Source organism: Sphingomonas sp. Sph1(2015) (genome assembly GCF_001970915.1).
GTDB classification, from domain to species: domain Bacteria; phylum Pseudomonadota; class Alphaproteobacteria; order Sphingomonadales; family Sphingomonadaceae; genus Sphingomonas; species Sphingomonas parapaucimobilis.
Window position 1 is genome coordinate 1 of record NZ_MQUI01000011.1, and the last position, 96,340, is coordinate 96,340.

Sequence of the window (96,340 nt, forward strand, 5' to 3'; positions counted from 1 at the left end):
CCCCGCCCGCGCCGCGCCCGGTGCTGGGAAGCGACTGGCGCGACTGGCCCCTGACGCCCGGTGACTGGCGGTATCAACGCGCCGCGCAAGGGTCGGTCGCGATATTCGGCACTGGCGGCGTGACTCGCCTGACCCTGGCCTGCGATCCGCGCACCCGCCAGATCCGCCTCGGTCGCCCGGCATCGGTCGCGGGTGCCGTCACGATCCGCACCTCCAGCACGACGCGCAGCCTGACCGCCCATGCAGTCGCGGGCGGCGCGGAGCTGTCGCTCCCGGTCGCCGATCCGCTGCTGGATGCGATGGCATTCAGCCGGGGGCGGTTCACGATCGAACAGAGCGGACAGGTGCCGCTGGTCATCCCCGCCTATGCGGAAATCGGACGTGTGATCGAGGATTGCCGGGGCTGAGTCCCGCCATTGGGCGGGGGCAGGATGCTCGGCCAAACATCGTCGCATTACAAGTCTTGTTTATTGGCTTTCGCCTACGCACATTGGCTTTGCGCACTTTGAAAGGGCGCATTGGCTTTAACTAGCGAAAGGAGGTGATCCGATGTCTCATGGTTCAGCAAGGGGGTCGGTTCAGTTCGTTCGGGGGGCCGGTCTCTGACATCGATGGGCGCGTCTCGGGGGGTATTCTCCCCCAATCAACGGTCGCGCCTGATGTCATGAGGCCCGCATGGTCTCCCGGGCTGGAGCTCTCCGGCCGCTGACCATGTTCAGGGGTTGCCGGGGCCGTCGCGATGACGTCCCGGCAGCCTCTTTTCATTTATGGGGTTGGCCGTCTGACCTAAGTGCGAAGGCTGATCGGGCATTACTCCCCGCACGGTGAGGAACTCCAAGTTACGGTTTGGCCGAAGTCGGCTCCTGCATCACCAGCCGCAGCGGCTTGTCCCCCGGCACCATCAGCGACGGCACGTCGTCACCGCCGCGCAACAGCACCTGATCGACCGGAATCGCATCGTCGCTTTCGCCCGCGATGAACGCCTGTACCAGCCGCTCGCCCTTTTGCGGCACGAAGCCCGCCGGGATCGCCATAGGCTTGCGCCCCATCGCCGCCAGCCAGTCGGGACGCCCCTTCACCATGCGCGTGACGGGATGATAGACCTGCAGATCGACCGCACCGGCATATTGGCCGACCGTCACGGGGCGGTCGCCATCGAACAGCACGACCGACCCGCTGGAAGTCTTGCCCGCCAGAATTCGGCGCGCGAGGCCGTTGGAATCTCCCATCAGCGGCCCCAGAACCGTCTGATCGATGGTCAGCGGATCGATACCGGTCTTCTCCTTCAGGCGCGTGGCCATCCAGCGCACTTTGGCGTCGTCGGCCCCGTCAATCGGTTGCTCGGCGACATGGCTGAAACCGACATAGACGAAGAATTTGGCCTTGGGATCGGCGGCCAGCGCCTGCGCCAGATGACTCGCCTGCGCCTCTTCGCGCCGGGCGATGCTTTCCGCCCGGCCGGTCGGCTCGCCGCGCTCCTCGTCCGTCTGTTCATAGTTCAGCGGGCGATAGCCCAGCGCCAGCGACTGCCGGACGAAATCGCCGAAGACGGGATCGTGGGTGTAATAGCCCGTTCTCTGGGTCGGATAACCCTGCTTGGCCAGCTTTGATAGGGAGACGTTCTTGTCGCCGACCATGAAGGTTTCCGCCGCCAGGACTGAATAGCCCAGCGGCCGAAGCGCCCGCGCCACCTCCAGCGCAAAGGCACGATCGCGCGGGAGTCCGTGATTCTCATTGAGGATGACCACACGAGTCCGAGCCGCCCGTGCGACGATTTCGAGGATCGCATCCCGCAGGCTTGCGGCGGCGACGCGATCCGCCATGGCCTTGGCTTCGGCGGTCTGGGCAGGGGCAGGTTCGGGCTCGACCGGCTCGGCGGTCATCAGCGTGTGGAGTTCCGCCCATTGATCGTGGAGAAAGCCGGGCTTCGGCTTGCCCGCCGCATCGAATGCCAGCGGGCGTAGCGCTTCGGCGGCATCCAGATAATGACCGCTATCGAGCCGATCCCCGGCCGCACTGGCGGCCGCGAACTCCACCTTGCTCGGCCCGTCCTGTGCCATCGCGGCGGTGGAGAGCATCATCAACACCACCACCGCCGCGCCCCGCATCAGTCCGCCCTTTCCTCGCGATATTTCATTTCCAGAAATCGCCCGCGGGTCGACAGGCTGTCAAGATCGGCCTGGGCCAGCCGCTGGGTCATGTCGCCGATCTCCTGCTCGATCAGCTTGAGGCCGTCGACCAGCTGTGCGTCGGGCGTCCGGCCGTTGCGCTCGACCCGGCGAAGCGGCTCGGGCACGCGTTCGTAATCGCGCAGGAAGGCGGGGAGCTGCTCGCCGATCAGGCGGCGGACCTCCATCGCCTCGGGCGTGTCGTTGTCGACGGCGGCGAGCTGCGGGGAGAGCGTATCGAGCCGCCGCCCGATCCGGTCGACCAGCTGGACGGCGGGCGCAGGCAGCAAGGGCCGCTGCGCCTCCAGCCAGCGTTCGGTCTGGGCGGGCAGCGCCTTGATATCGACCTGTGCCAGCTTGGCGGGCGTCGGCGCGCGCGGGGCAGGCGCCAGCGCGATGGCCAGCGTCGCCGCCAGCATCAGCATCATCGCCGCCAGCGCGCCAAAAATGCCGATCCCGCCGGGCAGGATCAGGCCGGTCACCATCGCCGCGATCAGGATGACCGCATTGGCGATGGCGATCAGGATCACTCGCTGCATCGCCGAGCGCGCGCGTCGCCGCACCCGTTTGACCGTCTGCTGCGCCGACCCGCGATAGTCCTGCGAGATGCGCGCCATCACTTCGCGCGCACGCTCGATCTGGGCATCGACCTCGTTCGAGCGGGGGGTGGTCACGGGATTACAGCGCCTCCAGCTTGAACGACGACGCCGCAGACCCGCTGGTCAGCTGCGGGTTCTGCGCCCCCTCGGCACGGGCGATATAGCCCTTCGACTTCTCGACCTCCTGGCCCAGCGTGTTGACCGTGGTCTTCATCGAATCGAGCGCCTTCAGCTTGAAGCTGTCGATCGCGTCCATCGTGTCATAGATATTCTGGAAGGCACGTTGCAGCGTCTCCAGCGGGATGGTCGCGGCCGCCGCCTGCTCGTGAATCTGCGCGGTCTGGCTGCGCAGCAGCTTGCCGGTCGAATCGATGATGTTGGCGGTCGTGGTGTTGAGCGCGGTGATCTGGTCCAACACCAGCTTCTGATTGGCCAGCGCCTGCGCCACGGTGACGGCGGTGCGCAGCGCCGAGACGGTGGTGGTCGAGGCGCGGTCGACGCCCTTCACCAGCTCGACATTGTTCTTCTTGACCAGATCGAGCGCCAGATAGCCCTGCACCGTGACCGCCATCTGGGTCAGCAGGTCCTGGGTCCGCTGGCGGGTGTAGAAGAGTGCGGTCTCGCGGATCGCCTTGGCCTTGGCGGGATCGGTGTGATCCAGCTCGTTGGCGGCATCCTCCAGCTTGGCGTCCATCGCCTTGGACAGATGGATCATCTGCTCCAGCCGCCCCATGGCGGACCACAGGTTCGCGCGCTCGGTGTCGATGGCGGCATTGTCCATCAGCAGTTCGTCGCGGCCCGAGGACAGGCTCTTCAGGATCGCGGCGATATGCGTCTGTGATGAACGATAGCCGTCGAAATAGTCGCGCATCTTGTTGCCGAAGGGCAGGATGCCGAGCAGCTTGCGCGGCGCGGAGAGATTGCCCTGGCGACCGGGATCCAGGCTTTCGACCACGCGGCGAAGCTCGGTCAGGTCCTTGCCCACGCCCGTCTCGCCGTCCATCGCCTTGACCGGGCGGTCGAGGAAGCGGTTGGACTGGCCAGCGGCCTCGCGGATTTCCTTCTGCCCCATGGCGGTGATCGCATCGACGCGGCGGCCAAATTCGGGGCTGTTGACGTCCTGCGCGATCAGTTCGGCGACGAAGCCGTCGACCTTCTGCTCCAGCTGGGTTCGCGTCTTGTCGTCGACGGGCACCAGCCCGGCGGCCTGGGCGGGCGCCACCGTCGGCACGGGATCGGGCGGCGTCAGCGTCAGCCCCTTTTCCTGGGTCACGGTATCGGCGGTCGTGGCCATCGTTCAAACTCTCCAAATACGCCTACCTAGTGTGGAGGGGATGGCGGCGGGGTTCAAGTGTATTATCGGGGTAATACTATCTGGGGAGGAATAGACGGGAAATTGATTGCCCCTCTCGCGCAACCGAAGCCCAGGGGGTTCGTTACTCGCGTTCGGCCTTGCCTCTCCGGGCGGTCCGGTCATCCCCAAAACCTGTGGCTCCACGCTTTTGCGTATGGAATCATGCGGTTGCGAGGTCACTGATCGGCATCCGAGCGAAGATGCCGGGCCGAACGCAGCATAGAGAGACGCCCACCTGACCCCTATCGGTCTTCTGACCGGCGGGGGTCCGTTTTTGGACACCCGCCCCTTACCTCCGTTCAGCCTGAGCGAAGTCGAAGGCCACGGGATTTCGCGTGAGCTAGGGGGACTTCTGTGGCGGCTGTTTCCGCTTGGCCTTCGACTTCGCTCAGGCTGAACGGAGCCTGGGAGCGATTATGACGCCCGCCGCCTCAGGCGTCGAACAGACCGTCCTGTGACCCGATCGGCGGGTTCAGCCCCAGATGCTTCCACCCGCCCGCATTCAGGATCCGCCCCCGCGCGGTGCGGGCGAGCAGGCCGAGCTGGATCAGGAACGGCTCGATCACCTCCTCGATCGTGTCGCGCGGCTCGGAGAGCCCTGCGGCCAGCGTCTCCACCCCCACCGGCCCGCCACGATAGACGTCGGCGATCATCGTCAGATAGCGCCGGTCCATCGCGTCGAGTCCCAGCGCGTCGACCTCCAGCCGATTCAGCGCCTGGTCGGCGGCGGCGGCGTGGACGATCTCATGCCCCGCCACGGTGGCGAAGTCGCGCACGCGGCGCAGCAGCCGCCCCGCGATACGCGGCGTGCCCCGCGACCGGCGCGCGACCTCGACCGCGCCGTCCTCGGAGATCGGCAGGTCGAGCAGGCGGGCGGCACGGGTGACGACGCGGGTCAGTTCCTCGACCGTATAGAATTGCAGGCGAACCGGAATGCCGAAGCGGTCACGCAAGGGGGTGGTCAGCAATCCCTGCCGCGTCGTCGCGCCGACCAGCGTGAAGCGCGGCAGGTCGATCCGCACCGACCGCGCCGACGGCCCCTCTCCGATCATCAGGTCGAGGACCCGGTCCTCCATGGCGGGATACAGGACTTCCTCGACTGCCGGTTGCAGGCGGTGGATTTCGTCTATGAACAGGACGTCGCCGTCTTCCAGATTGGTCAGCAGCGCGGCGAGGTCGCCCGACTTGGCGATCACCGGACCCGAGGTCGCGCGGAAACCCACGCCCATCTCACGCGCGATGATCTGCGCCAGCGTCGTCTTGCCCAGCCCCGGCGGGCCGAAGAACAGCACATGGTCCAGCGCATCGCCACGCCCGCGCGCCGCCTGGATGAAGACACGCAGATTGTCGCGCGCCGCCTGCTGCCCAACGAACTCGTCCAGGCTTTTCGGGCGGAGCGCGGCGTCGACATCCTCGGGACGGCGGCTGGCGGACAGGAGGCGGTCTTGGTCGGTCACGGGGTCCGCCCTAGCGGCTGGAGGGCATGGCTGTCGAGAAGCTGCGCGAACATTGCACGAACATAGCAGGCTATGCGCGGTCGGGACAATCGTCCGGGCGACGGCTTAATCCCGGATAGCGGACTCGCGGTCGGAAACGCGCTACATCAGGGGTCATGCCGCACGATATCTTCCTGGCTACCGCCGTTTCGCCCGCCCTGGAGCTGCTGCTCGCCGAACGCTTCACGCTGTACCGCGATGCACCGCCGCCGACCACCAAGGCGATCGTCGGCGGCGGGCAGATGACGGTCGACGCCGCACTGCTGGACCGGCTGCCCGAACTGGAGATCATCGCGATCCACGGCGTCGGCCATGACGGGATCGACCATGACGCGGTCGCCGCGCGTGGTATCCGCATCGCGATCACCGCCGATGTGTTGACCGAGGACGTCGCCGATCAGGCGATCGCCTTGTGGCTGGCGGTCGACCGGCGGATCGCGGCGAACGACCGGGCGATGCGGATGGGCAACTGGACCGTGCCCCTGGGTCGACGCGCCAGCGGACGGCGGATCGGCATTTTCGGACTAGGCCGGATCGGACAGGCGATTGCCAAAAGGGCGGAGCCGTTCGGTGGCGAGATCCTCTACACCGCACGCTCGGAAAAGCGGGTGGCCTGGCGCTTCGTCCCCGATCTGGCGACGCTGGCGGCGGAGAGCGACGTGCTGTTCCTCGCCGCGCCGGGCGGGGAGGAAACGCGCGGGGTGGTCAATGTCGGTGTGCTGGACCGGCTGGGCGCGGACGGCGTGCTGGTCAATGTCGCGCGCGGCAGCCTGGTCGAGGAAGATGCGCTGATCGCGGCGCTGGAGTCGCATCGTATCGCGGGGGCAGGCCTGGACGTGTTCGCCGACGAACCCGACGTGCCTTACGCGCTGCGCCGGATGAACCATGTCGTGCTCGCCCCGCATCAGGGGAGCGCGACGCGGGAGGGGCGGGCGGCGATGGCCGAGCTGGTGGTGGCCAATCTCGACGCGCATTTTGCGGGGCTTGCGGTGCCGGGGTTGTTGGGGTGAGGGATTCCCTTGGGCTTCGACTACGCTCAGCCTGAACGGACGTGGGGAAGATTCCAAAAACCCGATCAGGCTGAGCGTAGTCGAAGCCCACGCCCCACCCTCACCACACTCCCTATTTCGCCGCCTTTCGAAGCGCCAACCGCACCAGCGCATCAAGCGAGGCCCCCGCCCCCAATTCCTCTTCCGCCGCCGCCACCGCCGCATTGGCCTCGGCGGGCCGGAAGCCCAGGTTGAGCAGCGCCGACACCGCATCCGCGCCAGCCCCGGCCGACGCCGCCACGCCGCCACCCGATCCGGGGGCGAGCACGATGCCGCCGACCTTGTCCTTCAATTCCATCACGATCCGCTGGGCGAGCTTCGGCCCTACCCCGTTCGCCCGCGCGACCATCGCCTTGTCGCCACTGGCGATCGCCCGCATCAGGTCGGTGGGCTCCAGCGCGGACAGGATGGCCAGCGCCACCCGCGAGCCGACCCCCTGCACGCCGGTCAACAGGCGGAACCAGTCACGCTCGTCCGCGCTGGCGAAACCGACCAGCCGGATCGAGTCCTCGGACACCAGCATCTCGGTATGCAGCATCGCCGCCTCGCCCACCGGCCCGATAGACGACAGGGTGCGCGCCGAAGCGCCGACCAGATAGCCGACGCCGCCGACATCGATGACGGCATGGTCGATGCCGGTGGAGTCCAGACGTCCCTTGAGATGCGCGATCATGGGGAGGGGTTAGAACAAAAGGGGGTGGACGTCACGGGGGTTATCGTTGGGGGTGTCGCTTGGGGCAGGCCCTCCCCCATCCCCTCCCGCTCGCGGGAGGGGTGCGTTACTTTGCTATCCGCAAGCGTTACTTCAAGGGACTCGTGCAATCGAACCTTGGCACGCCCCTCCCGCAGGCGGGAGGGGATGGGGGAGGGCCTCGCCACAAGCCAAGACGGCCGCTAAACCGCCCCCACCCGCCGCTGCATCGCCCGCGCGCTCGCCAGATGATGTGCGTGCGTAATCGCCACCGCCAGCGCATCCGCCGCGTCCGGCCCGGTCAGCTTCACGCCGGGCAGCAGATGGCCGACCATCGCCTGCACCTGCTTCTTGTCCGCACCGCCGGTGCCGACGGTCGCTTTCTTGACGATGCTGGGGTGATACTCGCCGACGACCAGTCCGGCCTGCGCCGCCGATAGCAGGACGACACCGCGCGCCTGGCCCAGCTTCAGCGTGGACTGCGCGTTGCTGTTGCCCAGCACTTCCTCGACCGCCGCGCCGTCGGGCTGTTGCTGGCGGATCACGTCATAGAGCGCCGCGTGCAGGTTCGCGAGGCGGCGCGGCAGCACCATTGACGGCTCGGTCTTGATCTGGCCGTTGGCGACATGCCGCAGGCGGTTGCCCTCCACCGCGATCACCCCCCAGCCGGTGGTGCCGAGGCCGGGATCGAGTCCGAGGATGATGGCGGGGGGTGAGGTCATTTCGGGCTTTCGGGAGGGTTCAGTATGCACCGACTTGCCCCTCCACCACACGGCATTGCCGCGCGGTCCCCCTCCCCAGGCAGAGCCTGGGGAGGAATGGGGATCAGCCGAGCTTTTCCATCACTTCGTCGGAGACTTCGTAATTGCCCCAGACGGTCTGGACGTCGTCGTCATCGTCCAACGTATCGATCAGCTTGAACAAGGTCGCCGCCGCCGCTTCGTCGACCGAGACCATGGTCTGCGGACGCCAGGCCAGCTTGGCGCCTTCCGCCTCGCCCAGCACAGGCTCCAGCGCCTTGGCGACTTCGTGGAGGTCGCCCTGCGCGGTCCAGATCTCATGGCCGTCCTCGGACGAGGTCACGTCCTCGGCCCCGGCTTCCAACGCGGCCTCGAACACCTTCTCGGCGTCGCCGGCGCTGGCGGGATAGTTGATCAGGCCCATCCGGTCGAAACCATGGCTGACCGAACCGCCCGCACCCAGATTGCCGCCATTCTTCGACACCGCGGTGCGCACGTTCGTCGCGGTGCGGTTGCGATTGTCGGTCAGCGCCTCGATGATCAGGCTGACGCCGCCGGGGCCGAAGCCCTCATAGCGGACTTCCTCGTAATTCTCCCCGTCGCCGCGCGAGGCCTTGTCGATCGCGCGCGCGATATTGTCCTTGGGCATCGAGGCCGCCTTGGCCGCGTTGACGGCGGCGCGCAGACGCGGGTTCATGTCCGGGTCGGGCGTGCCCATCTTCGCCGCGACGGTGATTTCGCGGGAAAGCTTGGAAAATGCTGCCGAGCGCTTCTTATCCTGCGCGCCCTTGCGGTGCATGATGTTCTTGAATTTGCTGTGGCCTGCCATCGGTGCCTCTTGAAATGATCGCGCTCTTTACGACCGCGCAAGGGCCTTTGCCAACCCGTCGATCTTCGCCTCCAGCGTATCGAGCCGTTCGGTCACGGCATTGTCCAGCTTGTGGTGCAGCCGCAATATGTCGATCTCGGCGCGCAAATTGGTGCGATAGTCCAGGCTCGCGGCCAGCCGGTCCTTCGCCGATTGCCGGTTCTGGCTCATCATGATGACCGGCGCCTGGATCGCCGCCAGGGTCGAGAGCAGCAGGTTGAGGAAGATATAAGGGTATGGATCGAACGCCATGCCGAAATGGCTGAGCACATTCGAGTTGAGCAGCATCCATCCCAGCAGGATCACCGTAAAGGCGATGATGAAGCCCCAGCTGCCGCCGACCGCCGCCACCCGATCGGCCAGCTTTTCGCCCCAGGTCGAACTTTCGTCGGCGACATCTGCGGCGTCGCGCGCGCTGAGCTGGCCCGACTCGATATCGGCAATGACCTGGGCTTCTTCCTCGTCCAGCTCATGCACGGGCTTGCCCAGCGTACGGCGGGCGATTTCGGCGGCGGTCGTCAGGGCCATGGGCAAAGGGCTCCGCTTAAGGAATCAAATGCCTTGCTCCTTGGGGCGTTGATCGGCCAAACGCCAGTCATGACGGTACGCGTGGATATGGGAACCGATGAGCGTGGCTCGTCGGTGCCGATCGATTTGGAGGAGCTGCTGGCGACCCGCCTGCTGGTGCAGGGCAATTCGGGGTCGGGAAAGTCGCATCTACTGCGCCGGTTGCTGGAAAAGTCGGCGGGCCAGGTGCAGCAGGTGGTGATCGATCCCGAGGGTGATTTCGTCACTTTGTCCAAGGCCTATGGCCATGTCGTGATCGAGGCGGGCGACTATGCCGAGCGGGAAGTCGGGCGCTTCGCCTCGCGGATTCGCGAACACCGCGCCTCGGTGGTGCTGAGCCTGGAGGGGCTGGAGATCGAGGGGCAGATGCGCTGCGCCGCGACCTTCCTGAACGCGTTGTTCGATGCCCCGCGCGAGCATTGGTATCCCGCCCTCGTCGTGGTCGACGAGGCGCAGCTGTTCGCCCCCACCACGGGCGGAGAAGTGACCGAAGAAGTCCGCCGCGCCTCGCTGTCCGCCATGACGAACCTCATGTGTCGCGGGCGCAAGCGCGGCCTGGCGGGGGTGATCGCCACCCAGCGACTCGCCAAGCTGGCCAAGAATGTCGCGGCGGAGGCGTCCAACTTCCTGATGGGCCGCACCTTCCTCGACATCGATATGGCGCGCGCGGCCGACCTGCTCGGCATGGAGCGGCGACAGGCGGATGCGATCCGCGATCTGGCGCGCGGCACCTTCCTGGCGCTCGGCCCCGCCGTCTCGCGGCGGCCGATCACGGTGAAGATCGGCGCGGTCGAGACCTCGGCCCGCTCGGGCAGCCCCAAGCTGACCCCCCTGCCCGACGCCCCGCCGCCCGATTTGCAGGAGTTGCTCTTCGCGCCGGTCGAGGAAGCGCCGACGCTGCCCATGACCTTCGACCCGCGGCCGCGCCGCGTGCCCGCCGAGGAACTGATGGCCGATCTGGGCCGCCCGCCCTTGCCGACCACCGCCGCACCGCCCGCGCCCGAGATGGACGAAGGCGAAGTCGAGGCGATCTACGAGCAGGTCCTGCGCGCGATCGTCGAGGACCCCGAATCGACCTTCCGCCCCGCCTCGGTGCTGTTCCAGGATTTCCAGGTGCGCTGCCGGATGGCAGGCCTCGCGCGGCCGCCGCTCGACCTGAACGGCTTCGCCCGTCGCCTGTCCTGCGCGCGGGCGGGAATTTTCGACGTCAACGATCCCGACTGGCAGGAGGCGCTGGCGCTGGCGGCAATGCTGCCCGACGACATGCTGGGGGCGTTCCTGCTGGTCGCGCGCGCGGCGCGCGAGGGGCTACCCTGCCCGCCGGACACCAAGATCGCGGAGACCTATGGCACCAGCTCGCTCGGCCGGGTGAAGCGGTTGATCGCCTATATCGAGAGCCGCGACCTGTTCGTGTGCCGCACTGACCTGACGGGCAAGCGGTCGATCACGATTCCGCGGCTGGGCTGGACGACCCAGGCGGCGGAGATGGGGTGAGGCTTTTCCTTGGCCTTCGACTTCGCCCAGGCTGAACGGAGTGGGTAGCAGTGGCTCATAATCCCAACCCCACGTTCAGCCTGAGCGAAGTCGAAGGCCACGCCCCGCCACTCGCCACCAACAAAAAGGGCGACGAGGCCATCAGCCCCGCCGCCCTTCGCATATCCAGAACCCGAAGCCGGGATCAGATCATGCCCAGCGCCTTCATATACACTTCGAGGATGGCTTCCTCTTCCTGATACTCTTCACGCTTCTTCTTGCGGATGGCCATGATCTTCTTGATCGCCTTGGGGTCGTATCCACGCGCCTTGGCTTCGGCGAAGACATCCTTGATGTCGTCCGAAATGCCCTTCTTCTCTTCTTCCAGCCGCTCGGCCCGCTCGATCAGCAGGCGCAGTTCGTCGGCCGTCACATTGCCGCTGCTGTCGAAATTCTCGTCCGCCATTTTTATACCCTCTGAAATTCGGTCCACTCCCAGGAATCCGCCGCCACAACGCACGTCCCCGCCCATGGGCAGGGTCGGTCCGGCGCGGATGTCGGGATCGGGGGCGGTCTAGGCGCTTCCGGCCCTGCGCTCAAGCGGGGGTTAACGGTTCTTCTTCACACTCTCGGCCATGCGCGCCAACTGCTCCGGCGTCGCCTCGGCCTGATGCTCGGCCTTCCACTGGTCGTACGGCATGCCGTAGATCGCTTGCCGCGCGGTCGCCTTGTCGATGCCCGCCGCCTCGCCCAGCCAGTCGGACAGGCAATTGCGGCAGAAGCCCGCCAGACCCATCAAATCGACATTCTGGGCATCGCTGCGATGACGCAGGTGCAGGACCAGCCGCCGAAAGGCCTCGGCCGCCGCCTTGTCATCGATTGCATTCAACGCATCCATTGCATCGGCCATATTCATCGCTCCTAGGTTGATCGTAACGCATTAGGCTTTAGGACACAGGCCGAAAAGAAGCAGGATGTGACCATGAACACTCTCCCCCCGCGTTCGCGCAAAGTCCGCGTCCTTGCCACGCTCGGCCCGGCCAGCAGCGATCCCGAAACCATCGCTACCCTGTTCCAGGCAGGCGCCGACGCCTTTCGGATCAATATGAGCCATGGCGATCAGCAGTCGAAGATTCCGCTGATCAAGGCGATCCGCGGGCTGGAGGAGCGGTTCGGCCGCCCGACCACGATCCTCGCCGACCTTCAGGGGCCGAAGCTGCGCGTCGGCAAGTTCGCCGACGGCAAGGTCATGCTGGAAACCGGCAGCACCTTCGTCCTCGACCGCGATCCGACGCCGGGCGACGCGACCCGTGTCGAGCTGCCGCACAAGGAAATCTTCGCCGCGATCGAGCCGGGCGCGCGCCTGCTGCTCGACGACGGCAAGCTGGTCCTGCGCGTCGCTTTCCATGACGAGACGAAGATCACGACGCTGGTCGAGGTCGGCGGCGCGCTGTCGAACAACAAGGGGCTGAACGTCCCCGACGTGGTGCTGCCCATGGCCGCGCTGACCGAGAAGGATCGCTCCGACCTGGCCTTTGCGGTCGAGCAGGGCGTGGACTGGATCGCCTTGTCCTTCGTGCAGCGACCCGAGGACCTGATGGAGGCGCGTGGCCTGATCAAGGGGCGCGCGGCGCTCCTCGCCAAGATCGAGAAGCCGCAGGCGATCGACCGGCTGGAGGAAATCGTCGAGCAGTGCGACGGCGTAATGGTCGCACGCGGCGACCTGGGCGTCGAACTGCCGCCCCAGGCGGTGCCGCCGCTCCAGAAGCGCATCGTCGAGGTGTCGCGCCGCATGGGCCGCCCGGTGGTCGTCGCGACGCAGATGCTCGAATCGATGATCCAGAGCCCCTCGCCCACCCGCGCCGAAGTGTCGGACGTGGCGACCGCCATCTATGACGGTGCCGACGCGATCATGCTGTCGGCCGAATCGGCGGCGGGCGCCTGGCCGGTCGAATCGGTCGCCATGATGAACGCGATCGGCGTGTCGGTGGAAAACGACCCCGGTCACGGCGAGCGTATCCACTTCACCGCGATGACCCCCGACCCGACCACCGCCGACGCGCTGGCCGAAGCGGCGGCGCGGATCACCAACACCGTGTCGTCCAAGGCGATCATCTGCTTCACCTCCAGCGGATCGACCGCGCGACGCGTCGCGCGCGAGCGTCCCTCGGTGCCGATCCTGGTGCTGACCCCGCAGCTCGAGACGGCGCGCCGCCTGGGCCTGCTCTGGGGCTGTCATGCGGTCCACACCCGCGACGTCGAATCCTTCGAGGAGATGGTCGCCAAGTCCAAGCGCATGGCCCTGCGCCACGGCATTGCCGAGGCGGGCAACCAGGTCGTGCTGATGGCGGGCGTCCCCTTCCGCACGCCGGGGTCGACCAATGTGCTGCACGTCACCCGCATCATGGGCGACGAACTGGTGAATTACGGGGATCGCAGCGAGGCGTAAGCGCCGATCCCCGGTACGAAAGGGGCGGCGGCGCGAAAGCGTTTGCCGCCCTTTTTTTGTCCGCTACGGATGTGGCCGACGGCCAAGGCCGTGAACGTCCAGCGGGCAAGACCATGATCCCCAATCTCGATAGCCGCCTTGACCTCGCCACCACGCGCCTATCGTTGCGACGCCCCGCCGGGCATGATGTGGAGGGGATCGTTTCGATCGTCGGGGATTGGGAGGTTGCGCGCCGACTGGCCCGCGTACCGCATCCTTATGGCCCGGATGACGCGCGCTTTTTTCTGGATCAGGTCGTACCGGCCGAGTGGGTATGGGCGATCACGCTACGGGGCGAGAATAGGTTGATCGGCGCCGTCGGGCTGACCCCGGAAGGCGACGCGGATACTGCAGAGCTGGGCTATTGGCTGTCCCCTGCGCATTGGGGACGTGGAATCGCGACCGAGGCAGCGCAGGCGGTCGTCGATTTCGGGGTCGAGCGACTCGGTCTTGCCCGTCTGACCTCGGGCTATTTCGAGAACAATCCGGCGCCCGGTCGGGTACTTACCAAGCTGGGCTTTGTCGAGACGGATCGGGTCCTGTGTTCCTGCATGGCGGTCGGCGGGAACATGCCATCGGTGCGGATGGTGCTGGAGCCTCCGTCCCCCCCCGGCACGAGGAGGTGGCAGGGCGAAGCCCTGACGGAGGGGGGCTTCCTCCTAGAGTTGAAAACGATCAACTCTGCTCACCCCTCCCCTTCAGGGGAGGGGCCGGGGGTGGGACGCTTCCGCAAGCGCAACGGCCATGGCGACGCCCCACCCCAACCCCTCCCCTAAAGGGGAGGGGCTAAAGCCGTGCAATGCTGATCGCTTTCAATTCAGGACGATCTTTGCGGCCAGACCCCTCCACCACCGCTTCGCGGCGGTCCCCCTCCCCTTGCAGGGGAGGAATTCCAGAGGCCCATAACAAAAGGGGCGAGCACCTCGCGATGCCCGCCTCCCTTCGTTCGTCCCATGCAGCCCGATCAGATGTGGATCGGCTTGCCCTGCACCGCCATGGCGGCTTCCTTGAGCGCCTCGGCATGGGTCGGGTGCGCGTGGCAGGTATAGGCGATGTCTTCCGACGTCGCGCCGAACTCCATCGCCTGCGCGGCCTGCGCGATCATCGTGCCCGCGAGCGACGAGATGATCCACACGCCCAGCACGCGGTCGGTCTTGGCATCGGCGATGACCTTCACGAAGCCGTCGGTGTCGCGATTGGTCTTGGCGCGGCTGTTGGCCATGAAGGGGAACTTGCCGACCTTCACCTCGCCGCGCTCCTTGGCGGCCTCTTCCGACAGGCCGACACCGGCGATCTCGGGCATGGTGTAGACGACGCTGGGGATGACATCGTGGTTCACGATGCCGGTCTGGCCCGCGATGTTTTCCGCCACCGCGACGCCTTCGTCCTCGGCCTTGTGCGCGAGCATCAGGCCCGGCGCGACGTCGCCGATCGCCCAGACGCCGTCGACATTGGTCGCGAAGTCATGGTCGATCTCGACCTGGCCACGGCCGTTCAGCTTCACGCCGGCGGCTTCGAGGTTCAGCCCGTCGGTGTTGGGCTTGCGGCCGATCGCGACCAGCACGGCGTCGGCCGACAGCGTTTCCGCCGCGCCGCCTGCCGCCGGTTCGACCGACACGGTCGCGCGGTCGCCCTCGACGGTGACGCCAGTCACCTTGGTCGAGGTCTTCAGTTCCATGCCCTGCTTCTTGAACAGCTTGGCCGATTCCTTGCGGACCTCGCCATCGAAGCCGGGCAGGATCTGGTCGAGATATTCAACGACCGTGACCTTGGCCCCCAGGCGACGCCAGACCGAACCCAGCTCCAGGCCGATCACGCCGCCGCCGATGACGACCAGATGCTCGGGCACCTTGGGCAGCGCCAGCGCGCCGGTCGAGTCGACGACGACCTTCTGGTCGATCTCGACACCCGGCAGCGGGGTGACGACCGAGCCGGTCGCGATCACGATGTCGCGCGCGGTGACAATCTGGTCGCCGACCTTGACCGTGCTCGAATCCTGGAACGCGGCCTTGCCCTTCAGCCAGGTGACCTTGTTCTTCTTGAACAGATATTCGATGCCGCCGGTCAGCTCGCCGACCGCCTTGGCCTTTTCGGCGTGCATCTGGTCGAGGTTGAGCTTCGCGCCCTCGATCTCGACACCGAACTTCGCCAGCGCGCCGTGGCTCGCTTCCTCGAACAGCTCGGAGGCGTGCAGCAGCGCCTTGGACGGGATGCAGCCGACATTGAGGCAGGTGCCGCCCAGCGTCTCGCGCGCTTCGGCGCACGCGGTCTTCAGGCCCAGCTGCGCCGCGCGGATCGCCGCGACATAGCCGCCGGGGCCAGCGCCGATCACCAGGACGTCATAGTCATACTCAGCCATTTGTCTCTCCCGTTCCCCGGCTCTCGGGGTCCAGCCTGCGGGCGCACCCGCCTGTCACAGCAAGGACGGACCCTCGTGGTTACGAGGGTCCGTATAGATCACAAAGCGATCAAAGGTCGATCAGGATGCGGGTCGGGTCCTGGATCGCGTTCTTCAGCGCGACGAGGAAGGTCACCGCCTCGCGGCCGTCGATGATCCGATGGTCGTAGGACAGCGCCAGGTACATCATCGGGCGGATGACGATCTGGCCGTCGACGACCACGGGGCGCTCCTCGATACGGTGGAGGCCCAGCACCGCCGACTGGGGCGGGTTGATGATCGGGGTCGACATCAGCGAGCCGAACACGCCGCCGTTCGAGATGGTGAAGGTGCCGCCCTTCATCTCGTCCATCTTCAGCGTGCCGTCCTTGGCGCGCTTGCCGAAGTCGCCAATGGTCTTTTCGATGCCCGCCACCGTCAGGTCCTGCGCATCGCGGATGACCGGCACGACCAGGCCGTTCGGGGCGGAGACGGCGACCGAGATATCGGCATAGTCGTGATAGACGATCTCATCGCCCTCGATCGAGGCGTTGACCGAAGGAATGTCCTTCAGCGCCATCGTCGCGGCCTTCACGAAGAAGCCCATGAAGCCCAGGCGGACGCCGTGCTTCTTCTCGAACAGGTCCTTATACTTGGCGCGCGCCTCGATCACCGCGGTCATGTCGACGTCGTTGAACGTCGTCAGCATCGCGGCAGTGTTCTGCGCTTCCTTCAGGCGCTTGGCGATCGTCTGACGCAGGCGCGTCATCTTCACGCGCTCTTCCTTGCGCGCCGAACCGGCAGGCGCAGCGGCCGGAGCAGAAGCGGCCGGAGCCGGGGCGCTCGACTTGTTGGCGGCGGCGGCGGCGACATCTTCCTTGGTGATACGGCCGTCCTTGCCGGTGCCCTTGATCGTCGCGGGGTCGAGGCCATGCTCCAGCACCGCACGGCGCACCGACGGCGACAGCGCGGCGGGCGAATCGCTCGAATCGTCGGCGGCCGGGGCGGCGGCGGGAGCCGGAGCAGCCGCCGGAGCCGCGGTCACCGCAGGCGTCGCCGCTTCGGTCTTGGCCGGGGCCGAACCACCGGCGTCGACGGTCGCCAGCAGCGCGCCGACCTGCACCGTGTCGCCGACCTTCACCGCATGGTCGCCCATGACACCCGCCACCGGCGAGGGCACTTCGACCGAGACCTTGTCGGTCTCCAGGCTCGCGATCGGCTCGTCGACCGCCACCGCATCACCCGGCTGCTTCAGCCATTCGCCGAGCGTCGCTTCGGAGATCGATTCGCCCAGTACCGGGACCAGAACTTCAGTCGCCATTTCCATTTCCTCCGCCCGGTCCATCGACCGGGGCTCTTACGCGGGCGGGCAAGACGCCCGCGCCAGATTTCATCCCTCCCCGGTCCCGCGAAGGACCGGGGCACTCGTCAGTCGTTCAGTCCGCCGCCGCCGTGGTCGGCTTGGCGGTCGTGTTGCTGCCTTCGGCGCGCGTCCGGCGGATTTCCTCGCGGACATTATGGCCCAGCGCATCGGCGACCAGCGCGCCCTGCTCGGCAGTGTGACGCTTCATCAGGCCGGTGGCGGGCGAAGCCGCCGCCGCACGACCCGCATAACGGGCACGCTTCACCGAAGCCCCGGCCTCGGCCAGCGACTCCTCGATCAGCGGCTCGACGAAGAACCAGTAACCGTTGTTCTTCGGCTCTTCCTGCGCCCAGACCACGTCCTGCAGGTTCGGCATCCGCGCGATCCGCTTGGCGAGCGCGTCGCTCGGGAACGGATAGAGCTGCTCGACGCGCACGATCTGGGTCGTGGTATCGCCTGCCGCGTCGCGTGCCTCGATCAGGTCGTATGCGACCTTGCCGGTGCACAGGACCAGCCGCGTCGTGGCCTCGTCGGCGGCACCATTGGTGTCCGACAGCAGGCGGCGGAAGTGGCTCTCGCCCTGGAAATCCTCGGCCTTCGACACTGCCAGCTTGTGGCGCAGCAGCGACTTGGGCGTGAAGACGACCAGCGGCTTGCGGAAGTTACGATGCATCTGGCGGCGCAACAGGTGGAAATAGTTGGCCGGGGTGGTGCAGTTCGCAACCTGGATATTGTCGTTGGCGCAGGACTGGAGGAAGCGCTCCGGACGTGCCGACGAGTGCTCCGGCCCCTGCCCTTCATAACCATGCGGCAGCAGCATCACGAGGCCGTTGGCACGCAGCCACTTGGACTCGCCGCTCGTGATGAACTGGTCGATCATGATCTGCGCGCCGTTGACGAAGTCGCCGAACTGCGCCTCCCACAGCACCAGCGTCTTCGGATCGGCCAGCGCATAGCCATATTCGAAGCCCAGCACGCCATATTCGGACAGCGGGCTGTCCAGCACTTCGAAGCTGCCATGCTCGACGGTCTTGAGCGGCACGTACTTGTGCTCGTCGGTCTGGTCGACCCAGACCGCGTGACGCTGCGAGAAGGTGCCGCGACCCGAATCCTGGCCCGACAGACGCACGCCATAGCCTTCCGACAGCAGCGAACCGAAGGCCAGGGCCTCGCCGGTCGCCCAGTCGAAATTGTCGCCGGTGGCGAACATCTGGCGCTTGGCGTCGAGCACGCGGTTCAGCGTCTTGTGGACCTGAAGCCCTTCCGGGATCGTGGTCAGCGTGCGGCCGATCGCGTCGAACAGCTTCTTGTCGAGGCCGGTCTCCACGTTGCGGCGACCCTGATCGGTTTCCTTGGGCGCCGACAGACCCGACCAGCGACCGGCGAACCAGTCGGCCTTGTTGGGCTTGTAGCTCGCGCCCGCCTCGAACTCGCCTTCGCAGCGGGTGGTGTACTGCTTGATATTCTCGTCGACCCAGGCCTGATCGACCACGCCCTCGGACACCAGACGCTTCGCATAGGTCTCGGCCACACCGGGGTGCTGGCGGATCTTGTTGTACATCAGCGGCTGGGTGAAGCCCGGCTCGTCGCCCTCATTGTGACCGAAGCGGCGATAGCACCACATGTCGATCACGATGTCGCGGTGGAACTTCTGACGGAACTCGATCGCCATCTTGGTGGCGAAGGTCACCGCCTCGGGATCGTCGCCATTGACGTGGAAGACCGGCGCCTGGACGCCCTTGGCCACATCCGACGGATAGGGCGAGGAGCGCGCGAACTGCGGGCTGGTGGTGAAACCCACCTGGTTGTTGATGATGAAGTGGATGCAGCCGCCAGTGTTGTAGCCGCGAATCCCTGAGAAGCCGAGGCATTCCCAGACGATGCCCTGGCCCGCAAACGCCGCGTCGCCATGGATCAGCACCGGCACCGAGGCCGAGTGATCCTCCAGATCGCCCGCGATCGTCTGGATCGCGCGGGTCTTGCCCAGCACGACCGGGTTCACCGCCTCGAGGTGCGAGGGGTTGGCGACCAGCGACATATGGACCTTGTGGCCGTCGAATTCACGGTCGGTCGAGGTGCCGAGGTGATACTTCACGTCGCCCGAACCGCCGATGTCATCGGGGTTGGCCGAACCACCGGCGAATTCGTGGAAGATCACGCGCAGCGGCTTGGCCATCACATTGGCCAGCACGTTCAGACGGCCGCGATGCGCCATGCCGAACACGATCTCGCGCACGCCCATCTGGCCACCGTACTTGATGACCGATTCCAGCGCGGGGATCATCGACTCGCCGCCGTCCAGGCCGAAGCGCTTGGTGCCGACATACTTCTTGCCGAGGAACTTTTCCCACTGCTCGGCCTCGATGACCTTGTTCAGGATGGCCTTCTTGCCATCGACGGTGAACTCGATCGCCTTGTTCTGGCCTTCCATCCGGTCCTGGAGGAAACGGCGTTCCTCCACGTCCGCGATGTGCATGTACTCAAGGCCGACATTGCCGCAATAATTCTTGCGCAGCGTGTCGACCAGCTCGCGAACGGTCGCCCATTCGAAGCCCATCGTGCCGCCGAGGTAAACCTTGCGGTCGAGATCGGCGTCGGTGAAGCCGTGATATTCGGTCTTCAAGTCTTCGGGCAGCTCACGCAGGCCCGACAGGCCCAGCGGGTCGAGGTTCGCCGCGAGGTGACCGCGCACCCGATAGGTGCGGATCAGCATCTGCGCGCGGATCGCGTCGCCCGCCGCCTTGACGATGTCGGCGGTCGAGGGAGCGGCGGCCGCAGCCGCAGGCGCAGGCTTGCCACCCTTGGCGGGCTTGGGGGCCGGTTCCATCTGGGTCGGGTCGAGGCCCGCCGTCAGGTCGTCGGTCGAGGTCAGCGGCCAGCGCTTGTTCTGCCAGCTGGGGGCGCCCACGCCCTGCTCCAAACCCTCGAAGAAGGTCCGCCAGCCCGCATCGACCGACGCCTGGTCGGCCTGATACTTGGCATAGAGCGTTTCGATGAAAGCGGGGCTGACGCCCGCCGCGATGTCGCTGAATTCCTGGCCTTCGTAGCCCATGAGACGCTTCCTCGACCGCCCGTCTTCTTCATGATCGCCACCCCGGCACATCCGCCTGGGGTCCGCAGCCGCGAGCGGCCCGCCTGCCGCCACGGACCCCGGCGGTTGTGCCGGGGTGACGCGATACGCCTTACTTGTTCAGCACCGACAACAGCGTCGAGCCGAGTTCCGACGGGCTGGCCGCGACCTTGATCCCGGCCGCTTCCATCGCCGCGATCTTGTCCTCGGCGCCGCCCTGGCCGCCCGACACGATCGCACCGGCATGGCCCATGCGACGGCCCGGAGGCGCGGTACGGCCCGCGATGAAGCCGGCCATCGGCTTCGAACGGCCGCGCTTGGCTTCGTCACGCAGGAACTGCGCGGCTTCTTCTTCCGCCGAGCCACCGATTTCGCCGATCATGATGATCGACTGGGTTTCGTCGTCGGCCAGGAACAGCTCCAGCACGTCGATGAAGTTGGTGCCGTTGACGGGATCGCCGCCGATCCCGACCGCGGTCGTCTGACCCAGGCCCGCATTCGAGGTCTGGAACACCGCCTCATAGGTCAGGGTTCCCGAGCGCGACACGACGCCGACCGAGCCCTTCTTGAAGATCGAACCCGGCATGATGCCGATCTTGCACTCGCCCGGCGTCAGGACGCCCGGGCAGTTCGGGCCGATCAGGCGCGACTTGGAACCCGACAGGGCGCGCTTGACCTTGACCATGTCGAGGACCGGAATCCCTTCCGTGATCGCGACGATCAGCGGAATCTCCGCGTCGATCGCTTCCAGGATCGAGTCGGCCGCGAAGGGCGGCGGCACGTAGATGACCGACGCGTCGGCGCCCGTCTTCGACTTGGCTTCGGCGACGGTGTTGAAGACCGGCAGGCCGATATGCTCGGTGCCGCCCTTGCCCGGCGTCACGCCGCCGACCATCTGCGTGCCGTACGCCAGCGCCTGCTGGGTGTGGAACGTGCCGGTTTCACCCGTCATGCCCTGGGTGATGACCTTGGTGTTCTTGTTGACGAGGATGCTCATCTGCTTTTCGTCCTTACCGCCCCGGCGTACGCCGGGGTCCAGTTGGGAAGACGGTCATGGAAGCGCGATCCGATCGTAAAGATCATCCCAGTCGGGATTGAGTCCTTCGATTTCCTGCAACTTCCAGCCCCGTCTCCATTCTTTCATTTGCAGCTCGCGCTGCCGTGCAAATTCCAGGCTCTCATGCACCTCGTACCAGACGAGCAGATGACAGCCATATCGTTTCGTGAACCCCTCGACGACGCCGTTGCGATGCTCCCAGGCCCGTTTCGGCAGGTTGATCGTCGACCCCAGATAGAGCGTTCCGTTCCGGCGGTTGGCCATAATGTAAACATAGGCCGGACCATCCATGGGGGAGGACACTCCCAACTGGACCCCGGCTTTCGCCGGGGTGGGTGCTCACTCGCTGATTACGCCAGGCTCTCGTCGATGCCCTTGCAGGCGACGAGCAGTTCCTTGACCGCGTCGACCGAGACCTGAAGGTTGGCCTTCGCCTCGTCCGACAGCTTGACCTCGACGACCTTCTCGACGCCGCCGGCGCCGATCACGACGGGCACGCCGACATAGAGGTTGTCGATGCCATATTCACCCGACAGGTGCGCGGCGGCCGGCAGGATGCGCTTCTGGTCGTAGAGATACGCCTCGGCCATCGCGATGCCGCTGGTGGCGGGCGCATAGTAAGCCGAGCCGGTCTTGAGCAGGGCGACGATCTCGCCGCCGCCGCCACGGGTGCGCTTGATGATCTCGTCGACCTTTTCCTTGGTCGAGAAGCCCATCTCGATCAGGTCGCTGACCGGAATGCCGCTGACGGTCGAATATTCCAGGACCGGGACCATGGTGTCGCCGTGGCCGCCGAGCACGAAGGTGTTCACGTCCTTCACCGACACGCCGAACTCCTCGGCGAGGAAGTGCGAGAAGCGCGCCGAGTCGAGCACGCCCGCCATGCCGACCACCTTGTTCGCGGGCAGACCCGAGAATTCGCGCAGCGCCCAGACCATCGCGTCGAGCGGGTTGGTGATGCAGATCACGAACGCGTCGGGCGCGTTGTCGCGGATGCCCTCGCCGACCGCCTTCATCACCTTCAGGTTGATGCCGAGCAGGTCGTCGCGGCTCATGCCGGGCTTGCGTGCGACACCGGCGGTGACGATGATGACATCGGCGCCCGCGATGTCGGCATAGTCGTTGGAACCCTTGATATTCGCGTCGAAGCCTTCGACCGGGCCGCACTGCGACAGGTCGAGCGCCTTGCCCTGGGGTACGCCCTCGACAACGTCGAACAGGACGATATCGCCCAGCCCCTTGAGCGCGGCGAGGTGCGCCAGCGTGCCGCCGATGTTACCGGCGCCGATCAGCGCGATCTTCTTGCGAGCCATTCCAATCCTACTCCGTAGTGGACGTACGTGATTGGTCACGCGGCCTACGCCTATTGGGGCGTCGGGGCAACCGTTATTCCACAGAGTTTAAGATTTTAAACGATAATAGTTCGCAAATGCATTAAGGCGTCATCAGCCCTTCATCGGGACCATGACCCTGGGCCAGATACTCGTCCGATCGCATCTCTTCCAACCGGCTGATCGTGCGTTCAAACTCGAACCGGCCGTCCCCGGTTTCATAGAGTTCGGCGGGCTGCGCGTCGGCTGCGGCGAGCAGCTTGACCTTGTGTTCGTAGAGCGCGTCGATGAGCTGGACGAAGCGCGCCGCCTCGTTGCGATTCTCCGGCCCCAGCTTGGGAATGCCGACCAGGATGACGGTGTGGAAGCGTCGCGCCACCGCCAGATAGTCCGCCGCGCCCCGCGCCTCGCCGCACAGACGCTTGAACGAGAAGACCGCGACGCCTTTCAGCGCCTTGGGTACATGCAGCACGCGTCCACCGACCTTCAGGTCCTCGGAAGGCACATGCGCGGCATCCTCGACCGGATAGTCGGTCAGGCGGAAGAACGCCGCCGACAGCGTCATCGTCGCCTTCGGCCCATTGGGCACCAGCCAGGTGTCGAGCCGCCCCAGCCGGTCGCGCCGATAATCAGTCGGCCCGTTGAGCGCCAGCACGTCCAGCCGTTCCTCGATCAGCGCGATGAAGGGCAGGAAATGTTCGCGATTCAGCCCGTTCTTGTAGAGGTCCTTGGGCGGCCGGTTGGAGGTGGTGACGATCGTCACCCCCGCCTCGATCAGCGCGATGAACAGCCGCGACAGGATCATCGCGTCGGGGCTGTTCGTGACCATCATCTCGTCGAACGCCAGCAGCCTGACCTCCTCGGCCAGCGCAGCGGCGACGGGGGCGATCGGGTCGCCCGCCTGCTTGGCGCGCTCGGTGGCGATGCGGGCGTGGACCTCCAGCATGAACTCGGCGAAGTGGACGCGGCGCTTGGTCTCGACCGCGACGTGATCGAAGAACAGGTCCATCAGCATCGACTTGCCGCGCCCGACGTCACCCCAGAGATAGACCCCCTTGGGGGCAGGCGCACCCTTGCCGGTCAGGCGGGCGAGGAAGCCGGTCTTGCGCGGGGTTTCCAGCTCGGTCGCGAGCTGTTCGAGACGCGCGGCGGCGCCGGCCTGTTCGGGATCGGGGCGAAGCTCTTCGGCGGCGATCAGGCGATGATAGGCGTTGAGGATGTCGGGCATGTTGGGGGCGATGTCTGCCCCGAGTCCGATTCCGTCAACCCCATTCCTCCCCTGCAAGGGGAGGTGGCAGGCCGAAGGCCTGACGGAGGGGTGTCACCGCTTCGTTGGGGATACTGCCCCTCCACCATCCTTCGGATGGTCCCCTCCCCAAGCCAAGTTTGGGGAGGAATAAGAAAAGGGGGCCGTTTCCGACCCCCTTTCCCGTTTCCATCGAAAGCAGCCGGATCAAATGACCCGTTCGGCTTCCATCTTCTTGATCTCGGCGATCGCCTTGGCGGGGTTCAGGCCCTTGGGGCAGACATTCGCGCAGTTCATGATCGTGTGGCAGCGATACAGGCGGAAGGGATCTTCCAGCTCGTCCAGACGCTCGCCGGTCATCTCGTCGCGGCTGTCGGCCAGCCAGCGATAGGCCTGGAGCAGGATCGCCGGACCCAGGAACTTGTCGCTGTTCCACCAGTAGCTGGGGCACGAGGTCGAGCAGCAGGCGCACAGGATGCACTCGTACAGGCCGTCCAGCTTCGCGCGGTCGTCGGGCGACTGGAGCCGCTCCTTGCCCGAGGGGGCGGGCGACACGGTCTGCAGCCACGGCTTGATCGAGGCGTACTGCGCATAGAAATGCGTGAAGTCGGGGACCAGGTCCTTGACCACGTCCATGTGCGGCAGGGGCGTGATCTGGACCGTGCCCTTCACATCCTCGATCGCGGTGGTGCAGGCCAGGCCGTTGCGCCCGTCGATATTCATCGCGCACGATCCGCAAATGCCCTCGCGGCACGAACGGCGGAAGGTCAGCGAGCTGTCCTGCTCGGCCTTCATCTTGATGAGCGCGTCGAGCACCATCGGGCCGCACTCGTCCAGATCGACCTCGAACGTGTCGTAGCGCGGATTCTGGCCCGAATCGGGGTCGTAGCGATAGACCTTGAACTTTTTGATGCGGCCCGAGGTGGTCGGCTTATGCGTTTCGCCCTTCTTGATGACGCTGTTCTTCGGCAGGGCAAATTCGGCCATGGTCACAAACCCGCTGGATGGGCCGACAGGCATGTCGGCAAAGGATCGCCCCCGCCGATACATGACAGGGGCGCTTGTCGCAAATGTCTTGACCGATTTAGGCGCTGCCTCAGATCACATCAAGCACGAGGCCCAGATCGCGTGCCTCCTCGGCGTCAATATACCAGTTGCTGCGCGCCTTTTCCCGGAGCGTCTCGAAGGTCACCTTCGACCCGTTGACGATGGCGCGAAAGCCTTCCTCCTGGATCAGCACCGACTGCTCGATCTCGTGCAGCTTGGCCTTGAGCACGACCGGCAGGTTGGTCAGCGGGCCGGACAGGTCGATCGAGCCCGACATCTGGCGTTCGTGGAGCATCAACCGGGTGCCGCGCGTCAGGAAGCGATACTCGACCGGAAAGGCCGACATGAAGGTCGCCCCCGCCGAATAGACGGCGACCTTGCCCAGGAACAGCGTATCGCGGCCGCTATGATCGCGCAGCAGGCGGATCGAGTCGCCCATCGCCCGCGCCATCTCCGGGTCGCCGCCCAGCGTGGTGATCGACACGACCAACGGGCCATCGCTCGGCGCGGCGGCGAGTTGGTCCTTGAAACCGGCGTACATCACCTCGTCCACCGTACCGTAAAGCTGGATATGGGGCTGGGCGAGCAGCGGGTAATTCACCGCGTTGTTGAGTTGGTCATGCATGATGCGCGAACCGGGAGTGCGGCATAAGGTTCCGGTTCTGAGGTTCGGGCGTGGCCTTCGACGTCGCTCAGGCTGAACGGAGGCTGGGAAACATGCCCCCGCCCCGTTCGGGCTGAGCGAAGTCGAAGCCCAAGGGAAGCCCTATCCCAATTTCCCCTTCGCGTGAGCCTGCGTCCCTCGGGTCAGAACGTCATCCCCATCCATGACCGCCGCCACGGGAATATCCGGCAACGCCTTGATCGCCTCATACAGCGGAGCGAAATCCGTCTCCAGCGTCGTCCGAAGCAATTCCTCGTAACTCGGAATCACGAAATAATTCTGCTGGAAGTCGTCGATCCGATACTCTGTCCGCATCACCCGAGCGAGGTCGAAGCCGATTCGGTTGGGGCTGGGATCCTCCAGCGCGAAGCAGCTCTCCGAATAGCTCGACACGATGCCCGCGCCATAGATTCGCAAATCCCCATCCTCGCGCACCAGTCCGAACTCGACCGTGTACCAATAGAGCCGCCCGAGATATTTCAGCGCATCCATCCCCAGCGCCCGCTGCCCGCCCCGGCCATAGGCGGCGAGGTAATCGGCGAAGACCGGATCGGCGAGCATCGGCACATGGCCGAACACGTCGTGGAAGACGTCCGGCTCCTGGAGATAATCGAGCTGATCCGGCCGCCGGATGAAATTGCCCGCGACGAAGCGGCGATTGGCCATATGGTCGAAGAACACATCGTCCGGCACCAGCCCCGGCACCGCGACCACCTGCCACCCGGTCAGTTTCATCAGCCGGTCGGACAGTTCCTCGAAATCGGGAATGCCCGGCCGCGACAGCTTGAGAACGTTCAGCCCGCGCAGATACGCTTCCGACGCGCGGCCCGGCAGCAATTGGGATTGGCGCGCGAACAGCGTATCCCAGGTCGCATGTTCCTCCGCGGTGTAATGCTCCCACCCTTGCGGGATGGTCCAGTCGGCTCCGGCGCCTTCGGGCGGGGCGGCGAGAACATGGGTATCCTGTGCCATAAGCGGAGCCTATCATGATGATGGTGACAAATGAAACCATATCGTGGCGACGGCTGGGGCGCGTTGCAAGGGGGGCGTTGGCCGCTATCGGGCTGATCCTGCTGGCCTATCTGGGCGCGGGGCTGGCGCTTGGGGCGATCCCGCGGGCGACCGTGCCGATGCCGGAGGCGGGCGCGGATGCCGTCACGATCTTCGTCGAGTCAAGCCCTGTCCACACCGCGATCATCGTGCCCAAACAGGCGGCAGGCATGGACTGGCGCGATTGGGCGAGGCCGCAGGATCTACGCGACCCGCGCTATGCGGGCTTTCCCTTCCTCGCCATCGGCTGGGGCGAGGCGGGTTTCTTTCGCGAGACGCCGCACTGGCGTGACGTGAAGCCGGGCACGATCCTGCACGCCGCGCTGGGCAGCGACCGGACGCTGATCCATGTCGACCATCTGCCCCTGCCCCGCGCGAATGGCGAGGATGTGCGGGCGATCCGCCTGTCGCGCGAGGCCTATCGCCACCTGATCGCCTTCATTCAGGCGAGCTGGCGGCGCGGAGGGCCGCATTATCCGGGCTATGGCGTGTATGACGCCTTTTATGACGCGAGCGGGCGGTACAGCGCCACGCATACCTGCAACAGCTGGACCGGCGACGCGCTGGCGGCGGCAGGGGTGCGGATGGGATGGTGGACGCCCTTCCCATGGACGGTGACATGGTGGCTGTGATCCCGCCTTCCTCGCCCCCTCGGCTGCGGTCTGGAACCGGACCGACGGGCTGGTCGCGGGCACGATCTGCCGCGACGATATGACCCCGGCGGTCGAGGTCCGATCCAGCCCTTTATGGGTCCAGCACCGACCCGAGGTCCGGGCTGCCGTGGCGGCCATCCTCGCCGGATGGCCGCCGCCCGTCAGCGATCAGTAACCGGCGCGATAGCCGTCATAGCCCTGCTGGCTGGGCTGGCCCTGCCGTCCCTGCTGACATTGCTCCGGGTGCTTGCGGCACTGCTTCTCATAGTCGCGGCGCTCGCGGCCTTCCTTGGCCTCCTGCTTGCGCATCTTGCGGCCGTAATTGCGGTCGGCCTCGGACTGGCTGGTCGTCGTCCAGTCGACCACCTGCCCCGCCGCCTGGAACGGCGCCTTCACCACGCTGGCCACCGTCTTGACGCAGCCCCCGGTCGCCAGCGGGAAAGTCAGGACGGCGAGTTTCAGGACAAGGTTACGCATGGATACGGGGTCTTTCAGCGGGCGCGCAAAAAAGCGTTGCGCGTTTCTACCCCGATTTGCGGGAAATCGGTGAAGAAACCGTCGATGCCCTGGCCCAGTGCGGCGCGAATTTCGCCCGCGACATCGCCATGCGCCCTGGGATCGGCGCCCTTGCGAAAGGCCGCCCGCACGAACTGGTTTTCCGCGCGATAGGTCCAGGGGTGGACACGCAGGCCCGCCGCATGGGCGTCGGCGACCAAGGACGAAGGCGCATCGCCGTTCCACAGCATCGCCTTGTCCGGCCCGATCCCCCAGGCATAGGTCGCGACCTGCTTCATGCCTTCGGGCGTCATCATTGCGGCATAGCTGGGCGCGGCCCTGTCGGCCGGGCCACCCTCGCCTGCGACCAGCTGGATCAGGCGGATGCCGGTCATGGTCTTCAGATGCTGGAGGTTCTTCACCTCGAACGACTGGATGAAGACCGGCGCGTCCGCCGTCGTCCACCCCGCCTTGTCGAGCGCGGCGACCAGCGGCGCATCGGTGCCCTTGCCGATCGATGCGAAATAGGCCGGATGCTTGGTTTCGGGATAGATGGAGATGGTGCGCCCGGTCTCCCTCGACCGGGTCTTTGCCAGCGCGATGATCTCCTCCAGCGTCGGGATTTGGAATTGCCCGTCATAGGTGGTCGAGCGCAGCTGGGGCAGGCGTTCGCGGGCGCGCAATGTCTTCAGCTCGGCCAGCGTGAAGTCCTCGGTGAACCAGCCGGTCTCGGTCTGGCCGTCGATCGTCTTGGTTGTCCTGCGATCGGCGAACTCCGGATGGGCGGCAACATCGGTGGTGCCCGAAATCTCGTTCTCGTGCCGCGCGACGAGATGGCCGTCCCTGGTTGGCACCAGATCGGGTTCGATCACGTCCGCCCCCTCGCGGATCGCGAGATCATAGGCGGCCAGCGTGTGTTCGGGACGCTCCCCGCTCGCCCCGCGATGCGCGATGACGATGGGCGAGGAGAGCGGCGTCTGGGGTTCGGCGGACATGGCCTCACCCTGCCCCAAGACCAGCGCGGCGGCAATGAGAGTGGTTCGCAACGGGAAACGTGGGGAATTCATGGCGTTTGTTCATCCAATCCTGTTCCCAAAGGGGATGCCGCATGCATTTCACAATCAATGGTCAATCGCATGACATCGAGGTCGATGTCCGAACCTCCCTTCTCGATCTGTGTCGCGAGCATCTGGGCCTGACCGGCTCCAAGAAGGGCTGCGACCATGGTCAGTGCGGTGCTTGCACGATGCTGGTCAACGGCCGCCGCGTGAACAGCTGCCTGACGCTGGCGGTGATGCATCAGGATGACGAGATCACCACCATCGAGGGGCTGGGCCAGCCGGGCAACCTCCACCCCTTGCAGGACGCCTTCGTCCGCCATGACGGCTTCCAGTGCGGATATTGCACGCCGGGGCAGATCTGCTCGGCCGTCGGCATGATGGACGAAGTGAAGAAGGGCTGGCCCAGCCATGTCACCGGGGATCTGGGCGCGGCCGAGCTGACGGTCGAGGAAATCTCCGAGCGGATGAGCGGCAATCTGTGTCGCTGCGCCGCCTATCCCAACATCGTCGATGCGATCCGCGATGCGGCGGGTCTGGGCGACCGCAATCCCAATGAGGATGTCGGCAAGGAGGTCGCGGCATGAAGCTGTTCGACTATGCCCGCGCCGATTCGGTCGCGACGGCAACCCGCGACGGGGCGGTCCCTGGCGCGCGCTTCATCGCAGGCGGCACGAACCTGCTCGACCTGATGAAATTGCAGGTCGAGGCGCCCGAGACTCTGATCGACATCAGCCGCCTGCCCCTGACCGACATCGAGGAGCGTGAGGATGGCGGGCTGACCATCGGTGCGCTGGTGCCCAATAGCGACCTTGCCGCCGACAAGCGCGTGATCGAGCGCTATCCGGTGCTGTCGCGCGCCTTGCTGGCGGGCGCCTCGGGGCAGCTGCGCAACAAGGCGTCGACCGGCGGCAACCTGCTCCAGCGGACGCGCTGCTATTATTTCTACGACCCCTCCACCCCCTGCAACAAGCGCGAGCCGGGCAGCGGATGTTCGGCGATCGGCGGCGAGAACCGCATCCTCGCGATCCTCGGCACCTCGGACCAGTGCATCGCGACTCACCCCAGCGACATGGCGGTCGCCATGCGCGCACTGGAGGCGATCATCGTCACGCAAAAGCCCGATGGCGATCGCCGCCGGATCGCGATCGGCGACTTCTATCGCCTGCCGGGTAATATGCCCGAGATCGAGAATGTGCTGGAGCCGGGCGAGCTGATCACCCATGTCGAGCTGCCCCCCGCCCCGGCGGGTCGCCAGACCTATCGCAAGGTCCGGGACCGGGCATCCTATGCCTTTGCGCTGGTTTCGGTCGCCGGGATCGTCGCCGTCGAGGGCGGCCGGATCACCTCGGCACGCCTCGCCTTTGGCGGGCTTGGCCCGATGCCATGGCGCAACGAGGCGGTGGAGGCCGCGCTGGTCGGACAGGCGCCGACCGATGCCAGCTTCCACGCCGCCGCCGATGCGCTGCTGGCGGACGCCAGGGGCTATGGCTCGAACGACTTCAAGATTCCGCTGACGCGCCGCATTCTGGTCGCGACGCTCCGTGAACTGACGCAGGAGGGCTGATCCCATGTTCGGATTCGGCAAGGACGACAAAAACGCGCTGACCATGAATCAGCCGCATCCCGACAGCCTGCTCGACACGGGCGTGCAGGGCGTGATTTCCAAACCGCTCGACCGGGTGGACGGCCCCAAAAAGGTGACGGGCACCGCCACCTATGCCGCCGAGTACGCCATCGAGAATGTGGCGCATGGCGTGCTGGTCAGTGCGACCAGGGGCCATGCGAAGATCAAGACGATCGATGCCGATGCGGTTAAGGCCATCCCCGGCGTCATCGACGTCATCACCGACTATGACACCTTCATCCGCAACTCGCAGCAGGGCGGCGAGACGAGCGCGCCGACGCAAGGCGTGCGCACGGTCGACTATTTCGGCGAGATCATCGCCATCGTCGTCGCCGAAAGCTTCGAGGTGGCACGCGACGCCGCCAAGCAGCTGAAGGTCGATTACGAACCGCTCGACGGCACCTTCGACTATGAGGCGAACAAGGGCGAGGCCGAGCCCGCGCCCGACGGCCTGATCAAGGGCCATTACGACCAGGGCGATTTCGACCAGGCGTTCGAGAATGCCGCCGTCAAGGTCGACGTCACCTACACCACCCCCAGCCAGAACTCGGCGGCGATGGAGCCCCATGCTTCGATCGCGGTGTGGGAAGACGGTGCGCTGACGCTGTACGGTGCCTACCAGATGCCGACCTCCGACGCGCAGCAGCTGGCCAAGGCGCTGGGCGTGTCGGCGTCCAAGGTGCGGATCATCTCGCGCTATATCGGCGGCGGGTTCGGGTCGAAGCTGGGCATCGCCCCCGAAAGCGTCGCCGCCGCCATCGCCGCCAAGCAGCTGGGTCGCCCGGTCAAGGCCGTGATGCTGCGCCAGCAGGTGTTCGAGGCGACCGTGCGCCGTTCCAACACCGAACAGCGGATGCGGCTGGGCGCCGAGGCGGGCGGCAGGATCGTCGCGCTGGGCCATGAATCGATCACCTCCAACCTGCCCGACGAAGATTTCTTCGAGCCCGTCGGGATCGGTACGCACTTCCTCTATGGCGGTGAGAACCGGCGGATCAACCATGACGTGGTCCGGCTGAACTGGACGCTGTCGGGCTCGATGCGCGCGCCGGGCGAGGCGGTCGGCATGGTCGGCATGGAATGCGCCATGGACGAGCTGGCCGAGGCGATCGGCATGGACCCGATCGCCCTGCGCAAGGTCAACGATCCCGAGCAGGACCCGGAACTCAAGGTCCCCTATTCCACCCGCCAGCTGACCCGCTCGCTGGAGGAAGGCGCCAGGCATTTCGGCTGGGACCAGCGCCGGAAGCCGGGCCAGCGGCGCGAGGGCGACTGGCTGATCGGCATGGGCGTTGCCGCCGCCTGCCGCTCCAACCAGTTGCAGCAGTCGGCCGCCAAGGTCGAACTCCACCCCGATGGCAGCGCGACCGTTTCCTCGGCGATGACGGATATCGGCACGGGCAGCTACACGATCATGGCGCAGATCGCCGCCGAGATCCTGGGCCTGCCGGTCGAGCGCGTGACGATGGCGCTGGGCGACACCAACGATCCCCCCGCCGCCGGTTCGGGCGGGTCCTGGGGCGCCGCCTCGGCGGGCTCGGCGGTCTATCTGGCGGCCGAACGCGTGCGCGAGAAGCTCGCCAAGGCGATGGGTGTCGAACCCGATGCACTGACGCTCAAGGACGGCATGGCGATCGGCGACAACCGCTCGGTCCCGATCGGCGAGCTGGTCGGCGAAAAGGGCCTGTCCGCGATCGGCGAGATCAAGCCGGGCGCGCAGGAGAAGCAGTATAGCCAGGCCGGTTACGGCGCACATTTCGCCGAGGTCGGTGTGAACGTCATCACCGGCGAAGTACGGGTCCGGCGGATGCTGGGCGTGTTCGCGGCCGGGCGCGTGCTCAACGCCAAGACGGCGCGCTCGCAGTGCCTGGGCGGCATGACCTTCGGCATCGGCACCGCGCTGACCGAGGATCTGATCCACGATCCGCGCACGGGCAAGGTGGTGAACCACGACCTCGCCGAATATCATGTGCCGGTGAATGCCGACGTGCCCCAGCTGGAAGTCCATTTCCTCGACGAGCGTGACATCCACGCCAATCCGATCCATGCCAAGGGGATCGGCGAGCTGGGCATTTCCGGCGCGGCCCCGGCGGTGGTCAACGCCATCTACAATGCCACGGGTGTCCGGGTGCGCGAGATGCCGGTGACGCTCGACAAGCTGCTCGATCACCTCCCGGCGCTTTGATGAGCGACCATGACAGCGTCCTTGCCGCCGCCCGCGAATGGCGGGGCGAGCCGATGGCGATCGCGACCGTGGTGTCGACCTGGGGGTCGGCACCGCGTCCGCGCGGCAGCCATATGCTGGTCCATGCCGATGGCCGGTTCGAGGGGTCGGTGTCGGGCGGCTGTGTCGAGAACGACATCCTCCACACCGCCGCCGAGGTGATCGCGGGCGCGCCCTTCCAGGTGAAGCGCTATGGTGTCGCCGATGCCTCGGCCTGGGAAGTCGGCCTGCCCTGCGGCGGCGAGATCGCGGTGATGGTGCAGCCCGTATCGGCGGACGGCTTCGATCCCGAAATCTTCGACCGGATCGCCGAGGCCCGCGAGGCCGGCCGCGCCCTGACCGTCACGACCGACCTGGCCACCGGCCATTCGGACCTGCGGCCCGTGGAGACCGGCGAGGTCTTCGCCAACCGCTACGACCCGCCGCGCCGGTTGCTGATCGTCGGCGCGGTGCAGATCGCGCAGAGCCTGGCGCAACTGGCGCAGACGCTCGGCATCGCGACGGTCGTCATCGATCCGCGCGCGCGCTTCCTGACCGAGGAGCGCTTTCCCGGCGTCACGCTCGACGATCGCTGGCCGGACGAGGCAGTGGTCGCCTATGCGCCCGGCCCCGCCACTGCCGTCGTGACGCTCAGCCACGACACCAAGATCGACGACCCCGCGCTCGTCGCTGCGCTGGCGAGCGACACCGCCTATGTCGGCGCGCTGGGCAGTCGGCGCAGCCATGCCGCGCGGCGGGAGCGTCTGGCGGCGATGGGCGTTTCTCCGTCAGCGATCGACCGGATCGATGGCCCTGTCGGCCTCGACATCGGTGCGATCGGCCCCTCCGAGATCGCGCTGTCGATCGCGGCGGCGATGATAGGAGCCTTTCATGATCGACCCTAAGGATGTGGTGCTCGTCCTGCTCGCGGCGGGACAGTCGAGCCGCTTTGGGATGGCAAACAAGCTGGAGGCCGAATTTCTCGGCAAGCCGGTCGGTTTTCACGTCACCACCGCGTTGGAGAGCATTCCCTTTGCCGACCGGATCGTGGTGACGGACGGTTGCCAGCTCGACTTCGGGGCACGCGGATACCGGGTGATCCATAATGACGATGTCGGACAGGGCATGTCCCACTCGATGCATCTGGGCGTCCGCGAGGCCATGGCGACCTCACCCCAGGCGATCCTGATCGCGCTGGCCGATATGCCGCGCGTGACGGCCGCGCATATCTATCGCCTGTTCGATGCCTTTGACGGGCCGGACTCGGTCGTGGTGTCGAGCAATGGCGAGCATCCCACCCCGCCGGGCGTCTTCGGCTCAGGCCAGTTCGAGGCGCTGCTCAAGCTGGAAGGCGACGAAGGCGGCCGCAGGCTGGTGGCGGGCGGGCGGCATGTCGTGACCGCCCCGGCGGAACTGATCGATATCGACACGCCCGAGGATCTGGAAAAGCTCCGGCAGCTCGTCCACGCCCCCGAGCGCACGATCACTCGTGCCGTAGCGCGTCAATCGGATTGAGCGCCGCGGCCCGCCGCGCCGGGAAATAGCCGAAGACGACCCCGATCACCGCCGAGATCGCAAAGGCGATGATGTTGATCTGGGGGTCGAAGGTCCAGGGCACCTGCATCAGCGGAACCAGCAAGGCGATGATCGCCTGCGCCAGAATCAGGCCGATGATCCCGCCCAGGCAGGACAGCACCACCGCCTCGACCAGGAACTGCATCAGCACTTCGCGCGCGACCGCGCCGATCGCCAGGCGGATGCCGATCTCGCGCGTGCGCTCGGTCACCGACACCAGCATGATGTTCATGATGCCGATGCCGCCGACCACTAGGCTGATCGCCGCCACCGCCGCGACGATTCGGGTCAGCATCGTCGTCGTGCTGGTCAGCGTGTCGCTGATCTGCTTGGTGTCGAAGATATTGAAGTCATCGTCCTTGCCGCCGGTGATGCTACGCCGCTCGCGCAGCAGGTCGGTCAGCGACGATTGCACCGCCGAGGTCGAATAGGCCTGATCGACGCCGACCAGCATCAGGCGGATATCGCGGCTGCCGGTGAAGCGCCGCTGCACCGCCTTGATCGGCATCAGCACCACGTCATCCTGATCGCCGAAGCCCCCCTGCCCTCGCGTCGTCAGCACGCCCACCACGTCGCAGCTGATCGCCCCGATGCGGAAGCGCTTGCCCACCGCATCGGTGCTGCGGAACAGATTCTGGCGCACGGTATTGCCGATGACACACACCGCCTTGCCCGCCGCCTGCTCCGCGCCCGTCCAGTATCGCCCCGATGCCAGCGGCCAGGGCTGTACGGTGAAATAGGCCAACGTCGTGCCGGTCACGGTCGTCGACCAGTTCGCGCCCTCATAGATGGCGGTCGCGGTCGTCTGCGCCTGCGGTGCCACCGCCGTGACGCCCGCGATCTGGTCGGCGATCGCCTCGACATCCTCGGGCTTGAAGTCGGGCGGACGCGGGCCGCCGCCGCCGCGGCCGAAGCCCTGACCGGGGCGGACCTGCAGGATGTTGGTGCCCAGCGACGAGATGGACTGCTGCACGGCGGCGGTCGTCGCCTTGCCCAAAGTCACCATGGTCACGACCGCGCCGACGCCGATGATGATGCCCAAAGTCGTCAGGAACGATCGCAGCACATGCCGCCGGATCGAGCGGATGGCGAGGATGAGCGTGGTGCCGAACATCAATGCATATCCATGGCGGGCACGACACCCGGCCGGTGCTGCGCCTCGACCCGATCGACCAGCCCGTCCTTGAAGTGGATGACGGTGCGCGCGAAGGCCGCCATGTCCGGCTCGTGCGTGACCATCAGCACGGTGATGTTGCTGTCGCGGTTGAGGCCGGTCAGCAATTCCATGATCTCGACCGAGCGTTCGGAATCGAGATTGCCGGTCGGCTCGTCGGCGAGAAGGACGTCGGGGCTGGTGACGATGGCGCGGGCGATCGCCACACGCTGCTGCTGCCCGCCCGACAGCTCGGCGGGGGTATGGTCCCACCATTTGTCGAGTCCCACCTTCTCCAGCGCGGCCATGCCCAGGTCGCGCCGGGTCCTTTTGTCCTCGCCGCGATAGAGCAGCGGCAGCTCGACATTCTCCAGCGCGGTGGTGCGCGACAACAGGTTGAAGCCCTGGAACACGAAGCCCAGATAGCGCCGCCGCAGCATCGCGCGCTGGTCGCGGTCCAGCGTCTCGACATGATGGCCGCGAAACAGGAAATTGCCGCCGCTCGGCACGTCGAGGCAGCCCAATATGTTCATCGTGGTCGATTTGCCCGACCCAGACGGCCCCATCACCGCGACGAAATCGCCCGCCGCAATGTCCAGATCGACACCCTTCAGCGCCTGGAACTGGGTCGCGCCCATCCCATAGGTCTTGGTGACGCCGCGAAGCTGGATGAGCGGGGCGTCAGCGGCCACCACCGCCACCCTGCTGGCCGCCGCCCTGACGCCGCTGGCCACCGCCACGGGGCGCTGCGCTCTCGCCGCCCGCCAGCTGGCCGGTGATGACCTGCATATCGGGTTTCAGGCCACCCGACAGAACCTCGGTCATCGATCCGTTGGTGTCGCCGGTGACGATCTGGATCGGCTGCGGCTTGCCGTCCTGTCCCCGGACATAGACGGTCTGGGTCGCGCCGCGCTGAACGGTCGCGGTGCGCGCGGCCCGGTCGCGGCGTGGTCTGAAGGTCAGCGATCCGGCGATGCCGCCGCCGCCCTGTCCCGCGCCGTCCGACGGCTTGAAGCGCAATGCGGCATTGGGGATCAGCAGGACGTTCTTCTTGTCCGACGTCACGATATCGGCGGTCGCCGTCATGCCGGGGCGCAATTGAAGGTCCGGGTTCGCCACCGTCAGATCGGCGGCATAGCTGACCACCTGCCCCGTGGTCGACGTGGCGCTGGCCGAGGACGAGGTGGACGAGGTCGCCGCGCTGACCGTCAGGTTCGACCCCAAATCGACACGGGTGATCGTCGCCGGGAAGGTCCGCCCCGGAAAGGCGTCGACGGTGAAACTGGCCTTTTGCCCGACCTTGACCTCGCCTACGTCCGCTTCGTCGATCGCGACCTCCAGCTTCATCTTGGTCAGGTCTTCGGCGATCACGAACAGGGTCGGCGTGTTGAACGAGGCGGCGACCGTCTGGCCCGGATCGACCTGCCGCGCCAGCACCACGCCGGAGACGGGCGAGCGGATGATGGCGCGCTGACGCTGGGTCTGCGACTGCGCCAGCTGCGCGCGGGCGGCCGTCACATTGGCCTCCGCCACGCGCAGCGCCGCGACCGCGCGCTGGGCATCGGCACGCCCCGCCTGAAGTTCGGTGGCGGAGGGCACGCGGCCGTTCGACAGCTTGTAGACCTGTTCCAGCCGCGCGAGCTGTGCCTGCGATTCCGACACGGTCGCGCGCGCCTGCGCCACCTGCGCGACATTGGCGGCCAGCGTCGCCTGCGCGGCCCGGATCTGGTCATCGATCTGTTCGGGATCGATCAGCGCCAGCGCCTCGCCCGCCTTCACCCGGTCGTTCACATCGACCACCACCTTGGTGACCAGACCCGACAGCTGCGAGCCGACCGTCACCTGGTTGGTCGGCGCCAGCTTGCCGGTGGCCGAGACGGTTACGGTCAGGTCGCCGCGCGTGACCGGCGCGGTGGCGAAGCCCGCCTCCTTCGATCCGCCGAAACAGCTTTTGAGCAGCAGCGCCAGCAGGACGACGCCGACGATCACCACGCCCCACTGCACCCATTTGCGCCAGCGCGGCTGTGGCTTCACGCCCAGGAAATCGTCGAGAGTCTGGTCGGCCATCAGCGGTTGTCCGGGGTTGTGGCGAGGCGCGGCGGCGCTTCGGGGGTGGTCGTGTCGTCCCATCCGCCGCCCAGCGCGGCGAACAGCGCGACTTGCGCGGTCGCGGCGTCGGAGCGAGCCTGAACCAGCCCGTTCTGCGCGTTCAGGAACGCCGCCTCCTGTTGCGACAGGGTGGTGAAGTCGGTGAGGCCCGAGCGGTACTGGCTACGCGCCAGGATCGCCGAGTTGCGCGCGGCATCGAGTTGGATGGAGAATTGCCGCTCCCGCTCGCGCGCCGTGTTGAGCGCGACGATGGCGTTCTCGACATCCTCCAGCGCCAGCAGCACGGTGCCCTGATAGGCGGCATAGCTCTGATCGGCGAGCGCCTGCGCGTTACGCACCTGGCTGCGCAGCCGCCCGCCGTTGAAGATCGCCTGGGTCAGGCCCGCAAACAGGCTGCCGGTGATCGCATCGCCTAACGAGCCGATGCTGGTCGCCGCCGTGTTGATGTTCCCGGAAATGGCGAGCGCCGGATAGAGCGCCGCCTGCGCCACGCCGATCCGCGCGGTGGCGGCGGCCAGATTGCGCTCGGCGGCGCGGACATCGGGGCGGCGGCGCAGGATATCGGCGGGGATGCCGGTGCCGATCACGGCCGGGCCGGTGGGGATCGGCCTGACCGCCGCGAGCCGCGCCTTGACCGCGCCGGGCGCCTGGCCGGTCAGCACGCCCAGCCGCGAAACGGCGGCATTATATTGCTGCTCGATCGAGGGGATGGTGGCGGCGGTCTGTGCCCGCTGGCCCCGCGCCTGTTCGGCATCGAGCGAGGAGACGAGGCCCGCCTGTACGCGGAAGCCCGCAATCTCCAGATTGTCGTCCTGCAGCGACAGGCTGGCCCGCGCATTGGCAAGCTGCGCCTGATAGGCACGCGCCAGCATATAGTTGCGCGCCAGTTCGCTCTCTACGGTCAGCAGCGTCGCGGCATAGCTGAACCCCGCGCCCTCATAGGTCGCGCGCGTGGCCTCGACCGTGCGGCGGACTTCGCCGAACAGGCCGACTTGGTAACTGGCCGACAGTCCCACGGTGAAGCTGTTGCTGCCGCCCCCGCCGGTGTCGACCACGGTGCCGTCGGGCAGCGTGAAGCTGCGCCCCCCGCCGCGCAGATTCTCGTTGCGCTGATAGCCGGTCGAGCCGGAGACATTGGGCAGCAGCGAGGCGCGGCTCTGGATCAGGCTTTCGCGCGCCTGACGCAGCCGGGCGATCGCCTGGACGACATCGGTATTGGCGACCACCGCCTGCTCGACCAGTTCGGCGAGCAGCGGATCGTCGAACGACCGCCACCAATGGCCGAGGTCCTGCGCCTGCGCCGTGGCGGCGGGCACCGACCAGGCATCGGGCACCCCCAGCGCTTGCGGCGCGGCGGGGCGGTAATCGGGGCCGACCGTACAGCCGGACAAGGCGGCGGTGACGAGAAGAAGGACGCGGGTGCGAGGCCTCATGGGGCGGGAACGTGCCGTGCCGTTACGGCCCCGTCCAGTGTGTTTCTGTCGCAAATTGTGACGGCTGCGGCATATTTCCGTCATCCGGCAGCACACGTTTCGGGAAGGCGAAGGTTCCCCGTCGATCCAAAAATTCTCCCCGGCACGGGGAGGTGGCAGGGCGCAAGCCCTGACGGAGGGGGGCTTCCACAAAGGTCATCCCTTGCGGCGATCCCCCCTCCACCAGCTTCGCTGGTCCCCCTCCCCGCGAGCGGGGAGGATTGAGGTTTACCGCCCCACCCAGTCGGCAACCTGCTGGGCGACCTGGTTCGCCGCCTGGTTCAGTGCCGGGCCGACGCTCTCATTGTCGATCTTGCCGACCGGTACGCGCGCCTCGAAACGACGCTTTTCGATGGTCGTCTGGCCGTCGCGTTGCAGCGTGGCGTCGAACACCACCGCCGCGTCGCGACGGGTGGCGTCCATGCCGAACTGGCGCAGCTCGCCGCCCAGACGGGCGCCCGGATCGCCGATCGAATCCCGCGACGACAGCACGATACGCCCCGCCCGCGCGGTCAGCGTGTCGGCCATCAGCCGGGCGAACAGCCGCGTCGGCGGCTCGGCCCATTGCGCATCCTTCACATAGGCGATGCTGGTCGCATTCTCCTGCACCGGCACGCGCGCGGTCGCCAGCTCCTGCGGCGAGGATGGCACCTGGATGGTGATCGACTTGCCCGGCCCGGAATCCTGCGTCTGCCCCACGCTCGGTGCCGACTGCGCCTGAAGCGTCAGCAGCGAGGGCGGCGGCTTGGCGCCGAAGCTGATGCAGCCGGCGAGCGGAAGCGATGCGAGCATCACGATCAGCGGAGTCTTCATGACGGTCCTCATCGGCATCCTCACTTGCCCTTATAGTCCGGCAGCTTCTGCTGCCCGATCAGCGACCCTGCACCCTGCTGGTCGACCTTTTCGGCGACCGCCGACAGCGACTGGGTCATCACCCGCAGGTCCTTCACCAGACGATCGACCTCGGGCACGGTCTGCTTCGAGAAGGTCTGCAGGCCCGGCCGCGCATCGCCGATCGCGGCGTTCAGCGTGTCGGCGCTCTTCTGTGCCGAGGCGATGGTGCGGTTCAGATTGGCGATGGTCGGCTTCACATCCTCGGCCAGGATGCCGTTGGTGGTCGCCGCCAGCTGGCCGATCGACTGCGCCGCGTCACCCGCCTGCTGGATCGCCACGCGGGTTTGGGCCAGCGTCGCGGCGATCTCCGGCCCGCGATCGGCGAGCGCGTCGGTCAGGCGGTTGGTATTGTCCAATATGCCCGCGATCGACGCCTGGTTGCGATCCGACAGCAAGCCGGTCAGCCGCTCGGTCAGCGTCGACAGTCGCTCCAGCAGCTGCGGCGCGGAGTTCAGGATCGCGCCGATACCGCCCTGCTTGGTCGGGATGACCGGCACGCCGTACGGACACACGGTCTTGTTCTCCGGCACCGGACAGGCGATCGGCGGCGCGCCTTTGCGCGCGCCATCCAGCGAGATGGTGCTGGTGCCGGTGAAGCTGGCCGAGATCGACGCGGTGGTCCCTTGCAGGATCGGCGTCTGTTCGTTGACCGCCACGCGGACCCGCACGAACTGCGGATCGGGACGCCACAGCGCGATTTCCTTCACCTGGCCCGAGGGCACGCCCGAATAGGTGACCGCCGAGCCCTTGGCCAGGCCGTCCACCGACTGGCGGAAGAAGATGTCATATTCCTTCTCCGACGTGCCGCCCAACCGGGCGATCCAGACGGTGAAGATGGCCAGCACTGCGAGCAGGATCAGCACGACAGAGCCGACAAGGACGTGGTTCGAACGGGTTTCCATCAGCGTGTCCCTGCTTCGCCTCTCGCATGGGCATCGGCCGCTTTGCCCTGGGAATGTTGTCCCGTGGCATCGGCATCGACTTCGGTGGGGTGGCGCGCGGCGTCCGCGTCCGCCGAACGGGGGCGGATGTCCGCCACCTCGTCCTTGGCGGCGATGGCGGCGCGGCCGCGCGGCCCCTTGAAATATTCCTCGATCCACGGATGGTCGAGCGCGATCAGCTCATCGATCGTGCCGACGGCGATCACCTTCTTGTCCGCCAGCACCGCCACCCGGTCGCAGATCGCATAGAGCGTATCGAGGTCGTGGGTGATCAGGAAAACGGTCAGCCCCAGCGTCTTCTGGAGCGACGCGATCAACTGGTCGAACGCCGCCGCACCGATCGGGTCGAGGCCCGCAGTCGGTTCGTCGAGGAACAGGAGTTCGGGGTCGAGCGCCAGCGCCCGCGCCAGACCCGCCCGCTTCTTCATGCCGCCCGACAGCTCGGCTGGATATTTCGGCCCGGCATCCGCGGGCAGGCCGGTCATCACGACCTTGTAGGACGCGATCTCGTCCATCAGCGCCGGGGGCAGGTCGCGATAGAATTCGCGCAACGGCACCGCGACATTCTCCGCGACGGTCAGCGTCGAGAACAGCGCGCCGCCCTGGAACAACACGCCCCAGCGCTTGCGCACGTCGATCGCCTCGGTGGCTTCACGGCCGATGGTCGGCTCGCCGAACACGGTGATCTCGCCCGCATCGGGGGTCTGGAGGCCGATGATCGTGCGCATCAGCACCGACTTGCCGGTGCCCGACCCGCCGACCACGCCCAGGATCTCGCCCTTGCGCACGTCGAGGTCGAGCCCGTCATGGATGACCTGCTCGCCAAAGCTGTTGCGCAGGCCCCGGACCTGGATGAGATGTTCGTCCTGCTCGGCCATCAATCCCATCCGATCCAGGTGAAGAAGACCGCGAAAAACGCGTCGAGCACGATCACCAGGAAGATCGCCTGCACCACCGCCGCCGTGGTGCGCAGGCCGACCTGCTCGGCATCCGACTTGACCTGCATCCCCTGGAAACAGCCCGCGATCGCGATGATCGCGCCGAAGACGGGGGCCTTGATCAGGCCGACATACAGGTCGGTGATCGGCACCACTTCGCGGATGCGCGCGATGAAGGTGACCGGCGGGATGCCCAGCGACACCGCCGCCAGGAAACAGCCGCCGATCATCGCGATCAGCGAGGAATAGAAACCGAGCAGCGGCATCAGCGTCACCGCCGCGATGGTGCGCGGCACCACCAGCGCCTCCATCGGCGAGACGCCGATGACGCGCATCGCGTCGATTTCTTCCGTGAGCTTCATCGTACCGAGTTGCGCGGCAAAGGCCGAGCCGGAACGCCCGGCGACCATGATCGCGGTCATCAGCACGCCCAGTTCGCGCAGCGTCAGGCGGCCGACCAGGTTGATGGTGAACACCTCCGCACCGAACTGGCGAAGCTGCACCGCGCCCTGCTGGGCGATGACGATGCCGATCAGGAAGCTCATCAGGCCGATGATCGCGAGTGCGGAAACGCCGACCGTCTCGAACTCATGCACCACCGCGTTGAAGCGGAAGCGACGCGGATGACGGATCACCGCCAGCCCGGCCAGAACCGTCGCGCCCATGAAGCCGAGCAGGCCGTACAGCGTCTGGAGCGTCGCGACGACCGCATCGCCGACCTCGCCCGCCACGCGCGCGAAGGGGCTGACGGGCTTGGGACGCATCGCGACCGGCTGATCCGCTTCGGTGACCTTGGCGAACAGGTGGCGCTGGTCTTCGTCCAGGCCATCGATGGCGGCATCGTTGCGCGCGGCGAAACGGTGGATCAGCCAGGCGCCGACCGTGTCGATCCGGTCGACCTGCGACAGGTCGATCCGTCGGACGCCTCCATCCTCACGGTCCAACCGCTCGGGCAGGTCGCCCAGGGTCGCCAGCGAAAGGCTGCCGGTGAAGCGCAGGGCTCCCCCGTCGGCCGGGTCATGTTGATAATCGGCCTTGGCGTTCATCAACTGCCTCTTTGCGGGAAAGCGGGTGTATCGACAAGGCGCTTCGTTCCCACGACGAATCGACCAGCGGCAGTAATTATACGAGCGCGTGACGTTTTCATAGCAGGCGATCCAGCAGATGCAGGATCAGGCCGACACTGCCGCCCACCAAGGTCCCGTTGATGCGGATATATTGCAGGTCGCGGCCCACCGCATTCTCGAGCCGCGAGGTGACGGTATCCGCATCCCAGCCGCGTACCGTCTCCGACACCAGCCGGACGATGCCGTCGCCATAATCGGCGGCGATGCCCGCGACCGCGCGGCGGACGAAGCGGTTGATCGTCGCCGCCAGCCGGGGATTGTCCTGCAGCGTCTGGCCCAGTTGCCGCATCGCATCGCCCAGCCGCCCGGCGGTCACCGCCTGCGGATCGCGCGCCATGCGCAGCAAGGCCTCGCGCGCCTGTTCCCACAGGCCGTCCAGCCAGCGCTGCATCGCCGGATTGGCGATCAGCTCGGCCTTCATCGCCTCCACCCTGGCGCGCATGTCGGGATCATATTGCAGGTCCCAGGCGAGGCGATCCAGCCCTTCCTCGATCTTCTGGCGCAGCGGATGCTCGCGATCCTCGGCGACGTCGTGGAGCAGCTTGTGCAGCCCGTCGATCAGCTTGTCGGCCAGCGTCTCGTCCAGCCCGGTCCAGCGCAGGATCGCCCCCGCCCGTTCATGCACCATCGCCCGGACGATCGCTTCGTTGGCGTCGAGCGCGGAGGCCGCCCAGCGCAGCACCGAATCGAGCAACGGCAGATGCCGCCCTTCGGCGATGCTGGCCTTCAGCAACTGGCCCAGTATCGGTGCGACCTCGGTGGCGCGCAACCGTGCGCCGATGCCCGCCTTCACCATGCCGCCCAGCCGCTGCGGGTCGAAGGCGGTCAGCATCTCGGCGAACAGCCGCGACGCCCCGCGCCGGATGCGCCCGCCTTCCTGCGGCGGTTGCGCCAGCCAGCGCCCCGCCGCGCCCGCGACGTCGAGCCGGACCATGCGCCGCGCGACGACGCGCGGGATCAGGAAATTGGTGCGCAGGAAATTGGCGAGCGTGTCGCCGATCCGGTCCTTGTTGCGCGGCACGATCGCTGTGTGCGGGATCGGCAGGCCCAGCGGATGGCGGAACAGCGCGGTGACGGCGAACCAGTCGGCCAGTCCGCCGACCATCGCCGCCTCGGCAAAGGCGCGGACATAGCCCCAGGCGGGATGCATGGGCTGCATCGCCCGCGACACCAGATACAGCGCCGCCATGCCGACCAGCAGCCCCGTGGCCACGACCCGCATCTTCCGCAGGGCGGCTGGAACGGTCTGGCTACCCCCCGATCGCATTGCGAGTTCCATCAATCAGGACAATTCGCGAAGGACGGCTTTGTTCAAGAGGAATCTTTCCCCAGCGTAACGAAACGGGGCGGATACGATCCTCCCCGGCTCGGGGAGGTGGCAGGGCGTCAGCCCTGACGGAGGGGGGCTGCCACACTGGTTGCCCTTCGTGGCGCTCCCCCTCCACCATCCTTCGGATGGTCCCCCTCCCCGTGCCGGGGAGGATTCACTCCGCCGGATCGTAGCCCAGCTTGCCCGTCGCGGGCGGCAGCGCGGGACCACCGGCAGGCCCCTCGATCACCGGCCCGCTGCCCAGCTCGTCGCCGGGCCTGTAGGTCAGCAGGCGTCGACCCAGGCGCGACCCGATCCAGCGCTCGACACCGACCGACAGGCTGAAGGCGGCAGGGACGATCAGCAGGGTCAGGACGGTCGACAGGGCAAGCCCGCCGATCACCGTCACGCCCATCGGGCTGCGCCACGATCCGTCACCGCCCAGCGACAGCGCGGTCGGGATCATGCCCGCGACCATGGCGACCGTCGTCATCACGATCGGCTGGGCGCGCTTGTGCCCGGCATCCAGCACCGCCTCGCGGATCGGCACGCCCTTGGCGATCTCCTCCAGCGCGAAGTCGATCAGCAGGATCGAGTTCTTCGCGACGATGCCCAGCAGCATCAGCAACCCGATATAGACCGGCAGCGACAGCGGATTGCCGCTGAAATACAGCGCCAGCAAGCCACCCAGCGGGGCCAGCAGCAGCGACGCCATGTTGACGAAGGGCGGCAGGAAGCGGCGATAGAGCAGCACCAGCACCGCGAAGACCAGGAACACCGCCGAGATGATGGCGGTGAAGAAGTTGGCCATCATCTCCGCCTGCATCTTGGCCTGGCCCAGCACCATCTCGCTGACCCCCATGGGCAGGTTCTTCATGATGGGCAGGTCGTGGACCCTCTTCATCGCGTCGCCGCTGATGACGCCCTTGGCCAGGTCGGCGCCGACCGTCACCTGACGCCGCTGGTTCACGCGGTCGATCTGGGTAGGCCCTGCGCCCAGGCCGATCTCGGCGACGACGCTCAGGGGCACCGAGCCGCCGGTCTGGGTCTGCACCGGCAGGTTCTGGATGGTGGACAGGCGCGCGCGGGCATTCTGGTCCAGCGCGACGCGGATCGGCACCTGACGATCGGACAGCGAGAAGCGGGCCGAGTTCTGGTCGATATCGCCCAGCGTCGCGATGCGGATCGCGCTCGACAGCGCCTGCGTCGTCACGCCCAGATTGGCCGCCAGGTCGAGGCGCGGGCGGATGATGATTTCCGGCCGGTCGAGATTGCCGACGATGCGCGGCGCGACGAGGCCGGGCAGCGTGCCCATCTGCGCCACGATCTTGTTGGCGGTGTCGCGCAGCACGGCGGGATCGTCGCCGCCCAGCGTGATGGTCAGGTCGCGCCCGCTCGAACCCCAGCCGAATTGCGACTGGAACGATACGCGCGCATCGGGGATCGCCGCCAGTTCGGGGGCCAGCGACCGTTCGAAGTCGGTGCTCTTCATCGAGCGATCCTCCTTCAGCGTCGCGACGACGCGGCCATTGCCGACGCCGGTGCGCGAATAGACGGACTCGACGTCCGGCTGCTTCTTCAGGAAGGACGCGACCTGCTTCACGACCCTGTCGGTCTGGGCCAGCGTCGTGCCGGGCACCATCTCGATCTTGGCGACCGCCTGGTCGTTATCCTGGGGCGGCTGGAAGGTCTTGGGGATGATCGCGAACATCGCGATGGTCAGCGCGAAGGCGCCGAAGCCGATGCCGATCACCCACAGGCGGTGATCGCGGAACCGCCCGAAGAAGCGCCGCACGACACCGCGCCGTACGCCATCGGTCGGCCGGTCATAACGCAGCGACCAGCGCAGCGTCGCCATATAGGCGTCCATCAACCTGCCCTCGCCATGGCTGGCATGCCCTGCGGACTTCAGGAAATAGGCCGCGATCATCGGCGTGATCAGGCGCGCGACGGCCAGGCTCATCAGCACCGAGACGACGACGGTCAGGCCGAAATTCTTGAAATACTGGCCCGGAACGCCCGGCATCAGTGCGACCGGCAGGAACACCGCGACGATCGCCATGGTGGTAGCAAGCACCGCGAGGCCGATTTCGTCCGCCGCGTCGATCGACGCCTGATAGGCGGATTTGCCCATGCGCATGTGGCGCACGATATTCTCGATCTCCACGATCGCATCGTCGACCAGCACGCCCGCCACCAGGCTGAGCGCCAGCAGCGTCATCTGGTTCAGCGTGAAGCCCAGCAGGTCCATGAACCAGAAGGCCGGGATCGCCGACAGCGGAATGGCCAGCGCCGAGATCACCGTCGCGCGCCAGTCGCGCAGGAAGATGAAGACGACGATGACGGCCAGCACGGCGCCCTCGATCATCGCGTGGATGGCGCTTTCATATTGCGCCTCGGTATATTTCACGCTGTTCGAGCGGAGGACGAACTTCACCTCCGGGTTGCGCTTTTCCAGCGCCTTCAGCTTCTCGACCGCGCCGTTGAAGACGCTGACGTCCGACGCGCCCTTGGCGCGCTGGAAGTCGAAGCTGATGACCTGCCGCCCGTCGACCGCCGCCTGCGAACGCTGTTCGGCATAAAGATCGCGCACGGTGGCGATGTCGGCCAGCCGGACGGTGCGGCCGCCGCGCACGTTGATCTGGGTCTGGCCCAGGTCATAGGCGTTACGCGCATTGCCCAGCACGCGGACCGCCTGTTCGGTGCCCGCAATCTCCGCGCGGCCGCCCGCCGCGTTCAGGTTGGTCATGCGCAGCTGCGCATTGACCTCGCTGGCGGTGAGGCCCTGCGCCTGGAGCTTCAGCGGATCGAGGATCACGCGGATCTCGCGCGTCACGCCGCCGTTGCGGATGACCTTGGACAGGCCCGGAACCGACAACAGCTCCTTGGTGACATTGTTGTCGATATACCAGCTGAGCTGCTCGGGCGTCATGTTGGACGCCACCGCCGAATAGCTGGCGAGGTCGTTGTCGGTCGAATCGACGCGGATCACCTGCGGCTCGAGGATGCCGTCGGGCAGCATCGAGCGGATCTGGGTGATCGCATCGCGGGCATCGCTGACCGCGCGGTCGATGGGGGTGCCGATGTCGAGCTGGACCAGCGTCTGCGACGTGCCCTCGGTCACGGTCGAGGTGATCTGGTCGACACCCTGCAAGTTCCGCAACGCCGCCTCGACCCGCTGGGTGACCTGCGTCTCCAGTTCGGTCGGGGCCGCACCCGGCTGGTTCACGACGACCACGACGATCGGGAAATCGATGTCGGGGTCGTTGTTCACGTCCATCCGCATGAAGCTGACGATGCCCGCCAGGGTCAGCGCGACGAACAGGACGATCGGCGGAACGGGGTTCCGGATCGCCCAGGCCGAGATGTTGCGGAAACTCATCTTACTTGGCCTCCTGGCCGCCAAGGATCGGGCGGACCAGCTGCCCGGCCGCCAGGAAGCCACCCGCCGACCGCACCACCCGCTCGTCACCCTTCAGGCCCGAGGCGATGGTCACGCCGTCGTCGGACACCTGACCGATCTTAACGTCACGGCGCGCGACCTTGTTGTCGGCCCCGACGATATACACGAAGCTGCCCTTGTCGTCGCTCTGGATCGCCGAGTCCGGCAGGACCGGGGCATGGCCCGCGCCGCCACGGATCGTCGCCGCGGCGAAACCGCCGGGGCGCAGCGCCGGGTCATAGGACAGGGCGATGCGGGCGATACCCTGACGCGTCTGCGGGTCGATGACGGGCGACACCTGCCACACCTCACCCTTGAAGCTCTTGTCGCCGCCGACCGGGGTGACGGTCGCGGGCGCACCGACCGACAGGCCGACCAGGTCCGCCTCGGCCAGCTGCGCGCGCAGCTCCATCTGGCCGCCCATCGCCATGCGGAACAGCACGCCCGAGCCCGAGCTGACGATCTGGCCCGGCTCGGCGGCGCGGGTCAGGATCAGGCCCTCGGCGGGCGCGCGGATGTCGAGGCGGCCGTTGCGCGCCAGGGCTTCCTTGTAAGAGGCCTGCGCCTGCCGGACGCGCGCGGCGGCGGCATCGCGGGTCGCGGCGCGGCGCTGGAGGTCCGCCTTGGAGATGAAACCGCGATCGACCAACTGCTGGGCGCGGTCGAGTTCGGCCTGCGCGATCTTCTGATCCGACTGGGCCACCGCGATCTGCGCATTCAAGGCCGAGGCGGTCTGGGTCTGCACCGAGCGGTCGACGGTCGCCAGAACCTGCCCCGCGCGGACCCACTGGCCGGGTTCGACCAGGACGCGGGTGATCATGCCCCCCTCGCCCGCGACGCCGACCGGCATTTCGCGGCGCGCGGCCAGCGTGCCGGTGGCCGAGATCACGCGGCTGACCGCCTGCTGGCCGGGAACGACGACGGTGATGTTGGGCACCTGCGTGCCTGCACCGGCACCTTGCGCCGCCTCATGCTTCTTGGGCGCGAACAGCAGCCAGCTCGCCAGCGCCAGCACGACCACCACCGCGACGATCCAGATCCAGCGCCGGCGTGGCGTGGATACCGGCCCCTCCAGCTCCAGATGCCGGCCGCCACCGATCGCCCCCGTCTCGTAATTCATGTTCGTCATCGATCCCCGAACCGCATCCATCGTGCGCCCATTGCCATGCAGGATGCGCCCATGGCCGCTGTGTTATAGAAATATAGCACACCACTCAAGTGTCTTTTGGTACGCTGCAATTACGGCGGCTCCAAGGTCGGCGCGGTGCGTTCATCATGTGTTTTGCCATCAGGCGTCAAAGCCATGGGCAATCATCATACGGGAGATGTCGATGACCAAATATCTGCTTCTGGCCGCTCTGGCCCCCGCGGCGCTGGCGCCGATGACGGCGACCGCCCAGACCGCGCCCACCACGGTCGAGCCGCTGGTGCCCGCCGCCGGGACCGTGCTGGACGTGTCGGCCGAGGGGCGAACGACGCGCGTGCCCGACCTCGCGACGATTCGGGCGGGCGTGGTCAGCCAGGGTGCGACCGCCGCCGCCGCGCTGTCCGACAATGCGCAGCGCATGGCGCGGGTGCTCGCCGCCGTGAAACGCGCCGGGATCGCCGACCGCGATATCCAGACCGCGACGGTGCAGCTCCAGCCGCAATATCGCTATGGCGAGAATGTCCCGCCCGCCATCACCGGCTATCAGGCGACCAACACGATCAGCGTCCGTTTCCGCGATGTCGCCAAGTCGGGCAGCGTCCTCGACGCACTGGTCGCGCAGGGGGCGAACCAGATCGACGGTCCCAATCTGTCGATCGACAAGCCCGACGTCGCCCTGGACGAAGCGCGGGCCGATGCCATCCAGCGCGCCCGCGCCCGGGCCGAGCTTTACGCCAGGGCGGCGGGTATGCGCGTGGCGCGGATCGTGTCGATCACCGAAAATGGCGCGGATGCGGGCGGCCCCCAGCCGCCGATGATGCTCCGCGCCTCGGCGATGCGTTCGGACACCATGGAAAAGACCAGTATCGCGCCGGGTGAGCGCGACGTGACCGTCAATGTCTCGGTCCGCTTCCTGCTGAACTGAACGTCACCGCCCCCAATGCCTTTACCGGCATGGGGGCGGCCCTTCCGGCGGACGGATCGAGAACCACGCCATACCGGACCCACGAAAAAGGGCCGCCCGGTTTCCCGGACGGCCCTTTTCGGCTCAACGAGCGAGTGCGTTTATTAACGCACCCGACCGCGACGAACCAGGTTCACGATCGCCAGCAGGACGACGGCGCCCAGCAGCGAAACGAGGAACGAGGTCAGCGTCAGACCGGCATTGTTGATCGAACCGCCTGCAAAGATCAGGCCGCCGATGAACGCGCCGACGACACCGACGACGATATTCAGAAAGATGCCCTGCTGAGCATCGGTACGCATGATGATGCTGGCCAGCCAGCCAATGACACCACCGACGATAAGCCACAGGATAATACCCATTGTCTTTCCCTCCGTTGGGCCCGCGAGCGGGACACGGGGAAAAGACGTGCGAATGTGGCTATTGTTCCGTGGCCGTACCGGCAATTCGACGAAGCGTTTTCGGGAATGTCAACGATGCGATCGTTTTTATTCGGGCCTTTGCGTGGGGCTCAGTATTTCTGCTGGCGCTCGTAGAGCGAGCGATAATGCTGGATGCGGGTGACGCGCAGGCCCGGCATTCCCGAACGGTCGATGGCACGCTGCCACCCGGCGAATTCCTCGACGGTCAGGCCATAACGGTCGCAGACCTCGTCGACCGAAAGCAGCCCGCCATTGACGGCCGCGACCACCTCCGCCTTGCGACGGACGACCCAGCGCGTCGTGCTGGGCGGCGGCAGGGTATCGAGCGTCAGCGGTTCGCCGAGCGGCCCGATTACCTTGGCAGGGCGGATCTTCTGGTTCTCGATCATCATCAAACCTCGTCGGGGCTCCCTACCCCATGTCGTCTATCGGGCCGCTCTACCATGTGCCCTTGAACATCGCCTAAAATCGAAAGGTTAACGGATCATTCATTCCTGGTCCATCCGACGATGGCCCGCGCCATCGGCCCGTTGAACGCCCCGTCGAGCGGCGCGAACAGCATCGGATCGGGGGACACGCGGGCGAAACCGGCCTGCACCGCGGCGGTCGGGCTGGCCGCCTGCCGCGCTGTCGCACCGACCATCAGCACGGCCAGGTCCGGCGGCAGCACCGTCAGTTCGGTATCCCGATCGAAACGGTTGAAACTCAGGTCCAAAAGCGCGGTCCAATCCCGGTGGGTGAGTGCCCTTGTTATCGACGGGATATGAAAGTCGGGTAAAGGCCGAAAACTATTCTCACTTTTTCAAGAAGCCCGGCCCTTCTCCGTTCGAAAGGGCGCTTCGCTATTTTGCATGACGCGCGCGAAAGGCGTATGGGGGCGACCATGGAGCAGATGGTGGACTTTCAGCTTGGGGGCGATCCCCAGGCCAAGCGGATCGTGGTCGCGATGTCGGGCGGTGTCGACAGCTCGGTCGTGGCCGCGCTCGCCCATGCCACGGGGGCCGAGACGATCGGCGTCACCCTGCAACTCTACGACCATGGCGAGGCGGTGGGCCGCGCGGGTGCCTGCTGTGCGGGCCGCGACATCCGCGACGCCCGCGCCGTGTGCGACCGGCTGGGCATCGCGCATTATGTCTTCGACCATGAAGACAGTTTCCGCACCCAGGTGGTCGATCGCTTCGCCGACGAATATCTGGCCGGGCGCACGCCGATCCCCTGCGTCCAGTGCAATATGGGGCCGAAATTCACCGACCTGCTGAAACTGGCCCGCGACCTGGGCGCGGACTGTCTGGCAACCGGCCATTATGTCCAGCGGGTCGAAGGCGCGAACGGCGCGGAACTGCATCGCGGCGCCGATCCGGCGCGCGACCAGAGCTATTTCCTGTTCGCGACGACGCAGGAGCAGCTGGACTTCCTGCGCTTCCCGCTCGGCGCTCTCCCTAAGTCGCGGGTCCGCGAGATCGCCGCTGAACTGGGTCTGGGCGTCGCCGCCAAGCCGGACAGCCAGGATATCTGTTTCGTGCCCGATGGCGACTATGCGGGGCTGGTCAAGAAATTGCGTCCGGAAGCGGATACGCGCGGCGATATCGTCGACCTGACGGGCGCCAAGCTGGGCGAGCATCGCGGCCTGATCCACTATACGGTCGGCCAGCGGCGCGGGCTGGAGATCGGCGGCAGCCCCGAGCCGCTCTATGTCGTCCGGCTGGAGCCCGATACCAGGCGCGTCGTCGTCGGCCCGCGCGTCGCGCTGGCGGTGGAGGCGGCGCGGCTGACGGCCATGAACATCCTCGGCCCGCTCGACGGCCCGGTGTTCGCCAAGGTCCGCTCCATGGCCAAGCCGGTGCCCGCCCGCATGGTCGGCGACCGGCTGGTCTTCGATACGCCCGAATATGGCGTGTCGCCGGGCCAGGCGGCGGTGCTCTATGACGGCGACCGGGTGCTGGGCGGCGGCTGGATCGCCGAGACCGAGGCGGCACGCATCGCCGCCTGAGGCGTTGATCCGGGCATGACCGCCCCGACCCTCGAAGACCTGCGCCGCCAGATGGAGGCCGCCGCCGAACGCCTCGACTTCGAGGAGGCGAAGCGTTTACGCGACCGCATCAACCTGCTTCGCGGCGGCGCGGAGGATGTCGCCGTCGACACCAGCGGCCTGACCCGCCAGCAGCCCGGCGCCATGGGTCTCGGCACCAGCCAGTCGCGCCCGGAACGCCCCGAAGGCTGGGTGCCGCCGAAAAAGCCCGATCCGATGACCAAGGGACGCGGGCGGCGTCAGGGTTAGCAGCTCGGAGACGTCAGGGGCGTTCACCTGCCCGCAGCAATCTTTGCGGAAGCCAGTCGTCGATCACGCGCAGCGTCGCCGGATCGGAAATCGGCCAGCCAGCATAGTCCTTCTTCCCCGAAGGCGTCGTGACGAGCGGTTTGAAGCCATGTTCGACATCCGGCATCTCAACGATCATGGCATCGTGATTCTTCGCAAGGGCGCGCCGCGCTTCAGGCATACTGAGCGCGGTGGAGACCGTCGTGTCGTTGGCGGCATAGATGGCGAGCACGGGCACCTTGACCTGCGCGAGATTGGCATTGGCGGCAACCGTATAGAGCGATGAGGTGGCAGGCTCGCTCAAGGTCTTGACAGCGCCGTCCGCCAGATCGGCGCGCCAGTTGGCCGCCACAAAGGACTGAACGACCGCGTCCCTTCGCGCAGCGATGGTGTTCGCCGAACGACCTCCCGTCAGGGCGTCCAGGTAGAGCCGCGTCGCCTCCACCACACGCTCCGCCGCCTTGGCACCCATCCCGCTTGCCGTCAGCTTGGCTCGCATACCGTCCAGAAACATCTGCCCGCGCTGCCCCGCTGGTGCTGCCAGCAGAACAAGCGCCACGACCGGAGGATTTTCGACCGCGAGCGCAGGCGCAATCACCGCCCCCTGGCTCAGGCCCAGAATGGCGATCCGGGCGGTATCGATTACGTCGGATCGCGACCGCAAATAGAGCAGCGCCGCGCGGGCATCCTGCCGAGCGACATCGATCGCGTCCTGAAAAATGCCGGTCGACTGGCCCACACCGCGCTTGTCGAAACTGAAAGTCGCGATCCCCTCTGAATTCAATTGCGCTTCCAGCAGGGGATAAATGCCATGGGGAGAAGCTCCTCCGCCCCCCAGCAGGAGAACGATCGGAGGGCGTTGCGAGGACTGGGCCGGGAGATGCAGTTCACCAGCCAGAACCACGCCGGGCGCTGACGGGATATGCGCCTGCTCCACTCGAACATTCGCATTGTCGGACGCCGGAAGGGTTGCAAGCGCCGCCCCCGGTAGCGACAAAACGAGACTTGTCAGTAAAACCCCTGCCAGATGCCGCGATCGTCCCATGGCGTCCTCCCCATATCACCGGCAGTCTGCTCTGCGGTGACGTGAGAGGCAATCGCGATGAAACCTCTCATCCCCGCACGGCAAACGCCCCGCGATATTCCGGCTTCACCGTACCGATGATCGCCCGCGTCACCGGCAGCGTGACCTCATACGCCCCCTCGGCATAGGAACCCGCGACATAGGGGTCGGCAATCAGCCCGATCCGGTCGATCGCGCGGCCATTGGTCGAGCCCAGCAGCACGGTGAGTTCCTTGAGCGACGGGCAGGCATTCATCGACGACAATTCGCCCTGGATGCGCCGCCGCTGCTCGGCCTTCAGCCTGGCGCAATAGTCGGTGCGGATCGCGGTCTGGAACGCGGGCAGCGACACGAAAACGGCCTTGGGGTCCAGCCGCCGCCCCGCCGCCTTGTCCCAGACCAGCCCATAGGAAGCGGGCGAGCCGTGCGCGCCGCCCGTGAAATTATAGCTGTCGCCCGACAGGCTCAGGAAGCGCGGCGTGTCGGTCACGACCTTCCATGTCTTGTCGAAGGAATAGGCGTGGTAGGGATAGCCCGATGCCTTCGCCTCGCGGCGTGCGACGGCGCCGTCACGCGCGGTCTTCGCCTGAATACGCGCACGCTCGGCGTCGAGCCACGCCTTCAACCCCGCGATCCGCGCCGCAGCGGCCGGATAGGCGTAGCTAAATTCATAATCGGCGGTCTTGGCGTTGCGCGTCACGACCTGCGCCATCGCCGGACCAGCCGCACCGATCAAAGCCAGCGCGATCATCACCTTACACATCATCCATCTCCCCTCGATGCCGCCAATCTGGACCAGACGGGCTGTACGGCCGATGACTGGCGGAGTTCCGCTTGCCCCGCCGCCCACGCGAACATATATCGAACAGATGGCGCAACTCGACACCCGTGAGAAGCTGGCGATCCTGGCGGATGCCGCCAAATATGACGCGTCCTGCGCGTCGTCGGGCACGTCCAAGCGCAACAGCCGCGACGGCAAGGGGATCGGATCGACCGAGGGCATGGGCATCTGCCACGCCTATGCGCCCGATGGCCGCTGTATCTCGCTGTTGAAGATCCTGCTGACGAACAGCTGCATCTTCGACTGCCATTATTGCATCAACCGCAAGTCCTCGAACGTCCGCCGCGCGCGCTTCACCGCGCAGGAGGTGGTGAACCTCACCCTCGCCTTCTATCGACGCAATTATATCGAGGGGCTGTTCCTGTCCTCGGGCATCATCAAGTCGTCCAACTATACGATGGAGCAGATCGTCGAGGTCGCGCGCAGCCTGCGCGAGGATCATGGCTTTCGCGGCTATATCCACCTCAAGACCATTCCCGATGCCGATCCCGAGTTGGTGCGGCTGGCGGGGGTCCATGCCGACCGCGTGTCGATCAATGTCGAGCTGCCCACGGTGGGTGGCCTGCGCCGCCTCGCCCCCGAAAAGGATGCGGGCCGGATCGAAGGCGCGATGGCCGATGTGAAGACCGCCATCGAGGACCGGACGGACGCCGCCAAGAAGTATAAGTCGGCCCCCGGCTTCGCGCCCGCAGGCCAGTCGACCCAGATGATCGTCGGTGCCGACGCCGCGACCGATCGCGACATCGTGGGGCGCGCGGCGACGCTCTATGACCGTTTCCGCCTGCGCCGTGTCTATTATTCGGCGTTCAGCCCGATCCCGGACGCATCCGCCGTGCTGCCGCTGCAACGGCCGCCCCTGATGCGCGAGCATAGGCTCTACCAGTCCGACTGGCTGATGCGCTTCTATGACTATCAGCCGGGCGAGGTGGCGGCGGCGGCAGACGAGGCGACGGGGATGCTGCCGCTCGATATCGATCCCAAACTCGCATGGGCACTGAAATTCCGCCAGAATTTTCCCGTCGACGTCAATCGTGCCCCGCGCGAGATGCTGCTGCGGGTGCCCGGCCTGGGCGTGAAGGCGGTGGACCGGATCATCGCCACCCGCAAATGGCGCAAGCTGCGGCTGGAGGATGTCGGGCGGCTGACCGTGTCGATCACCAAGCTGCGCCCCTTCCTGATCGCGGAGGACTGGCGCCCCGTCGCGCTGGCCGAGCGGGCGGACCTGAAACCGCTGATAAAGCCGAAGGGCAAGCAGTTGGAACTGTTTGGCTGAGTGAGAGTGATTCGCGGGTGAAACGGGCGTCATCCTGCGCCGTTGGATGCGCGAAGGAGACACGCCATGGCCACGGCCGACATCTATGCCGATCTGAAGCGCGACCACGACAAGCAGCGCGACATGCTGAAGGAACTTACCGGGCTGAAGGGCGACGGGGCGAAGCGCAAGAAGCTGTTCGAGGCGTTCCGTATCGAGGTGCAGAGCCACGCCGCTGCCGAGGAAGAGTCGCTTTATGCCACTATGCTGGGCGAACCCGAGCTGCGCGACGATGCGCGCCATTCGGTCTCCGAGCATAAGGAGATCGACGATCTGCTGGGCGAGATGATGGACCTCGACTTCGCATCGGACGAGTGGGAATCCAAATTCTTCCACATGCGCCATCGCTATGAGCATCATATCGACGAGGAAGAGGAAGAGATGTTCCCCGCCGCCGAGAAGGAACTCGACGACGCGACCGAGCAGAAGCTCGCGGACATCTATGAGGAGCGCAAGCCGATCGAGGCAAAGGAAGCCAAGGCCAACCCGCCCGGCGGAGACGAGCGGGATTGATTTCTGGGAGCCCTAATCCTCCCCTGCAAGGGGAGGGGGACCATGCGAAGCATGGTGGAGGGGGAGCGCCGCAAGGGATGACCTGTGCGGCACGCCCCCTCCGTCAGGCCTGCGGCCTGCCACCTCACCGTACCGGGGAGGATTGAGTAGCCATGCGCATCATCACCCTCCCCGCCCCCGACGACTTCGACGCCTGGCGCGACGCCGCGCGCGGGTTGATCGCCGACTGCGTACCCCCGGACCAGGTGGTGTGGCAGGTCGGCGACCAACCCGCCGACCTGTTCGGTGCGGCCGCCGCCGACACGCCGACCACCGCCACCCCCCGCTTCAACGTATCCCGCGCATTCATCGACCTCGCGCGCAGCGTCATCCTGTCCAATGATCCGGAACGTTTCGCGCTGCTCCACACCGCGCTCGACAGATTGCGGCACCAGCCCCGGCTGATCGAGGATCAGGCCGATCCGCTGATCCGCCGTCTCGACCGGCTGGCCAAGGCGGTGCGGCGCGACATCCACAAGATGCGGGCCTTCCTGCGCTTCCGCGAGACCGAGGACGCCGAAGGCCCGCGCTATGTCGCCTGGTTCGAGCCCGAGCATCACATCGTGCGCGCCAATGCGGCGTTCTTCGTCAACCGCTTCACCACGATGCGCTGGTCGATCCTGACGCCCGAGGCCTCCCTCCACTGGGACGGCAAGACGCTCAGCGAAGGTCCGGGCGCCAGCAAGGCGGACGCGCCGGAGGGCGATCCGACCGAGGCGGTGTGGAAGACCTATTATGCCAGCATCTTCAATCCCGCCCGCGTGAAGATCGGCGCGATGCTGAAGGAGATGCCGCGCAAATACTGGAAAAACATGCCGGAAACCGCGTTGGTGTCCGAATTGATCGCGGGCGCGCAGGCGCGGGAGACGGGTATGATTGCCAATGCCAGGACGGATGTGCGGACCGGGCGCGGCGGCAATGCGCAAAGCGCTTGGGCGGCGCTCCGGGACGAGGCGATGACCTGCACCCGCTGCCCGCTCCACGCGCCTGCGACGCAGACGGTGTTCGGCGAGGGGCCGGTCGATGCCGCGCTGATGTTCGTCGGCGAACAGCCGGGCGACCAGGAGGATCTGGCGGGTCATCCCTTTGTCGGCCCCGCAGGCCAGGTCTTCGACCGCGCGGTGGCGGAAGCCGGAATCGACCGGGCGACGGCCTATGTCACCAACGCGGTCAAGCATTTCAAATTCGAGCCGCGCGGCAAGCGCCGTATCCACAGCTCGCCCAATGCCGGGGAAATCCAGGCGTGCCGCTGGTGGGTCGAACAGGAACGCCTGCTGATCCAGCCGCAGGTGACGGTGGCGCTGGGCGCGACGGCGGCGCGCTCGCTGTTCGGCAGGGTCATGACCATCGGGCGCGAACGTGGCAAGGCGCTGACCCTGCCCGATGGCGGCATGGCCTTCATCACCGTCCATCCGAGCTATCTGCTCCGCCTGCCGGATCCAGCGGCGAAGGAGGCGGAATATGCGCGGTTCGTGGCGGATTTGAAGCTGGCGGCGGGAGCCTTGGGTTAGCGATCTTTCCCGTCGCTTGACTTTCGAACCCGCTCCCCCGACCCATGCCTGAGGGGTACGGATCGGGGGGAGCGGGCATGAAGGGGGCTGATTTCTTTGCCGTGGCATGGGCTGCGATGGGCGGATTTTCCTTGGCGGGGGCGGCCCCCGCACCTGTGACCGTCGCGCCGCCCCTCGCGCCGACATCGGTAGTCGATAGTGACATCGCCCGCTTCTGGGTCGCTGTCGACGCGATCAACGCAGAGGGCGATCCTGCCGCGCGACTTCGCCTGATCCGCAGCCTCTATATCGTGCCGGGCACGCCGGGCCTGCACGCGCTCATGGCCGCGCGGCGCTATACCGACCAGCAATATGTCGATGCCATCGTTCGCTGGCCCAAATTCTGGGCCTCGGTCCGTCCGCTGACCCGGCGGTCCCCGGCGGCGGTGGCGACGTTGAAGGACGATGTCGCGCATTTTCGCCGACTCTACCCCGAACTGCGCCCCGCCTCGATCACCTACGCCATCGGGGTCCTGCGGACAGGCGGCACGACCGTGGCCGACAAGGTCCTGATCGGGGCAGAACTCGCCCTGGGCGATGAGACGGTCGACGTGTCCGAACTGCCCGAACCGATGCGATCGCGGCTGGCCACCTTTTTCCGGTCGCGGCCCTTCGCCAACAACGCCCAGAACAATATTCACGAATATGTCCATACCCAGCAGCAGGAAACGCAGGGCAATCTGCTGCAACAATCGCTGCGCGAGGGCGTCGCCGAGCTGGTGGCGGAGCTGATTACCGGCCGCAAGCCCGCCCTGCCGCTCTATGCCTATGGCCCCGCCCATGAGGCGGACATCAAGGCACGGTTCGTCACCGAGATGACGGGCGACAATTACGACAACTGGCTGTGGAACAGCGCCGCCAATCCCTTCGGCGTCAGCGATCTGGGCTATTTCGTCGGCTATCGGATCGCCCGGCGCCATTACGATGCCGCACATGACAAACGAGCGGCGATCAAGCGACTGATCGAACTCCCCTATGACGACGCGACGGCCATCCGCGGCTTCGTGGATCAGACAGGGTATTTTCAGGCGACCTGACCGCCCCTCACATTTCGCGAGGGTCCGGCCCGATTCGCCCGTCCGCATCGTCCAGTGCGTCGATCGCCGCCATGTCCTCGTCGTCCAGCACCAGCTCGGCGGCGGCGAAATTATCGGCCATATGCGCCGCATCCGCCGCCTTGGGGATCACCGACAGCCCATGCGCCAGGTGCCAGGCGAGCACGACCTGCGCGGTCGAGCGACCATGTTTGTCCGCGATGCCCGCGATCTCGGGCATTTTCAGGAGTTCGCCACCCTGACCCAACGGGCTCCAGCTCTGGGTCACGATGCCCTTGGCCTCATGATAGGCCCGCGCCTCGCGCTGCTGGAAGCGGGGATGGAGTTCGATCTGGTTAACGGCGGGGACCACGCCGGTCGCCTCGATGATCCGGTCGAGATGCTCGGGCAGGAAGTTCGACACGCCGATCGACTTCGCCTTGCCCGCCTCGCGCAAGCCGATCAGGCTCTGCCATGCCTCGACATAGGCATCCTCGGCGGGAACCGGCCAGTGGATCAGGTATAGGTCGACCGCCTCGACACCCAACAGCGCCAGGCTCTCGTCCAGCGCCGCCTCGGCATCGCGGTGGCGGTCGTTCCACAGCTTGGTGGTCAGGAAGGCATCGGCGTCACGGAATCCGTCGCCCACGCCCCGCTCATTGCCATAGATGGCGGCGGTGTCGACCAGGCCGTATCCGGTATCGAGGCCACGCCGCACGACGAGCGCCGCCTGCGAATCCGGGATCTGATAGGTGCCGAGCCCCAGCTGGGGCATGGAGCGGCCGTCGTTCAGGGTCAGTGTCTTCATGCCGTCCCAAACCGGCCGCCCCCGCATGCGGTTCCGATTGACCCCCGCCCCCCGATCGCGCAAGTCGCTGCCCCCATGGTCGAGCATATTCTTTCCGCGCTGGCGAGCTTCGCCATCTGGGTCATTTCCACCGGTGGCTATCTGGGCATCATGCTGCTGATGGCGATCGAGAGCGCGTGCATCCCGCTGCCTTCCGAGATCATCATGCCGTTCGCGGGCTATCTGGTGTCGACCGGCCAGTTCAACCTGTATCTCGCCGCGACCGCAGGCGCACTGGGCTGCAATCTGGGCTCGATCGTCGCCTATGAGATCGGCAAGCGCGGCGGGCGGCCGGTCGCCGAGCGCTGGGGCAAATACCTTCTGATCGGGCCGGGCGAACTGGACGCCGCCGACCGCTTCTTCGCCCGCTATGGCTCGATCGCGGTGCTGATCGGGCGGCTTCTGCCGGTGATCCGCACCTTCATCGCCTTTCCGGCGGGGGTGGCCCGGATGAAGCTCGTCCCCTTCCACCTCTACACCTTTCTGGGCAGCTGGCCCTTCTGCCTCGTCCTTGCCATCGTCGGGCGCGAGCTGGGCGAGAAGTGGGACTCCGATCCCCGCGTAAAGGCATTCTTCCACCGTGCCGACCTGGCGATCGGGATCGTGCTGGTCGTGCTGATCGGCCTTTATGTCTGGCACCGGGTACGCGGGCTGAAGCGCGCACAGGACTGAACCAGCCACAAAGCGAGCGGGACCGCCACCGCCGCCCACAGGTACAGGCCATTCCATGTCGTCCATCCCCACCAGTCGGAGGGGATGGTGCGCAGGTCGCCCACCAGGAAGCGCTGCTGCATCACCGCCTGCCACCAGGCCCGGCGGAAGGTCGGCGGCGCGAAGATCTCGGCCGCGGCGATGGTCAGGTTGATCGCGATGGAACCCGCCAGCACCAGCGCGAGCAAGCCGCGCATCCAGAAGGGCCGCGCCATGACCCAGAGCGGCGCCAGCCCCAGCGCCATCACCCCCGCCAGCGGCATGGCATGACGCGGGCCGGTGGCGTTGCCGCCATCCCAATAGACATAGGCCGCGTTGACCAGCAACGCGACGATCGCGACCCCGGCGGCGGTCAGCGCCAGCCCGCGTGTCGCCCGCTCCTCGCCCAGCCGCCACAGCCCGATCGGGGCCAGCACCAGCACCGGCGCGACCCAGACGATCCCACGCGTCGGACCGATCAGGATTTCGCGAAGCACCGCGATCCGGGGAAAGGTCAGTCCGAACAGCCCCTGGTTCATCCCCTCGAACCCGACCACCCCCGAATAGCCGATGCGGAACGGCGTCCCGAAGGCAAAGAGATTATAGGCGACCAACGGGATCAGGCCGACCAGCCCCGCCGCCAGGAACGGCACCAGCGTCTTCGGGTTCGCGCGATTTCGCCACAGCGCCCAGAGCCCGATGACCGACCCCGCCAGAACCGCCTGATATTCGACCACTACCGCCCAGCCGAGCGCCAGCCCCGCCACCGCCAGCCAGCGTCCACCGCCCCGCGCCACGCCGACCAGCGCGATGACGAACAGCGCCGCCACGCTCGCATGGCCCAGCAGGGTCGTGGAATAGCCCCAGATCGGCGTCCCCAGCGCATAGCCGAGCGCGGCGAACAGCGCCGCCGCAGCGCGCCCGCTCAGGCCCAGCGCCAGGTCGAACAGCATCACCGCCGCGATCGCGGTCAGCAGCGCCGAGCCCGTGGCGGCGGCGACGCGGGTGCGCAGCTTCAGATAATCGACGAAACCGGGATCGACCGTCGACAGGACATGGCGCTCGGCCCGGTCGCCGGTGACCAGGTCGGCCAGCGCCACGGCGGGCAGCGCCATCAGCGTCATGCCAGGCGCCTTGTCGAGATAGGCGTGCGCGCCGAACTGCGCCTTGTCGATGGTCAGCGGCGCGAACGGGTCGATGGTCGCGGTGCCGTTCTCGACCATGCGGATCGCGGCGAACAGGCGGGTCGCGTTGTTGGGATTGAACTCCCACGAACCGAACCAGGCGCAGGAGAACCAGACCAGCAGGAACAGCCCCGCCCGAATGCCGCCCAAGCCCTGCCACCGCGTCATCGGATCGTCTCCCGCTTCACGGGCTCCCGCGCTACCCGCACCGCCGGTCACGGACAAGCGCGCCTTCGCAAGGATTGAGTCGGCCCCCTCTCCTTTTGTTCATCACCAGCCCCTATGAAGGCCGGATGCACAGCCGTTTCGAATCCCTGCCCAACCGCCGCGCCATCGTCGATCGCCGCGCGCTCGCCGAACAGGTCGCGGCGCTGGGCATCACAGGGCCGGAAGGCCGCACGCTCGTCACCCCCGTCCTGCGCGCCGCGCTCGATGCCGGACGGCAGGAAGTGGCGCGACGGCTGTCGCTCCATCCTTCGCGCGGGCTGGAGGCGGCGGCGGCGCAGGCGTATCTGACCGATCAGGTGCTGAAGGTGCTGTTCGATTTCACCACCGACACGCTCTACCCCTTGAGCAACCCCACGGCGGGCGAGCGGCTGACCCTGATCGCGGTCGGCGGCTATGGCCGGGGCGAGATGGCGCCCTATTCGGACGTCGATATCGGGTTCCTCACCCCCTTCAAGCAGACGCCCCATGCCGAGCAGGTCATCGAATCGATGCTCTATTCGCTCTGGGACCTGGGGCTGAAGGTCGGCCATTCCAGCCGCTCGATCGACGAGATGATCCGCCAGGCCAAGGCCGATGTGACGGTTCGCACTGCCCTTTTGGAGGGGCGGTTCCTGTGCGGCGATCAGGCGCTGTATGACGAGGCGTCGCGCCGCTTCAAGGCGGAAATCCAGACCGATTCGCACCGCCAGTTCATCGCCGACAAGCTGGCCGAGCGCGACCTGCGCCATCGCAAGATGGGCGATACCCGCTATGTCGTCGAACCCAACGTCAAAGAGGGCAAGGGCGGCCTGCGCGACCTGCACGCGCTCTTCTGGATCGGTAAATATGTCTATGACGTCGACCGCGCCGCCGACCTGATCGACCGTGGCCTGTTCACCCGCGAGGAATATCGCCAGTTCCACCGCGCCGACAATTTCCTGTGGGCGGTCCGCTGCCACCTCCACACCATCACCGGCCGCGCCGAGGACCGCCTCACCTTCGACGTGCAGCGCCAGATCGCCGAGCGGATGCGTTTCTCCGACCGCCCCGGCAAGGCCAAGGTCGAGCGGTTCATGCAGCTCTATTTCCTGCAGGTGAAGACGGTCGGCGCGCTGACCGGCGCGTTCCTGGCGCATCTGGACGAGCGGTTCGCGGCGCGCGGCCATCGCTTCGGCCTGCCCACCATCCGCCGGCGCCCGCGCCGGTTGAACGGCTTCGTGCTGGATCGCGGACGGCTCGCCTTGCCGCGCGACGACTTTTTCCAGGAAGACCCGGTCCGCCTGATCGAGATCTTCCAGCTCGCCGATCGTTACGAGTTGGAGGTCCACCCACTGGCGGTGCGCGCCGCCTCACGCGATGCCAAGCTGGCCGACGACATCCGTAACGATCCGCGCGCCAATGCGATGTTCCTCGACGTGCTGACCAGCCGCCATGACCCCGAACTGGTGCTGCGCTGGATGAACGAGGCGGGCGTCTTCGGCCGCTTCATGCCCGATTTCGGGCGCGTCGTGGCACAGATGCAGTTCGACATGTACCATCATTACACCGTCGACGAGCACACCATCCGCGCGCTCGGCCTGCTCGCCCGGATCGAGCGGCAGGAACTGGTCGAGGAGCATCCGGTCGCCTCGGCGATCATCGGCCAGATCGTGTCGCGGCGCGTCCTCTATGTCGCCGTCCTTCTCCACGACATCGCCAAGGGGCGCGGCGGCGACCATTCGATCCTGGGTGCCGAAGTGGCCGAGCGGCTTTGCCCGCGCCTGGGCCTGAGCGAGGCCGAGACCGAGACGGTGGCGTGGCTGGTCCGCTGGCACCTGTTGATGTCCGCCACCGCGTTCAAGCGCGACCTGTCGGACTTCAAGACCATCCTCGACTTCTGCGAGACGGTGCAGAGCCCCGAGCGGCTTCGCCTGCTCCTCCTGCTGACCATCGTCGATATCCGCGCGGTCGGGCCGGGGACGTGGAACGGCTGGAAGCGCCAGCTGCTCGCCGACCTGTACGACGCCGCCGAGGAGGTGCTGCGCCTGGGTCACAAGCAGCGCGGCCGCACCGAACGCATCGCCGCCAAGCAGGCGCGGCTGGCGGAGATACTGGGCTGGCCGGAGGCGCAGTTCGCCGCGCTGGTCCGTCGGCTGCCCGAAGCCTATTGGATCGCCGAGCCCGAGGATGTGCTGGCCCATAATGCCCGCCAGATGGCGGCGGCGGGCGATGCGCAGCTGTCGATCGACGCGCAGGTTTACGGCGAGCGCGGCGCGACTTTGGTGTCCATCTATGCCGCAGATCATCCAGGCCTGTTCTATCGCATCGCGGGCGCGATCCATGTCGCGGGCGGCAACATCATCGATGCGCGCATCCACACCACGCGCGACGGCATGGCGATCGACAATTTCCTGGTGCAGGACCCGCTGGGCCGCCCCTTCGACGATCCCGGCCAGCTGTCCCGCCTGCGCCGCGCGATCGAGGATGCGCTCGCCAATCGCAGCAAGCTGGCCGACCGGCTGGTCGCCAAGCCCAATGCGCGACCGCGGGCCGATGCCTTCCACATCGCGCCCAATGTCCTGATCGACAACCGCGCCTCGAACCGATTCACGGTGGTCGAGGTCCATGCCCGCGACCGACCCGCGCTGTTGAATCAGCTGGCCCATGCGCTGTTCCAGTCGAAGGTGACGATCCACTCCGCGCATGTCGCGACCTATGGCGAGCGCGCGGTCGACGTCTTCTACCTGACCGACCTGACCGGGGATCAGATCACCAATAGCGGCCGGTTGAAGACGCTGGAGAAAAGGCTGCTCGGCGCGGCGGCGGGCGAAGCGCTGGAGATCGCGGCGTAGATTGGGATGGGATCGGCTTGCCCCCCTCCCCTTCAGGGGAGGGGCCAGGGGTGGGGCGCCTCCGCAAGCGTGAGGTATGTGGCGAGGCCCCACCCCAACCCCTCCCCTGAAGGGGAGGGGCTCACATTGTTTTCATGAAACGTCATCTCGATCCCAAAGACCCACAGACCACCGCGCCTTGCAGGGGCGCAAGATTCCGATGCTTGGGTGTGTCGTCCCGGCATGATACCGCCCCCCGCATGACCGACCGAAACGACATTCCCACCCTGATCGCCGAAATGGGCCAGCGCGCCCGCAACGCCGCCGTCACGCTGGCGCAGATGCCGACCGAGGCGAAGGCCGACGCCCTGCGCGCCGCCGCCGCCGCGATCCGCGACGCGGCTCCGGTGGTGCTGGAGGCCAATGCGCGCGACGTGGCGGCGGGCGCGGCGAACGGCCTGTCCCCGGCGATGCTCGACCGGCTGACGCTGGACGAGGCGCGGATTGCGGGCATCGTCGCGGGGGTCGAGGCGGTGGCCGCCCTGCCCGATCCCGTGGGTCAGCGGATCGACGAGCGCACCCGGCCCAACGGCCTGAACCTGTCGCGCGTCCGGGTGCCGGTGGGGGTGATCGGCATCGTCTATGAAAGCCGCCCCAACGTCACGGTCGACGCCGCCGCGCTCTGCGCCATGGCGGGCAATGCCGCGATCCTGCGCGGCGGGTCGGAGGCGGTCCACAGCAACCGCGCGCTGCACGCCGCCTTCGTCCGGGGCTGGACGGCGGCGGGGGGACCGGCGGACGCGGTGCAGCTGGTGCCGACCACCGACCGCGCGGCGGTGGGTGCGATGCTGGCCGCCGACGGACTGATCGACCTGCTGATCCCGCGCGGCGGCAAGAGCCTGGTCGCGCGGGTGCAGGCCGAGGCGAAGGTGCCGGTGCTCGCGCATCTCGACGGGATCAACCATGTCTATGTCGACGGCTCGGCCGATCATGAAATGGCCATACGGATCGTCCGCGATGCCAAGATGCGGCGCACCGGCATTTGCGGGGCGATGGAGACGCTGCTGATCGACCGCGCCTATTGCCACCCCGCCGAACTGGTCGCCACGCTGGTCGACGCAGGCTGCACGGTGCGCGGGGATGCCGACATCCGCGAGATCGTCCCCGGACTCGAGGCCGCCACGGCCGAGGATTGGGATACCGAATATCTGGATGCCATCGCCAGCGTCGCGCTGGTCGATGGCGTGGAAGGGGCGATGGCCCACATCGCCGCGCATGGATCGCATCACACCGACGCGATCGTCGCCGAGGATAGGAGCGTCGCCGAGCGCTTCCTGGCCCAGGTCGACAGTGCGATCGTGTTGTGGAACGCCTCGACCCAGTTCGCCGATGGCGGCGAGTTCGGGCTGGGCGCGGAGATCGGCATCGCCACCGGACGTCTGCACGCACGCGGTCCGGTCGCGCTGGAAGGGCTGACCACCTATAAATGGATCGGGCGCGGGACCGGGCAGATCCGCGCCGAAAATCAGGGATGAAGATCGGTCTGCTCGGCGGGTCGTTCAATCCCGCGCACAAGGGGCATCGCCGCATCACGCTGGACGCGATGCGCGCGCTCGACCTCGACGAAGTGTGGTGGCTGGTATCGCCGGGCAATCCGCTGAAGGACGGCGCCGGCGACATGGCCCCCTTCGCGGCGCGCTTCGCCTCGGCCCGGAAAATGGCGCGTCGCGCGCCGATCCGGGCCAGCGCGATCGAGCTGGAATTGCACACCCGCTACACGCTCGACACGGTGCGCAAAATCCGGCGCCGTTACCCCGGCCACGCGTTCATCTGGCTGATGGGCGAGGACAATCTGGAGCAGTTTCATCGCTGGCGCGGGTGGCGTGATATTGCCCGTGCGATCCCGATTGCGGTTATCGGCCGTCCGGGGTACAATGCCGCCGCCCACGCGACACCCGCGCTGGGCTGGTTCAGGCGTTTCCAGAGGCGTCCGGGCCAGGCGAAGAACTGGACGATGTGGAGTTTGCCGGCCTTCGTGCTGTTGCGCTTCCGCCCCGACCCGACTTCCGCCACGAGCCTTCGGGCTCGCGATCCGGACTGGTTTCGGCATATGGGCCGGAACGTCCCCTGAACAGGAGCTCACTTGGCCACTTCCCCGCAATCGCCGCGTCCGTCCGATCCCGCCGAGGTGGAGGCGCTGCATCGCCTGATCCTCGCGTCGCTGGATGACGACCAGGCGGTGGAGACGATCTCGATCCCGCTCGCGGGCAAATCGTCGATTGCCGATTTCATGGTGATCGCCAGCGGTCGCTCGACCCGGCAGGTCGCCTCGATGGCGATGAAACTCGCCGAGAAGATCAAGGCCGAGTTCGGCCGCTCGGTCCGGATCGAGGGTCTGCCGACCGCCGACTGGGTGCTGATCGACGCGAACGACGTCATCGTCCACCTCTTCCGGCCTGAGGTCCGCAGCTTCTACAATCTGGAGCGCATGTGGGCCTTCGGCGACGCGCCGACCCCGCCAGCCAGCCCGGCCGACCGCAACCCCTGATCCACGCAGAGGTCCGCCCGTGCTGCTGCATATCGTCGCGCGCGGGCGGATCGGCCGTTCGCCCGAGGCCGAGCTGGTCGACCGCTATATCAAGCGGATCGGCTGGCCGACCAAGGTGACCGAACTCCCCGACACCGGCGGCAAGGTCCCGCCGCTGGAGGGACAGGCGCGTCTGGTCCTGATGGACGAGAAGGGCGAGAATCTGTCTTCGATGGATTTCGCGCGTCGGCTGGAGCGCTGGCGGGACGATGGTGTGCGCGAGTGCCGCTTCATGATCGGCGCGGCGGACGGGTTCGAGGATGCCGATCGGGCGCGCGCGGACCTGCTCATCTCCTATGGCCGGGCGACCTGGCCGCACATGATGGCGCGTGCGATGCTGGCCGAGCAACTCTTCCGCGCGACCAGCATCCTCGCCAACCACCCCTATCACCGCCAAGGCTGACCTCGGTGTTGCGTGATGGGGCGCCGCGGCATGGCGTGCTGGCGCTGGCGGCGCTGGCGCTGCTGGGCGCGACCGACATCGCCGGAGACCAGCGCCGTCTGGCCGATGCCCGCGCGGGCGCGGCGGCTGCGCAGGCGCGCGCCCAGGCGCTGGAGCAGCAGGCCGGGCTCGAACGCAACGCCGCCGCCATCGTCCAGGCCAGGGAGCGCGCCATGGCGGCGCGTGTCGCGGCCGCCGAAGCGGAGGTGACGGCAGCGCGGGCGCGCGTCGATCTGGTCACGGGATTGCTGGAGCAGCAACAGGCGAAGCTGGCCAAGGCGCAGGCCCCGCTCGCGCATCTGCTGGCCGCGATGCAGAGCATGGCGGCGCGCCCCCCGGTCGCGGCGGTGGCGCAACCCGGCTCGGTCGCCGATCTGGCGCATGTCCGCGCGGTCTTCGCCACCGTCGCCCCCGTCATCGCACGGCGTTCCGCCACCGTCCGCGCCGAACTCGCCGCCACCCGTCGCGTCCGCGCTCAGGTGACGGTGGCGGCGCGCGCGCTGACCGAGACCACCGCCAAGCTGGAATCCGAACGCCAGGCGCTGGCCCGTCTGGAGGCAAGCCATCGCGGCCGCGCCGAGGCGCTGGGTCAGGTCGCGATCGATGAGTCCAATCGTGCGCTGGCGCTGGGCGAAGCCGCTCGCGACATCGTCGACCGCATGGCCGAACGCGGCGAGGCAAAGGCGATAGCGGGCGACCTGCTGGCGCTGCCTGGCGCGGTCTCGCGCCCGCTCGGGGCAGGCGTCATGGGACCAGAGATCGCGCCGGGCACCTATCGCCTGCCGGTACAGGGCAAGGTCGCGAGCGGCTTCGGCGAGATTTCGGACGCAGGCGTGCGGGCGCGCGGCATTACCCTGTCGACCGTCCCCTATGCCCCCGTCGTCGCGCCCGCGGGCGGCGAGGTCCGCTATGCGGGCAAGTTTCGCGGCTATGGCGGGATCGTTATCCTGAATCACGGCACCGGCTGGACCAGTCTGGTGACGGGGCTGGGTGCCATCGCGGTGAAGCCCGGCCAGCACGTCGGGGCGGGCGCAGTGCTCGGCCGGGCGGGGCGGGGACAAGGCGGCGTCGAGCCACGCGTGACGGTCGAACTGCGCCGCGACGGACGACCGATGGATATTGCCGCGCTTCTGGGGTGAGGCGAACGAAGGGAATGGATCAAGCGCCCGTCTTGATGATCCGGTTCGGCATCGCACACATACCATAGGCCTCTTTGTAGGACTTGTCCCAGCACCGGGCAAAGCCATCGAGTACGTTCAAGTTCATCGGCCAGGCGATGGCAATCGGCTTTTCATCGGGGCCGCGCGGATCGAAATCTTCCGGCTTGGGTAGTGCCGCCAGTGCAGCATGCCATTTGTCAAACGCCGGGCGATCACGCCGAAGAAATGCGATGCTGCCGTCGACATAGAGGTTCCAACCCATGCCATGGTCGTCTTCAACGGTCTTGCGCGACTTTTCGAACAGGGTGATCGCCGCGTCGCGCTGGCCTAGATTGGCGCGTAGCTGGCCCTCGTGCCAGTAAAGGATGCTCGCAAGGCGTTCAGGCTTGTTCTTCTCGCGCCAATTCCGAATGAGGTCCGCCGCCTCCGCCTCGCAACCGCGCATCGACAGGCTTCGCCAACCGCCGGGTTCCTGATCGAACGTCTGCTGAGGCAAGGCCATCATGGCAGCGCGATCATAGGTGCAGTCGGGCGCGGCCGCGGCGAACAGAAGGGCGATCAGCATGGGGCTTTGTCGCTTAGGAGCAGCCCGGTTGGCAAGCGCGCTGCCCCTGCAAAGGATCGGTCGCGCTCACCCCCCGTTCAGCACGGTTGCGCTTTGATTGCGTCCGGCTTCCCGCTACACAGGCGGTCCGCTTATCTGGTCCAGGACACTCGATGCCCCGCCCGCTTTCCAGACTTCCGCTGCCGAAACGTCCGCTTCTGACTGCTACTGCCCTTGTCGGCGCGCTGGCCATGGTGCCGATCACGACCTCTGCCATGGCGGCGGTGGACAGTTCGACCGTGCGGCAGTTCGACCGGTTCCTCGACGTCTATAACCGGATCAAGGCCGATTATGTCGATAAGGTCGACGACGACACGCTGATCAAGGGCGCGATCCAGGGGATGCTGGCGGCGCTCGATCCGCATAGCAGCTATGTCGACGCGCTCGACTTCGACAATCTGAAGATCCAGACCGAGGGCAATTATGGCGGCCTGGGCCTGACCGTCTCGATGGAGGACGGCGCGATCAAGGTCATTGCGCCGCAGGAAGATACCCCGGCGGGCCGCGCGGGCGTGAAGTCGGGCGATTACATCACCCATATCGATGGCAAGCTGATCTATGGTCAGTCGCTGGACGAGGCGATCGGCCAGATGCGGGGCAAGCCCGGCACCAAGATCAAGCTGACCATCGTCCGCCCCGGCCGCGACAAGCCGATCGAGTTGACCCTGACCCGCGAGGTCATCGTCCAGCGCCCGGTCAAGTGGGAGGTGCGCGGCGATGTCGGCTATATCAACATCAACACCTTCTCCGAGAATACCGGCGCCGACACGCGCGCGGCGATCATGGCGATCGACAAGTCCCTCGGCCACCGGCCGCTCGGCTATGTCGTCGACCTGCGCGACAATGGCGGCGGGTTGCTGACCCAGGCGATCGCGGTGTCGGACGCCTTCCTCGATCATGGCGAGATCGTATCGCAGCGCGGCCGCGAGAAGTCGGATATCGAGCGTTATTATGCCAAGCCCGGCGACGACGCGCATGGACTGCCGGTGATCGTGCTGACCAACTCCGGCACGGCGTCGGCGTCGGAGATCGTCGCGGGCGCGCTGCAGGATCATCACCGTGCGCTCATTATGGGCGAGCGCAGCTTCGGCAAGGGCTCGGTCCAGACGCTGCTGCCGCTCGGCCCTGAAACCGCCCTTCGTCTGACCACCGCGCGCTACTACACCCCCTCGGGCCGGTCGGTGCAGGAGGGCGGGATCGAGCCGGACATCAAGGTGCCCGAAATCTCCGATCCCGATTACAAGACGCGCCCCGTCTTCCGCGAGGCCGATCTGCGCCGCCACCTCATCAACGAGGTGAAGGCCGATAATGCGATCCTGGAGGAGGATACCAAGACCGATCCGCGCTTCACGATGGCGCCCGAGCAGCTGAAGAAGCAGGGGATCGAGGACTTCCAGCTCTATTACGCGCTGAAGACCATCGCGCGTCTCGGCGGCCCGGCCCAGATTGCCGCCGCCACCAAGCCGCCGGTGAAGTGACGATGACGACCCCGCGCACCCGAAACGAGCGGCTGGCCAATATCATCGCCTTCGCGCTACCCGCCGCCCTGCTGGCGGGGGCCTGGGGCAGCCAGCTGATCGGCGGCCTGTTCCCGTGCGAGATGTGCCATTGGCAGCGCTGGCCGCATTATGCCGCGCTGGTGCCCGCCCTCCTCGCCTTCTTCGTGCCGCAGCGCAGTGTCCGGGGATCGCTTGTCATACTCGCCGCGTTGTTGATCGCAGTGTCGGGGGCGATCGGTGTCGCCCATGCCGGGGTCGAATATGGCTGGTGGCAGGGCTTCACCGCCTGCACCTCGACGGTGAATTTCACGGGCGGGAGCGCCGCCGACCGGCTGAACGCGATTTTGAAGGCGCCGGTCATCCGCTGCGATGTGGCGCAATGGACCCTGGGCGGGATTTCGCTCGCCGGGTTCAACGCGATCTTCTCGCTGGGCGGTACGGCGGCGATCCTGCTGTTGATGAGGAAGGCGCGATGAGCCAGCTTCGCTGGATGCCGGGCGACCGGCGCGAACCGATGAAGGCGATGGTCCGCGTGGACCAGGCCGGAGAATATGGCGCGACCCGTATCTATGCGGGTCAGCTGGCGGTGCTGGGCGACCGGCACCCCTTCGCGCGCGCGATCCATCACATGGCCGAGCAGGAGGAGCGCCACCGCGCCTTTTTCGACCGCATGATCGTCGAGCGGCGGGTGCGGCCCACTTTGTTCCAGCCTTTCTGGGACAAGGCAGGCTTCGCGCTGGGGGCGATCACGGCGGCGATCGGACCGAAGGCGGCGATGGCCTGCACCGCGGCGGTCGAGACCGAGATCGACAAACATTATCAGGAACAGCGCGACCAGCTGGGCGATAGCGACCCCGAATTGTCGGAGGCCATCGCCGATTTCCAGGCCGAGGAACTGGAACATCGCGAGCATGCCATCGGCGCGGGCGCGGAAGAGGCGATCGCCTATCCGGTGATGTACGGACTGATCCGGGCGGGCTGCAAGGTCGCGATCGCGGCGGCCAAGCGCCTCTGAACGGCACGAGCGGGAGAGAGAGGATGACGAACCGGTCCTGGACCGCCAAGATGTTGGCCATGATGACGATCGCCGGCGTCGGCGCGGCCCCCGCGCTGGCGCAGCAGGTCGCCGCCCCCGGCGCGCTTCCGCCCAAAAAGGTCGAGGTGCCCGGCGAAGTGTCGCGCAACGCCCCCGTCAACGGCGTGCTGACCCTGTTCGGCAACGAACGCTGCCCGACCGACAATCAGGGCAACGAGATCGTGGTCTGCGTCCGGCGCGGCGCGGAGGAACAGTTCCGCGTACCCAAGGAACTGCGCGACTTGCAGGTCACGCCCGAGAATGAGAGCTGGGCGGCCCGGGCGACGGGGACGCTGAACGAGGGTGCGGGCGTGAACAGCATCGGCAGCTGCTCGGCGGTTGGCGCGGGCGGTGCGACCGGCTGCTTCGTCCAGCGCGCGCGGGAAAACCGCGCGGTCAACGCCCAGCGCAAGCGCGATGAGGAACCACGCAACCCGTGATAGGCGGGTATCGGCTTTTGGGGGCATCCTCCTCATGTCCGCACGGCCGAGGATTCCATCGGGCGCACGCAGGCAGCGTCTTGTAACGAAATCCCGGCCTTCGCCGGGGTGGCGCGTTGAGAGGCGCGGCCTCCGTCATAATGGGCGCTGTCGAAGTGCACACTCCGTAGTGGCAGCCTGGCGAGGGTCAGCCCTTGGCCTTCGACATCGCTCAGGCTGAACGGGGGTTTGGAAGCAGGGCTGACATTGGTCGGCGCAGACCTGCCCCACACCCGGCCACTATCCCCAACCTCCGTTCACGCTGAGCGAAGTCGAAGCGCACGCGAGAACGAAATGGCGGGGCTTATACTGTGTCTTTCCGGGTTGGCCGGATGAGCCCCGCCGCCCCCTCAAGCCGCTACCGCCTGCACCCGCGGCACCTGCGCGATCCGCTCGAGCGCCATCGCACGCGCCGCCTCATCCGGCGTGATGCCGTTCTGTTCGGCCAGCGCCAGCACCGCCCCCATCTTGCGCCCAACGGCCACGACGCGCCGTCGCACCTCGGCCGTGCGCCAGCCCAGATATTCGCCAGCCACGTTGATGATCCCACCCGCATTCGCCAGGAAGTCCGGGGCATAGAGGATATCCCGCGCGGCCAGCCGTTCGGCCATGTCCTCGCTTGCCAGCTGGTTGTTGGCCGCCCCGCAGACCACGCTCGCGCGCAGCTGGGCGACCGTATCGGCGTCCAGCACCCCGCCCAGGGCACAGGGGGCCAGCACGTCGACGCGCGCGGACAGCAGCGCCCGGCTGGTCATGACCATCGCGCCGAACCGGTCGGCCGCTCGCGCAGCCACCTCGCTCCGCGGCTCCGCGACGATCAGCCTGGCCCCTTGTTCGTGAAGCAGTTCGCACAGCGCATAGCCGACATGGCCCAGCCCCTGAACGCCGACCGTCACATCGGACAGTTCCGCGCCAAGCCGCTGACGCACCGCGACGCGCATGGCCTGAACCACCCCCAGCGCCGTCCAGGGCGAGGGATCGCCGCCGGGCTTCTGGCCGGAGACGGGCAGCCCCGCGACATGGCAGGTGCGCGTGGCGACCTCTGCCATATCCGCCACGCTCGTCCCGACATCCTCGGCGGTGACATAGCGGCCCTTCAATTCGGCGACCTGACGCCCAAAGGCCTGGAACAACGCGGCGCGGTCGAACGCCCCCCGGGGCAGGCGGATGACCGCCTTGCCGCCACCAAAGGGCAGATCGGCCAGCGCATTCTTCAACGCCATGCCCTCGGCCAGGCGCAGCGCATCGACCGTCGCGCTGCGGTCATCGGCATAATGCCACAACCGGCACCCGCCCGCCGCCGGGCCGAGCGTGGTCGAGTGCAGCACGATGACGCCGCTCGCCCCGCTGTCCTTGTCGTGAAACGTCACCACCTCTTCAGGCGGCAGGCTCTGTCGGTCTTGGGCTGGGTGCAGCATCGGTCATATCCCTGAACTTTCTCTGGCACCGGAATAGCCCGGCGCGGCAGGCGAAACTGATCCGATTGGTTAGGCGAATGACGATTTATCGGATAATATGACCCGATAAATAGTAATCAGAGGATAGAATGCCTCACGAACTCGATATCTGGGAACGGCGTATCCTTGCCTTGCTGCAAGAGGATGCCAGTCTCTCCACCGCCGCCATTGCCGAGGCCGTTGGCCTGTCGGCCTCGCCCTGCTGGCGGCGGATCGACCGGCTGGAGCGCGACGGGATCATCAAGCGCCGGGTCGCGCTGGTCGACCGTGCCAAGGTCGGACTGAAGGCGCAGATCTTCGCACAGGTGAAGCTCAACGCGCATGGCCGCGCCAATCTCGACGAATTCACCGCCGCGATCCGGGAGGTTCCCGAGGTGATGGAGTGCCATGTGTTGATGGGCTCGGTCGACTTCATGCTGCGCATCGTGGCGGCGGATATCGAATCCTATGAGCGGCTGTTCTTTGAGAAGCTGTCCAAACTGCCGGGGGTTCAGGAAATCAATTCGACGGTGGCGCTGTCGGAGATCAAGTCGACCACGTCGCTGCCGATTCCGGGGTGAGTCTCCCCACGCCTCCCAGCGCGCCCTGCACTCGCGGATAGGGATTCGCTTGGCCTTCGACTGCGCTCAGGCTGAACGGAGGATGGAGGTTGGGAGATGCGAGGGGCAGTGCTCCCCATACCCCATTGCCCGTTCACGCTGAGCGAAGTCGAAGCGCACGCCCCGTGCGGGCGGCTAAGCACAAGTCGAACGGGGTCGGGATTACCCGTCCTGAATCCCGAGATGCCGTCCGCCCGGCACTCGAAAGCCTTTGGGCCATCCCAAAACGAAAACCCCCGGCGGCCCGTCGGGCCACCGGGGGTTTCAAAAGCATCGCGCAACCCGAGGAGCCCCCGAGTCGCCGCGCATCACTTCGGGGCCAGCACCATCAGCATCTGGCGGCCTTCCATGCGCGGATAGGCTTCGACCTTGGCGACCTCGGCCACCTGCTCGGCGACGCGCTGGAGCACGTTCATGCCGAGCTGGCCATGACTCAGCTCGCGGCCGCGGAAGCGCATGGTCACCTTGACCTTGTCGCCCTCGCCGATGAACTCGACCACCTTCTTCATCTTGGTGTCGTAATCATGGTCGTCGATGTTCGGACGCATCTTGATCTCCTTGATCTCCTGCGTCTTCTGCGACTTGCGGGCGAGGTTCGCCTTTTTCTGCGCCTCGTACTTATACTTGCCGACATCGAGGAACTTGGCGACGGGCGGATCGGCGTTGGGCGAGACCTCGACCAGGTCGAGACCCAGCTCCTGGGCCTGGGCCATCGCTTCGCGCGTGTACATCACGCCAAGATTCTCGCCCTCATGGTCGATCACGCGAACCTTGGGGCTTTGAATCCACTCGTTGAACCGAGGACCGTTCATCGGCGGCGCCTGCATCGGACGGCGCATCATGGGAGGACGTATGGGTATTTCTCCTGTGGCAATTACCCGTTCAATATAGGCGATCGGGCACAAATTTGAAAGGGCGAGACAAACGTCCCGCCCTTGTCGTCACTTCGGCGCTTTTCAGCCGCGCAGATCGGGCGGTGTCGCCTCCTCGCGCAGTATCGCGATGGCCTCGTCCAGCGTCATGATCTCCTGCGCCTGGCTGCCCAGACGACGGACGGCGACCTTGCCTTCCTCGGCCTCGCGCTTGCCGACGACCAGCAGCACGGGGACCTTGGCGACCGAGTGTTCGCGCACCTTGTAGTTGATCTTCTCGTTGCGCAGATCGGTTTCGACCCGGATGCCCGCCGCCGCCAGCTTGGCCGCCGCCTCTTCCGCATAACCGTCCGCGTCCGACACGATGGTCGCGACCACCGCCTGCACGGGTGCCAGCCAGACCGGGAAGCGGCCCGCATAATGTTCGATCAGGATGCCGATGAACCGCTCATAGGAGCCGAAGATCGCGCGGTGGAGCATGATCGGGCGATGCCGCTCGCCATCCTCGCCGATGTACGACGCGTCGAGTCGTTCGGGCAGGACCCGGTCCGACTGGATGGTGCCGACCTGCCACGTCCGGCCGATCGCGTCGGTTAGGTGCCACTCCAGCTTGGGCGCATAGAAAGCCCCCTCGCCCGGCAGCTCTTCCCAGCCATAGGCTTCGGTGGCCAGCCCCGCGCGCACGACCGCGTCGCGCAGCTCGGTTTCGGCCATGTCCCACATCTCTTCGGTGCCGAAACGCTTTTCGGGGCGCAGCGCCAGCTTGATCGAATAGGTGAAGCCGAAATCCTTGTAGATCCGGTCCGCCAGTTCGCAGAAGGCGCGAACCTCCTCGACGATCTGGTCCTCGCGGCAGAAGATATGCGCGTCGTCCTGCGTGAATTGGCGCACGCGCATCAGGCCATGCAGCGCGCCGTGCGGCTCGTTGCGGTGGCAGCAGCCATTTTCATAGAAGCGCAGCGGCAGGTCGCGATAGGACTTAATCCCCTGGCGGAAGATCAGGACGTGCGCCGGACAGTTCATCGGCTTCAGCGCCATCCACTGCGCATCGTCCGACACCAGCGGGCCTTCGTCCTCGACATTGGGCACCTCGTCGGGGATCACGAACATGTTTTCGCGATACTTGCCCCAATGGCCCGACTGCTCCCACTGGCGCGCGTCCATCACCTGCGGGGTCTTGACCTCGCGATAGCCGCCCGCGTCGATCGCGCGGCGCATATAGGCCTCCAGCTCGCGCCAGATGCGATAGCCCTTGGGGTGCCAGAAGACCGAGCCGTGCGCCTCCTGCTGGAGGTGGAACAGGTCCATCTCGTTGCCCAGCTTGCGATGGTCGCGCTTGGCGGCTTCCTCCAGCCGGGTCAGATGCTCGGCCAGCTGCTTCTTGTTCAGCCAGCCGGTGCCGTAGATGCGGCTGAGCATCGCGTTCTTCTGGTCGCCGCGCCAATAGGCACCCGACACGCGGGTCAGCTTGAAGGCATTGGGATCAAGCTTGCCGGTCGAGGCGAGATGCGGCCCCCGGCACATGTCGAGCCAGGCATCCTCGCCCTTGCCCGCACGATAGACGGTCAGTTCCTCGTCATCGGGCAGTTCGGCGGCCCACTGCGCCTTGAAGCTCTCGCCCTGCTGGGTCCAGCGTTCGATCAGCTGTTCGCGGGTCCAGACCTCGCGGATCAGCGGCTCGTCCTTGGCGATGATCTTGCGCATCTCGGCTTCGATCGCGGGCAGGTCTTCCTCGGTGAAGGGGCGATCCTTCGGCGCGAAGTCGTAATAGAAGCCGTCATCGGTGGCGGGGCCGAAGGTGATCTGCGTGCCCGGGAACAGCGCCTGCACCGCCTCGGCCAGGACATGCGCATAGTCGTGGCGGGCGAGTTCGAGCGCGTCGGCCTCGTCCTTCGCCGTCACCAGCGCCAGCGCAGAGTCGCCCTCGAACGGGCGCATGATGTCGCGCAACTCGCCATCGACGCGCGCGGCGATCGCCGCCTTGGCCAGGCCCGGACCGATCGCGGCGGCGATGTCCGCGGGGGTAGTTCCGGGCGCGACCTCACGGACGGAACCGTCGGGCAGCGTGATACGGAACATCGCGGACATGGATACTCTCTTCGATAAGGGCTGGTGATGCGCCAGCGGAACCCGGCGCGAGGGGCTCTATAGGGAAGAATCCCCGTCAGGTATATGGGGTGGCTCAGGCGTGGCCCTGTACTGCTGGCAGAACCCCCATTTCGGGTCGCGCATACCAGTAACCCTGGTGATAGCGCACGCCCAGTTCGTTGAGCGCCGCCGCCTCGGCCGCCGTTTCGATCCCCTCGGCGATCACCAGCGTGTCGAGTTCGGCGCACAGGCCGACCATGGCGCGCACGATGGCGCGGCGGCGGGGATCGGTGTCGATGTCGCGGACCAGTTCCATGTCCAGCTTCACCTCGTCGGGCCGGAATCGGACCAGACGACCGAGCCCCGAATGGCCCGCCCCGAAATCGTCGATCGCGACCGAAAAGCCGATCTGCTTGTAGGAGTCGATGATGCTCGCGACATGTTCGGGCGATCCCATCTGCTCATTCTCGGTGAACTCGAAGATCAGCCGGTCGACCGGCAGTCCCTGCGCCTGGGCGGTGCGCAGGGTCAGCTGGATACAGGCCATCGGCGAATAGACGGCGTTGGGCAGGAAGTTGATCGACAGGCGTGCGTCGCCGGCCATGATCCCGGCCGCCATCGCGGTCTCGATCGCCTTCACCCGGCACGCCTGGTCGAAGGAATAACGGTTCGCCTCGGTCACCTGCGACAGCACGCTATACGCACCCTCCCCCTCGGGTCCCCGGATCAGGGCCTCATAGGCGAAGGGGCGGCCGGTCATGGTGTCGACGATCGGCTGGAATGCCATCGTGAACGGGATGTCGAAATCGATACCGTCGCGGCATCCGGTGCAGATCTTGCGCATTTCCATGCCCCACGGCTAGGCGGAATTGGTTAACACCTTGCTTCACAAAAATTTTTCAAAACAAGGCACCTGCCCGAAAAAAAGGCGGCGGTGGTCCGACCCCACCGCCGCCGCAAGGTTCTGAACCGAAGCGTCAACCTTATTGATCGATGGCATAGGCGGCCATCAACGTGACCTTCATGTCGATGGGCGGAGGTGACAGGTCGATACGAATTGGTGGCGGCGGCGGTGGTGGAGGTGGCGGTGCGGGTGGTGCGGAGGATGCCCTGACCGATGCGCCCTCGGGCATCTCGATGGCGATCTCGCGGTAATTGCTGTCCTGCACCCGCAACAGCGGCCCCAGCTTCTGCCCCGATCCCTCGGCAATCAGCTGTGCCTGTGCCCTGGCGCCGGCGAGCGCGGCGCGCATCGCCTTCTGCCGCACGGGTTCCGAATTGCTCAGCCAGTAATTCTGGAGCTGGGGCTGCAGTCCTCCGAGGCGGCCGATCACGCCGACCAGCGTTCCCGCATCGGCGATGCGCGACGTATCGATACGCACCGGCATGGTCGCCACATAGCCCTGGATGGCACAGGCCCCCGTCGACAGCTGGACCTGTCCATAGCCGCTGTTACACTCGCGCGACCGTACCGGCTCGATCCTGAAATCCGAGGTTTGCAGGTCCATCGCACCGCGCACCACCTGCTCCGCGCCGATCCGAATGGCCCTGGCCTGATCGCGCAGCTTGGCGGTCGCCTCGTCGGACGTTGCCCCCTCGCCGCGCACGACATAGCTGATGGTCGCCCGATCTGGCGGCGCCTGTGCGGTGCCGGTGGCGGAAACGAGAATTTGCGAGGGCGGGTTTGTCTGCGCCGCCGCGGCCGTTGCGGTCAGTGCGACGCACAGGCCAAGCGTCCATGTTTTCATCGTCTTTCTCCCCTCACGCGATCCCGAACGGCACCAGATGATTGTCCTGGGTATGCCCGATGCGCGCCCGCCCGAGATAGGGCACGCCCATCTCGGCGCACCAGCGCTGAATCATATATTCCAGCGTCTCGCCCCATTCGGGCTCGTTGGGCTGGATGTTGCTGACCGCGCCCAGGCGGACGCCCGCCACGCCCTTCAGCTGGGTGGCATTGGCCATGGTGAAGAGCATTCGGTCGACCGCATAGAGATGCTCGGACACTTCCTCGACGATCAGCACATGGTCGGTCAGGTCGGGCAGCCAGGGCGTGCCGATCAGCGCGGACAGGATCGACAGGTTGAACGCCGCCGCCGGACGGCCATCGAGGCCCGGCTCCAGCCCCTGCCGGTCGCCGCTCGTCAGCCAGCCGAGCGAGCGCGCCACCGTCGCGTCACCATGCTGGCGGCGGATATCGCTGGCCATCGGTCCATGTACCGGCCGTCCGATCCGCCGGGCATAGAGCGCGGCCAGTACGAAGCCGAGGTCGGAATAGCCGATATAGGTCTTGTGCCCCGCCGCCGCGTTCAGGTTCGGCATAACGCGCGACAATATGCGGTTCGACCCATAGCCGCCGCGCAGGAACCAGATGGCGTCGATGCCGGGATCGTTGGCGAATTCCAGAAAGGCCGAGGCGCGGCGTTCGTCGGACCCGGCGAAATGCCCGTCCTGCTCATAGCATTGCGGGTGGAAGATCAGGTCGACGTCCGGGTACGCGATCGCGGCGAAGGCGCTGACCGGGGCTTCGGCGGCGGGGTTGCCGATGCTGGCGGGGGCGAGGATTCCGATCTTCATTCTGGCGTGTCCCCTTGGCGGCCCGTCCGGCCGGGCATTGCCCTGTGCCGCCAACTCGCCGATAGCGTGGCCCCATGACCAACGGCAATTCCTGTTTTCTGGTGGGCATCGGCGGATCGGGGATGATGCCGCTGGCCATGATCCTGCGTGCGCGCGGGCAGACGGTGGCGGGCTCCGACCGGGGGCTAGACCAGGGGCGCGTTGCGGCCAAGTTCGACGCGCTGCGCGCCGCCGGGATCGCGCTCTATCCGCAGGACGGGTCTGGCGTGGTGTCCGCCGACCAACTCGTCATCGCCTCGGCGGCGGTCGAGGAGACGGTGCCCGACATTATCGCCGCCAACCGGCGGGGCTGCGCCCGTGCGACCCGCGCCCAGATGCTCGCCAGCCTGTTCAACGACAGCCAGCTCCCCATCGGCGTCGCAGGCACCAGCGGCAAGTCGACCGTCACCGGCATGATCGCCTTCATCCTGCACGAAACCGGCCGCGACCCGACCGCGATGAACGGCGCGGTGATGAAGGACTTCGTCTCGCCCGACAGCCCCTTTGCCAGCGCGCTGGTCGGCCACGGCGCGGCGTTCGTCAGCGAGGTGGACGAAAGTGACGGCTCGATCGCGCTCTACAACCCGGCGATCGCGGTGCTGAACAATGTCAGCCTCGACCACAAGTCGCTGGAGGAATTGCGCGACCTGTTCGGCGGCTTCGCGGCCCGGGCGCGCCATGTCGTCGCCAATGCGGGCGATGCCGAGACGGCGGCGCTGCTGGCCGACATCCCCGACCTTACCACCTTCGCGGTCGAGGGCGCGGGCGATCTGGTGGCCGAGGCGCTGAAGCCCGAGCCGTTTGCGATTTCGTTCGACCTGATCACCGGGGGTGCGGGCTATCATGTCCGGCTGTCGGTGCCGGGCCGCCACAATGTCTCCAACGCGCTGGCCGCGATCGGGGCGAGCGTCGCGGCGGGCGTACCCCTGATCGATGCGATCCGCGCGATCGAGCGGTTCACCGGCCTGAAGCGCCGCTTCGAAAAGGTCGGCGAGGCGAACGGCGTGACCGTCATCGATGATTTCGGCCACAACCCCGACAAGATCGCCGCGACGCTCGACACGCTCCATGCCTTTCCCGGCCGCTTGCTGATCCTGTTCCAGCCGCACGGCTATGGCCCGCTGAAGGTCATGCGGACCGAGCTGGTCGACAGCATCGCCACGCGGATGAAGCCGGACGACGTGCTGGTCCTGCCCGACCCGGCCTATTTTGGCGGCACCGTCACGCGCGAGGTGACCAGCGCCGACATCGTCGCCGACCTGCGTACGCGCGGCGTCGACGCCCGCCACATCGCCGACCGTGCCGAGGCGACGGCGATGCTGGTGGCCGAGGCGCGAGCGGGCGACCGGATCGTGGTGATGGGCGCACGTGACGACACGCTCAGCCTGTTGGCGCAGGACATGGTGGCGCAGCTCGCAGCCACGTAAAGGACGCTTGACGTAAAGCGAGCTTTCCATGTAAAGCCTCCTTCACATCTGAGGGAGGTCTGCCATGCCCATGCCGCCGGAAATGAAGCGCTATACCCGCCGCCTGTTCGTGACGATGACGCTGTACGGCGTTGCGCTGATCGGCGCGAATATGTGGTTTCGCCATGCGCCGCCGACCGGGGCGCTGGCCTATCTCGTCGCCATCCTCCCCGCGCTGCCGATCATGGGGGTGTTCGTCGTCATCGGGCGACTGATGGTGGAGATGCGCGACGAATATATTCGCATGCAGTTCGTACGGCATTCCCTGATCGCCACCGGCATCACCTTGTCGTTCACCACCGCATGGGGATTTCTGGAAGGCTTTGGATTGGTTGCCCATATGCAGGGCTATTGGGCCGCGACCCTCTGGTTCAGTGGATTGGGGTTCTGCGTGATGGCCAACGCCATACGGGAATATTGGCGGGCGAGAGCGTGAACAACCACCTCCGCACCCTGCGCGCCGAGCGCGGCTGGAGCCAGCAGGACCTGGCCCAGCAGTTGGAGGTCAGCCGCCAGAGCGTCAACGCGATCGAGACCGGACGCTATGATCCCTCGCTCCCCCTCGCCTTCAGGATCGCCGAGCTGTTCGGTTGCGCGATCGAGGACATTTTCGTCAGCCCGTCCAAAGCCTGATTTGGTCAATTCCCATCGCCGTGATAGGATCGACGAACGGCCATAGGAGAGCGCTGACCATGTTCCGTCGCCTGTTTACCGAGCATCCCGAAAGCGTTGGCGAAAGCTATGTCGAGCATTTCGGCGTCGCGGCGCGGTTCGGGGGGATCATGATCCTGGGCGGGCTGGGCGCGATCGTCCATGCGGTGGTGCCCGGGCTATGCACCACGAAGGGCAGCGACACCGTGGCGCGGCTCCATGCCGAGATGGTGGCCAAGCGGCGCAAGAAGCAGGCCGCGCAGACGCAGATGAAGAGCGTGGAATATGTGATCTGAGGGGGCGCCTATCGCGAGCGGCCCCCTCCGTCAGGGCTGCGCCCTGCCACCTCCCCTGCAAGGGGAGGAATGGGATGAAGCCGGTCTGTTTTGGCCCCGCCCAGCGTGCCCTACCCTCCGTTCAGCCTGAGCGAAGTCGAAGGCCAAGGGATGACCTCTCCACGGGGTTGCTTGGAGATGCCTTAGCGTGGCCTTCGACTACGCTCAGGCTGAACGGAGGGTGGAATGGGAGCGCGGGAGATTGCGCCACCGGGTTTCCATTCCCTCCCTCGCACCCTAAATCCCGGTCATGACCGACACTCCTCGCCCCAAGCTCGCCCATCACTGGACGCCGGGGAGCGGCCCCGCGATCGTCTTCCTGCCCGGCTATGCCTCGGACATGCAGGGGTCGAAGGCCCTTGCGCTGGAGGCATGGGCCAAGGCGAACGGCCGGGCATTCCTGCGCTTCGACTATGGCGGCTGCGGCGAGTCGCCGGGCGCGTTCGAGGATCAGTCGCTGGCCGACTGGCGCGACGATGTGTTCGCGATGCTCGACGATGTGGTGAAGGGACCGGCGGTGCTGGTCGGGTCGTCGATGGGCGGCTGGCTGATGCTGCTTGCCGCCGCCGCGCGGCCGGATCGGGTCAAGGCGCTGGTCGGCATCGCGCCCGCGCCCGACTTCACCGACTGGGGCTTTTCCGAGGAGGAAAAGATGACGATCCTCCAGGCCGGGCGGCTGGAGCGACCCAACCCGTACGGCCCCGCCCCCACCGTCTATACGCGCCGCTTCTGGTCGTCGGGCGAGGCCAGCCGGTTGACCTTCGGTCCCATCGCGTTCGAAGGGCCGGTACGGCTGCTGCAGGGCATGGCCGACCCCGATGTGCCCTGGCAGCGGACCACCCATCTGGCGCAGCTGTTCCGTTCAGCCGATGTGCAGACTGTCTTGATCAAGGACGGGGACCACCGGCTGTCGCGCGAACCCGACATCGCGCTGCTGATCCGGGCCGTCGAGGACGTGTTGCACCGCCTATGATCCTGCTCTCCCTGGCGCTCGCCGCCGCCGTCCAGTCCGCCCCCGCCAGGACGCCGCCCCTGCCCACCGACCCGCGCGAGGCTCGGTATCAGCGCTGCGTGTCGCTGGCCGATCGCGATCCCGCCGCCGCCAAGGTCGAGGCGGGCAAATGGCGGCTGGCGGGCGGCGACTATTTTGCGCAGCAATGCCTGGGCCTGGCCTTTGCGACCGAGCGGAGCTGGAGCGCCGCCGCCAGCGCCTTCGAACAGGCCGCCCGCGCCGCCGAGACCGCGCATGACGTGCGCGCCGCCAATTACTGGGCACAGGCGGGCAATGCCTTTCTGGCCGCCGGGGACGCCACCCATGCCCGCGCCGCGCTGGATGCCGCGCTGGCGGCGGGCGAGTTGAGCGGCTTTGCGCTGGGCGAGGCGCAGCTCGACCGGGCGCGCGCCTCGGTGGCGGGTGGGCAGATGGCCGCGGCGCGGGTCGACCTCGACGCCGCGCTGACCAACGCGCCCGCCGATCCGCTCGCCTGGCTGCTGTCGGCGACGCTGGCGCGGCGGATGAAGGACCTGCCGCGTGCGCAAAAGGACATCGCCCAGGCGCTGGCCCGCTCCGCCGACGATGCCAGCGTCCAGCTGGAGGCGGGCAACATCGCGGCCGTGGCGGGCGACGAAGCGGGCGCGCGCAAGGCGTGGAGCGAGGCCGCCCGCCTCTCCCCGCCGGACAGTCCGATCCGCGCCGAAACCGCCAAGGCCCTCTCGCAATTCCCGTCCCGCTAATCCCTTATCGTACGTAAAGGTCTTGCTTTCCGGTCCGGGATACCATGACTGTCCCGTACAAGCGGCCCCGTTGAACAGGCAGAAAAACCGATGCGTTATCTCCACACCATGATCCGCGTCAGCGACCTGGACGCCAGCATCCGCTTCTTCGAACTGCTGGGCCTCAAGGAGGTCCGGCGGGTGGACAATGAACGCGGCCGCTTCTCGCTGATCTTCCTCGCCGCCCCCGGCGATGAAGGCCGCGCCGAGGTCGAACTGACCCACAATTGGGACCCTGAAATCTATACCGGCGGGCGCAATTTCGGACATCTCGCCTATCGCGTCGATGATATCTACGAGACGTGTCAGCGGCTGATGGACGCTGGCATCACCATCAACCGCCCCCCGCGCGACGGGCATATGGCCTTCGTCAAGACGCCCGACGGCATCTCGATCGAACTGTTGCAGGACGGGGCGCTGCCTGCCGCCGAACCCTGGGCCTCGATGCCCAATGTCGGAAGCTGGTAAGAGGCTTTCCATGGAAATCGTCCGAGTCCCCGTCCTCTCCGACAATTATGCCTGGCTGATCCATGATGCGGGCCGGACCGTCGCGCTCGACCCGGGCGAGGCCGCGCCGGTCGCGGCCGCCGCCGCCGCGCGCGGCTGGACGATCGATCAGGTCTGGCTGACCCATTGGCATCCCGATCATGTCGGCGGCGCCGCCGCGCTGAAGGCGCAAGGGGCCAGTGTCGCCGGTCCGGCGGCGGAGGCGGGGAAGATCGACGGGCTCGACACGCTGCTGGCCGAGGGAGACACGATCGCGGTCGGCGATGCGGTGGCGACGATCTGGTCGGTGCCCGGCCATACGGCGGGCCATATCGCCTTTCACCTCGCGGAACGCGCGACGATCTTCACCGGCGACACGCTGTTCGCCATGGGATGCGGCCGGTTGTTCGAGGGGACGGCGGCGCAGATGCACGCCAATATGCGCCGTTTCGCGGGGCTGCCCGGCGACACGCGCGTCTATTGCGGGCACGAATATACCCTGTCCAACGCCCGCTTCGCCGCCGCCGCCGAGCCGGAGAACGAAGCGATCGCCGAGCGGCTGGCCGATGTCATCGCGATGCGTGAACAGGGCGAGCCGACCATCCCGACGACCATCGCGCTGGAGCGGGCGACCAACCCCTTCCTCCGCTCGGTCGATGCCGAGGAACTGGCGGAACGCCGTGCAGCCAAGGACGCGTTCAAGGGTTGAGCCATTGCTACAGGGGCATTTTGACGGAGACGGAATGATGCGTATCGTGACGTTGTTATCTGTTCTGATCCCCATCGCCACGGTGGGAGGCTGTACGCTGACCCCGGCGCAAAAGGCGCAGGTCGAGCAGCGCGCCCAGACCGAGCGCGCCGACCTGGACAAGGCCTTGCGCGGCCTGACCCCCGGCGCGCCGACCCAGTGCATCAGCCAGTATCGGACCCAGCAGGTCCGCTCCTATGGCCCGACGCTGGTCTATACCGTGTCGCCGCGCCTGAAATATGTCAGCCGGACGGCGGGCGGGTGCAGCGATGTCGGCGGCTCGGGCAACAACATCTTCGTGACCCGCACCACCACGGGCCAGCTGTGTTCGGGCGACATCGCGCAGACCGTCGACCGCACCTCCGGCTTCTTCACCGGCAGTTGCAGCTTCGGCGAGTTCATCCCCTATCGGAAGCAAGGCTGATGCGCGGCAAGGCTACCATCGCCCCCGCGCTGGGCCTGACCCTGACCCTGTCGGCGGCCAAGTCCGACCCCTTTGCCGGACGCGTCGCGGGTCCACCGGCGCAGTGCGTCGACACCAGTACGACCATGTCGGGGCCGGTGATCGCCGACAAGGACGTGATCGTCATCAATGCGGGGCGCCGCATCTGGCGCGCCAAGGTGCGTGGCCAGTGCGCCGGGATTCAGCCGTTCAACACGCTGATGATCGAGCGCTGGGGCTCCCAGGTCTGTCGCAACGATCGGTTCCGCGTCGTGCAGCCGGGTTTGTCGATCCCGTCGCAATGGTGTTTCTTCGACGGGTTCGTGCCGTATGATCGAGTAAAGAAATAGGCGTTTTCGTTTGGGGCCTGCCCTCCCCCATCCCCTCCCGCTTGCGGGAGGGGAGCGGCAAGACCAAATGTTGTGAATCTATTCCTGCGTTTCGATCCGGGCACGCCCCTTCCGCCTGCGGGAGGGGATGGGGGAGGGCTACGGTGTCTCACCGAGCCCCCACCCCGATCACAGAACGAACCGACTCAAATCCGTATTCCGCGCCACCGCCGACAGTTGCTTGTCGACATAAGCCGCATCGACGGTCAGCGTCGAACCCTGACGGTCCTCCGCCTCGAAGCTGATCTCCTCCAACAGCTTCTCCATCACCGTCTGGAGCCGCCGCGCACCGATATTCTCGACCTGGCCGTTCACTTCCGCGGCGATCCGCGCGATCGCGGCGATGCCGTCCTCGGTGAACGAAATCTCGACCCCCTCGGTGCCGATCAGCGCCTTGTACTGCGCGGGCAGCGACGCCTTGGTATCCGAGAGGATCGCGACGAAATCCCCCTCGGTCAGCGCCTTCAGCTCGACCCGGATCGGCAGGCGTCCCTGAAGCTCGGGCAGCAGGTCGGACGGCTTGGCGACGTGGAAGGCGCCGGACGCGATGAACAGGATATGGTCCGTCTTCATCGGGCCGTATTTGGTGGCGACCGTCGTCCCCTCGATCAGCGGCAGCAGGTCGCGCTGCACGCCTTCCCGGCTGACCGAACCACCACGCACGTCCGACACCGCGATCTTGTCGATCTCATCGAGGAAGACGATCCCGTTCGCCTCGGCATCGGCGAGCGCGGCGCGGCTGACCTCATCCTGATCGAGCCGCTTGTCGGCCTCTTCCTCGACCAGCTTGGTCCAGGCGGCCGAGACGGTCAGCTTGCGACGCTTGAGCGGCTGGCCGCCAAACGCCTTGCCCATCATCTCGGACAGGTTGATCATCTGCGGTGCCGCACCGGGAATCTCGAACGGCGCGGCCTGGGCCTGTTCCAGCTCGATCTCGATCTCGGTCTGGTCGAGATGGCCGTCGCGGAAGCGCTGGCGGAAGGCCTCGCGCGTCGCCTGGCTCGAATCCTTGCCGACCAAAGCGTCGAGCAGGCGGTTCATCGCCGCCTCTTCCGCCTTGTCCTTCACCGCGACGCGGCGGCGTTCCTTTTCCAGCCGGATCGCCTCTTCGACCAGATCACGCGCGATCTGCTCGACGTCGCGGCCGACATAGCCGACCTCGGTGAATTTCGTCGCCTCGACCTTGACGAAGGGGGCGTCGGCCAGCTTGGCCAAGCGGCGGCTGATCTCGGTCTTGCCGCAGCCGGTGGGGCCGATCATCAGGATGTTCTTGGGCGTCACCTCGTCGCGCAGGTCCGCGCCCAGCCGCTGGCGACGCCAGCGGTTGCGCATCGCGACGGCGACGGCGCGCTTGGCGTCGGCCTGGCCGATGATGTGCGCGTCGAGCGCGGCGACGATCGCCTTGGGGGTCAGCTGGTCGTTCATGGAAGTCCTGACTTACAGCGCGCCGTCGATGGCTTCGAGCGTGACGCGGTCATTGGTGTAGACACAGACATCGGCGGCGATCGCCATCGCCTTGCGCGCGATCGTCTCGGCATCCTGTTCATAGTCGACGAGCGCCCGCGCCGCCGCGAGCGCGTAATTGCCGCCCGACCCGATCGCGCAGATGCCGTTCTCGGGCTCCAGCACGTCGCCGTTGCCGGTCAGGATCAGCGTCACATCCTTGTCGGCGACGATCATCATCGCCTCCAGGTTGCGCAGGAACTTGTCGGTCCGCCAGTCCTTGGCCAGCTCGACCGCCGCGCGCAGCAGCTGGCCGTTGTGCCGCTCCAGCTTGGCCTCCAGCCGCTCAAACAGGGTGAAGGCATCCGCCGTCGCGCCCGCAAAGCCGCCGATGACCGAGCCGTCGCCCAGCCGCCGGACCTTGCGTGCGTTGGGCTTCATGACCGTCTGGCCCATCGAAACCTGACCGTCCCCGGCCACCACCACCCGGCCGCCACGGCGCACCGAGCAAATCGTCGTGCCATGCCAGGTGGGCATGGCGTGTTCATTCCCGCTCATGCGCGGCGATATGGAGGTGGGGGGCTGCGGGTTCAATGGAAGGATGAAGGTCCGCCCACAACCTCCGTTCAGCCTGAGCGAAGTCGAAGGCCACGCCCGAACGGAGCGGCTGGGCAACGGCCCTCCCCGCTCGCGGGGAGAGGGACCGCCGCAAAGCGGTGGTGGAGGGGGCGTTCCGCGAGGAATGTCCTGTGCGGAAGCCGCCCTCCGTCAGGGCTGACGCCCTGCCACCTCCCCGTGCCGGGGAGGATTGAGCGCCCTGCGGTCACCGTCTCAGCATGGCCTTCGACTTCGGCGCGATGCGCCGAAGTTTATCCCGAGCGGCTGGCTTGCCAGCCAGTCGAAGGACTCAGGCTGAACGGAAGACGGGAATTACTCGCCCAGCTTCTCGATCTTGTCCTTCAACGCCGCGAGTTCGGCCTTCAGCGCGGCCATTTCGGCGTCCTTGCTGGCGGCGGGAGCGGTCGGAGCCGGCGCAGGTGCCACCGCGCCCGGGTTGAACCCCTGCGTCGCGGCCTCGAACATCGCCAGGTTGCGCTTGGCCATGTCGGCGAACGGCGTGTTCGCGAACGCGCCCTCGACCGCCGACTTGAACTGCTCCTGGTTGCGGCGAAAACTGTCCATCGACGCCTCCAGATAGCCGGGCACCACCGCCTGCATCGAATCGCCGTACATCGAGATCAGCTGGCGCAGGAAATTGACCGGCAGCATCGTCTCGCCCCGGCTTTCCTCTTCCATGATGATCTGGGTCAGGACATTATGGGTAATGTCCTCGTCGGTCTTGGCGTCGACGACTTTGAAATCCCGGCCCGCGCGGATCATGCCCGCCAGATGGTCGAGCGTGATGTAGGAGGAGGTTTCGGTGTTGTAGAGCCGCCGGTTCGCGTATTTCTTGACGATCACGATGCCGTCCGCCGCCTGCTTCTTCATGGACCCCCGCCTTCTATGATTTTGGTGTAACCTAACGTCATGGATTTCGCATCGCAACATGGTCCGCGCCCGTTGCCGCTGTTCCTGGCGATGTTGCGCAGCGAGGCCGCGGAAAATCCCGAGCTGGTACAGGCCGCGCTGGCGGGACTGCGCCGTTTCCAGGAGGCCAGACGCGAGCGACCGATGCGCGCCCTGCCCGTCCGGCGACGGCGCGGCCGGGTGAAATTGCGCGACGCCGGAGGCGAAGGACGGCCGGTGCTGTTCATCCCCTCGCTGATCAACCCGCCCTCCATCCTCGACATGGCGCGCGACCGCTCGCTGATCCGCTGGTTGCGCGGACGGGGTTTCCATCCCTGGCTCGTCGACTGGGGGACGCCGGGCGTGAAGGACCGCGACATCGACGTCGCCGGCCATGTCGAACGCTTCCTCCTGCCGCTGATCGCGACGTTCCCGCAGCCGCCGGTGCTGGTCGGCTATTGCCTGGGCGGCACGCTCGCCATGGCCGCGGCGGCGCGCAGCAAGGTCGCCGGGCTGGCCGCGATCGCCGCACCCTGGCACTTCACCGGCTATGGCGACGAAGCCCGTGCCGCGATGGCGGCGCAATGGGCCGCGATCAAGCCGACCTCCGAAGCTTTGGGCCTCGTCCCCATGGAGGCGTTGCAGGCGGGCTTCTGGCGGCTCGATCCAGGCCGGACCATCGCCAAATATGCGGCCTTCGCGGAACTCGATCCACGCAGCGCGGCCGCACGCCGCTTCATCCGGCTGGAGGACTGGGCCAACCAGGGCGCCCCCCTGCCCCACGCCTTCGGCCGCGAATTGTTCGAGGAACTGATCGCCCAGGATCGCCCCGGTCAGGGCCGATGGCGCGTCGCCGGGGCGACCGTCACACCATCGCAATGCGACGCCCCTAGCGTCGAATTCATCGCCACCGCCGACCGGATCGTTCCCGCCGCCACCGCCATCGGCCTGTCCGACCGGCGAGCGGCGGGTACGGGCCATGTCGGCATGGTCGTCGGCGGCCGTGCGGAGCAACAGCTCTGGCAGCCGCTCGCCGACTGGATCACCGCCCTCCCAACACCTAGATAGATCCTGCATAAGAGGAGCCTTCATGACCGAGATCGTCATTACCGCCGCCAAGCGTACCCCCGTGGGCAGTTTCCTGGGTGCCTTTGCCGCCACGCCCGCGCATGAACTCGGCCGGGTGGCGATCACCGCCGCGCTGGAACAGGCGGGCATCAAGGGCGAAGACGTGTCCGAAGTGATCCTCGGCCAGGTGCTGACCGCCGCGCAGGGCCAGAACCCGGCCCGCCAGGCGTCGATGGCCGCGGGCATCCCCAAGGAAGTCCCCGCTTACGGCGTCAACCAGGTCTGCGGCTCGGGCCTGCGCGCCGTCGCGCTGGGGATGCAGGCGATCGCCAATGGCGATGCGACCATCGTGGTGGCGGGCGGCCAGGAGTCGATGTCGCTCTCGCCCCATGCCCAGACGATGCGCGGCGGCACCAAGATGGGTCCGCTGACCATGGTCGACACCATGGTGCATGACGGCCTGACCGACGCCTTTGCAGGCTATCACATGGGCATCACCGCCGAGAACCTGGCCGAGCAGTATCAGGTGACCCGCGACGAGCAGGACCGGTTCGCCGTCCGCTCGCAGAACCTGGCGGAGAAGGCGCGTGGCGAGGGCCGCTTCAAGGACGAGATCGCGCCCGTCACCATCAAGGGCCGCAAGGGCGAGACGGTCGTCGCCGACGACGAATATATCCGCGCCGGTGCCACGATCGAGAGCGTGTCGGGCGTCCGCCCCGCCTTCAAGAAGGACGGCACGGTCACGGCCGCCAATGCCTCGGGCCTTAACGACGGCGCCGCCGCCATCGTCCTGATGAGCCGTGAGGAGGCCGAGAAGCGGGGTACGCCGATCCTCGCCACGATCAAGAGCTGGGCCTCGGCCGGTGTCGACCCGTCGGTGATGGGCATCGGCCCCGTTCCCGCCACCAAGCGCGCACTGGAAAAGGCGGGCTGGACCATCGGCGACCTCGACCTGATCGAAGCGAATGAAGCGTTCGCGGCGCAGGCCCTGTCGGTCGGCAAGGAACTGGGCCTCGATCCGGAGAAGGTCAACGTCAATGGCGGCGCGATCGCACTGGGCCACCCGATCGGCGCCAGCGGCGCGCGCGTGCTGACGACCCTGATCTATGAAATGCAGAAGCGTGACGCGAAGAAGGGCCTGGCGACTTTGTGCATCGGCGGCGGCATGGGCATCGCCATGTGCCTCGAACGCTAAACGTGTGTTGAGCGATAAACACGCCACTTTTCGAAAATTTCGCGGTTAACGGTTAGATTGCAGGGATGTGTCGAAGCTGTCACATCCCTGCAACTATGGTGACGCAATTTTTAGAAAGCGTTGCAACGGCGCTTGTTTTCCGAGCGGAAATTTCTTTCCCTGCGATGAACGGACATGAACGATCCGTCATAATGGGGGTAAAGAATGAATATGCGTACCCTGCTGGGAGCCTCTGCGCTGGCCAGCACTCTGGTCCTGATGCCGGTCGCCGCGTTCGCGCAGACCGCCGCCTCGGGCACCACCGCGACGCAGCCGCAAGAGGATGCCGCGACCGATCCCAACGTTGCCGAGCGTAGCGAACAGGCTGCGGGCGACGTCATCGTCACCGGTTCACGTCTGGCCCGTCCCAACCTGGACTCGCCGACCCCCGTCACGTCGGTCACCGCCGAACTGCTGACCTCGACCGGCAACCTGAACCTGGGTGACTCGCTCAACCAGCTGCCGGCGCTGCGTACGACCTACAGCCAGGCGAACTCGACCCGCTTCATCGGCACCTCGGGCCTGAACCTGCTCGACCTTCGCGGTCTGGGCACCAGCCGTACGCTGGTCGTGGTCAACGGCCGCCGTCACGTGACCGCACAGCCGGGCAGCTTCGTGATCGACACGAACACCATCCCGACCGACCTGCTGGAGCGTGTCGACGTCGTGACCGGGGGCAGCTCGGCCGTGTACGGCTCGGACGCCATGGCGGGCGTCGTCAACTTCGTCCTGAAGCGCGACTTCGAGGGTATTCGCGCCACCGGCCAGAGCGGTATTTCCAAGTACGGTACGCGCGGCTCCTACTTTGGCGCGCTGACGGCCGGTAAGAATTTCGCCGAAGGTCGCGGCAACATCGCCGCGTCGGCCGAATATTCGTTCTCGGACGTGGTCTATTTTACCGACCGCGACGACATCACGGGTGCGTTCTCAGGACGTCGCTGGTTCGCCGCCACGCAGAATACGGGTCCGCAGTTGAACCCCAATGGCGGCGTCATCCGCACGGGAAGCGAGCCGTCAACGGGTGACGGTATTCCGGACACGACTTTCGTCACCAATTATCGCAGCAATTCCATCTCCGAAGGCGGCCTGTTCGGCGCCTCCTGCCCGGTTGCGGCAGCGCCAGGCGAATCCCCCGCCGCGTTCACTGCGCGTCGCTCCGCGGCCTGCACGGGCATCGCCAATGTCGGCAGCCCCAATGCGCTGTCGCAATATGGTCGCACCTTTGTATTCAATCCCGATGGTACGCTGACGCCGAACAACTGCATTACCGATCTGCGTCCGGCGACGGCCAATTGCATCGGCGGCCAGGGTTCGACGCTTCGTTTGAACGGCATGTTGCAACCGCGGATGGAGCGTTACTCGGGCAACATCCTGGCCCATTTCGACGTTTCGGACGCCTTCAAGCCGTTCGTCGAAGCGAAGTATGTCCGCATCAATTCGCTGCAGGAAGGTCAGCCGACCTTTGAAAACAACACCTTCAGCATCAATAATCCGTTCCTGACCAGCCAGGCGCGGGCGCAACTCCAGTCCGTTCTTGCCCCGAACGCGACGACATTCACGGCGCAGCGCTTCAATGTGGACTTTGGCGGGCGCGGCGAAGTTCACAAGCGCGAGACGTTCCGTATCGTCGCTGGTGTCGAGGGCGATTTCGCCGAGGGTTGGCATTATGAGGTTTCGGCCAATTACGGCCGCCTGGACACCTTCTACCAGACGAACGGCAACTATGTTCGTCAGAAGTATGCCAACTCGATCAATGCCGTACGCAATGCCGCCGGTCAGATCGTCTGCGGCATCAACGCCGATGCCTCGACCGCAAATGATGACCCGGCCTGCGTTCCGGTGAACATCTTCGGCCGCCGTCAGATCGATCCGGCTGCACTGAACTATTTCACCGTCACCTCGACGCGCAAGCAGAAGGCGGAGCAGTTCGACCTGCTCGGCTTCGTCAACGGCAAGCTGTTCCGCCTGCCGGGCGGCGACGTCACCTTCTCGCTGGGCGGCGAATATCGTCGCGAGACGGCCTTCTCGAAGTATGACGATCTGACCGCCAGCGGGGCGACGTTCCTGAACGCCATCCCGACCTTCGCGCCGCCGGCCTATGACATCAAGGAAGCATTCGGCGAACTCAGCGTACCGTTGCTGGCCGATCGTCCGTTCTTCCATGAACTGACCCTCACCGGCGCGGCGCGCGTATCGCATTACAATATTGGCCGGGCTGGCACGCCCTGGACCTATAATGTGAATGCGATCTGGGCACCGATCCGTGATATCACGATCCGTGGCGGCTATGCCCGCTCGGTCCGTGCGCCATCGCTCATCGAACTGTACAATGCCAATTCGCAGACCTTCGCCAACGGTTTGTCGGATCCGTGCAGCCTTAACAACATCAACAACAATCCGAATCGGGCGCGCAATTGCGCGGCGGCGGGTGTGCCCACGACCCAGACGTTCAATGGCACGACCGAGCCGTTCACCAACGTCCAGACCTCGGGCGTGTCGGGCTTCAATCGCGGCAATCCGGACCTGAATGCCGAGAAGAGCAACAGCTTCACGATCGGCGCGGTGTTCCAGCCGCAGGCGATCCGCGGCTTCTCGTTCACGGTCGATTACTACAACATCACGATCAAGGACGCGATCTTCTCGTTGTCGGCCCAAACGCTGGTTAATCAGTGCTATGACAATCCCAGCGGTATCAACAACCAGTATTGCGCTGCGGTCTTCCGCAACCCGAACGGCACCTTTGCCGGACAGCAGGGCGTGATCCATGGCGGTAGCACGGTGACCTTCCCGGTCACGGGTCCTGGTTTCTTCTCGCAGGGCTTCAACTTTGCAAAGTTCGAAGCGTCGGGCATCGACTTCGACATGTCCTATCGCACCAAGATCAGCGATACTGGCACCCTCAGCCTGCGTCTTCTGGCCAGCTATGTAGCGCAGAATAACGCCTATACCGACGTGGCCGATGCGAATTTCCGCGATCGGTACAAGAGCGAGCTGGGCTATGCGGCATGGCGCGGCCAGTTCGTCGGCAACCTGAACTTCGAAACCTTCGATCTTCAATATCGCCTGCGTTACGAAGGCAAGTCGACGATCGCGGCCGAGTATGAGACGCAGAACAGCTATGACGGCCGTCCGGCGCGTAATCCGGATGCCTTCCCGATGGTCTACTATCCGGAGGCGTTCTACCACTCGGTCCAGGTCGGCTTCAACGCGACCGATCGGTTCCGCTTCTATGTCGGTGTCGACAACCTGACCGACTTCAAGCCGCCCTACGATCTGATCGGTACGGCGTCGGGCGATCCGTACGACAATATCGGCCGGTTCTTCTATGCCGGGTTCAAGGCCAACTTCTGATCCCAGCGGATCGAAGTTGATCGGGGCCTTCCTTCGGGAAGGCCCCTTTTTTATGCCCGCGCGAAGCGCTGGGCCAGGCCGGTCAGCAGCTCATATTGCGATACGCCCGATGCGGCGGAGGCGGTGGCCAGGTCGTAATCCATGGCCAGCCAGTCGCCCTCGGCCAGATCGGGCCGCGTGGTCACGTCGACCGCCAGCAGGTCCATCGATACGCGGCCGAGGACCGGCAGGCTCTCGCCATCCGCCACCGCCGCCCCCAGCCCGGAGAGCGCGCGGCGATAGCCGTCGGCATAGCCCAGGTTCAGGATCGCGACCTCGGTATTGGCGGGCGCGGTCCAGGTGGCGTTGTAGCCGACTGTCTCGCCCGCAGGCACAAGGCGGCGCTGGAGGATCTGCGCTTCGGGCCACGCGACCTGGCGGAGATGCCCCGCCATGTCGGGGCGCGGCAGGCCACCGTACAGTGCCAGTCCCGGCCGGGTCAGGTCGAAATGATACTCCGCGCCCAGCCCGATCCCGGCCGAATTGGCGAGGCTCATCCGCCGCGCGCCGGTGCGCCCCCTCAGGCTGGCAAAGGCCTCGCGCTGATGCCCGTTCATCGGCACATCCTCATCGGCGCAGGCGAGATGGCTGATAAGCGTCTCGATCGTCAGGCCCTCGAGCAGGCCATCCCGCACCGCCTGCACCGACACGCCCAGCCGATTCATGCCGGTATCGACCATCACGTCACACACGCCGCCGCCGCTGTCGCGCCAGCGCGCGATCTGTTGGGGGGTGCTGAGCACCGGGCGGGCGAAGCCGGCCCTGGCGGCGGGCAGGTCCTCGGCGCGCAGGCCATGCAGGACCGACAGCGTAAGGCCCAGCGGGGCCAAGCCTTGCGCCTCGGCCCAGTTGGCGACGAAGAAATCACGACACCCGGCCTTGGCCAGCGTTTCGGCGACCAGCCTCGCGCCCAGGCCATAGCCGTTCGCCTTGACCGCCGCGCCGCACGCCGCCGCCCCGCTCAACCGGTCCAGCGCCTGCCAGTTGGAAACAAGCGCATCGCGGTCGACACGCAGGCGGAGGGGAGCGGGTATTTCCATCACCCTGCGGGCTTTAGGCCGCATTGGTCAGGGGGAAAAGGCGAGATGGACGTAAACCGCCCTCCGTTCAGCCTGAGCGAAGTCGAAGGCCACCTTCCGCCTTCTCCGCACGCCATTGGCGAAGGGATCCCCTTAGGCGGCGTCTGCATTTAGAGGATTCCGTTTTTCCGTGGGTTCTGATTCAAGGCTGGCGAAGGAGCCGGTTGATGAGCAGACGCACGCTGACAGATGAGCAATGGGAGCGGATCGCTAGATATCTG

94 protein-coding genes are annotated in these 96,340 nt (G+C 66.6%); 43 read left to right on the forward strand and 51 right to left on the reverse strand.

Features of this window, described 5'->3' with window-relative positions; genetic code table 11:
• Positions 1-407: hypothetical protein (locus BSZ14_RS06520; protein ID WP_076710313.1), on the forward strand; the 407-nt coding region annotated here is incomplete at its 5' end.
• 432 nt (positions 408-839) lie between these two features.
• On the opposite strand, the gene BSZ14_RS06525 is transcribed toward BSZ14_RS06520, so the two are convergent.
• From BSZ14_RS06525 to ruvB, 4 genes are all read right to left on the reverse strand, one after another.
• Complete coding sequence (locus BSZ14_RS06525; RefSeq protein WP_076710314.1) at positions 840-2,108, reverse strand: hypothetical protein; 1,269 nt, start codon at positions 2,106-2,108, stop codon at positions 840-842.
• Positions 2,108-2,842 (reverse strand): hypothetical protein, encoded by a 735-nt coding sequence (locus tag BSZ14_RS06530; RefSeq protein ID WP_241823668.1) that lies wholly within the window; start codon positions 2,840-2,842, stop codon positions 2,108-2,110. Before BSZ14_RS06530 ends, BSZ14_RS06525 begins: the two co-directional genes overlap by 1 nt.
• 4 nt (positions 2,843-2,846) lie before the next feature.
• Complete coding sequence (locus tag BSZ14_RS06535) at positions 2,847-4,061, reverse strand: toxic anion resistance protein (RefSeq protein WP_076710315.1); 1,215 nt, start codon at positions 4,059-4,061, stop codon at positions 2,847-2,849.
• 491 nt (positions 4,062-4,552) lie between these two features.
• The gene (gene ruvB, locus BSZ14_RS06540) at positions 4,553-5,578 is read right to left on the reverse strand and encodes a Holliday junction branch migration DNA helicase RuvB (RefSeq protein ID WP_076710316.1); all 1,026 of its coding nucleotides are present in this window, start codon (positions 5,576-5,578) and stop codon (positions 4,553-4,555) included.
• 155 nt (positions 5,579-5,733) lie between these two features.
• Here ruvB and BSZ14_RS06545 point away from each other — a divergent pair, with 155 nt between their 5' ends.
• Complete coding sequence (locus BSZ14_RS06545; RefSeq protein WP_076710317.1) at positions 5,734-6,627, forward strand: 2-hydroxyacid dehydrogenase; 894 nt, start codon at positions 5,734-5,736, stop codon at positions 6,625-6,627.
• A gap of 112 nt (positions 6,628-6,739) precedes the next feature.
• Here the strand turns inward: BSZ14_RS06545 and ruvA are convergent, their stop codons facing one another.
• From ruvA to BSZ14_RS06565, 4 genes are all read right to left on the reverse strand, one after another.
• Positions 6,740-7,339 (reverse strand): Holliday junction branch migration protein RuvA, encoded by a 600-nt coding sequence (gene ruvA, locus BSZ14_RS06550; RefSeq protein WP_042484087.1) that lies wholly within the window; start codon positions 7,337-7,339, stop codon positions 6,740-6,742.
• A gap of 221 nt (positions 7,340-7,560) precedes the next feature.
• A complete protein-coding gene (ruvC, locus tag BSZ14_RS06555) occupies positions 7,561-8,079 on the reverse strand; it encodes a crossover junction endodeoxyribonuclease RuvC (RefSeq protein WP_076710318.1) in 519 nt (172 codons plus the stop codon).
• 103 nt (positions 8,080-8,182) lie between these two features.
• The gene (locus BSZ14_RS06560) at positions 8,183-8,926 is read right to left on the reverse strand and encodes a YebC/PmpR family DNA-binding transcriptional regulator (protein WP_042484083.1); all 744 of its coding nucleotides are present in this window, start codon (positions 8,924-8,926) and stop codon (positions 8,183-8,185) included.
• Positions 8,927-8,953: 27 nt separating this feature from the next.
• Positions 8,954-9,493 carry a DUF1003 domain-containing protein gene (locus BSZ14_RS06565; RefSeq protein WP_076710319.1) on the reverse strand — a complete coding sequence of 180 codons (540 nt, stop codon included), beginning with the start codon at positions 9,491-9,493 and terminating at the stop codon, positions 8,954-8,956.
• 69 nt (positions 9,494-9,562) lie between these two features.
• Here BSZ14_RS06565 and BSZ14_RS06570 point away from each other — a divergent pair, with 69 nt between their 5' ends.
• Entirely contained in the window at positions 9,563-11,026 is a 1,464-nt protein-coding gene (locus tag BSZ14_RS06570; protein WP_042484078.1) for an ATP-binding protein, read from the forward strand.
• 184 nt (positions 11,027-11,210) lie between these two features.
• On the opposite strand, the gene BSZ14_RS06575 is transcribed toward BSZ14_RS06570, so the two are convergent.
• The gene (locus BSZ14_RS06575; protein ID WP_037570224.1) at positions 11,211-11,471 is read right to left on the reverse strand and encodes a DUF2312 domain-containing protein; all 261 of its coding nucleotides are present in this window, start codon (positions 11,469-11,471) and stop codon (positions 11,211-11,213) included.
• Between the two features lie 141 nt (positions 11,472-11,612).
• On the reverse strand, positions 11,613-11,915 hold the full coding sequence (locus BSZ14_RS06580; RefSeq protein ID WP_241823669.1) for a DUF1244 domain-containing protein: 303 nt from the start codon (positions 11,913-11,915) through the stop codon (positions 11,613-11,615).
• Positions 11,916-11,987: 72 nt separating this feature from the next.
• Between BSZ14_RS06580 and pyk the strand changes: the two genes are divergently transcribed.
• Both pyk and BSZ14_RS06590 read left to right on the forward strand, forming a co-directional pair.
• Positions 11,988-13,454, forward strand: coding sequence for a pyruvate kinase (gene pyk / locus BSZ14_RS06585; protein ID WP_042484076.1), 1,467 nt, complete (start codon positions 11,988-11,990; stop codon positions 13,452-13,454).
• A gap of 71 nt (positions 13,455-13,525) precedes the next feature.
• Positions 13,526-14,269, forward strand: a complete 744-nt coding sequence (locus BSZ14_RS06590; protein ID WP_076710320.1) for a GNAT family N-acetyltransferase — start codon at positions 13,526-13,528, stop codon at positions 14,267-14,269.
• A 188-nt stretch (positions 14,270-14,457) separates the two neighbouring features.
• Here BSZ14_RS06590 and lpdA read toward each other — a convergent pair whose 3' ends face one another.
• From lpdA to phhA, 10 genes are all read right to left on the reverse strand, one after another.
• Positions 14,458-15,852: a dihydrolipoyl dehydrogenase gene (gene lpdA / locus BSZ14_RS06595; protein ID WP_042484038.1), complete on the reverse strand. Its 1,395-nt coding sequence runs from the start codon at positions 15,850-15,852 to the stop codon at positions 14,458-14,460.
• 109 nt (positions 15,853-15,961) lie between these two features.
• Complete coding sequence (gene odhB, locus BSZ14_RS06600) at positions 15,962-17,191, reverse strand: 2-oxoglutarate dehydrogenase complex dihydrolipoyllysine-residue succinyltransferase (protein WP_076710360.1); 1,230 nt, start codon at positions 17,189-17,191, stop codon at positions 15,962-15,964.
• Positions 17,192-17,306: 115 nt separating this feature from the next.
• Complete coding sequence (locus tag BSZ14_RS06605; RefSeq protein ID WP_042484036.1) at positions 17,307-20,285, reverse strand: 2-oxoglutarate dehydrogenase E1 component; 2,979 nt, start codon at positions 20,283-20,285, stop codon at positions 17,307-17,309.
• Between the two features lie 130 nt (positions 20,286-20,415).
• Positions 20,416-21,300, reverse strand: coding sequence for a succinate--CoA ligase subunit alpha (gene sucD / locus BSZ14_RS06610; protein ID WP_042484035.1), 885 nt, complete (start codon positions 21,298-21,300; stop codon positions 20,416-20,418).
• Positions 21,301-21,354: 54 nt separating this feature from the next.
• The gene (locus tag BSZ14_RS06615; protein ID WP_042484031.1) at positions 21,355-21,651 is read right to left on the reverse strand and encodes a GIY-YIG nuclease family protein; all 297 of its coding nucleotides are present in this window, start codon (positions 21,649-21,651) and stop codon (positions 21,355-21,357) included.
• A 59-nt stretch (positions 21,652-21,710) separates the two neighbouring features.
• Positions 21,711-22,673: a malate dehydrogenase gene (gene mdh / locus BSZ14_RS06620; RefSeq protein WP_058715168.1), complete on the reverse strand. Its 963-nt coding sequence runs from the start codon at positions 22,671-22,673 to the stop codon at positions 21,711-21,713.
• Positions 22,674-22,794: 121 nt separating this feature from the next.
• On the reverse strand, positions 22,795-23,919 hold the full coding sequence (gene zapE, locus BSZ14_RS06625) for a cell division protein ZapE (RefSeq protein WP_076710321.1): 1,125 nt from the start codon (positions 23,917-23,919) through the stop codon (positions 22,795-22,797).
• 225 nt (positions 23,920-24,144) lie between these two features.
• Positions 24,145-24,924, reverse strand: coding sequence for a succinate dehydrogenase iron-sulfur subunit (locus BSZ14_RS06630; RefSeq protein ID WP_076710322.1), 780 nt, complete (start codon positions 24,922-24,924; stop codon positions 24,145-24,147).
• 109 nt (positions 24,925-25,033) lie between these two features.
• Positions 25,034-25,609 carry a ClpP family protease gene (locus BSZ14_RS06635; RefSeq protein ID WP_076710323.1) on the reverse strand — a complete coding sequence of 192 codons (576 nt, stop codon included), beginning with the start codon at positions 25,607-25,609 and terminating at the stop codon, positions 25,034-25,036.
• 141 nt (positions 25,610-25,750) lie between these two features.
• Positions 25,751-26,620 (reverse strand): phenylalanine 4-monooxygenase, encoded by an 870-nt coding sequence (phhA, locus tag BSZ14_RS06640; RefSeq protein WP_076710324.1) that lies wholly within the window; start codon positions 26,618-26,620, stop codon positions 25,751-25,753.
• A 14-nt stretch (positions 26,621-26,634) separates the two neighbouring features.
• Here phhA and BSZ14_RS06645 point away from each other — a divergent pair, with 14 nt between their 5' ends.
• Positions 26,635-27,330, forward strand: a complete 696-nt coding sequence (locus BSZ14_RS06645) for a TIGR02117 family protein (RefSeq protein WP_083748145.1) — start codon at positions 26,635-26,637, stop codon at positions 27,328-27,330.
• Between the two features lie 189 nt (positions 27,331-27,519).
• Here the strand turns inward: BSZ14_RS06645 and BSZ14_RS06650 are convergent, their stop codons facing one another.
• Together BSZ14_RS06650 and BSZ14_RS06655 are read right to left on the reverse strand one after the other, a co-directional pair.
• Positions 27,520-27,828: a hypothetical protein gene (locus BSZ14_RS06650; protein WP_076710325.1), complete on the reverse strand. Its 309-nt coding sequence runs from the start codon at positions 27,826-27,828 to the stop codon at positions 27,520-27,522.
• Positions 27,829-27,842: 14 nt separating this feature from the next.
• A complete protein-coding gene (locus BSZ14_RS06655; protein WP_076710326.1) occupies positions 27,843-28,841 on the reverse strand; it encodes a glycerophosphodiester phosphodiesterase in 999 nt (332 codons plus the stop codon).
• 113 nt (positions 28,842-28,954) lie between these two features.
• On the opposite strand from BSZ14_RS06655, the gene BSZ14_RS06660 reads away from it, so the two are divergent.
• The 5 genes from BSZ14_RS06660 to BSZ14_RS06680 are packed head-to-tail and all read left to right on the forward strand — an operon-like array spanning position 28,955 to position 34,246.
• Entirely contained in the window at positions 28,955-29,491 is a 537-nt protein-coding gene (locus BSZ14_RS06660) for a 2Fe-2S iron-sulfur cluster-binding protein (RefSeq protein WP_076710327.1), read from the forward strand.
• Positions 29,488-30,471, forward strand: coding sequence for an FAD binding domain-containing protein (locus tag BSZ14_RS06665; protein WP_076710328.1), 984 nt, complete (start codon positions 29,488-29,490; stop codon positions 30,469-30,471). Before BSZ14_RS06660 ends, BSZ14_RS06665 begins: the two co-directional genes overlap by 4 nt.
• Before the next feature lie 4 nt (positions 30,472-30,475).
• Positions 30,476-32,713 carry a xanthine dehydrogenase family protein molybdopterin-binding subunit gene (locus tag BSZ14_RS06670; protein WP_076710329.1) on the forward strand — a complete coding sequence of 746 codons (2,238 nt, stop codon included), beginning with the start codon at positions 30,476-30,478 and terminating at the stop codon, positions 32,711-32,713.
• Entirely contained in the window at positions 32,713-33,636 is a 924-nt protein-coding gene (locus tag BSZ14_RS06675) for an XdhC family protein (protein WP_076710330.1), read from the forward strand. Before BSZ14_RS06670 ends, BSZ14_RS06675 begins: the two co-directional genes overlap by 1 nt.
• A complete protein-coding gene (locus BSZ14_RS06680) occupies positions 33,623-34,246 on the forward strand; it encodes a nucleotidyltransferase family protein (protein ID WP_042484009.1) in 624 nt (207 codons plus the stop codon). Before BSZ14_RS06675 ends, BSZ14_RS06680 begins: the two co-directional genes overlap by 14 nt.
• Here BSZ14_RS06680 and BSZ14_RS06685 read toward each other — a convergent pair.
• From BSZ14_RS06685 to BSZ14_RS06735, 11 genes are all read right to left on the reverse strand, one after another.
• Entirely contained in the window at positions 34,215-35,420 is a 1,206-nt protein-coding gene (locus BSZ14_RS06685; RefSeq protein ID WP_042484007.1) for an ABC transporter permease, read from the reverse strand. The two genes, BSZ14_RS06680 and BSZ14_RS06685, sit on opposite strands and share 32 nt — an antisense overlap.
• On the reverse strand, positions 35,420-36,151 hold the full coding sequence (locus BSZ14_RS06690; RefSeq protein ID WP_076710361.1) for an ABC transporter ATP-binding protein: 732 nt from the start codon (positions 36,149-36,151) through the stop codon (positions 35,420-35,422). Before BSZ14_RS06690 ends, BSZ14_RS06685 begins: the two co-directional genes overlap by 1 nt.
• Positions 36,141-37,526: an efflux RND transporter periplasmic adaptor subunit gene (locus BSZ14_RS06695; protein ID WP_076710331.1), complete on the reverse strand. Its 1,386-nt coding sequence runs from the start codon at positions 37,524-37,526 to the stop codon at positions 36,141-36,143. Before BSZ14_RS06695 ends, BSZ14_RS06690 begins: the two co-directional genes overlap by 11 nt.
• Positions 37,526-39,001, reverse strand: coding sequence for an efflux transporter outer membrane subunit (locus BSZ14_RS06700; protein WP_076710332.1), 1,476 nt, complete (start codon positions 38,999-39,001; stop codon positions 37,526-37,528). Before BSZ14_RS06700 ends, BSZ14_RS06695 begins: the two co-directional genes overlap by 1 nt.
• A gap of 267 nt (positions 39,002-39,268) precedes the next feature.
• Entirely contained in the window at positions 39,269-39,853 is a 585-nt protein-coding gene (locus BSZ14_RS06705; RefSeq protein ID WP_083748150.1) for an ABC-type transport auxiliary lipoprotein family protein, read from the reverse strand.
• 20 nt (positions 39,854-39,873) lie between these two features.
• Positions 39,874-40,836 carry an MlaD family protein gene (locus BSZ14_RS06710; protein WP_042484001.1) on the reverse strand — a complete coding sequence of 321 codons (963 nt, stop codon included), beginning with the start codon at positions 40,834-40,836 and terminating at the stop codon, positions 39,874-39,876.
• Positions 40,836-41,753 (reverse strand): ABC transporter ATP-binding protein, encoded by a 918-nt coding sequence (locus BSZ14_RS06715; RefSeq protein WP_076710333.1) that lies wholly within the window; start codon positions 41,751-41,753, stop codon positions 40,836-40,838. Before BSZ14_RS06715 ends, BSZ14_RS06710 begins: the two co-directional genes overlap by 1 nt.
• Positions 41,753-42,859, reverse strand: coding sequence for an ABC transporter permease (locus BSZ14_RS06720; RefSeq protein WP_042483997.1), 1,107 nt, complete (start codon positions 42,857-42,859; stop codon positions 41,753-41,755). Before BSZ14_RS06720 ends, BSZ14_RS06715 begins: the two co-directional genes overlap by 1 nt.
• A gap of 97 nt (positions 42,860-42,956) precedes the next feature.
• Positions 42,957-44,162 carry a DUF445 domain-containing protein gene (locus tag BSZ14_RS06725; protein ID WP_042483996.1) on the reverse strand — a complete coding sequence of 402 codons (1,206 nt, stop codon included), beginning with the start codon at positions 44,160-44,162 and terminating at the stop codon, positions 42,957-42,959.
• A 262-nt stretch (positions 44,163-44,424) separates the two neighbouring features.
• On the reverse strand, positions 44,425-47,631 hold the full coding sequence (locus tag BSZ14_RS06730) for an efflux RND transporter permease subunit (protein ID WP_042483994.1): 3,207 nt from the start codon (positions 47,629-47,631) through the stop codon (positions 44,425-44,427).
• A gap of 1 nt (position 47,632) precedes the next feature.
• Entirely contained in the window at positions 47,633-48,811 is a 1,179-nt protein-coding gene (locus tag BSZ14_RS06735) for an efflux RND transporter periplasmic adaptor subunit (RefSeq protein ID WP_042484059.1), read from the reverse strand.
• A gap of 205 nt (positions 48,812-49,016) precedes the next feature.
• Here BSZ14_RS06735 and BSZ14_RS06740 point away from each other — a divergent pair, with 205 nt between their 5' ends.
• Positions 49,017-49,763 carry an SIMPL domain-containing protein gene (locus BSZ14_RS06740; protein ID WP_076710334.1) on the forward strand — a complete coding sequence of 249 codons (747 nt, stop codon included), beginning with the start codon at positions 49,017-49,019 and terminating at the stop codon, positions 49,761-49,763.
• Positions 49,764-49,906: 143 nt separating this feature from the next.
• Here BSZ14_RS06740 and BSZ14_RS06745 read toward each other — a convergent pair whose 3' ends face one another.
• The 3 genes from BSZ14_RS06745 to BSZ14_RS06755 form a co-directional block, all read right to left on the reverse strand.
• Positions 49,907-50,164, reverse strand: coding sequence for a GlsB/YeaQ/YmgE family stress response membrane protein (locus BSZ14_RS06745; protein ID WP_042483991.1), 258 nt, complete (start codon positions 50,162-50,164; stop codon positions 49,907-49,909).
• 149 nt (positions 50,165-50,313) lie between these two features.
• Positions 50,314-50,613 carry a CtrA inhibitor SciP gene (sciP, locus tag BSZ14_RS06750; RefSeq protein ID WP_042484057.1) on the reverse strand — a complete coding sequence of 100 codons (300 nt, stop codon included), beginning with the start codon at positions 50,611-50,613 and terminating at the stop codon, positions 50,314-50,316.
• A 95-nt stretch (positions 50,614-50,708) separates the two neighbouring features.
• Positions 50,709-50,939 (reverse strand): hypothetical protein, encoded by a 231-nt coding sequence (locus BSZ14_RS06755; protein ID WP_042483990.1) that lies wholly within the window; start codon positions 50,937-50,939, stop codon positions 50,709-50,711.
• Positions 50,940-51,116: 177 nt separating this feature from the next.
• On the opposite strand from BSZ14_RS06755, the gene mnmA reads away from it, so the two are divergent.
• Together mnmA and BSZ14_RS06765 are read left to right on the forward strand one after the other, a co-directional pair.
• A complete protein-coding gene (gene mnmA, locus BSZ14_RS06760) occupies positions 51,117-52,214 on the forward strand; it encodes a tRNA 2-thiouridine(34) synthase MnmA (RefSeq protein ID WP_089413598.1) in 1,098 nt (365 codons plus the stop codon).
• Positions 52,215-52,229: 15 nt separating this feature from the next.
• Positions 52,230-52,502: a UvrB/UvrC motif-containing protein gene (locus tag BSZ14_RS06765; RefSeq protein WP_076710335.1), complete on the forward strand. Its 273-nt coding sequence runs from the start codon at positions 52,230-52,232 to the stop codon at positions 52,500-52,502.
• A 13-nt stretch (positions 52,503-52,515) separates the two neighbouring features.
• Here the strand turns inward: BSZ14_RS06765 and BSZ14_RS06770 are convergent, their stop codons facing one another.
• Both BSZ14_RS06770 and BSZ14_RS06775 read right to left on the reverse strand, forming a co-directional pair.
• Positions 52,516-53,586 (reverse strand): alpha/beta hydrolase, encoded by a 1,071-nt coding sequence (locus tag BSZ14_RS06770; protein ID WP_083748146.1) that lies wholly within the window; start codon positions 53,584-53,586, stop codon positions 52,516-52,518.
• Positions 53,587-53,653: 67 nt separating this feature from the next.
• Positions 53,654-54,370: a DUF4163 domain-containing protein gene (locus BSZ14_RS06775; protein WP_241823670.1), complete on the reverse strand. Its 717-nt coding sequence runs from the start codon at positions 54,368-54,370 to the stop codon at positions 53,654-53,656.
• A gap of 103 nt (positions 54,371-54,473) precedes the next feature.
• On the opposite strand from BSZ14_RS06775, the gene BSZ14_RS06780 reads away from it, so the two are divergent.
• The 4 genes from BSZ14_RS06780 (at position 54,474) to BSZ14_RS06795 (ending at position 58,896) form a co-directional block, all read left to right on the forward strand.
• Positions 54,474-55,718 carry a putative DNA modification/repair radical SAM protein gene (locus BSZ14_RS06780; protein WP_076710337.1) on the forward strand — a complete coding sequence of 415 codons (1,245 nt, stop codon included), beginning with the start codon at positions 54,474-54,476 and terminating at the stop codon, positions 55,716-55,718.
• A gap of 66 nt (positions 55,719-55,784) precedes the next feature.
• On the forward strand, positions 55,785-56,270 hold the full coding sequence (locus BSZ14_RS06785; protein ID WP_076710338.1) for a hemerythrin domain-containing protein: 486 nt from the start codon (positions 55,785-55,787) through the stop codon (positions 56,268-56,270).
• A 152-nt stretch (positions 56,271-56,422) separates the two neighbouring features.
• Entirely contained in the window at positions 56,423-57,820 is a 1,398-nt protein-coding gene (locus BSZ14_RS06790) for a UdgX family uracil-DNA binding protein (RefSeq protein ID WP_076710339.1), read from the forward strand.
• 77 nt (positions 57,821-57,897) lie between these two features.
• Positions 57,898-58,896, forward strand: a complete 999-nt coding sequence (locus BSZ14_RS06795; protein ID WP_241823671.1) for a hypothetical protein — start codon at positions 57,898-57,900, stop codon at positions 58,894-58,896.
• A gap of 7 nt (positions 58,897-58,903) precedes the next feature.
• Here the strand turns inward: BSZ14_RS06795 and BSZ14_RS06800 are convergent, their stop codons facing one another.
• Positions 58,904-59,701 carry an aldo/keto reductase gene (locus BSZ14_RS06800; protein WP_076710340.1) on the reverse strand — a complete coding sequence of 266 codons (798 nt, stop codon included), beginning with the start codon at positions 59,699-59,701 and terminating at the stop codon, positions 58,904-58,906.
• A gap of 75 nt (positions 59,702-59,776) precedes the next feature.
• Here BSZ14_RS06800 and BSZ14_RS06805 point away from each other — a divergent pair, with 75 nt between their 5' ends.
• On the forward strand, positions 59,777-60,412 hold the full coding sequence (locus tag BSZ14_RS06805; RefSeq protein WP_042483974.1) for a DedA family protein: 636 nt from the start codon (positions 59,777-59,779) through the stop codon (positions 60,410-60,412).
• Here BSZ14_RS06805 and BSZ14_RS06810 read toward each other — a convergent pair.
• Positions 60,367-61,782, reverse strand: coding sequence for a hypothetical protein (locus BSZ14_RS06810; RefSeq protein WP_198930465.1), 1,416 nt, complete (start codon positions 61,780-61,782; stop codon positions 60,367-60,369). The genes BSZ14_RS06805 and BSZ14_RS06810 overlap by 46 nt on opposite strands.
• A 125-nt stretch (positions 61,783-61,907) precedes the next feature.
• Here BSZ14_RS06810 and BSZ14_RS06815 point away from each other — a divergent pair, with 125 nt between their 5' ends.
• The 6 genes from BSZ14_RS06815 (at position 61,908) to BSZ14_RS06840 (ending at position 68,799) form a co-directional block, all read left to right on the forward strand.
• Positions 61,908-64,652: a [protein-PII] uridylyltransferase gene (locus BSZ14_RS06815; RefSeq protein WP_076710366.1), complete on the forward strand. Its 2,745-nt coding sequence runs from the start codon at positions 61,908-61,910 to the stop codon at positions 64,650-64,652.
• A gap of 239 nt (positions 64,653-64,891) precedes the next feature.
• Positions 64,892-66,166, forward strand: a complete 1,275-nt coding sequence (locus BSZ14_RS06820; protein WP_076710341.1) for a glutamate-5-semialdehyde dehydrogenase — start codon at positions 64,892-64,894, stop codon at positions 66,164-66,166.
• Complete coding sequence (locus tag BSZ14_RS06825) at positions 66,163-66,762, forward strand: nicotinate-nucleotide adenylyltransferase (protein WP_241823672.1); 600 nt, start codon at positions 66,163-66,165, stop codon at positions 66,760-66,762. Before BSZ14_RS06820 ends, BSZ14_RS06825 begins: the two co-directional genes overlap by 4 nt.
• Before the next feature lie 12 nt (positions 66,763-66,774).
• Entirely contained in the window at positions 66,775-67,179 is a 405-nt protein-coding gene (rsfS, locus tag BSZ14_RS06830; protein ID WP_042483930.1) for a ribosome silencing factor, read from the forward strand.
• Positions 67,180-67,198: 19 nt separating this feature from the next.
• Positions 67,199-67,621 carry a 23S rRNA (pseudouridine(1915)-N(3))-methyltransferase RlmH gene (locus BSZ14_RS06835; RefSeq protein WP_076710343.1) on the forward strand — a complete coding sequence of 141 codons (423 nt, stop codon included), beginning with the start codon at positions 67,199-67,201 and terminating at the stop codon, positions 67,619-67,621.
• Positions 67,622-67,626: 5 nt separating this feature from the next.
• Entirely contained in the window at positions 67,627-68,799 is a 1,173-nt protein-coding gene (locus BSZ14_RS06840; RefSeq protein ID WP_241823673.1) for a murein hydrolase activator EnvC family protein, read from the forward strand.
• A 19-nt stretch (positions 68,800-68,818) separates the two neighbouring features.
• On the opposite strand, the gene BSZ14_RS06845 is transcribed toward BSZ14_RS06840, so the two are convergent.
• Positions 68,819-69,385, reverse strand: a complete 567-nt coding sequence (locus BSZ14_RS06845; RefSeq protein WP_076710344.1) for a hypothetical protein — start codon at positions 69,383-69,385, stop codon at positions 68,819-68,821.
• 230 nt (positions 69,386-69,615) lie between these two features.
• Here BSZ14_RS06845 and BSZ14_RS06850 point away from each other — a divergent pair, with 230 nt between their 5' ends.
• The 4 genes from BSZ14_RS06850 to BSZ14_RS06865 are packed head-to-tail and all read left to right on the forward strand — an operon-like array spanning position 69,616 to position 72,438.
• Complete coding sequence (locus tag BSZ14_RS06850) at positions 69,616-70,902, forward strand: S41 family peptidase (protein WP_076710345.1); 1,287 nt, start codon at positions 69,616-69,618, stop codon at positions 70,900-70,902.
• Between the two features lie 2 nt (positions 70,903-70,904).
• On the forward strand, positions 70,905-71,399 hold the full coding sequence (locus BSZ14_RS06855) for a disulfide bond formation protein B (protein ID WP_076710346.1): 495 nt from the start codon (positions 70,905-70,907) through the stop codon (positions 71,397-71,399).
• Positions 71,396-71,938, forward strand: coding sequence for a demethoxyubiquinone hydroxylase family protein (locus BSZ14_RS06860; RefSeq protein WP_042483919.1), 543 nt, complete (start codon positions 71,396-71,398; stop codon positions 71,936-71,938). Before BSZ14_RS06855 ends, BSZ14_RS06860 begins: the two co-directional genes overlap by 4 nt.
• Positions 71,939-71,961: 23 nt before the next feature.
• The gene (locus tag BSZ14_RS06865; protein ID WP_076710347.1) at positions 71,962-72,438 is read left to right on the forward strand and encodes a hypothetical protein; all 477 of its coding nucleotides are present in this window, start codon (positions 71,962-71,964) and stop codon (positions 72,436-72,438) included.
• Positions 72,439-72,827: 389 nt separating this feature from the next.
• Here the strand turns inward: BSZ14_RS06865 and BSZ14_RS06870 are convergent, their stop codons facing one another.
• On the reverse strand, positions 72,828-73,895 hold the full coding sequence (locus tag BSZ14_RS06870; RefSeq protein WP_076710348.1) for a Glu/Leu/Phe/Val family dehydrogenase: 1,068 nt from the start codon (positions 73,893-73,895) through the stop codon (positions 72,828-72,830).
• Between the two features lie 128 nt (positions 73,896-74,023).
• Between BSZ14_RS06870 and BSZ14_RS06875 the strand changes: the two genes are divergently transcribed.
• Positions 74,024-74,494: an Lrp/AsnC family transcriptional regulator gene (locus tag BSZ14_RS06875; RefSeq protein WP_042483909.1), complete on the forward strand. Its 471-nt coding sequence runs from the start codon at positions 74,024-74,026 to the stop codon at positions 74,492-74,494.
• Between the two features lie 347 nt (positions 74,495-74,841).
• Here BSZ14_RS06875 and infC read toward each other — a convergent pair whose 3' ends face one another.
• The 5 genes from infC to BSZ14_RS06900 all read right to left on the reverse strand — a co-directional run bounded on the left by infC (position 74,842) and on the right by BSZ14_RS06900 (position 80,070).
• Positions 74,842-75,375 (reverse strand): translation initiation factor IF-3, encoded by a 534-nt coding sequence (gene infC / locus BSZ14_RS06880; protein WP_037569087.1) that lies wholly within the window; start codon positions 75,373-75,375, stop codon positions 74,842-74,844.
• A 114-nt stretch (positions 75,376-75,489) separates the two neighbouring features.
• Complete coding sequence (gene thrS, locus BSZ14_RS06885; protein WP_076710349.1) at positions 75,490-77,493, reverse strand: threonine--tRNA ligase; 2,004 nt, start codon at positions 77,491-77,493, stop codon at positions 75,490-75,492.
• Between the two features lie 94 nt (positions 77,494-77,587).
• Positions 77,588-78,337 (reverse strand): EAL domain-containing protein, encoded by a 750-nt coding sequence (locus BSZ14_RS06890; protein ID WP_076710368.1) that lies wholly within the window; start codon positions 78,335-78,337, stop codon positions 77,588-77,590.
• Between the two features lie 139 nt (positions 78,338-78,476).
• Positions 78,477-79,241, reverse strand: coding sequence for an SIMPL domain-containing protein (locus BSZ14_RS06895; RefSeq protein WP_076710350.1), 765 nt, complete (start codon positions 79,239-79,241; stop codon positions 78,477-78,479).
• A 13-nt stretch (positions 79,242-79,254) separates the two neighbouring features.
• Positions 79,255-80,070 carry an LD-carboxypeptidase gene (locus BSZ14_RS06900; protein ID WP_076710351.1) on the reverse strand — a complete coding sequence of 272 codons (816 nt, stop codon included), beginning with the start codon at positions 80,068-80,070 and terminating at the stop codon, positions 79,255-79,257.
• Between the two features lie 74 nt (positions 80,071-80,144).
• Between BSZ14_RS06900 and BSZ14_RS06905 the strand changes: the two genes are divergently transcribed.
• The 10 genes from BSZ14_RS06905 to BSZ14_RS06950 all read left to right on the forward strand — a co-directional run bounded on the left by BSZ14_RS06905 (position 80,145) and on the right by BSZ14_RS06950 (position 86,360).
• Positions 80,145-81,536, forward strand: a complete 1,392-nt coding sequence (locus BSZ14_RS06905) for a UDP-N-acetylmuramate--L-alanine ligase (protein WP_042483899.1) — start codon at positions 80,145-80,147, stop codon at positions 81,534-81,536.
• Between the two features lie 82 nt (positions 81,537-81,618).
• Positions 81,619-82,011: a hypothetical protein gene (locus BSZ14_RS06910; protein WP_241823674.1), complete on the forward strand. Its 393-nt coding sequence runs from the start codon at positions 81,619-81,621 to the stop codon at positions 82,009-82,011.
• Positions 82,008-82,208, forward strand: coding sequence for a helix-turn-helix transcriptional regulator (locus tag BSZ14_RS06915; RefSeq protein ID WP_042483956.1), 201 nt, complete (start codon positions 82,008-82,010; stop codon positions 82,206-82,208). The genes BSZ14_RS06910 and BSZ14_RS06915 overlap by 4 nt, the downstream gene beginning before the upstream one ends.
• Positions 82,209-82,267: 59 nt before the next feature.
• Positions 82,268-82,522, forward strand: a complete 255-nt coding sequence (locus tag BSZ14_RS06920; RefSeq protein WP_042483892.1) for a DUF6356 family protein — start codon at positions 82,268-82,270, stop codon at positions 82,520-82,522.
• 289 nt (positions 82,523-82,811) lie between these two features.
• Complete coding sequence (locus BSZ14_RS06925; protein WP_076710352.1) at positions 82,812-83,534, forward strand: alpha/beta hydrolase; 723 nt, start codon at positions 82,812-82,814, stop codon at positions 83,532-83,534.
• Complete coding sequence (locus tag BSZ14_RS06930) at positions 83,531-84,295, forward strand: tetratricopeptide repeat protein (protein ID WP_076710353.1); 765 nt, start codon at positions 83,531-83,533, stop codon at positions 84,293-84,295. Before BSZ14_RS06925 ends, BSZ14_RS06930 begins: the two co-directional genes overlap by 4 nt.
• 90 nt (positions 84,296-84,385) lie before the next feature.
• Positions 84,386-84,802: a VOC family protein gene (locus BSZ14_RS06935; RefSeq protein WP_042483882.1), complete on the forward strand. Its 417-nt coding sequence runs from the start codon at positions 84,386-84,388 to the stop codon at positions 84,800-84,802.
• 10 nt (positions 84,803-84,812) lie between these two features.
• Complete coding sequence (gene gloB, locus BSZ14_RS06940; protein WP_083748147.1) at positions 84,813-85,529, forward strand: hydroxyacylglutathione hydrolase; 717 nt, start codon at positions 84,813-84,815, stop codon at positions 85,527-85,529.
• Between the two features lie 34 nt (positions 85,530-85,563).
• Positions 85,564-85,992, forward strand: a complete 429-nt coding sequence (locus BSZ14_RS06945) for a hypothetical protein (protein WP_052811384.1) — start codon at positions 85,564-85,566, stop codon at positions 85,990-85,992.
• Entirely contained in the window at positions 85,992-86,360 is a 369-nt protein-coding gene (locus BSZ14_RS06950; RefSeq protein ID WP_076710354.1) for a hypothetical protein, read from the forward strand. The genes BSZ14_RS06945 and BSZ14_RS06950 overlap by 1 nt, the downstream gene beginning before the upstream one ends.
• A gap of 168 nt (positions 86,361-86,528) precedes the next feature.
• Here the strand turns inward: BSZ14_RS06950 and hslU are convergent, their stop codons facing one another.
• The 3 genes from hslU to phaR form a co-directional block, all read right to left on the reverse strand.
• Positions 86,529-87,824, reverse strand: coding sequence for an ATP-dependent protease ATPase subunit HslU (hslU, locus tag BSZ14_RS06955; RefSeq protein WP_042483875.1), 1,296 nt, complete (start codon positions 87,822-87,824; stop codon positions 86,529-86,531).
• Between the two features lie 12 nt (positions 87,825-87,836).
• Positions 87,837-88,379, reverse strand: coding sequence for an ATP-dependent protease subunit HslV (gene hslV, locus BSZ14_RS06960; RefSeq protein WP_042483950.1), 543 nt, complete (start codon positions 88,377-88,379; stop codon positions 87,837-87,839).
• 393 nt (positions 88,380-88,772) lie between these two features.
• Positions 88,773-89,330, reverse strand: coding sequence for a polyhydroxyalkanoate synthesis repressor PhaR (phaR, locus tag BSZ14_RS06965; protein ID WP_076710355.1), 558 nt, complete (start codon positions 89,328-89,330; stop codon positions 88,773-88,775).
• Positions 89,331-89,369: 39 nt separating this feature from the next.
• On the opposite strand from phaR, the gene BSZ14_RS06970 reads away from it, so the two are divergent.
• From BSZ14_RS06970 to BSZ14_RS06980, 3 genes are all read left to right on the forward strand, one after another.
• On the forward strand, positions 89,370-90,416 hold the full coding sequence (locus BSZ14_RS06970) for an alpha/beta fold hydrolase (protein ID WP_076710356.1): 1,047 nt from the start codon (positions 89,370-89,372) through the stop codon (positions 90,414-90,416).
• A gap of 22 nt (positions 90,417-90,438) precedes the next feature.
• Positions 90,439-91,611 carry an acetyl-CoA C-acetyltransferase gene (locus BSZ14_RS06975; protein ID WP_076710357.1) on the forward strand — a complete coding sequence of 391 codons (1,173 nt, stop codon included), beginning with the start codon at positions 90,439-90,441 and terminating at the stop codon, positions 91,609-91,611.
• Between the two features lie 210 nt (positions 91,612-91,821).
• Entirely contained in the window at positions 91,822-95,001 is a 3,180-nt protein-coding gene (locus BSZ14_RS06980; protein WP_076710369.1) for a TonB-dependent receptor domain-containing protein, read from the forward strand.
• 50 nt (positions 95,002-95,051) lie between these two features.
• On the opposite strand, the gene alr is transcribed toward BSZ14_RS06980, so the two are convergent.
• On the reverse strand, positions 95,052-96,080 hold the full coding sequence (gene alr, locus BSZ14_RS06985; protein WP_198930467.1) for an alanine racemase: 1,029 nt from the start codon (positions 96,078-96,080) through the stop codon (positions 95,052-95,054).
• Positions 96,081-96,340: the final 260 nt, after the last annotated feature.

Coding starts and splice junctions, on each gene's coding strand:
- BSZ14_RS06910 (WP_241823674.1), top strand. CDS start 81,619: ATGAAGCGCTATACCCGCCGCCTGTTCGTGACGATGACGCTGTACGGC.
- BSZ14_RS06820 (WP_076710341.1), top strand. CDS start 64,892: ATGACCGACCGAAACGACATTCCCACCCTGATCGCCGAAATGGGCCAG.
- BSZ14_RS06785 (WP_076710338.1), top strand. CDS start 55,785: ATGGCCACGGCCGACATCTATGCCGATCTGAAGCGCGACCACGACAAG.
- BSZ14_RS06855 (WP_076710346.1), top strand. CDS start 70,905: ATGACGACCCCGCGCACCCGAAACGAGCGGCTGGCCAATATCATCGCC.
- BSZ14_RS06825 (WP_241823672.1), top strand. CDS start 66,163: ATGAAGATCGGTCTGCTCGGCGGGTCGTTCAATCCCGCGCACAAGGGG.
- BSZ14_RS06735 (WP_042484059.1), bottom strand. CDS start 48,811: ATGAATTACGAGACGGGGGCGATCGGTGGCGGCCGGCATCTGGAGCTG.
- BSZ14_RS06870 (WP_076710348.1), bottom strand. CDS start 73,895: ATGCTGCACCCAGCCCAAGACCGACAGAGCCTGCCGCCTGAAGAGGTG.
- mnmA (WP_089413598.1), top strand. CDS start 51,117: ATGGTGGACTTTCAGCTTGGGGGCGATCCCCAGGCCAAGCGGATCGTG.
- BSZ14_RS06925 (WP_076710352.1), top strand. CDS start 82,812: ATGACCGACACTCCTCGCCCCAAGCTCGCCCATCACTGGACGCCGGGG.
- BSZ14_RS06670 (WP_076710329.1), top strand. CDS start 30,476: ATGTTCGGATTCGGCAAGGACGACAAAAACGCGCTGACCATGAATCAG.
- BSZ14_RS06655 (WP_076710326.1), bottom strand. CDS start 28,841: ATGTCCGCCGAACCCCAGACGCCGCTCTCCTCGCCCATCGTCATCGCG.
- pyk (WP_042484076.1), top strand. CDS start 11,988: ATGAACACTCTCCCCCCGCGTTCGCGCAAAGTCCGCGTCCTTGCCACG.
- BSZ14_RS06635 (WP_076710323.1), bottom strand. CDS start 25,609: ATGCATGACCAACTCAACAACGCGGTGAATTACCCGCTGCTCGCCCAG.
- BSZ14_RS06935 (WP_042483882.1), top strand. CDS start 84,386: ATGCGTTATCTCCACACCATGATCCGCGTCAGCGACCTGGACGCCAGC.
- sciP (WP_042484057.1), bottom strand. CDS start 50,613: ATGATCGAGAACCAGAAGATCCGCCCTGCCAAGGTAATCGGGCCGCTC.
- BSZ14_RS06920 (WP_042483892.1), top strand. CDS start 82,268: ATGTTCCGTCGCCTGTTTACCGAGCATCCCGAAAGCGTTGGCGAAAGC.
- odhB (WP_076710360.1), bottom strand. CDS start 17,191: ATGGCGACTGAAGTTCTGGTCCCGGTACTGGGCGAATCGATCTCCGAA.
- BSZ14_RS06575 (WP_037570224.1), bottom strand. CDS start 11,471: ATGGCGGACGAGAATTTCGACAGCAGCGGCAATGTGACGGCCGACGAA.
- phaR (WP_076710355.1), bottom strand. CDS start 89,330: ATGAAGAAGCAGGCGGCGGACGGCATCGTGATCGTCAAGAAATACGCG.
- BSZ14_RS06630 (WP_076710322.1), bottom strand. CDS start 24,924: ATGGCCGAATTTGCCCTGCCGAAGAACAGCGTCATCAAGAAGGGCGAA.
- ruvC (WP_076710318.1), bottom strand. CDS start 8,079: ATGACCTCACCCCCCGCCATCATCCTCGGACTCGATCCCGGCCTCGGC.
- sucD (WP_042484035.1), bottom strand. CDS start 21,300: ATGAGCATCCTCGTCAACAAGAACACCAAGGTCATCACCCAGGGCATG.
- BSZ14_RS06535 (WP_076710315.1), bottom strand. CDS start 4,061: ATGGCCACGACCGCCGATACCGTGACCCAGGAAAAGGGGCTGACGCTG.
- BSZ14_RS06720 (WP_042483997.1), bottom strand. CDS start 42,859: ATGAACGCCAAGGCCGATTATCAACATGACCCGGCCGACGGGGGAGCC.
- BSZ14_RS06860 (WP_042483919.1), top strand. CDS start 71,396: ATGAGCCAGCTTCGCTGGATGCCGGGCGACCGGCGCGAACCGATGAAG.
- BSZ14_RS06740 (WP_076710334.1), top strand. CDS start 49,017: ATGTCGATGACCAAATATCTGCTTCTGGCCGCTCTGGCCCCCGCGGCG.
- BSZ14_RS06875 (WP_042483909.1), top strand. CDS start 74,024: ATGCCTCACGAACTCGATATCTGGGAACGGCGTATCCTTGCCTTGCTG.
- hslV (WP_042483950.1), bottom strand. CDS start 88,379: ATGCCCACCTGGCATGGCACGACGATTTGCTCGGTGCGCCGTGGCGGC.
- BSZ14_RS06775 (WP_241823670.1), bottom strand. CDS start 54,370: ATGATGTGTAAGGTGATGATCGCGCTGGCTTTGATCGGTGCGGCTGGT.
- BSZ14_RS06745 (WP_042483991.1), bottom strand. CDS start 50,164: ATGGGTATTATCCTGTGGCTTATCGTCGGTGGTGTCATTGGCTGGCTG.
- BSZ14_RS06815 (WP_076710366.1), top strand. CDS start 61,908: ATGCACAGCCGTTTCGAATCCCTGCCCAACCGCCGCGCCATCGTCGAT.
- BSZ14_RS06945 (WP_052811384.1), top strand. CDS start 85,564: ATGATGCGTATCGTGACGTTGTTATCTGTTCTGATCCCCATCGCCACG.
- BSZ14_RS06660 (WP_076710327.1), top strand. CDS start 28,955: ATGCATTTCACAATCAATGGTCAATCGCATGACATCGAGGTCGATGTC.
- phhA (WP_076710324.1), bottom strand. CDS start 26,620: ATGGCACAGGATACCCATGTTCTCGCCGCCCCGCCCGAAGGCGCCGGA.
- zapE (WP_076710321.1), bottom strand. CDS start 23,919: ATGCCCGACATCCTCAACGCCTATCATCGCCTGATCGCCGCCGAAGAG.
- BSZ14_RS06725 (WP_042483996.1), bottom strand. CDS start 44,162: ATGCGGGTCGTGGCCACGGGGCTGCTGGTCGGCATGGCGGCGCTGTAT.
- BSZ14_RS06700 (WP_076710332.1), bottom strand. CDS start 39,001: ATGAGGCCTCGCACCCGCGTCCTTCTTCTCGTCACCGCCGCCTTGTCC.
- BSZ14_RS06665 (WP_076710328.1), top strand. CDS start 29,488: ATGAAGCTGTTCGACTATGCCCGCGCCGATTCGGTCGCGACGGCAACC.
- BSZ14_RS06580 (WP_241823669.1), bottom strand. CDS start 11,915: ATGGCCGATGCAATGGATGCGTTGAATGCAATCGATGACAAGGCGGCG.
- BSZ14_RS06975 (WP_076710357.1), top strand. CDS start 90,439: ATGACCGAGATCGTCATTACCGCCGCCAAGCGTACCCCCGTGGGCAGT.
- BSZ14_RS06800 (WP_076710340.1), bottom strand. CDS start 59,701: ATGAAGACACTGACCCTGAACGACGGCCGCTCCATGCCCCAGCTGGGG.
- BSZ14_RS06895 (WP_076710350.1), bottom strand. CDS start 79,241: ATGAAAACATGGACGCTTGGCCTGTGCGTCGCACTGACCGCAACGGCC.
- alr (WP_198930467.1), bottom strand. CDS start 96,080: ATGGAAATACCCGCTCCCCTCCGCCTGCGTGTCGACCGCGATGCGCTT.
- BSZ14_RS06970 (WP_076710356.1), top strand. CDS start 89,370: ATGGATTTCGCATCGCAACATGGTCCGCGCCCGTTGCCGCTGTTCCTG.
- BSZ14_RS06790 (WP_076710339.1), top strand. CDS start 56,423: ATGCGCATCATCACCCTCCCCGCCCCCGACGACTTCGACGCCTGGCGC.
- BSZ14_RS06905 (WP_042483899.1), top strand. CDS start 80,145: ATGACCAACGGCAATTCCTGTTTTCTGGTGGGCATCGGCGGATCGGGG.
- hslU (WP_042483875.1), bottom strand. CDS start 87,824: ATGAACGACCAGCTGACCCCCAAGGCGATCGTCGCCGCGCTCGACGCG.
- infC (WP_037569087.1), bottom strand. CDS start 75,375: ATGATGCGCCGTCCGATGCAGGCGCCGCCGATGAACGGTCCTCGGTTC.
- BSZ14_RS06765 (WP_076710335.1), top strand. CDS start 52,230: ATGACCGCCCCGACCCTCGAAGACCTGCGCCGCCAGATGGAGGCCGCC.
- BSZ14_RS06730 (WP_042483994.1), bottom strand. CDS start 47,631: ATGAGTTTCCGCAACATCTCGGCCTGGGCGATCCGGAACCCCGTTCCG.
- BSZ14_RS06605 (WP_042484036.1), bottom strand. CDS start 20,285: ATGGGCTACGAAGGCCAGGAATTCAGCGACATCGCGGCGGGCGTCAGC.
- BSZ14_RS06570 (WP_042484078.1), top strand. CDS start 9,563: ATGACGGTACGCGTGGATATGGGAACCGATGAGCGTGGCTCGTCGGTG.
- BSZ14_RS06850 (WP_076710345.1), top strand. CDS start 69,616: ATGGTGCCGATCACGACCTCTGCCATGGCGGCGGTGGACAGTTCGACC.
- BSZ14_RS06950 (WP_076710354.1), top strand. CDS start 85,992: ATGCGCGGCAAGGCTACCATCGCCCCCGCGCTGGGCCTGACCCTGACC.
- BSZ14_RS06695 (WP_076710331.1), bottom strand. CDS start 37,526: ATGGCCGACCAGACTCTCGACGATTTCCTGGGCGTGAAGCCACAGCCG.
- BSZ14_RS06560 (WP_042484083.1), bottom strand. CDS start 8,926: ATGGCAGGCCACAGCAAATTCAAGAACATCATGCACCGCAAGGGCGCG.
- ruvA (WP_042484087.1), bottom strand. CDS start 7,339: ATGATCGCGCATCTCAAGGGACGTCTGGACTCCACCGGCATCGACCAT.
- BSZ14_RS06615 (WP_042484031.1), bottom strand. CDS start 21,651: ATGGATGGTCCGGCCTATGTTTACATTATGGCCAACCGCCGGAACGGA.
- BSZ14_RS06685 (WP_042484007.1), bottom strand. CDS start 35,420: ATGTTCGGCACCACGCTCATCCTCGCCATCCGCTCGATCCGGCGGCAT.
- lpdA (WP_042484038.1), bottom strand. CDS start 15,852: ATGGCTGAGTATGACTATGACGTCCTGGTGATCGGCGCTGGCCCCGGC.
- BSZ14_RS06780 (WP_076710337.1), top strand. CDS start 54,474: ATGGCGCAACTCGACACCCGTGAGAAGCTGGCGATCCTGGCGGATGCC.
- BSZ14_RS06805 (WP_042483974.1), top strand. CDS start 59,777: ATGGTCGAGCATATTCTTTCCGCGCTGGCGAGCTTCGCCATCTGGGTC.
- thrS (WP_076710349.1), bottom strand. CDS start 77,493: ATGTCCGCGATGTTCCGTATCACGCTGCCCGACGGTTCCGTCCGTGAG.
- gloB (WP_083748147.1), top strand. CDS start 84,813: ATGGAAATCGTCCGAGTCCCCGTCCTCTCCGACAATTATGCCTGGCTG.
- BSZ14_RS06890 (WP_076710368.1), bottom strand. CDS start 78,337: ATGCGCAAGATCTGCACCGGATGCCGCGACGGTATCGATTTCGACATC.
- BSZ14_RS06565 (WP_076710319.1), bottom strand. CDS start 9,493: ATGGCCCTGACGACCGCCGCCGAAATCGCCCGCCGTACGCTGGGCAAG.
- BSZ14_RS06865 (WP_076710347.1), top strand. CDS start 71,962: ATGACGAACCGGTCCTGGACCGCCAAGATGTTGGCCATGATGACGATC.
- BSZ14_RS06650 (WP_076710325.1), bottom strand. CDS start 27,828: ATGCGTAACCTTGTCCTGAAACTCGCCGTCCTGACTTTCCCGCTGGCG.
- BSZ14_RS06930 (WP_076710353.1), top strand. CDS start 83,531: ATGATCCTGCTCTCCCTGGCGCTCGCCGCCGCCGTCCAGTCCGCCCCC.
- BSZ14_RS06795 (WP_241823671.1), top strand. CDS start 57,898: ATGAAGGGGGCTGATTTCTTTGCCGTGGCATGGGCTGCGATGGGCGGA.
- BSZ14_RS06710 (WP_042484001.1), bottom strand. CDS start 40,836: ATGGAAACCCGTTCGAACCACGTCCTTGTCGGCTCTGTCGTGCTGATC.
- BSZ14_RS06770 (WP_083748146.1), bottom strand. CDS start 53,586: ATGGGACGATCGCGGCATCTGGCAGGGGTTTTACTGACAAGTCTCGTT.
- BSZ14_RS06980 (WP_076710369.1), top strand. CDS start 91,822: ATGCGTACCCTGCTGGGAGCCTCTGCGCTGGCCAGCACTCTGGTCCTG.
- BSZ14_RS06525 (WP_076710314.1), bottom strand. CDS start 2,108: ATGCGGGGCGCGGCGGTGGTGGTGTTGATGATGCTCTCCACCGCCGCG.
- BSZ14_RS06900 (WP_076710351.1), bottom strand. CDS start 80,070: ATGAAGATCGGAATCCTCGCCCCCGCCAGCATCGGCAACCCCGCCGCC.
- BSZ14_RS06845 (WP_076710344.1), bottom strand. CDS start 69,385: ATGCTGATCGCCCTTCTGTTCGCCGCGGCCGCGCCCGACTGCACCTAT.
- BSZ14_RS06810 (WP_198930465.1), bottom strand. CDS start 61,782: ATGACGCGGTGGCAGGGCTTGGGCGGCATTCGGGCGGGGCTGTTCCTG.
- BSZ14_RS06645 (WP_083748145.1), top strand. CDS start 26,635: ATGATGATGGTGACAAATGAAACCATATCGTGGCGACGGCTGGGGCGC.
- mdh (WP_058715168.1), bottom strand. CDS start 22,673: ATGGCTCGCAAGAAGATCGCGCTGATCGGCGCCGGTAACATCGGCGGC.
- BSZ14_RS06680 (WP_042484009.1), top strand. CDS start 33,623: ATGATCGACCCTAAGGATGTGGTGCTCGTCCTGCTCGCGGCGGGACAG.
- BSZ14_RS06715 (WP_076710333.1), bottom strand. CDS start 41,753: ATGGCCGAGCAGGACGAACATCTCATCCAGGTCCGGGGCCTGCGCAAC.
- BSZ14_RS06705 (WP_083748150.1), bottom strand. CDS start 39,853: ATGAAGACTCCGCTGATCGTGATGCTCGCATCGCTTCCGCTCGCCGGC.
- BSZ14_RS06675 (WP_076710330.1), top strand. CDS start 32,713: ATGAGCGACCATGACAGCGTCCTTGCCGCCGCCCGCGAATGGCGGGGC.
- BSZ14_RS06545 (WP_076710317.1), top strand. CDS start 5,734: ATGCCGCACGATATCTTCCTGGCTACCGCCGTTTCGCCCGCCCTGGAG.